91 protein-coding genes, 5 tRNA genes, 1 other RNA gene, 1 pseudogene and 2 CRISPR repeat arrays (2 of these 100 cut by a window edge) are annotated in these 115,343 nt (G+C 40.9%); of the genes and pseudogenes, 61 read left to right on the forward strand and 37 right to left on the reverse strand.

Going from position 1 to position 115,343, the window contains the following annotated elements; all coding sequences use genetic code 11:
* Positions 1-407 carry the 3' portion of a phosphohistidine phosphatase SixA gene (gene sixA / locus AC3KVK_RS05160; protein ID WP_490312590.1) on the forward strand. The gene continues 76 nt to the left of window position 1, outside the view, so only the last 407 of its 483 coding nucleotides appear in the window; its start codon lies off the left edge, out of view; its stop codon occupies positions 405-407.
* A gap of 143 nt (positions 408-550) precedes the next feature.
* Positions 551-3,328: a M16 family metallopeptidase gene (locus tag AC3KVK_RS05165; protein ID WP_490312589.1), complete on the forward strand. Its 2,778-nt coding sequence runs from the start codon at positions 551-553 to the stop codon at positions 3,326-3,328.
* Between the two features lie 78 nt (positions 3,329-3,406).
* Here the strand turns inward: AC3KVK_RS05165 and smrB are convergent, their stop codons facing one another.
* On the reverse strand, positions 3,407-3,952 hold the full coding sequence (smrB, locus tag AC3KVK_RS05170) for an endonuclease SmrB (protein ID WP_490312588.1): 546 nt from the start codon (positions 3,950-3,952) through the stop codon (positions 3,407-3,409).
* Between the two features lie 113 nt (positions 3,953-4,065).
* On the opposite strand from smrB, the gene prmB reads away from it, so the two are divergent.
* Positions 4,066-5,001, forward strand: a complete 936-nt coding sequence (prmB, locus tag AC3KVK_RS05175; RefSeq protein ID WP_490312587.1) for a 50S ribosomal protein L3 N(5)-glutamine methyltransferase — start codon at positions 4,066-4,068, stop codon at positions 4,999-5,001.
* An 85-nt stretch (positions 5,002-5,086) separates the two neighbouring features.
* Positions 5,087-6,187, forward strand: a complete 1,101-nt coding sequence (aroC, locus tag AC3KVK_RS05180; RefSeq protein WP_490312586.1) for a chorismate synthase — start codon at positions 5,087-5,089, stop codon at positions 6,185-6,187.
* A 48-nt stretch (positions 6,188-6,235) separates the two neighbouring features.
* Here aroC and AC3KVK_RS05185 read toward each other — a convergent pair whose 3' ends face one another.
* Positions 6,236-7,081, reverse strand: coding sequence for a LysR family transcriptional regulator (locus tag AC3KVK_RS05185; RefSeq protein WP_490312585.1), 846 nt, complete (start codon positions 7,079-7,081; stop codon positions 6,236-6,238).
* 110 nt (positions 7,082-7,191) lie between these two features.
* Between AC3KVK_RS05185 and AC3KVK_RS05190 the strand changes: the two genes are divergently transcribed.
* The 6 genes from AC3KVK_RS05190 (at position 7,192) to AC3KVK_RS05215 (ending at position 12,746) form a co-directional block, all read left to right on the forward strand.
* Positions 7,192-7,851 carry a glutathione S-transferase family protein gene (locus AC3KVK_RS05190; protein ID WP_490312584.1) on the forward strand — a complete coding sequence of 220 codons (660 nt, stop codon included), beginning with the start codon at positions 7,192-7,194 and terminating at the stop codon, positions 7,849-7,851.
* 181 nt (positions 7,852-8,032) lie between these two features.
* Positions 8,033-8,602, forward strand: a complete 570-nt coding sequence (locus tag AC3KVK_RS05195; protein ID WP_490312583.1) for an elongation factor P hydroxylase — start codon at positions 8,033-8,035, stop codon at positions 8,600-8,602.
* On the forward strand, positions 8,592-9,722 hold the full coding sequence (locus tag AC3KVK_RS05200) for an ATP-NAD kinase family protein (protein WP_490312582.1): 1,131 nt from the start codon (positions 8,592-8,594) through the stop codon (positions 9,720-9,722). The genes AC3KVK_RS05195 and AC3KVK_RS05200 overlap by 11 nt, the downstream gene beginning before the upstream one ends.
* The gene (locus tag AC3KVK_RS05205) at positions 9,719-9,997 is read left to right on the forward strand and encodes a YfcL family protein (RefSeq protein ID WP_490312581.1); all 279 of its coding nucleotides are present in this window, start codon (positions 9,719-9,721) and stop codon (positions 9,995-9,997) included. The genes AC3KVK_RS05200 and AC3KVK_RS05205 overlap by 4 nt, the downstream gene beginning before the upstream one ends.
* 230 nt (positions 9,998-10,227) lie before the next feature.
* Entirely contained in the window at positions 10,228-11,550 is a 1,323-nt protein-coding gene (gene paeA / locus AC3KVK_RS05210; protein WP_490312580.1) for a polyamine export protein PaeA, read from the forward strand.
* 77 nt (positions 11,551-11,627) lie between these two features.
* Positions 11,628-12,746, forward strand: a complete 1,119-nt coding sequence (locus AC3KVK_RS05215; protein WP_490312579.1) for an HD domain-containing phosphohydrolase — start codon at positions 11,628-11,630, stop codon at positions 12,744-12,746.
* A 39-nt stretch (positions 12,747-12,785) separates the two neighbouring features.
* Here the strand turns inward: AC3KVK_RS05215 and AC3KVK_RS05220 are convergent, their stop codons facing one another.
* From AC3KVK_RS05220 to AC3KVK_RS05235, 4 genes are all read right to left on the reverse strand, one after another.
* Positions 12,786-14,579, reverse strand: a complete 1,794-nt coding sequence (locus tag AC3KVK_RS05220; protein WP_490312578.1) for a DEAD/DEAH box helicase — start codon at positions 14,577-14,579, stop codon at positions 12,786-12,788.
* 97 nt (positions 14,580-14,676) lie between these two features.
* Positions 14,677-14,940 (reverse strand): GrxA family glutaredoxin, encoded by a 264-nt coding sequence (locus tag AC3KVK_RS05225; RefSeq protein ID WP_490312577.1) that lies wholly within the window; start codon positions 14,938-14,940, stop codon positions 14,677-14,679.
* 326 nt (positions 14,941-15,266) lie between these two features.
* Positions 15,267-15,791 (reverse strand): TlpA family protein disulfide reductase, encoded by a 525-nt coding sequence (locus tag AC3KVK_RS05230; RefSeq protein ID WP_490312576.1) that lies wholly within the window; start codon positions 15,789-15,791, stop codon positions 15,267-15,269.
* A 2-nt stretch (positions 15,792-15,793) separates the two neighbouring features.
* A complete protein-coding gene (locus tag AC3KVK_RS05235; RefSeq protein WP_490312575.1) occupies positions 15,794-16,978 on the reverse strand; it encodes a DUF3095 domain-containing protein in 1,185 nt (394 codons plus the stop codon).
* Between the two features lie 347 nt (positions 16,979-17,325).
* Between AC3KVK_RS05235 and AC3KVK_RS05240 the strand changes: the two genes are divergently transcribed.
* Positions 17,326-17,778 (forward strand): Hsp20 family protein, encoded by a 453-nt coding sequence (locus AC3KVK_RS05240; protein ID WP_490312574.1) that lies wholly within the window; start codon positions 17,326-17,328, stop codon positions 17,776-17,778.
* A 347-nt stretch (positions 17,779-18,125) separates the two neighbouring features.
* Entirely contained in the window at positions 18,126-19,736 is a 1,611-nt protein-coding gene (locus tag AC3KVK_RS05245; RefSeq protein WP_490312573.1) for a GAF domain-containing hybrid sensor histidine kinase/response regulator, read from the forward strand.
* A 34-nt stretch (positions 19,737-19,770) separates the two neighbouring features.
* On the opposite strand, the gene AC3KVK_RS05250 is transcribed toward AC3KVK_RS05245, so the two are convergent.
* The 4 genes from AC3KVK_RS05250 to AC3KVK_RS05265 form a co-directional block, all read right to left on the reverse strand.
* Positions 19,771-20,697, reverse strand: a complete 927-nt coding sequence (locus AC3KVK_RS05250) for a YjiK family protein (protein ID WP_490312572.1) — start codon at positions 20,695-20,697, stop codon at positions 19,771-19,773.
* Positions 20,698-20,873: 176 nt separating this feature from the next.
* Complete coding sequence (locus AC3KVK_RS05255) at positions 20,874-21,818, reverse strand: GGDEF domain-containing protein (RefSeq protein WP_490312571.1); 945 nt, start codon at positions 21,816-21,818, stop codon at positions 20,874-20,876.
* 45 nt (positions 21,819-21,863) lie between these two features.
* Positions 21,864-22,286: a response regulator gene (locus tag AC3KVK_RS05260; RefSeq protein ID WP_490312570.1), complete on the reverse strand. Its 423-nt coding sequence runs from the start codon at positions 22,284-22,286 to the stop codon at positions 21,864-21,866.
* A complete protein-coding gene (locus AC3KVK_RS05265; RefSeq protein ID WP_490312569.1) occupies positions 22,286-24,970 on the reverse strand; it encodes a PAS domain S-box protein in 2,685 nt (894 codons plus the stop codon). Before AC3KVK_RS05265 ends, AC3KVK_RS05260 begins: the two co-directional genes overlap by 1 nt.
* A 170-nt stretch (positions 24,971-25,140) precedes the next feature.
* Between AC3KVK_RS05265 and AC3KVK_RS05270 the strand changes: the two genes are divergently transcribed.
* Positions 25,141-26,358, forward strand: coding sequence for a glycerophosphodiester phosphodiesterase family protein (locus tag AC3KVK_RS05270; RefSeq protein WP_490312568.1), 1,218 nt, complete (start codon positions 25,141-25,143; stop codon positions 26,356-26,358).
* Here AC3KVK_RS05270 and AC3KVK_RS05275 read toward each other — a convergent pair.
* Positions 26,338-27,447: a peptidase C39 family protein gene (locus AC3KVK_RS05275; RefSeq protein ID WP_490312567.1), complete on the reverse strand. Its 1,110-nt coding sequence runs from the start codon at positions 27,445-27,447 to the stop codon at positions 26,338-26,340. The genes AC3KVK_RS05270 and AC3KVK_RS05275 overlap by 21 nt on opposite strands.
* 268 nt (positions 27,448-27,715) lie before the next feature.
* Here AC3KVK_RS05275 and AC3KVK_RS05280 point away from each other — a divergent pair, with 268 nt between their 5' ends.
* Together AC3KVK_RS05280 and AC3KVK_RS05285 are read left to right on the forward strand one after the other, a co-directional pair.
* The gene (locus tag AC3KVK_RS05280; RefSeq protein WP_490312566.1) at positions 27,716-28,816 is read left to right on the forward strand and encodes a peptidase M42; all 1,101 of its coding nucleotides are present in this window, start codon (positions 27,716-27,718) and stop codon (positions 28,814-28,816) included.
* Positions 28,817-28,830: 14 nt separating this feature from the next.
* Complete coding sequence (locus AC3KVK_RS05285; protein ID WP_490312565.1) at positions 28,831-30,282, forward strand: RimK family ATP-grasp domain-containing protein; 1,452 nt, start codon at positions 28,831-28,833, stop codon at positions 30,280-30,282.
* A 35-nt stretch (positions 30,283-30,317) separates the two neighbouring features.
* Here AC3KVK_RS05285 and AC3KVK_RS05290 read toward each other — a convergent pair whose 3' ends face one another.
* Together AC3KVK_RS05290 and AC3KVK_RS05295 are read right to left on the reverse strand one after the other, a co-directional pair.
* Positions 30,318-31,646 carry an IS4 family transposase gene (locus AC3KVK_RS05290; protein ID WP_518526929.1) on the reverse strand — a complete coding sequence of 443 codons (1,329 nt, stop codon included), beginning with the start codon at positions 31,644-31,646 and terminating at the stop codon, positions 30,318-30,320.
* 224 nt (positions 31,647-31,870) lie between these two features.
* Entirely contained in the window at positions 31,871-32,080 is a 210-nt protein-coding gene (locus tag AC3KVK_RS05295) for a cold-shock protein (RefSeq protein WP_086743770.1), read from the reverse strand.
* Between the two features lie 399 nt (positions 32,081-32,479).
* On the opposite strand from AC3KVK_RS05295, the gene AC3KVK_RS05300 reads away from it, so the two are divergent.
* Together AC3KVK_RS05300 and AC3KVK_RS05305 are read left to right on the forward strand one after the other, a co-directional pair.
* Positions 32,480-33,337 carry a hypothetical protein gene (locus tag AC3KVK_RS05300; RefSeq protein WP_490313753.1) on the forward strand — a complete coding sequence of 286 codons (858 nt, stop codon included), beginning with the start codon at positions 32,480-32,482 and terminating at the stop codon, positions 33,335-33,337.
* 11 nt (positions 33,338-33,348) lie between these two features.
* Positions 33,349-34,539, forward strand: coding sequence for a DUF4785 domain-containing protein (locus tag AC3KVK_RS05305; RefSeq protein WP_490313752.1), 1,191 nt, complete (start codon positions 33,349-33,351; stop codon positions 34,537-34,539).
* A gap of 134 nt (positions 34,540-34,673) precedes the next feature.
* Here AC3KVK_RS05305 and AC3KVK_RS05310 read toward each other — a convergent pair whose 3' ends face one another.
* Both AC3KVK_RS05310 and AC3KVK_RS05315 read right to left on the reverse strand, forming a co-directional pair.
* Positions 34,674-35,534, reverse strand: coding sequence for an IS982 family transposase (locus AC3KVK_RS05310; protein WP_248532008.1), 861 nt, complete (start codon positions 35,532-35,534; stop codon positions 34,674-34,676).
* Positions 35,535-35,622: 88 nt separating this feature from the next.
* Positions 35,623-36,039, reverse strand: coding sequence for an SPFH domain-containing protein (locus AC3KVK_RS05315; RefSeq protein ID WP_490313283.1), 417 nt, complete (start codon positions 36,037-36,039; stop codon positions 35,623-35,625).
* Positions 36,040-36,179: 140 nt separating this feature from the next.
* Here AC3KVK_RS05315 and AC3KVK_RS05320 point away from each other — a divergent pair, with 140 nt between their 5' ends.
* The 9 genes from AC3KVK_RS05320 (at position 36,180) to AC3KVK_RS05360 (ending at position 50,672) form a co-directional block, all read left to right on the forward strand.
* Positions 36,180-38,051 (forward strand): diguanylate cyclase, encoded by a 1,872-nt coding sequence (locus tag AC3KVK_RS05320; RefSeq protein ID WP_490313284.1) that lies wholly within the window; start codon positions 36,180-36,182, stop codon positions 38,049-38,051.
* 323 nt (positions 38,052-38,374) lie between these two features.
* Positions 38,375-41,170, forward strand: coding sequence for a collagenase (locus tag AC3KVK_RS05325; RefSeq protein WP_490313285.1), 2,796 nt, complete (start codon positions 38,375-38,377; stop codon positions 41,168-41,170).
* A 234-nt stretch (positions 41,171-41,404) separates the two neighbouring features.
* The gene (locus tag AC3KVK_RS05330) at positions 41,405-41,737 is read left to right on the forward strand and encodes a hypothetical protein (protein WP_490313286.1); all 333 of its coding nucleotides are present in this window, start codon (positions 41,405-41,407) and stop codon (positions 41,735-41,737) included.
* A 148-nt stretch (positions 41,738-41,885) separates the two neighbouring features.
* Positions 41,886-45,758, forward strand: a complete 3,873-nt coding sequence (locus tag AC3KVK_RS05335) for a TOMM system kinase/cyclase fusion protein (protein ID WP_490313287.1) — start codon at positions 41,886-41,888, stop codon at positions 45,756-45,758.
* 14 nt (positions 45,759-45,772) lie between these two features.
* Positions 45,773-46,015, forward strand: coding sequence for a hypothetical protein (locus tag AC3KVK_RS05340; RefSeq protein WP_086743762.1), 243 nt, complete (start codon positions 45,773-45,775; stop codon positions 46,013-46,015).
* A gap of 48 nt (positions 46,016-46,063) precedes the next feature.
* Positions 46,064-47,017: a hypothetical protein gene (locus tag AC3KVK_RS05345; protein ID WP_490313288.1), complete on the forward strand. Its 954-nt coding sequence runs from the start codon at positions 46,064-46,066 to the stop codon at positions 47,015-47,017.
* Between the two features lie 8 nt (positions 47,018-47,025).
* The gene (locus AC3KVK_RS05350) at positions 47,026-48,546 is read left to right on the forward strand and encodes a hypothetical protein (RefSeq protein WP_490313289.1); all 1,521 of its coding nucleotides are present in this window, start codon (positions 47,026-47,028) and stop codon (positions 48,544-48,546) included.
* Positions 48,547-48,689: 143 nt separating this feature from the next.
* Positions 48,690-49,601, forward strand: a complete 912-nt coding sequence (locus tag AC3KVK_RS05355) for a GGDEF domain-containing protein (protein WP_490313290.1) — start codon at positions 48,690-48,692, stop codon at positions 49,599-49,601.
* A gap of 111 nt (positions 49,602-49,712) precedes the next feature.
* The gene (locus AC3KVK_RS05360; RefSeq protein WP_490313291.1) at positions 49,713-50,672 is read left to right on the forward strand and encodes an FHA domain-containing protein; all 960 of its coding nucleotides are present in this window, start codon (positions 49,713-49,715) and stop codon (positions 50,670-50,672) included.
* Between the two features lie 68 nt (positions 50,673-50,740).
* Here the strand turns inward: AC3KVK_RS05360 and AC3KVK_RS05365 are convergent, their stop codons facing one another.
* Positions 50,741-52,369: a B12-binding domain-containing radical SAM protein gene (locus AC3KVK_RS05365; RefSeq protein ID WP_490313292.1), complete on the reverse strand. Its 1,629-nt coding sequence runs from the start codon at positions 52,367-52,369 to the stop codon at positions 50,741-50,743.
* Between the two features lie 746 nt (positions 52,370-53,115).
* Between AC3KVK_RS05365 and cas1f the strand changes: the two genes are divergently transcribed.
* The 5 genes from cas1f to cas6f are packed head-to-tail and all read left to right on the forward strand — an operon-like array spanning position 53,116 to position 59,583.
* Positions 53,116-54,105: a type I-F CRISPR-associated endonuclease Cas1f gene (gene cas1f / locus AC3KVK_RS05370; RefSeq protein ID WP_490313293.1), complete on the forward strand. Its 990-nt coding sequence runs from the start codon at positions 53,116-53,118 to the stop codon at positions 54,103-54,105.
* A complete protein-coding gene (locus tag AC3KVK_RS05375) occupies positions 54,102-57,035 on the forward strand; it encodes a CRISPR-associated endonuclease Cas3'' (RefSeq protein WP_490313294.1) in 2,934 nt (977 codons plus the stop codon). The genes cas1f and AC3KVK_RS05375 overlap by 4 nt, the downstream gene beginning before the upstream one ends.
* Before the next feature lie 3 nt (positions 57,036-57,038).
* Positions 57,039-58,004 (forward strand): type I-Fv CRISPR-associated protein Cas7fv, encoded by a 966-nt coding sequence (cas7fv, locus tag AC3KVK_RS05380; RefSeq protein WP_490313295.1) that lies wholly within the window; start codon positions 57,039-57,041, stop codon positions 58,002-58,004.
* Positions 58,005-58,012: 8 nt separating this feature from the next.
* Entirely contained in the window at positions 58,013-59,023 is a 1,011-nt protein-coding gene (gene cas5fv / locus AC3KVK_RS05385) for a type I-Fv CRISPR-associated protein Cas5fv (RefSeq protein ID WP_490313296.1), read from the forward strand.
* A gap of 8 nt (positions 59,024-59,031) precedes the next feature.
* Entirely contained in the window at positions 59,032-59,583 is a 552-nt protein-coding gene (gene cas6f, locus AC3KVK_RS05390; protein WP_490313297.1) for a type I-F CRISPR-associated endoribonuclease Cas6/Csy4, read from the forward strand.
* Positions 59,584-59,713: 130 nt separating this feature from the next.
* A CRISPR array of direct repeats spans positions 59,714-61,244; the repeat unit is 28 nt; unit sequence GTTCACTGCCGCACAGGCAGCTTAGAAA.
* Between the two features lie 70 nt (positions 61,245-61,314).
* Positions 61,315-61,883: direct repeats of the CRISPR family, unit length 28 nt; unit sequence GTTCACTGCCGCACAGGCAGCTTAGAAA.
* 33 nt (positions 61,884-61,916) lie between these two features.
* Here the strand turns inward: cas6f and AC3KVK_RS05395 are convergent.
* The 6 genes and pseudogenes from AC3KVK_RS05395 to AC3KVK_RS05420 all read right to left on the reverse strand — a co-directional run bounded on the left by AC3KVK_RS05395 (position 61,917) and on the right by AC3KVK_RS05420 (position 67,184).
* Complete coding sequence (locus AC3KVK_RS05395; RefSeq protein WP_490313298.1) at positions 61,917-63,230, reverse strand: HipA domain-containing protein; 1,314 nt, start codon at positions 63,228-63,230, stop codon at positions 61,917-61,919.
* A 2-nt stretch (positions 63,231-63,232) separates the two neighbouring features.
* Entirely contained in the window at positions 63,233-63,511 is a 279-nt protein-coding gene (locus AC3KVK_RS05400; protein ID WP_490313299.1) for a helix-turn-helix domain-containing protein, read from the reverse strand.
* Positions 63,512-63,661: 150 nt separating this feature from the next.
* A pseudogene (locus AC3KVK_RS05405) lies at positions 63,662-64,903 on the reverse strand (integrase domain-containing protein).
* Between the two features lie 228 nt (positions 64,904-65,131).
* Positions 65,132-65,487: a transfer-messenger RNA gene (gene ssrA / locus AC3KVK_RS05410) on the reverse strand.
* Positions 65,488-65,683: 196 nt separating this feature from the next.
* Positions 65,684-66,097 carry a type 2 periplasmic-binding domain-containing protein gene (locus tag AC3KVK_RS05415; RefSeq protein WP_490313300.1) on the reverse strand — a complete coding sequence of 138 codons (414 nt, stop codon included), beginning with the start codon at positions 66,095-66,097 and terminating at the stop codon, positions 65,684-65,686.
* Between the two features lie 13 nt (positions 66,098-66,110).
* Positions 66,111-67,184, reverse strand: coding sequence for a porin (locus AC3KVK_RS05420; protein WP_490313301.1), 1,074 nt, complete (start codon positions 67,182-67,184; stop codon positions 66,111-66,113).
* Between the two features lie 175 nt (positions 67,185-67,359).
* On the opposite strand from AC3KVK_RS05420, the gene AC3KVK_RS05425 reads away from it, so the two are divergent.
* Positions 67,360-68,979: a methyl-accepting chemotaxis protein gene (locus AC3KVK_RS05425; protein WP_490313302.1), complete on the forward strand. Its 1,620-nt coding sequence runs from the start codon at positions 67,360-67,362 to the stop codon at positions 68,977-68,979.
* A gap of 185 nt (positions 68,980-69,164) precedes the next feature.
* Positions 69,165-70,790, forward strand: a complete 1,626-nt coding sequence (locus AC3KVK_RS05430) for a flagellar assembly protein A (RefSeq protein ID WP_490313303.1) — start codon at positions 69,165-69,167, stop codon at positions 70,788-70,790.
* Here AC3KVK_RS05430 and rnt read toward each other — a convergent pair.
* Positions 70,774-71,451: a ribonuclease T gene (gene rnt / locus AC3KVK_RS05435; protein WP_490313304.1), complete on the reverse strand. Its 678-nt coding sequence runs from the start codon at positions 71,449-71,451 to the stop codon at positions 70,774-70,776. The genes AC3KVK_RS05430 and rnt overlap by 17 nt on opposite strands.
* A 243-nt stretch (positions 71,452-71,694) precedes the next feature.
* On the opposite strand from rnt, the gene AC3KVK_RS05440 reads away from it, so the two are divergent.
* Positions 71,695-72,597, forward strand: coding sequence for a flagellar protein MotY (locus AC3KVK_RS05440; RefSeq protein ID WP_490313305.1), 903 nt, complete (start codon positions 71,695-71,697; stop codon positions 72,595-72,597).
* A gap of 14 nt (positions 72,598-72,611) precedes the next feature.
* Here AC3KVK_RS05440 and AC3KVK_RS05445 read toward each other — a convergent pair whose 3' ends face one another.
* The 3 genes from AC3KVK_RS05445 to mnmC form a co-directional block, all read right to left on the reverse strand.
* Positions 72,612-72,947 carry a hypothetical protein gene (locus AC3KVK_RS05445; RefSeq protein ID WP_490313306.1) on the reverse strand — a complete coding sequence of 112 codons (336 nt, stop codon included), beginning with the start codon at positions 72,945-72,947 and terminating at the stop codon, positions 72,612-72,614.
* 8 nt (positions 72,948-72,955) lie between these two features.
* Positions 72,956-73,372: a CBS domain-containing protein gene (locus AC3KVK_RS05450; protein ID WP_490313307.1), complete on the reverse strand. Its 417-nt coding sequence runs from the start codon at positions 73,370-73,372 to the stop codon at positions 72,956-72,958.
* A gap of 92 nt (positions 73,373-73,464) precedes the next feature.
* A complete protein-coding gene (mnmC, locus tag AC3KVK_RS05455; RefSeq protein WP_490313308.1) occupies positions 73,465-75,444 on the reverse strand; it encodes a bifunctional tRNA (5-methylaminomethyl-2-thiouridine)(34)-methyltransferase MnmC2/FAD-dependent 5-carboxymethylaminomethyl-2-thiouridine(34) oxidoreductase MnmC1 in 1,980 nt (659 codons plus the stop codon).
* 377 nt (positions 75,445-75,821) lie between these two features.
* Here mnmC and fabB point away from each other — a divergent pair, with 377 nt between their 5' ends.
* The 4 genes from fabB to AC3KVK_RS05475 all read left to right on the forward strand — a co-directional run bounded on the left by fabB (position 75,822) and on the right by AC3KVK_RS05475 (position 83,675).
* The gene (gene fabB, locus AC3KVK_RS05460) at positions 75,822-77,036 is read left to right on the forward strand and encodes a beta-ketoacyl-ACP synthase I (protein WP_490313309.1); all 1,215 of its coding nucleotides are present in this window, start codon (positions 75,822-75,824) and stop codon (positions 77,034-77,036) included.
* Positions 77,037-77,154: 118 nt separating this feature from the next.
* The gene (locus tag AC3KVK_RS05465; RefSeq protein ID WP_490313310.1) at positions 77,155-78,294 is read left to right on the forward strand and encodes a 4-phosphoerythronate dehydrogenase; all 1,140 of its coding nucleotides are present in this window, start codon (positions 77,155-77,157) and stop codon (positions 78,292-78,294) included.
* 12 nt (positions 78,295-78,306) lie between these two features.
* Complete coding sequence (locus AC3KVK_RS05470) at positions 78,307-79,323, forward strand: aspartate-semialdehyde dehydrogenase (RefSeq protein WP_490313311.1); 1,017 nt, start codon at positions 78,307-78,309, stop codon at positions 79,321-79,323.
* A gap of 344 nt (positions 79,324-79,667) precedes the next feature.
* On the forward strand, positions 79,668-83,675 hold the full coding sequence (locus AC3KVK_RS05475) for a FimV/HubP family polar landmark protein (RefSeq protein ID WP_490313312.1): 4,008 nt from the start codon (positions 79,668-79,670) through the stop codon (positions 83,673-83,675).
* 139 nt (positions 83,676-83,814) lie between these two features.
* On the opposite strand, the gene folD is transcribed toward AC3KVK_RS05475, so the two are convergent.
* A complete protein-coding gene (gene folD, locus AC3KVK_RS05480) occupies positions 83,815-84,669 on the reverse strand; it encodes a bifunctional methylenetetrahydrofolate dehydrogenase/methenyltetrahydrofolate cyclohydrolase FolD (protein ID WP_490313313.1) in 855 nt (284 codons plus the stop codon).
* Positions 84,670-84,923: 254 nt separating this feature from the next.
* On the opposite strand from folD, the gene AC3KVK_RS05485 reads away from it, so the two are divergent.
* The 11 genes from AC3KVK_RS05485 (at position 84,924) to AC3KVK_RS05535 (ending at position 94,068) form a co-directional block, all read left to right on the forward strand.
* A tRNA-Pro gene (locus tag AC3KVK_RS05485) sits at positions 84,924-85,000 on the forward strand.
* Between the two features lie 24 nt (positions 85,001-85,024).
* Positions 85,025-85,101, forward strand: a tRNA-Arg gene (locus AC3KVK_RS05490).
* 13 nt (positions 85,102-85,114) lie between these two features.
* Positions 85,115-85,190 (forward strand) — tRNA-His (locus AC3KVK_RS05495).
* Positions 85,191-85,222: 32 nt separating this feature from the next.
* A tRNA-Pro gene (locus tag AC3KVK_RS05500) sits at positions 85,223-85,299 on the forward strand.
* Positions 85,300-85,322: 23 nt separating this feature from the next.
* Positions 85,323-85,399 (forward strand) — tRNA-Pro (locus AC3KVK_RS05505).
* 231 nt (positions 85,400-85,630) lie between these two features.
* Positions 85,631-86,935 (forward strand): trigger factor, encoded by a 1,305-nt coding sequence (gene tig, locus AC3KVK_RS05510; RefSeq protein ID WP_490313057.1) that lies wholly within the window; start codon positions 85,631-85,633, stop codon positions 86,933-86,935.
* 117 nt (positions 86,936-87,052) lie between these two features.
* Positions 87,053-87,670, forward strand: a complete 618-nt coding sequence (clpP, locus tag AC3KVK_RS05515; RefSeq protein WP_086743741.1) for an ATP-dependent Clp endopeptidase proteolytic subunit ClpP — start codon at positions 87,053-87,055, stop codon at positions 87,668-87,670.
* A gap of 61 nt (positions 87,671-87,731) precedes the next feature.
* Complete coding sequence (clpX, locus tag AC3KVK_RS05520; RefSeq protein WP_490313058.1) at positions 87,732-89,015, forward strand: ATP-dependent protease ATP-binding subunit ClpX; 1,284 nt, start codon at positions 87,732-87,734, stop codon at positions 89,013-89,015.
* A 127-nt stretch (positions 89,016-89,142) separates the two neighbouring features.
* Positions 89,143-91,503: an endopeptidase La gene (gene lon, locus AC3KVK_RS05525; protein ID WP_490313059.1), complete on the forward strand. Its 2,361-nt coding sequence runs from the start codon at positions 89,143-89,145 to the stop codon at positions 91,501-91,503.
* Positions 91,504-91,721: 218 nt separating this feature from the next.
* Entirely contained in the window at positions 91,722-91,994 is a 273-nt protein-coding gene (hupB, locus tag AC3KVK_RS05530) for a nucleoid-associated protein HU-beta (protein WP_086743738.1), read from the forward strand.
* Between the two features lie 163 nt (positions 91,995-92,157).
* Positions 92,158-94,068, forward strand: a complete 1,911-nt coding sequence (locus tag AC3KVK_RS05535) for a SurA N-terminal domain-containing protein (protein WP_490313060.1) — start codon at positions 92,158-92,160, stop codon at positions 94,066-94,068.
* A 98-nt stretch (positions 94,069-94,166) separates the two neighbouring features.
* Here the strand turns inward: AC3KVK_RS05535 and AC3KVK_RS05540 are convergent, their stop codons facing one another.
* The 6 genes from AC3KVK_RS05540 to pspF are packed head-to-tail and all read right to left on the reverse strand — an operon-like array spanning position 94,167 to position 100,536.
* Complete coding sequence (locus tag AC3KVK_RS05540; RefSeq protein WP_490313061.1) at positions 94,167-94,928, reverse strand: ATP-binding cassette domain-containing protein; 762 nt, start codon at positions 94,926-94,928, stop codon at positions 94,167-94,169.
* Between the two features lie 2 nt (positions 94,929-94,930).
* Positions 94,931-95,920, reverse strand: coding sequence for a peptide ABC transporter ATP-binding protein (locus tag AC3KVK_RS05545; protein WP_490313062.1), 990 nt, complete (start codon positions 95,918-95,920; stop codon positions 94,931-94,933).
* Positions 95,920-96,813: an ABC transporter permease subunit gene (locus AC3KVK_RS05550; protein WP_490313063.1), complete on the reverse strand. Its 894-nt coding sequence runs from the start codon at positions 96,811-96,813 to the stop codon at positions 95,920-95,922. The genes AC3KVK_RS05545 and AC3KVK_RS05550 overlap by 1 nt, the downstream gene beginning before the upstream one ends.
* Positions 96,800-97,834, reverse strand: a complete 1,035-nt coding sequence (locus AC3KVK_RS05555; RefSeq protein WP_490313064.1) for an ABC transporter permease — start codon at positions 97,832-97,834, stop codon at positions 96,800-96,802. The genes AC3KVK_RS05550 and AC3KVK_RS05555 overlap by 14 nt, the downstream gene beginning before the upstream one ends.
* Complete coding sequence (locus AC3KVK_RS05560) at positions 97,834-99,438, reverse strand: ABC transporter substrate-binding protein (RefSeq protein WP_490313065.1); 1,605 nt, start codon at positions 99,436-99,438, stop codon at positions 97,834-97,836. The genes AC3KVK_RS05555 and AC3KVK_RS05560 overlap by 1 nt, the downstream gene beginning before the upstream one ends.
* 3 nt (positions 99,439-99,441) lie before the next feature.
* Positions 99,442-100,536 carry a phage shock protein operon transcriptional activator gene (gene pspF, locus AC3KVK_RS05565; RefSeq protein WP_490313066.1) on the reverse strand — a complete coding sequence of 365 codons (1,095 nt, stop codon included), beginning with the start codon at positions 100,534-100,536 and terminating at the stop codon, positions 99,442-99,444.
* A gap of 192 nt (positions 100,537-100,728) precedes the next feature.
* On the opposite strand from pspF, the gene pspA reads away from it, so the two are divergent.
* From pspA to AC3KVK_RS05605, 8 genes are all read left to right on the forward strand, one after another.
* Positions 100,729-101,394, forward strand: coding sequence for a phage shock protein PspA (gene pspA, locus AC3KVK_RS05570; protein WP_490313067.1), 666 nt, complete (start codon positions 100,729-100,731; stop codon positions 101,392-101,394).
* Between the two features lie 41 nt (positions 101,395-101,435).
* A complete protein-coding gene (pspB, locus tag AC3KVK_RS05575) occupies positions 101,436-101,669 on the forward strand; it encodes an envelope stress response membrane protein PspB (protein ID WP_490313068.1) in 234 nt (77 codons plus the stop codon).
* Positions 101,666-102,082, forward strand: a complete 417-nt coding sequence (gene pspC / locus AC3KVK_RS05580) for an envelope stress response membrane protein PspC (protein ID WP_490313069.1) — start codon at positions 101,666-101,668, stop codon at positions 102,080-102,082. The genes pspB and pspC overlap by 4 nt, the downstream gene beginning before the upstream one ends.
* Before the next feature lie 45 nt (positions 102,083-102,127).
* Positions 102,128-103,528: a YcjX family GTP-binding protein gene (locus tag AC3KVK_RS05585; RefSeq protein ID WP_490313070.1), complete on the forward strand. Its 1,401-nt coding sequence runs from the start codon at positions 102,128-102,130 to the stop codon at positions 103,526-103,528.
* Positions 103,525-104,532 (forward strand): YcjF family protein, encoded by a 1,008-nt coding sequence (locus AC3KVK_RS05590; protein WP_490313071.1) that lies wholly within the window; start codon positions 103,525-103,527, stop codon positions 104,530-104,532. Before AC3KVK_RS05585 ends, AC3KVK_RS05590 begins: the two co-directional genes overlap by 4 nt.
* Positions 104,533-104,767: 235 nt before the next feature.
* Complete coding sequence (locus tag AC3KVK_RS05595) at positions 104,768-105,958, forward strand: trans-sulfuration enzyme family protein (RefSeq protein ID WP_490313072.1); 1,191 nt, start codon at positions 104,768-104,770, stop codon at positions 105,956-105,958.
* Between the two features lie 222 nt (positions 105,959-106,180).
* A complete protein-coding gene (gene phhA, locus AC3KVK_RS05600) occupies positions 106,181-106,978 on the forward strand; it encodes a phenylalanine 4-monooxygenase (protein WP_490313073.1) in 798 nt (265 codons plus the stop codon).
* 19 nt (positions 106,979-106,997) lie between these two features.
* Positions 106,998-107,336 carry a 4a-hydroxytetrahydrobiopterin dehydratase gene (locus AC3KVK_RS05605; RefSeq protein ID WP_086743723.1) on the forward strand — a complete coding sequence of 113 codons (339 nt, stop codon included), beginning with the start codon at positions 106,998-107,000 and terminating at the stop codon, positions 107,334-107,336.
* Positions 107,337-107,414: 78 nt separating this feature from the next.
* Here AC3KVK_RS05605 and AC3KVK_RS05610 read toward each other — a convergent pair whose 3' ends face one another.
* The 4 genes from AC3KVK_RS05610 to map form a co-directional block, all read right to left on the reverse strand.
* Complete coding sequence (locus AC3KVK_RS05610; protein ID WP_490313074.1) at positions 107,415-108,014, reverse strand: hypothetical protein; 600 nt, start codon at positions 108,012-108,014, stop codon at positions 107,415-107,417.
* 111 nt (positions 108,015-108,125) lie between these two features.
* Complete coding sequence (dapD, locus tag AC3KVK_RS05615) at positions 108,126-108,953, reverse strand: 2,3,4,5-tetrahydropyridine-2,6-dicarboxylate N-succinyltransferase (protein WP_490313075.1); 828 nt, start codon at positions 108,951-108,953, stop codon at positions 108,126-108,128.
* A gap of 23 nt (positions 108,954-108,976) precedes the next feature.
* On the reverse strand, positions 108,977-111,595 hold the full coding sequence (gene glnD / locus AC3KVK_RS05620; protein ID WP_490313076.1) for a [protein-PII] uridylyltransferase: 2,619 nt from the start codon (positions 111,593-111,595) through the stop codon (positions 108,977-108,979).
* Between the two features lie 20 nt (positions 111,596-111,615).
* Entirely contained in the window at positions 111,616-112,434 is an 819-nt protein-coding gene (map, locus tag AC3KVK_RS05625; protein ID WP_490313114.1) for a type I methionyl aminopeptidase, read from the reverse strand.
* A 251-nt stretch (positions 112,435-112,685) separates the two neighbouring features.
* Here map and rpsB point away from each other — a divergent pair, with 251 nt between their 5' ends.
* The 4 genes from rpsB to frr form a co-directional block, all read left to right on the forward strand.
* On the forward strand, positions 112,686-113,414 hold the full coding sequence (rpsB, locus tag AC3KVK_RS05630) for a 30S ribosomal protein S2 (protein WP_490313077.1): 729 nt from the start codon (positions 112,686-112,688) through the stop codon (positions 113,412-113,414).
* A gap of 108 nt (positions 113,415-113,522) precedes the next feature.
* The gene (gene tsf / locus AC3KVK_RS05635) at positions 113,523-114,374 is read left to right on the forward strand and encodes a translation elongation factor Ts (protein WP_490313078.1); all 852 of its coding nucleotides are present in this window, start codon (positions 113,523-113,525) and stop codon (positions 114,372-114,374) included.
* A 142-nt stretch (positions 114,375-114,516) separates the two neighbouring features.
* A complete protein-coding gene (gene pyrH, locus AC3KVK_RS05640; RefSeq protein ID WP_086743716.1) occupies positions 114,517-115,254 on the forward strand; it encodes a UMP kinase in 738 nt (245 codons plus the stop codon).
* 31 nt (positions 115,255-115,285) lie between these two features.
* On the forward strand, positions 115,286-115,343 hold the 5' portion of the coding sequence (frr, locus tag AC3KVK_RS05645; RefSeq protein ID WP_490313079.1) for a ribosome recycling factor. Its footprint extends 500 nt past the window's final position; only the first 58 of its 558 coding nucleotides appear in the window; its start codon is at positions 115,286-115,288; its stop codon lies off the right edge, out of view.

Genomic DNA, 115,343 nt, shown 5'->3' on the forward strand with positions numbered 1-115,343 from the left:
AGAATGGATTCAACGAAGCCGATGAAATGGCCGCAAAATTAAGTTTGTGGACACCATCTATCGATGCATTAGTCGTCAGCCCTTACCTACGAGCCCAACAAACAGCAGAGCAAATAAAGCGCAGACACACCGCCATTAAATATGAAGAAACCTGTGCAGATTTTACCCCTGAGTCGTGTGCTCAATTTGCGGCAGATTATTTATTGACCTTAGTGCAAATGCACCCTGAATGTAAAACTTGGTTAGTGGTTTCACATATGCCCTTGGTTAGTTATTTGGTTGATCAGCTTTGTGCGGGCAAAATGCCAATCTTTAATACTGCGGCCATTGCTGAAATCCATTTAGATGAAAGTCGTTTAACGGGTTCATTAGTGGGTATTAGCTCACCTAAAGAAAGTCTCATATAATCGATTAGAGATTGGCTCATGCGATGCCTTAATTGTACGATTGTTTACAATCTTTCCTTTAAAAGCGTTGAAATTAATACCAAATTACTATTTTATATCCCTTGAAAGTATTCAAACGATTAAACACTTTTTAAGGGACAATAATGAAAAAAAATATGCTTAGCGCCATTGCGGTCGCTGTATCTCTGGCACTTGTCGGGTGTAATTCAACCAATTCTCCTTCAACACCTACTTCTCAAACCGCCGGTGTCGCAATTCCTAGCGTTGATATCAATTACGAGAGTTTTAAATTAGATAACGGTTTGACAGTGGTGGTTCATACCGATAAAAAAGCCCCCATTGTTGCTGTAAACGTTTGGTACAAAGTAGGGTCAAAGCATGAAAAGCTCGGTAAAACGGGGTTCGCTCACTTATTTGAACACTTAATGTTCAATGGCAGTGAAAACTACGATGATGAGTATTTTGGCCCATTTGAACGTGCCGGAGCGACAGAGCAAAATGGTACGACCAACAGTGATCGGACTAATTATTTCCAAAATGTGCCCACTTCAGCCTTAGACATGGCTCTATGGATGGAATCAGATCGCATGGGCCATTTATTAGGTGCAATTACTCAAGAAAAATTAGATGAACAGCGTGGCGTAGTTCAAAACGAAAAACGTCAAGGTGAGTCGCAACCTTACGGTAAAATGTGGGGCGCGGTATCGGAAAATACGTTCCCACAAGGCCACCCGTATTCTTGGTCTGTAATTGGATCGATGGAAGATTTGAATGCAGCGTCTTTAGATGATGTTCATCAATGGTTTAAAGATTATTATGGCCCAAATAATGCTGTGTTAGTGATGGCAGGGGATATCGACCTTGAAACCGCTGAAGCGAAGGCAAACCAATATTTTGGTGATATTAAACCGGGTAAACCAGTCGCGCAAACGGATACTTGGATAGCCAAACGTACAGGCACTAAGCGTATGTCGATGCAAGATCGCGTACCTAATCCACGTTTAATTAAAGTATGGAATACCGCAGAGTTGGGTTCAAAAGATGGTGAGTATCTCTCGTTATTTGCTGATGTGCTAGCGGGTGGTAAAAACAGTCGCCTCTACCAGCGCCTCGTTTATCAAGAGCAAAAAGCATCTAGCGTGTTTGCATTTAACTATGCGCGTGTAATGGCTGGGCAAATTTTAATTGGTGCCGATGCGCTCAATGGCCAAGATATGGCTGATATCGAAGCCATCATTGATGAAGAGCTCGCGCGCTTAATTGCCGATGGCCCGACTGTTGAAGAATTAAACCGTATCAAGTTTTCAAACGCAGCCAGTTGGGTGAAAAGTGTTGAAGGAGTGGGTGGCTTTGGTGGTAAATCAGACGTATTAGCGTCAGGTATGGTGTATCACAATGATCCTGTTTTTTATAAAAAGCAACAAAGCATTCAAAATGCTGCACGTCCTGAAGACGTGAAAGCAGCAGGTGAGCGTTGGTTAACCGATGGTGATTTTGTACTGACAATTACACCATTTGAAACGCTCAGCCACAGTGACGTCAGCGCTGATCGTTCAGCTGTACCAGAAGTGACCACTTTACCAAAACTGGTGCTGCCTGAAGTCGAAAAAGCCACGCTAAGCAATGGCCTAGAAGTGGTGTTAGCGCGTCGTACAGATACACCAACAGTTAACATGCAATTGAGTTTTGATGCAGGTTACACCGCGACGCCTGGCGATAAAGCCGGCTTGGCCGATTTTACGATGGGTATGCTAAAAGAAGGCACGACTTCGTTGTCGAGCTTAGAACTTGCAGCAGAACTTGAGACAATCGGCGCCGGTATTTTTGCGAGCGCAAATTTAGATAGCTCAAATCTGAGCTTATCAGCGATGAAAGTGAACTGGCAGCGCAGTGCTGAGCTATTTTCTGATGTCTTACTAAACCCTGCGTTTAACGACAGTGATATTGAGCGTGTGCGTAGCCTTGCATTAGATGGTATCAACAAAGAAAAAGCCCGCCCAATGAGTAATGCATTACGTATATTACCTCCATTGTTATACGGTGATAATCATGCTTATAGTCAGCCACTAACAGGCTCTGGTACTGAGCAAACAGTGAAGAGTTTCACTCGTGATGATTTAGTGGCTCATACTGCGAAGTGGTTACGCCCAGATAACGCACGTTTAGTGGTTGTCGGTGATATCACAATGGACGAATTGACTCAGACGCTAAACGCAGCGTTAAGTACTTGGAAAACACCAAAATCCGTCAAGCCTAAAAAACAATTAGCAAAAGTAGCTTTACCAAGCAAACCACGCGTATTTGTGCTTGATAAACCTGAGTCGCCTCAATCATTGATTGTTGCTGGATTATTAGGGCCGGCACGCAATGAATTAGGTGCCGATCAAGATATCAGCTTAAACCTTATGAATACCATTATTGGTGGGAGTTTTACTTCACGCTTAAATATGAATTTGCGTGAAGATAAGGGTTGGTCATATGGCGCTCGCTCTGCAATGTTTAATTCTGAAGGTCAATCACCGTTCTTTGTTTATGCGCCTGTACAAACAGATAAAACGAAAGAGTCAATCTCTGAAATTTTAAAAGAGCTCAAGGGTTACACGGGCCAATCGCCAGCTACAGCCGAAGAGTTAGCAAAAGTCGTCAGTAATAAAGTGGCTAAAATTCCTGGCAGTTATGAGAAAAAATGGTCTCTACTGAGTGCGTTATCTGATGCTTATGACAAAGGTCGAGATGAAAAGTATCTTGAGCAATATGCTGGTAAAGTACAGCAAATAGAATTGACGCGTGTGCAACAACAGGCGAAAGAGTTAATCAATGATGAGCAGCTTACTTGGGTGATTGTCGGTGATGTCGCGAAAATAAAAGCGGAAATAGAGTCACTGAATCTAGGTGACATTACGTACCTAGACGCAAAATAAGCTTTTAGATGTAAAAAACCACCTCTTAGTAGGTGGTTTTTTTTGTTTATTTGTTGAACGTGATTAGGTCAAATACTTTTAATATTTCGGATCGTGGGGAAGATGTAAATCAACTAAGATCAAAATGGCACTTTTTCCGCCCCATTCTAATGGTGCTTGGTGCATTGCAATCACATCAGGGTGCTGGACCAAATAGTGGGGGATCTTATTTTTAAGCACACGCTCACCAATACCATGCATAATGCTGGCACATTGAACATGTTGTTTTTTACACGCGTTAATTAACGCGATTAATTCTGCTTTACTGTCTTCTTTATTTAACCCATGTAAATCTAAAATCAGCTCTGGTGTATATTCACCACGGCGTAATTGTTTAGCCAAAAAGCTGTTATGGCCAGCTTTGACGTAAGACAGTACTTTTTGCCCATCGATATCGGGCTCGTATTCATCTGAAAAGAAAAACTCAGCTTGCTCAAGTTTGGTTTGTTCTGAATGACGAGTTATGGCCTTTTTTTTCTGTGGGCGCGAAAAATGTGCTTTGTCCTGAACAAAGGCGCGGGTTTGGCCTATCTCTTGGCGAAATAGTGCTAAATCATCATCGTTGAGTGGGGTGGGTTTTTTCATAGCGCGCAGTGTAAACAAAAAAAATTAAAAAATCGAGGTGAATGAGTACCTCGCGATTGCTTTTTGGCGCTACAATAGGCGCTTAATTCATAGTTATTTAAAGTGTATTTACCATGACAGAACAATATATTGCCGCCCATCAATTTGAAGAAGCGATTAGCGATCTTGAAACTATCAATGACTGGCTTCGTTGGAGTGCAAGCCAGTTTTCTGCAGCTGGATTGTTTTTTGGTCATGGCACTGACAATGCTTGGGATGAAGCGGTCAGCTTAATTTTACCTACGTTATCTTTACCTATTGATACGCCAAAAGAGTTAGTGCTTACTCGCTTAACGCGTTCAGAAAAAATGATGTTAGCCGAAGTGATTGCCGAGCGTGTCAATAACCGCACACCGGTGGCTTATTTGACTAATCAAGCCTGGTTTGCAGGTTCCCCTTTCTATGTTGATGAGCGAGTGTTAATTCCTCGTTCGCCTTTTGCTGAGTTAATTGAAAAACGCTTTTCACCTTGGCTAGCAGAAGAGCAAACAGTGCACCGCATTTTGGATATGTGTACCGGCTCTGCATGTATCGCCATTGCATTGGCTGAAAAATTCGATGAAGCGCAAGTCGATGCTGTTGATATTTCAACTGATGCACTAGATGTGGCTGATATCAATATTAGCGATTACCAGCTTGAAGATCGGGTTTTCCCAATCCAATCTGACGTGTTTAGTGGGGTTGAAGGGCAAAAGTACGATTTAATTATTGCTAACCCTCCATATGTTGATGCCGAAGATATGGCTGATTTACCCAATGAGTTTCATCATGAACCAGAACTTGGATTGGCATCGGGGTTTGATGGCTTAGACGTGACGCGCAAAATTTTAGCGGGTGCCGCTGAACATCTAACAGATAACGGATTGTTATTTGTTGAAGTTGGGAATTCTATGGTACACATGGAAGAGTTGTATCCCAATGCAGAATTTGAGTGGATTGATTTTGATAAAGGCGGCTTAGGCGTTTTTGTTATTTCTAAGCAAGCGCTGGTTCGCAGCATTGAAGATTAATCGACGTAGGTAGAGAAATAATTTTCGTCCCCTTGCATCTAACAAGTGGGTTTCTAGTAATGACATTTTTTGGAATGAGGTAAAAATGGCAGGTAATAGTATAGGGCAGCTGTTTCGCGTCAGCACCTTCGGTGAAAGTCACGGGGTGGCTTTAGGCGGGGTAGTAGATGGGTGTCCTGCAGGTCTTGAGATAACTGAAGCAGATTTACAGGTCGATCTCGACCGCCGTAAACCTGGGCAAAGTCGTTATACCACGCAGCGCCGTGAAGCCGATCAAATTAAGCTGTTATCGGGAGTATTCGAAGGTAAAACGACAGGCACTAGCATTGGTTTGTTGATAGAAAATACCGACCAACGTTCACAAGATTACGGCAAAATTAAAGATGTGTTTCGTCCTGGCCACGGAGATTATAGTTATTGGCACAAATATGGGATCCGAGATTACCGCGGTGGTGGCCGCTCATCTGCGCGTGAAACGGCGATTCGAGTTGCGGCAGGCGCGATTGCGAAAAAGTATTTAAAGCAGTTTCATGGTGTTGAAATCAAAGCGTGTTTAAGTCAACTAGGCCCAATCAAAGCTGAGACATTCAATTGGTCAGAAGTTGAGAATAATTTATTCTTTTTTCCCGACCCGAGCAAGCTTGATGCCCTTGATGAATACATGCGAGATCTTAAAAAGTCTGGTGACTCAATTGGTGCAAAAGTCATGGTGGTGGCCACAGGCGTGCCAGTTGGGCTCGGTGAGCCGGTGTTTGATCGTCTTGATGCTGAAATAGCCCATTCACTGATGAGCATTAATGCGGTTAAGGGGGTTGAAATTGGTGATGGTTTTGCGGTGGTTGAGCAAAAAGGTTCAGAGCACCGTGATGAATTAACCCCGCAAGGTTTTACATCAAATCATGCTGGCGGGACGTTAGCGGGTATTTCGACAGGCCAAGATATTATTGCATCTATAGCGCTGAAACCGACTTCGAGCATTACGATTACTGGCAACAGTATTAACACTCACAACGAGTCAGTAGAAATGATAACTAAAGGGCGTCATGATCCGTGTGTGGGTATCCGTGCTATTCCTATTGCTGAAGCGATGTTAGCTATTACCTTAATGGATCATTTGCTGCGTCAACGTGGGCAAAACCCACATGTCAAACTGGCCCATGGGCCGATCCCAGGTTCGATAGGCTAACTTATCACGTTGAAAAAAAGCGTTCATTGAACGCTTTTTTTATACTAATTATTGAATGGCTTGGAAGGCGCGACTGAGTTGCTGGGCTAATTGAGCTGTCATTGGGTTATGTGAAAACTGATTGGTTGCCAATACGATAGTGATTTCTGGCAACATAGGTAAATATGGTGCAGACACTTCTATAAGGTTTTGCATGTTGCTGATTTCGGCCATGGCACCAATAGCTAATCCTTGTGCGATGAGCCCATTCAAAACAACTGCACTACCACAATGAGCGATAAGTTCAAAAGGTTGATGAAGCTTTATTAGTCCTTCAATGGCCGTTTGGTGAAATTTACAGTCTCGTTGAAACACAGCAATCGGGATTGGTTGTTGATGATCTATTGCAAAATTAGCCTGTTTAAACCACTTTCCTTGACTGCTTTGTAAAAAGTACCCTTCTTCTGAGTCGGGTGAGCGAGTTAGCACTGCCGCATCGAGTTGGCCGCAATCAAGCTGGTGGCGGACCACTGTGCTTGAAGCGCAGCTTATTTGAAGATCAAGAGGTTGAATATGTTGGCGCAATAAACCGACCAGTTTAGGTAAAATCGTGTGTGCATAGTCGTCAGGGCAGCCTAAGCGCAACACTGTATTATGTAGATTGCTTTTTAGCTGCTTTAAAGTTTGATCGTGTAATTGCACTAAAGCATGCGCTTGGCGCGTGAGTGCTAAACCCGCAGGTGTTAACAATAAGTCTCGACCTTGTTTTTCAAATAAGCGTTGGCCAACATCAGCCTCGAGTTTTTTCATTTGCATACTGACTGCCGATTGGCTGCGATGCACTTGCAGTGCTGCGCGAGTAAAGCTGCCCGTTTCGACAAATGCGAGTAAGCTGCGTAGGGCTTCAAGGTCCATACTATCCTTTAACCTATTCGAAAATCGAATGGGTCATATCAAAATTATCAGTTAGTCGTAATGATAAAAATGCCTTATTTTAACTTAGTAATCAATCAAAGGAGTCGATAATGCAATTGTATATTGGTAATAAAAATTATTCGAGTTGGTCTCTTCGTGCCTGGTTAATGTTAGCTAAATCAGGCATTTCATTTGAAGAAGTTCAACTTGAGCTCGATACTGAGCACTTTTATCAAGCGCTCAAGCAAGTCACACCAACATTAAAAGTACCGACATTAGTGGATGGAGAAGTAACGGTCTGGGATTCGTTAGCGATTTGTGAATATATCAATGAAACGTATTTAAATGGCCAAGGCTGGCCGCAGAATCGTATTGACAGAGCCAAGGCTCGGGCACTAGCGTGTGAGATGCACTCGGGCTTTATTGCGTTACGAAATGAAATGCCAATGAATATTCGTGCTAAACGCAAAATTGAATTATCTGCTGACGCAAAAAAGGACATAAACCGAATTGATGATATTTTTAGTCAATGTATGGAAAATATGCAGGTTCAAGATACTGAGGGTTGGTTATTTGGTCACTGGTCTATCACTGATATGATGTTTGCACCTGTGGTAATGCGCTTTCTCACTTATGGAATTGAGCTGTCAGCGCCAAGTCAGGCTTATATGCGTCATGTACTTGCATGCCCAGATTTAAAACGCTGGATAGCCGCGGCTTTAAAAGAAACGCAAATAGTGGCCATAGATGAAGCTGGCGTTGATATCTAAAGAATGATGGTTATTTAGCTCACTGTGTGGAGCCCTGTATTGCTCGCTTTTACAGTATCACAATGCGGGTATTTAGTTCGTAGGCTTTTAGCACAGTGCTTTTACTTTAAGCTCAAAAATCCGTACAATCGGCGCACTTAAATTTGTAATCGTCAGTCAAGCAGCGCCGCTAAGCAATTGTATGCATCACATCACCGATTTAATCTCTCTTTTTGATGAGACTTTTTTCACAAGTCATCAAACTCGGCTAATAAAGGGGCAAGACGAGCCCATTTATTTACCCGCAGATCAGAGCTGTCCATTTCATCAAATTGTATTTGCTCATGGTTATTTTTCATCTGGATTACACGAAATTGCGCACTGGTTGGTTGCAGGTGAGCAACGCCGGTTATTAGAAGATTATGGTTACTGGTATTGCCCTGATGGCCGTGATGAACACCAACAAGCTGCCTTTCAAGCCGTTGAAGTAAAGCCGCAAGCGATAGAGTGGATGCTGTGTGCAGCTGCGGGTTTTAAGTTCAATGTTTCTTGTGACAATTTGAATGGCGTTCAACCCTGTCGTGTTAGTTTTCAACGTGAAGTGCATCAACGAGTGATGTATTTGTTGCAGCAAGGTGTGAATGTTCGCACCCAGTCTTTTTTACGTGTTTTGGCACAGTTTTATGGGACGTCTTGGCCGATGGAGGCCAGCCAGTTTGTGTGGCATGACGATTTGACAATTCAACCACAAGAAGTATGCCATGAAATTTAAATTAGGTTTGATTATTAATCCCGTTGCAGGATTAGGCGGTTCGGTTGCGCTTAAAGGCAGTGATGGCGAACACACTGCCGCGCAAGCTATTGCTTTAGGCGCTGAACCTAAAGCGAATATCCGCACAAAAGCAGCGCTTGAGCAGCTCAAAGCATATCAAGATCAGATTGAAGTGCTGACGGTCAGTGGTGAAATGGGTGAGCGTTTAGCGACTGAACTGGGCTTTACTTGTCAGGTCGTGCATCAGACTGCAGCCATCACGACTCCTAATGATACCGAGCAAGCTGCTCGGATATTAAAAGCTCAAGATGTTGATTTATTATTGTTTGCAGGGGGGGATGGTACGGCGCGAAATATTTGCCATATTATCGAAGATTCGCTCCCGGTGCTTGGGATCCCTGCCGGGTGTAAGATTCATTCAGGCGTCTATGCAATTACGCCAAAGGCAGCAGGTCGTGTAGTCGAAATGCTGGTCAATGGTGAGCTTGTGACACTCGGCGAAGCGGATGTAATGGATATCGATGAAGTGGCGTTTCGGGCTGGCACAGTCAAAGCTAAACGTTATGGCGAAATGAAGGTGCCGACTGAGCTGCGTTATGTACAAGCCGTTAAAAATGGTGGAAAAGAAACAGATGAATTAGTGTTGGCTGATATTTCGGCGTACGTCGTCTCAGAGATGGATGAAGATTGGCAATATATTATGGGGTCAGGCTCGACAGTGGGCGCCGTCATGGCGGAAATGGGGCTAAACAATACGTTATTGGGGGTTGATTTAGTTGATGATCAGCAATTGGTCGCCAGTGATTTAACTGCCCAACAACTACTCGAGTATGTGGCTAAAAAACCAACAAAATTAGTCATTACTTTGATTGGTGGGCAAGGACATATCTTTGGCCGTGGCAATCAACAGTTAAGCCCGGCACTGATTAAAGCCATTGGCAAAGACAACATTATTGTGGTGGCAACCAAAACTAAATTACAGGCACTAAACGGTCGTCCTCTGATTGCTGATACAGGCGACAGTGAGCTCGACGATGCGCTTAGTGGCTACATAGATGTAATAACTGGATTTAATGACCACGTGTTGTATCGCGTGGGGCACATTGAGGAAATGAAATGACTTATTTAGAGTATGTAGAACAGGCGCAGCACTTTTTTGATCAATTGGTCGAAAAAGCGAATGATGATGAACTGTTTGCGGGTGGGTATTTACGTGGCCATTTTGATTTAGCGGTTGGGTATGCGCAAGTGGAAGAGTTAGCGCTTAATGCGCACGAGCTTAATGAAAAAGTCGAGAAAAGCTTAGTTAAGGCTTACCGTGATGGTGAACTAACTGATGAAGACAAAGTACATGTTGTGACAATTTGGGAGCAAGTTAAAGCGCTTGCCGAATAATAGCCATGGCAGAAGTTGGTTAAATTTAGCTTCTGTCATGATTTATCTTTTTTACTCACCTTACAACGTTTAAAAATTAAATCTAACCCACTAATAAATAACAATTAAAAATTAATTTTTTATTTTTAATTAAAAGCATTGCTGTTACTCTGATATTCCATAATAATTGCTCGCTTTTTGACTAAAAAGCACTGGTTAGCAAGGTGTTAACGTTTTTTTGGAGTGATAAAATGAGTGACTTAATAGGCATTGGCATCTTAATTTTCTTTGGCGCGTTATTCGCTATGTCAGAAATATCCATTGCTGCGGCACGAAAGATTAAGTTGCGGGTAATGGCTGATGAAGGTAACCGCAAAGCGCAAGCGGTGATGACCTTGCAAGAGCAACCAGGCAGTTTTTTTGCCATGATCCAAATTGCGTTGAATGCGATTGCTATTTTAGGTGGTATTATTGGTGAGCAAACACTGACTCCTTATACTTCTGAACTGGTCAGTTTAATTTATGTCGGTCCATTAGCCGATCAGATTAGCTTTATTTTGTCGTTTCTAGTGATCACCTCTTTATTTATTTTGTTTGCTGATCTTTTGCCTAAACGTATTGCGATGATCATGCCTGAAGTCGTGGCTGCCAAAGTGGTAACGTTAATGAATGGCATTACCTTTGCGTTAACCCCTCTTGTGATGACCTTTAACGGTATTAGTAATCTGATTCTGCGCATTTTTAAACTTCCTACAGAGCGTGAAGAAATCGTCACCACGGAAGATATTGTTGCCATGATGGAAGCGGGGGCGCAAGATGGCTCGTTACAACAGCAAGAGTATCATTTAATTGGTAATGTTTTTGAACTTGAAGGGCGGACATTACCCACAGCGATGACCACACGTGAGTCTATCGTCTATTTTGATATCAATGATTCAAGTGAAACCATCAGTGCGAAGATACTTGAGCATCCCCATAATCACTTTTTAGTCTGTGATGGGCATTTAGACCGATTAATTGGTTCAATTGAGTCAAAAGAAATCCTACGTCAATTACTCAAAGGCGAAACCGCACATTTAGACGATAAAATGATTAATCGCGACGTCTTTTATTTACCTGAAACACTGACTCTTTCAGAAGCGCTCAATGCGTTTAAATCGGCTGCGCAGCCTTTTGCAATTGTGGTCAATGAATATGCATTGGTGGTGGGAATGGTTACAGTTAAAGACCTGATGAGCAGCTTTATGGGGAATTTAGTCACATTTCATGGTGAAGAGCAAATTGTACAACGGGATGCTAATTCGTGGTTAGTTGATGGTGTCACCCCGATAGTAGATGTGATGAAATTGCTCGAAATCGAAGAGTTTCCTGATGATAATCAATATGAAACGTTAGCTGGTTTTTTAATTTATATGATGAAACGGATTCCTAAACGCGCTGATTATGTTATTCATGATGGTTTTAAATTTGAAGCAATAGACATTGATGGTATCCGAGTAGAGCAGTTACTCGTGACTCGATTGCCAGAGATTAAAAACAGCGATGAGTTATCGGATGATGAGCGTGCAATGTAACCGCTTAAATTATAGGCATCGAGCGTAAATATTATTTAAACAGGTCTATACTCTATTGGTACATTGGAGGTGAGAGTATGGACGTGTCTTTGCTTCAGGCGTTTGAACATCGTGACTATTATACGATGAGAGGTGTGTATCAAGACTTTTTGGAGTTAGTTGTTAATTTTGCAGACAGCGAAATTGGCTACTTTCATCTTTATGAAGAGGCGAGCGAAACGTTAAGGTTAACGGTTTGGTCCAAATCAGTTTTGAACTTTTGCCGTGCGACCATTGAAACTCATTCACCTCTCAGTGAAGCCGGGATTTGGGCTAATGCAATCCAAGAACGTCATTGGGTGGTGCATAATCAGTATGTACCAGATAATGCGATGAAAGGTTTGCCTGAAGGACATTTTCAGTTGCAAAACCACTTAGCCTTTCCATTATTTATAGCCGGTAAGATAGTTGCAGTAATTGGGGTTGCTAATAAAAGTACAGATTATCAAAATGACGATATTCATAATACTGGACGATTCATTGATACGATATGGCAAAAAGTAGGTCATAAAGTCAACCGAATACAGGTACGTGAACAATTAATTGAAGCTGAATTTCTCCAACAAGGCCCGCAGCAAATTTTACTGGAAATGCTCAAAGCCATCTCCCATACGTTAGAACTTCGCGATCCTTATACGGCTGATCACCAAAAGCATGTTGCTTATATTTGTACAGAAATAGCCAAGGAGTTGCAACTTGAAGAGAAGGCTTGCATAGGGTTATATGTCGGCGCGCTCATTCATGATATTGGGAAAATGCTGATCCCTAGCTCTATTTTAACTAAACCAGGGGCGCTATTCGCCGAAGAGTTACAGCTTTTAAAAGCGCATCCTCGGCATGGTTTAGAAATCTTTCGTGATACACACTTTCCGTGGCCGATAAAAGATATGATCGGCCAGCATCATGAACGCTTAGATGGCAGTGGCTATCCCAATGGCCTCACTGAACATGAAATATGTTTAGAAGCGAAAATAATTGCGGTTGCTGATACGTTTGATGCGATGAGTAACGATCGCCCCTACCGTATAGCTCCAGGTAAGCAAAAAGCCATTGAAGTGTTAGTACAAGGGCGAGGCATCATTTATGACCATTATGTGGTGGATGCGTTCATGCGTTGTTATGAACGCGATCCCACATTTGCGGGCTGTTATGCTTAGTTTTAGGCAAAAAAAACCAGTCTTGCGACTGGTTTTTTATTAGTTTTTGCGCGGATGTTTTTGGCCGCGTTTTTCAGCACTGCGAGGACGGCCTGTTTCTCTAGGCTTATCGAATGCTTGATGTGAGGCCTGATCTTTATGTAATTGCATATTCATTGGGCGTTTACAAATAAAGACTTTTTGGAAGTGCTTAAGCGTATCTTGCGGCATATTCAGGGGTAACTGAACAGTACTGTGATCATCAAATAAACGAATATCACCGATAAACTTGCTTGGAATATCCGCTTCATTGGCGATGGCCCCAACGATATTTTTCACTTGTACGCCATGCTCACGACCGACATCAATACGATACGTATCCATCGGTCCGTTATCGCTATTACGACGTTCGCGAGGTTTATCACTGCGTTCAGCTCGAGGACTGCGTTCGTCACGACGACCGCGGCCTTCACGCTCTTGGCGTGAGTTTCGATCGCGTGATTTATTATCGCGATCGTTACGCGCTTCACGGTGAATCGCCACTTCTTTCACTTTGATAGGCGCAGGTAATTGGGCAAGGTACAGCAATGCACCAGCCAAATCATTGCCTTCAAGGCCTAGTTGCTCAGAGAGTTTTTCTGCTAACTCGTTATAATACAAAATATCTTTTTGTTCTGCACTGGCCGCAACTTTAACAGCAAGTTGTTCGATGCGTTTTTTCTCGACAAGCTCCGTGCTAGGCATCCCCACTTGGGTGATGTTTGATTTAGTATGACGAACAATATTTTTAAGCAAATAACGTTCATTGTGTTTAACAAACAAAATCGCTTTACCAGTGCGTCCAGCACGACCGGTACGACCAATTCGGTGTACATACGCTTCTGAATCTTGAGGTATATCGTAGTTAATGACTAATGATAAGCGCTCTACATCCAGACCACGTGCAGCAACATCGGTTGCAATAACGATATCAAGTAAACCATTTTTTAAGCGTTCAACGGTGCGCTCGCGCGCTTGTTGATTCATATCGCCATTTAGAGGGGCTGCTGAAAAACCAGCTTGCTCGAGTAATTCAGCAATTTGCACTGTATCGTTTCGAGTGCGCACAAACACAATCGCACCATCATAGGTTTCAGCTTGTAAGAAGCGAATGATGGCGTTGTTCTTATGTGTATTGGCTTGCCAATAGACTTGTTCGACGCTTTCGACTGTGCTGTTACGTGGTGAGATTCTAACGTGCTCTGCATTTTCGAGATACGTGCTACAAATGCTCTGAATCTGTTGTGGCATAGTTGCAGAAAACAAACAGGTTTGCTTATTTTTAGGGGTCTTAGCCATGATGGTTTCGACATCATCAATAAAGCCCATGCGCAACATTTCATCGGCTTCATCAAGTACCAATGCTTTTAGGGTATCAAATTTAATTGTGCCGCGATTAAGGTGATCGATTAAACGACCCGGAGTGGCTACGATGACTTGTGGCCCTCTTCGTAAACCACTTAATTGTACGTTATAACTTTGACCACCATATAAAGCTAATACGTTCACACCAGACACAAATTGTGCGTATTGCTCAAACGCTTCAGCCACTTGAATTGCAAGCTCACGGGTTGGCGCTAATACTAATACTTGCGGGTGTTTGATGCTGGCATCAATATTGTTTAGTAAAGGCAAAGCAAATGCGGCTGTTTTACCTGTACCTGTTTGGGCGAGTCCGAGTACATCCTTTCCATCTAGTAACATAGGAATACATTGGGCTTGGATTTCTGAAGGGGTAACGTAGCCTAATTTCTCGACAGATTTTAAGATTTCAGAAGAAAGGTTTAAGGATGAAAAAGTGACTGGTTCGGACATTAATGCGCCTCACAAATTGAAAGAGGCGCGTAGTATACAGGAAATAGCGACCATGTGCTTGTTTAATTCACTGACAATAAGCCGCAAACGCCCGTTTTTATTGATAAAGGCTTAAATTTTCTTTTGCGTAGGCTTCAAAATCAGTAAAGCCCCCAATGTGTTTTTGATCTAAAAAAATTTGCGGCACGGTTTCAACAGGTACGCCGGCCGATTTTTCTAAGTCTGCTTTAGAAATACCTTCTTTAATAATATCAACATACTTAAACGAAAAGTCGTCACGTTCTTCACTTAATTTTGTGGCTAATTCTTTTGCTCGAACACAATATGGGCAGCCGTCACGGCCAAATATTACTGTAAACATGAGTACCTCTGTAATTGAATTTGATAAAGCCAGTATTATTGAAAGTCTGCTTAAAATACACTCAATTAAATCGATAGGGCAATTCGTAAAAATTGATTGAGGTTGTAAAAAAGTGCGAATTTTATCGATTACGAATCCTGAGTAATAAGAAAAGTCAGTATGGATCTGGTGCCGACATCAAGGAGTGAACCGATATGAATGTCTACAGGGTCGCTCAAAAAATACTGTTTAAAGGCACTTTTTCTGTCGTTTGCTAGCTAGGACTCTGGTTGAGAAAATAGGCAGTAAATTAAGCCGCTCTCGTGGCTAGGTTAAACGCTAGGAAGTTATTGTAAACTTCTGAGCTTTAGTCCTAACTCTGTTGAATAGCCCATGGAGTGGCCGATGATTCGACGCTCTTTATCAAGTACATAATAAGTTGGGTAAGCTGAAATATTAAATTGCCTTTTGATGGTGTCATTACCAAGTAAAATGGGCATCGAAAGGCTGAGTTTTTCTGTAAACTCGATTACGTCCTCAACATGTGGATAATCGAGTGCAATCATGATGACATTCATTTTCTGGTGATCTAATTCGTTGAGATTGTTGGCGCTCAGCTTACAGACTTGGCACCAAGGAGCAAAAAAATAAACCACGCTGGTTTTACCTGCCAATTCATTACTGTTGAACCCATTTTCTTGATGCAATTGCGGTAAATGGAACGTTGGAGCGAGTCCTCCCGATGAGATTAAATGCCGTTGTTGGTAGGACGTAACAGCATAATAAACAAGCAGAACAATCAGACCTTGCCCTAGTCCGCTCAGTACTTTTTTGCGCATAGGCGCTAAGGTGTGTTTTTTGTTGGAACTCATAGTCAATTAGGTGCCATCTTTTTTAATTGTTGTTTAAGCTGTAATGCAGCTAGAGCGTAGCCACCATTAGCACCATCGATAAAATGAATGTGATCTTTGTCATAGTTGTTCACCATGCAGGTGATTAATGACGCATGGCTTTGATGTAGTCCAAAAGCGATCTGATTATTATTTTGATAATCGAGCAATAAGCTTTTTAGTTGCTCGCCTTGTTGATGGGTGCCAGAAATAATCATCCGTAACGTTTCATCAAACTTTTGAAAATCAGAGTTAATCACTAATCGATGTTTGTATGCACCCCAATCAGTCGCTTCAGTGATGACTTTTTTTTCCATGACATATATGCCAATCAAGCGCAGGTATTGCAACTTAAATAAATAAGACAACCTTCGCCACCTTTGTGAGAGGCTGTTTCTGATGCGGCTTTCGATGGATAATAATTTAAATGAGTGGGTTAAAGATAAATCATTTTCTCGCAAGGGATGATAATGCTGCTCGGAGATATAGATCCGACGAATATGGGTAATGATCTCCTTATATAATTGGCTTTGGTCAACGCATTTATCGGTGACTTGAATGAGCAAGCTAATGTTTTCTTGGTGTGGGCTCGGAACTTCATTCCAGCGACATTCAAACCCTTCAAATAAGGAATGATCGGTTGGTGCATCGCCTTCAATCAAATAGGGGTTGGTGTCAGATGATTCTTTGATTAATGTTTCAGCAATACTCAGGCCTGCTCCTTTAAACATTGCTTGTTGAAAGTCAGGGTGGGGTTGATATTTTGCGACTAAGACATCGGCATCCATAGCGCGGAGTGTTTCAATAGAGACGATGCCTGTACGTAAAGTTAAGCCAAAATGTGATTTGGCTAACTCTTTTGCCGCGCACAGTGCTTGGGTAACTTGCGGTATATAACTATTTGGAAAACACAAAGTTGCGCCATCTCCGCCAAACACATACGGCACACTCACTGGCTTAATGTTATTAAGCAGTGCCACAATAGAGGCTACACCAATTGCATTGACTTCCTTATATCGACCTTGTTCGATGGCGCGAGTTGAGCCTTCTACATCGGTCACCACAACACTCCAATTTGCAGGAATACGTTGGTAGTGGTTTGAGTCTGTTAAATTTTCAAAATCAGAAAATCCAGTAAGCTGTTGATAAAAGCGATGAGAGTCTTGCACGATGGACCTTCTTATAAAATGAGCCGCCTCCCGATACTATAAACAACTCACCAGCAGAAGCGAGGTGAATCCGCTGTTTCTTAGTATTGATTGAATACAAGGGAGGGGATAAAAGGGTGTAAGATAATTCCAATAAAGAATAAATCCTTTTAAAACAATTTATTGTGATTGTTTTTGGTGTTTTTTTACAATTGTTTATTGAAAAGTAAAACCTAGGCCATATTAAGTTTATTGAAGGCGCCTGATGGGCCTTTACCATTACTAACCAAAAAATAATGGTAACAATACAATGCCAGTTCATTGTGAATGGCAGACAATTTAATATCGCTTTATATGAGGATATCATTATGCGTACAGTAGATTTATCACCACTTTATCGTTCATTCATTGGTTTTGACCACTTAGCATCGCTTATGGATGCAGCAGCGAGAACCGACAAGCAACCGAGTTTTCCTCCTTACAATATTGAACTGATTGCCGAAGATAAATATTTAATTACCATGGCTGTGGCGGGTTTTAATGATAATGAGCTACACATTGAAACCGAAAATAATACTCTGAAAGTCACAGGTGTGAAAGCTGACAAAAAAGCAGATATGCCAGACCGTAACTTTATTCATCAAGGCATCGCTGAGCGAAACTTTGAACGAAAATTTCAATTAGGCGATCATGTTAACGTCGTGGGCGCTAATTTAGAAAATGGTTTGCTTTATGTTGAGTTAGAGAGAAAGATTCCCGAAGCACTCAAGCCTAGAACAATCGCGATTGGCACCAATAAACTGCTCGAAAGTGTCAATTAAACGCGCAATATTTGATTCATTTTTCCCTGAAAACGCCCATCATTGATGGGCGTTTTTTGTGATCTCCCCGCTTAAATATGGCTAAAAGTTAAAATTGAACCAAACTGAAACTAATAAGTCGCATCAATTTAGGCTGTTCGTGCCATTTAGGTTTGACTATTAGAGTTATGGTCTGTGGTGAGAGATAAATAAGTGTCGCGTTCATTTCTTTCTGGCTTTTGGTACACCATTTGCTTTAACTCAGCAAGAAGTTGGGAGTATATTGAGCTTATGAAAAATGCCTTTTTCAAACTAGGCTCTGCGTAGCCATAAATGAAGTTGTTTAGATTGAAAGTACGGGGTAAACCATGCAAATCGCCGCAAAACCGACCGATGAAAACCTAAGACTTAAAACACTGTTTAGTTACGATATTCTCGATACCGATGGGGAAATTGTTTTTGATGAACTCACCCAGTTAGCATCAGAAATCTGTGAAACTCCGATTGCGTTGATTAGCTTAGTCGATCCCGATAGGCAGTGGTTCAAGGCAAAGGTAGGGTTAGACGTGAGTGAAACAGTGCGAGATATTGCTTTTTGTTCTCATGCCATTTTGCAAAAAGATTTATTTGAAGTATCCGATGCATTAAAAGATGAACGTTTTGCAGATAACCCTCTGGTGACAGGAGGCCCTCAGATCCGCTTTTATGCTGGTACCCAGTTAATGGCGCCAAATGGACAGTCAATTGGCACGCTTTGTGTAATTAGCGATCAGCCAAAGCAGCTCAGTGAAAGGCAAAAAAAAGCACTCATTATTTTAGGTCGTGAAGTCATCGCACAATTGGAACTTCGCAAAACAATGCTGTCGTTAGCACAAGCGAATCAAAATAAAACCGACTTTCTATCCCGTATTAGCCATGAAATTCGCACTCCATTAAATGCAATTATCGGTTTTAGTAATATCCTGATTGAGCGAGAGTCTGATTATAACTTCCCAGCTGAAGCCGCGCAGTATGTTCGTCACATTAGCTTTAGTGGTCAGCACTTATTATCTGTAATCAATAGTGTCTTGGATTTAAATAAAATTGAAGCGGGTAAAATGGAGCTGGCTAACGAAGTTGTGACATTGGCGACCTTTTTACAAGATATTCACGGTATGATGGAGAGTGAAGCTAAAAAATCGGGTATCAAGCTGAAATTAGATTTAGCTAAGAGACTTCCTGTTACCTTGACTGTTGATCGTTCAAAACTGGCTGAAATACTTGTTAACTTAATTAATAACAGTATTAAGTTTTCGAATGCAGGCCAAGTCATTACTGTAAAAGTGTCTCTGACAACGACCTGTGAAATTTGTTTTGAAGTGATAGATGAGGGGATCGGGATATCCGCTGCGGATCAAGCAAAACTGTTTTCTAAATATCAGCAAGTTGGTAATCATCAACGTGGGGGAACAGGGATTGGTTTATGTCTGTGCAAAGGTTTTATTGAGCTTATGGGAGGAACTTTACATCTACAAAGTGAGGAAGGAAAAGGAACTCATATAAAGTTTTATCTTGGACAAGGGACGGCTTCAAGAAACGCCACTAAGCAAGCAAGTACTAACAAAGAGCTGTTAAGCCCTGCTCTAAAGGTTTTAATAGTAGAAGACAATCCACTCAACCAGATGGTTGCGCAAGCTTTATTCCAATCACTAGGTTGCATCGTAACGATGGCTATAACAGGTGAAGAGGGGGTGCAATTTGCTACAACGGAGGTATACGAATGTATCTTTATGGACATTCATTTACCAGGCATCTCGGGTTATCAAGCCTTACAGCAAATTCGAGAAGCTCAGATAGAAACACCCATTATTGCGTTAACGGCTGACGTATTTTCGAGTGACTACTTAAAAGAAGGGTTTGACGGGTTTATTAGTAAACCCATAGAGCGTCAGGTTTTAATCAACGTGATTAATCAAACATTGCAATCAGGAAACTCATAATAAAACGTACAGAACATAGTCAAATCGCACAATTTCACTTCAAAATTAATTCCGCAATAGTTGCATCTGAGAGAGGGCTTTTTTCCGAACTCAAAATGAGACTGTTGGCATCACGCCATACAATCCCTTCCCATTGTGCGTATATCGGTAATTGGTAATACTTGGCAGTTTCAGTCACTATTTCGTTTTCTTTCACATCGAAAAACCACACAAATGCATGGCCAAATATCCGGCTTTGACTGTAACCGAGTAGTGCGAGTTTTTGAGTATCAGGATGATAATCGGCAGCAGTAATTAGTCCTTTAATATTGTAGGTTGCCTGAGACTTAATGGATTGAGATTGGTTAGTTATGGCTAAGCGATACAAATCAGTATACGAATTCTGCCAGTTTTTAGAAAATAACCACATAGCGCCATTGACTAAAGTAATTGCTTCGCAATCAAAGTTATGTTGGTACTTTTTGAGTATTGCAGGCTTAGTTGAATAATTAAACACAACCTTTAAAGAGGGATCGGCGGTTAATTTATCGACTTGAGTTAACGATTTCCATGGCACTTGATAGATTGTGAACTGGTTACGCGCCCCAGAGTTATTGCCGCAATCTGCGATATAAAGGTGATTTTCATCACTGGCTAATGACTCCCAATCTTTATTTTCGGCCTGTTTAAGTGTCACTGTGTTAACAATGTTACCTAGATCTGTTGATAAACCATAAAGAGTTGGACTATCACCACTGTCATTAATACTCCACAATTGATGGTTGATTAACGCTAACCCAGATGTTTCTTTTAATGCTTGAGGTAGGTGGGTAAGTGATTTGAAATAGACTTGATGGTGATTGAGCTTATTGGCCGTTAAGGTTTTAACATCGTTGTATTCGCTTACTGTTGCCTGAGCTACACAACCTATTTGACTAAGCAAAGGGAATAGAAGGCAGCAATGAACCAGCTTTTTTATCAACGTATTTCTTAGCACAGTACCCTACACAGTGATAGCTAATTATTGCGTTGAGCATAACGCTTTTAATGCCCACTGTCAGTAGAAAGGTAAAACTTGACCACTGACAGTGGCAGTGGCAGGGAAGAGAAAAGATAAGTGCATTTTGAGGGCAAACTAAAGTGGCAGTTTATCAGTGTTTACTCCGCAAAATGAATTTGATTTTTACCGTGATGTTTACTTTGGTACATGGCTTTATCGGCTCTATTTATTAATACTTGCGGGTCGATTTCTGATTCCCACATGGCGACGCCGATACTCGCCCCAACCCGGACCTCTATAGACGCTTGCGGATTTAGCGTAAGGGGAATATTCTGATTTATTAAGCTCAATTTATGCTCAATCAATTCGAGCGTTTTATCTTTTGGTTCGCAACCAATTAAAACCCAAATAAATTCATCACCGCCTAATCGGGCAATAAAATCATTGACCCGTTTATGGACTTCTAAACGCTGTGCGATAGTAATTAAAACATCATCACCCGCCTGGTGGCCATGTTGATCATTAATCACCTTAAACCCATCGAGGTCAATCATTACGACAGTAATTGATTGATGTTTTCGGTTTGAGTTGTTGATTTGGGTCGTTAAGTACTGGAATAGCGCAGGGCGATTGGCTAAGCCAGTCAGTGTATCGACCCAAGCCTGCTGCTGGATTTTTGTTAATAAACTATGTCGTTCTACTGCATAGGAAATGGCACGTGAAAGAATGGCACTGTTCGCTTGAGCTTTAGGTAAATAATCTTCAGCTCCCATTTTGATCGCTTTCTCGCCAATGTCTTCATCATCGACCCCAGTAAATACAATGATCGGCAAGTCCGTACAGAACTCTCTTAGTTCAGCTAAGGTTTTAAGCCCTTGAGTTTGTTCGAGACCTAAATCGAGTAAAATGAGGTGTGGGTGAGTGTGAGCTAAGGTGAGTTTTGTTTCTTCAAGCGATTGGGCATGTAAAAGTTCATAGGTTTTGCGTACGTCTTTCGCCAGCATTTGACGAACTAAATAAAAATCATCGAAGTTATCTTCTATCACTAACACGCTAAAATCAAAATCGTGTCGTCCGAGGGTTAAGGTCGGTGAAATTAGCATGGATTTAAATCCTTATGAGAGAATAAGTACAAAGTATTGCACATTTTAATCACTTCCTTTTAATGTCACGATATTAAACCAGTAATCGCACAATTGTTCTAAAATATCGGCTGTTTCGGTAAAGGTATCGGGCTTAATAATAAATGAGTTTGCGCCTTGCCGGTATGCATCTGCGATATCTCGACTCGATTGAGAGGTTGAATAAATAATACAAGGTGTACTACAAAATTGGCTGGATTGTTTGAGTTGTTTTAATGCTTGATTGCCACTGACCATAGGCAAGTTGAGATCGAGTAATATAAGTTGTTGAAGAGGCTCCATAGGCGCATTTAAGTAATTGAATAGCTCATTGGCAGAACTCAAACATACGAGTTCGATGTTATAAGAGACTTTCGCTAGCGCGCGCTTTACTAGGTACTGATCATCAGCATCATCATCAACAAAAATAATTCTAAAGCGGTCAGTCATTAATGCACCCCTTGTCTGGGTAGGGTTATAATAAATTCACACCCCAGAGTGTGAAGACTTTTTGCTTTTATATCGCCTTCATGTGCTCTGATTATCTGTTTGCAAATAGCTAACCCCATGCCATACCCCTGAATTTTATTTGACGCTAAGCGTTTGAAAGGCTGAAAAATATCGGATGCATACTGTTGATCAAACCCAATACCATTATCTGTAACAGTCAAAATTAATTTATCGCTCAACACCTGGCTAGAAAAAGTAATCACCAGCGCTCGTGCGTTATCGCGATACCGAATGCTGTTTGTGACTAAGTTTCGTAATACTTGTAAAAAACTATTCAAATCGGCATCAATAATAAAATCTTGCTCTAGTAATATAGTACACTGGCTCTCTTTAATCGCTTGGGAGAGGTCTTCTTTGATCAGCGCGATAATATCAGAAAACTGTAACTTCTCTTTTTTCAACTGGTGCTTAGAATAGCGAGAGAGCTGCAATAAGCTATTAATCATGCCTCGCATCCGACTGGCTGCATCAGTGATGCGACTGAGCTCGTAAACGGCATCAGGATCACTTAGTTGGCCGACTAATCGCTCACTTAAACTGTCAGAAAAAGCGCTGATTTTTCGTAAGGGTTCTTGCAAGTCATGAGAGGCGGAATAGGCGAACTTCTCAAGTGCTAAATTGGACTCAGCGAGTGCCCCTTCAACTTCTTTTCTCTCGGTTATATCTTCGATGACTGAGATAAAGTGGCTGGGGTTATCTCGGTCATCTTTCACTAGTGAGACGGTTAAATATGCCCAAATGATTTGACCATTTTTACAGATGTATCGCTTTTCAATCGCGTATTGATTTAGCTCTCCTGACAATAAATTTGCCACTAACTCGAGATCTTCATTAAGATCATCAGGAAAGGTGATTGTCTGAAAGTTAAGGCTGAGTAATTCGTCTAAATCATAGCCTAAAATTTCACATATTTTTTTATTTGCTTTGAGCCATGAACCATCTATACCAACATGTGCAATACCCACAGCCGCTTGCTCAAAAGTGGTATAGAAGTCTTGAGATAAAGAGCGAATTTTATCTTGCTGTTCTTTTTGGTCGGTGATGTCAAAGAAAGTACCAATAATTTCTTTGGGCATATTCATATCATTGAATGAATAAACGGATTGTTTACAGAAGCACCATACCCAGTGGGAGTTTTTATGATTGAGTCGAAACTCCAGTGAGTTGGCCTCAAGGCTTTTATCAAGACTCAAATCGGTAAATTGTGTGTGTAAAAGAGGCTGATCATCAGGATGAATTAATTGGACAAAACCATGCTGATCTTGGATGAGGTCAAGCTGCTTAAAATTATAGCCCGTAATTTCGCAAAACTGTTTATTAACAAAAGTGATCCGCTGTTGTTGCAGATCATATATAAACATACCACTCAGCGACTTGTTTAAAACCGCATTTAAGAATCGACTTTTTTCGCTGACTTCTATTTCAAGCTCTTTTAAATAATTTACATTTGTTAGCGTTCCAGACATTAACAAAGGTTGGTTATCAGTATCTAAAATGGTATTTCCTCTGGCACGAACCCATTGATATTGTCCGGTAGATGAAAGTCCTCGGTATGTCACGTCGTATTTTTTTTGCTGCGCAACATGCTGTTCTAATGCGTCAAGTACTTTGTCTTTATCGTCCGGATGAATATGGTCACGCCATAAATTAAAGTCGGCTTTAGTTGTCTCAGGATCCACTCCGAGCATGTGCATTAAACGATTTGAATACCACACATCATTACTTTGAATATTCCACTCCCAAATGCCATCTTCAGTTGCATCAATAACTCGTTGTAATCGATTGGATTTTTCAAAAACAAAGTTAAGGTCATTGATTGTTTCTTGGGTATTAATAACACTGGCAAAAACATGTTTTTCATTATTAAAGTCATGCATTGATAGGCTGACTTCAACCCAGACTTCGTTACCGTACTTGGTTTTTCCACGGACCGTCCGGCCCGAAGCCATGGCATGCGCTTGCTCGGGTTGCTTTAAATAACTTTGCGTTAGCACATGATGAAACTTGGCTTGGTCATTATTGAGTAATGCCTCAAGGGGCATGCCTATTAGTTCATCTGGTTCATATTCAAAGAGTTTGGCCAGCGCATTATTAACTACACGAATCGTTTGGTTGGTATCAATAACAAGCAAGCCTGTCGGCAAAAGCTCTAAAGAAAACTTAAAGATAGCCTCTGACTTTTGTGTTTGCTCTGCATGGGCTCGTCGTGCTTTTTCCATCGCGGCGCGATTAATTGCCTCTTCAAGTTGTTGTGTGGAAGGGATAGCGAGCAGAGTATTAATTTGCTTAAAAAGTACAAATGCAGTTGTCATAGAAATTATCGCCGTGAGGGCTTTTAATATGCCATGCAAGCCATATGAACCATGCCAAATAGTGTAAATAGCAAACAAATGAGTTATGCCACAGCACAGTATAAATAAAGCAAATAAAATAAAAATGCGTTTGAATCTTAAGTCTTTGCGTTGTTTGATAAAAACCCATAAAGCAACAGGAATTGAAAAGTAGGCGGTGGCAATCATTAAGTCTGCAATCACATGGACCCATAAAATCCCTGGCTGCCATAAGTAGCAGTGGCCATGGGGCATATAACTCGAGTGGAAAAATGCCTCAAGTGCTGTTTGCATTTACACTGTCCTTGTAAAACGTTGCGTTCAATTAAGCGTAGCGTATTTTGTGTGCTTTTAGTCGCTGCAATCAGGAATGTTTGTGATCTAACAGCTTAATTACAATGTCGATCAGTCAAAATGTCATATTTTCTCGCTAGGCTGTACTTGATTGTTAATTAAGGTGATTTATGGGTATTTTTAATTATCTAAGTGGCGTTTTATTCTGTCTGTTGAGCTTTCAAAGTCTGGCGAATGTATCTGTGGGAGTTCGGCCTTATTATCTGATAGATCAATTAGCAACTGGGCCACTTAAATCTAGGTTGCATGCTTGCGAGCACACACCAATAAAAGCGCAATCATTCGCGATTGGACATAGAGGAGCTCCTTTACAGTTTCCGGAGCATACTCGAGAGTCGTATTTGGCTGCGGCAAAAATGGGGGCGGGAGCGCTGGAATGTGATGTGACATTTACTAAAGATGCGCAATTGGTATGTCGTCATTCCCAGTGTGATTTACATGCAACCACTGATATTTTGCAGAATCCTGAATTGGCTAAAAAGTGTCGGCAGCCTTTTGAGCCATATGATGCAACGACCGCTCGATCAGCCTCAGCTTTGTGTTGTACATCCGACATCACAGTGGATGAATTTTTAAGTTTAAAAGGAAAAATGGACGGGGTGAATCCAAAGGCGAAAACAGTTGCTGAATTTGTGAAAGGGACTCAGCGTTGGCGCACTGAATTATACGCGCAAACAGGTACCCTGATGACGCATAAGCAGAGTATTCAACTGTTTCAATCATTGGGCGTTAAAATGGTCCCAGAGCTCAAACAGCCAATGGTTGCAATGCCTTTTTTGGGGTTGAGTCAAGTGCAGTACGCAACAATGTTACTTGAAGAATATCAGCAAGCAGGCGTGAAATGGCAGGATGTGTGGCTACAATCATTTCTTTTTTCTGATATTGAGTTTTGGCTAGCGCATCCAGATATCCCAGCTGAGCAAATAGTGTGGTTGGATGAACGCTATGAGCAAGAGGGATTTGATGCCAATGATCCTTTAAGCTGGCGCCCTTCCATGTCTGAACTCGCACAAACCGGGTTAAAAAACTTAGCCCCGCCGATATGGCTGCTGGTTCAATTGTCAGAACAAGGTGAAGTGATGCCTTCAGCTTATGCCAGAGCAGCTAAAGCCGCAGGTTTAAATTTGATAGCCTGGACTTTTGAACGCTCGGCGCCAAGCGGGTCGATGTGGTATTACCAAAGTGTGCAATCGGCCATCAAAAAACCAAGCGATACTTTAATTGTCCTGGATGTCTTAGCTCAGCAAGTAGGTGTTAAAGCGGTCTTTTCTGATTGGCCTGCGACCGCTGCTTATTACGCAAATTGCCTAAATATGGCAGGGCTTTAGTACAACACAAGTACGCAGTTTGTCAGAGCCAAATTGAGACATTTTATCAAAATCGGCCCTGGCAATGGGCAAATGCTGACAATCGAGAGGGTCGGGCCGTTCATCATCAGGATCAGGATCATGGACATATAAACAGACATCATCGATGGCCGTAACTGCAACCCAATGCGGAACTTTACGCCCATCCATGCGGTAAGTACTAATTAATATTAAAATAGCATAGCCACGACTGAGCCATTGTTCGACCTGCATTTGACTAAAGTCTTGGTAGTGAACCCCAATCTCTAGTTGTTCTGATTTACTGCGAAATTGTTGTTCGACAACCTGCATGACTTCTTTTTTGTGTGTACTGCGTACACCATCAATAAAAAGTGCACGCTGGTGGCTGATGTAGCAATCTACAGCGTAGCCACGATGTTTTGCAGCGATAGCTAAACCTAATGGGTGGCAACCGCCATGGCCTGAGGTCATAAAAATAGTGGTCGCTTCTCGCCAAATATCGAGTTCGAGCATTTGGTTAGGCACCACAGAGCTATCCAAAGAGGCCATTGCCATCATTAGAGAAGCTGGGCCGCAGGTAAACTCAGTCGTTTGTTGGTACCAGGGAACCGGCTTGGGTTGCTTTGCCGGAATAAGATTTCTGATCCGCTTTTGCATGCGCAAGGCATCACTGTGATCGTGGTAGTATTGACTGTATTCGCCAAACTTTTTATATCCGAGTTGCTGATAGAGGCCAATAGCAGCTAAGTTGGGTTTAGCCACTTCTAAACGCATAAATAATCGGCCTGAATCTGCTGCTGCGGATTCTAAAAGTGCTAATAATTGTTTAGCAATGCCTAAACCTCTGGCGTCTGGGCTAATAGCTAATGAGTATAAGCGAGCAAGTTGCGTCCCTTTATGTAGTAATACAAGTCCATAGCCGAGTAACATTTGCTCGCGTTCAGCGACATAAAGTAGGCTATTCCCCGATTTTAGCCAACGTAAAAAACTACGTCGGCTAATTTTATCACTGCTAAAACAGGTATTTTCTAAGGTTTCAAGTGCAGTTAAATCACTGATCACAGCGGGTCTAAAAAGTGGAGAGCTCAACTTCGGTTGCTCATCAATTACTAAATATTTTACGAAGTGTGCGCTTTGAAAAAATACTTGTAAAGTCTTGATGCGTGGTAATTTGATTATTTATTCTTATCGTGAAGATAATGCAAATATCCCATTGAAAAAAATCAGTATAATTAATTGCTTTTATTGATTTTCCACGTTATATAGCTGTTTTAACCCCTTAAGTTGGGGTGCTCAGAACGTCAGAAATGATGTGGCAAGCATTACCCTAGCGGCCTATTTATAGTTTGGAATAAGTATGAGTTCAGCCCATCATAAGAGTCATCACGATAGCCATCATCATGGCTTACCTGATTCATTCATTCACCTTCTCAATTCTTTGTTACGCAACCCCAGTGTGGTGGGCGCGGAGCACTCGTTTTTTAGGGTCTTGCAACGAGAGCTAGAAGAGCGTGGTGCCAATGTCACTTGGTACGAAGGTGTACTTGTTGCCCAAGGCAATGATCCTCACAGTATCATGTTTTCAGCGCATATTGATCGCCATGGATTAATGTGCACCGGACCTAATGAATTCCAATATGCTGCGTTTGTCTCAGGCGCTCGTTCAGATTTACTTGGTAACTCTGTTAGTGAACAATTGATGAAAAAAATTGTCGAGCGCTTTTCCGAAGGTGGGGTGTATGCTTATGAACCTTGGTCAGGCGCTTATCGTGGCCAAGGCGAAATTACGGGGACTTATATTTGCGAGCATCGCAATAACCTTATTTTTGAAGTTGCAGGATTAGAACACTTAGTCGCCGGCACGCCGGTTGCTTTTTTGGATAAGCTCAAAATTACCGACAGCGCATTGGTCGGCCAGCTCGATAACGTGTTAACTGCTGCGGCGTTAGTGTATTTATTTGAAATGGGTTTTCAAGGGACTGCATTTTTTACCGCTCAAGAAGAGGCAGGTAAGAGTTGGCGTTATTTATTAGAATGGTTCCGTCGGTTTGGTGGTTCAACAAATCAATTAATTGTGGTGGATACCAGTCCATACCCAGATTTTGCGACAGCTCAATTGCAGCATTTAGTGTTGCGGAATAAAGATGCCAATGCGCCTTTCAATCAAGCTTTAACGAAAAAGTTAGTGCAAGTCTGTAAAAAGCATAAATTACAGGTGCAATTTAAAGATAAGTACGTTGAATCTATAAATGAGCAACGTGTTGCTAGAGGCGAAGAGCCTGCATCATTGGGGTCAACTGAAATGGGGCGAATTATTGCCGCTTCAAATGGTCTCGTGGATGGTACGACGTTGCAAATTCCTACATCGGGTTATCACACGATGGAAGAGTCGGCGCCTTTGGAATCTGTGCACGCTTTTTTAACAGTCTTAATGGCTCTATCAAACCTTAAATTCTAGGAATAAACAAAAGAATGTATAAAACCTTAGTTGTTGCACCATCAATTGATGCTGTACTAGCTGGTGATAATTATGACGTCATCACGTTTGAGCAATATTTACAGGATTATCCAAAAAAGAATGAACCAAAAACGCGAGTGATAAACTTGTGTGACACTGAGCATTACTTAAGCCAAGGATATTACTGTTCATTGTTAGCTGAAGCGCGTCAGCATAAAGTGCTACCAAGTGTTAGCACAATTAACGATTTAAGGCACTTGGCCAGTAATAATGACAGTGCTCTAGTGTTTAGCTCTGATTTAGCTCAATTGGCAATGGATGAGCCACTTGATGTCTATGCTTTTTTTGGTCATGTCGAACTAGATGGGTTAAAAAAATTAGCTCGTCGTGTCTATGATAAATATCCCGCGCCAATAGTAAAACTCAGCCTCACCATTGAAGGGACAGGGTTACATTTAAGTGTGAGTCGCTGTGCATATTCAGACTTACCTTTGGAGCTTCATAGTCGCTTTATGAGTAAATTGAATGCTTATACTGAACAAGTGTGGCGGCAATCGGCTTCGCAACGCAAGTTGCGTTGGGATATGGCTATTTTGGTCAACCCTGAAGAAAGTCACCCGCCGAGTGATAAAGATGCAATTAGCCGCTTTATTAAAGCTGCGGCAAAAGTTGGGATAAATGCGCATACTATTACGGCCAAAGAAGCTAATCATATAGCACAATATGATGCATTGTTTATTCGTGAAACAACGGCGATAGATCATCATACTTATCGAATTGCGCGTAAAGCAGAACAAGAGGGCTTAGTTGTTATTGATGATTCAACTTCAATAATGCGTTGTTGTAATAAAGCATTTTTGCATGATGCATTTAGTTATAACAAAGTACCGTCGCCTAAAACACAGGTCGTGATCAACACCGAAGCGGGCAGTATTGAGCAAATAGAAACAGCGTTTAGTTACCCAATGGTATTAAAGTTACCAGAAGGCGCTTTTTCTAAAGGGGTATTTAAAGTCAAAGATAGGGGTGAATTAATCCTCCAACTTGATGAGTTGCTTAAAGACACTGCATTAGTATTGGTCCAAGAATACTTATATACCGATTTTGATTGGCGGATTGGTGTATTAAATGGTCGTGCGATTTATGCTTGTCGGTATCACATGGCTCGCAATCATTGGCAAATTTATAATCATGGCTCGAAACGTTTCTCTTCGGGGGGATTTGAGACTTTACCGACATTTGAAGTGCCTAAAAAAGTCCTTGATGCAGCGATCAAGTCTTGCTCAATTATAGGTAAAGGCCTGTATGGCGTTGATATCAAACAAAAGGGTAAGCAAGTTTACGTGATTGAAGTGAACGACAACCCAAGCATTGACCATAAAGTTGAAGATGCATATTTAGGGAATGAGCTTTACATGCATATCATGACGGAATTTGCAGCCCGCTTAGAAAAGCGAGGTCGATAACCGTACATAAAAAGGCATCTAATGGTTAATGCCAGTCAGTTAAGCTGACTGGCATTTTTCTTTTTATTAGGATACTTCGATGGCTTCGGTTTTATGCACCGTGGGTATCGCCTATCTTCCCTCCTTGCGGGCAATCTGAATAGGGCGAGAGTTTTAAGTAAATGTTCCCAATGCATGGGAATATTCCCAGGGCTCATAATTGATATTGAGGAGAAGTATTGGATTACTGCCATAGAGCAGCTCGAAAAACTCAGCTGGTTAGGCCATAACCCTTGAGGCGTTGCAGCCATCGTCATCAGCCGTCGAATTAAATTGTACGCTAAAAGTACGCCCCATATTTCTTGTCTAACCATGTCAGGGCGTTTACTTCTCAAGTGGTATGAACTATCTAGCATCGTTTGTTTTATTTCTCGATAACCAAGTTCGATTTCCCATCTATGGCAATATAAATCTACGATTTCATTATTTGGGAAACGCAACCTATCTGTCATAGAGGTTAATATTCGATAGGTCTTACCCTTGATAGTTTTACTCACTAGTCTCGCTTCAATAACCTCTGGCACATCCGAGAAATTCTTTTGGGCATGCTTAGTGGTTTGAAGCGAAATAAGTTGGTCGTTTTTACCAACAGTTGAGATAACCTCATATTGTAAATCTGACCGTGCGGGAATCAACCAGTGTCTTTCTTCACCAGCCTGGTGCCATCGGTTTAACAGGCCAAGCGAATAATACCCCTTATCGAACATCGTTACTGAGTGGTTTGGCGTTCTATCGATTAGGCGCTCTGCAAGCTTCATTTCATTGGTTTTATAATTATCAAATTCACTCGTAATAAGCTGATGGCTGGTAAGTTCCATATGACAAACCATTCGAATTTGTGGAAAGCCCGTGTCACCATATTGATTGTTGGCTGATGAAAAAGCCTCTCGGTTTTCTGGTGAGTCATGTGTTCGCCAAACAACGCCATCAACAGCCAATAAATTCAAGCCACACCACGTTTCAAACTCTTCCTCATGGTACATAGCTTTGGCAGCTTTATTAAATACTTGTTTAACCGATTCTTCACCTAACCGCTGACGCGCCTGAACCATCGCGCTAGGTGCAACTAACTGATTTTTTCCTGGTAGCATAATGTCTAATTTAGTTGCTATATTCCAGACAGATTCTTTACGAAACAATGCCATACCAATGACTGACCACAGCACAGCTTCTAATGGCAACCGACGCTTTCTAAGTGTAGCTATGCCTGCTTGTTGGAAGCCTTGCTCGATTATTTCTGGCGATAGTATTTCATTTAGTTTTTCAAATGTATGGTAGCGAGTGCTTTCTTCAAAAGTTGTATGCAGAGCTTGTTCTATATTCACAAAAAAATCCGTAATCAGTTACCTGATTACGGATTTTGCATGATCATTTTGATCGGTCAACCGATCTGTTACTTAACTGATCGGCATTAATCTAATGGTGCCTTTTTTCGACTGTTAGTTCTGAATTTTAGATATTAAAAAAGGCCAAACCCGAAGGTTTCGCCTTTTTCTGTTCTGCATAGAACTGTAAGTCAGTTAACGAATGTTAACTAAATCGTTAGCAATTAAAGAGCTACGATTTTCTCAGCTTGAGGACCTTTTTGACCTTGAGTTACGATGAACTCAACTTTTTGGCCTTCAGCTAAAGTTTTGAAACCTTCACCAACGATGTTACCGAAGTGAGCGAACACGTCAGGACCATTTTCTTGAGCGATGAAACCGAAACCTTTAGCTTCGTTAAACCATTTTACTGTACCAGTAGTTGTAGTAGACATAATAATATCCTAATTCTTTTTGAGTAATATAAGCAGCCTCAACATGACACTGCCGTTGATCTGGAAGTATTGCAATTACTTATAAAAAACAGGACGAGTTACTAAACTTCGAAATGGTATGCATAAATAAGGTCGTACTTTCAAACAGAGCTCAGTGTAGCCTATATCAATTCAGAGTCAAGCAATCATTGCTAATCATAGTAATAATAAATACCCAGCTAAGGCTGTGTGTTTTTTAATCAGTTAAAACTGTTGTTAAAAACGCTATATCAGTCCCTGTTTTTAGAATAAATGTGAATAATATGTAAAATTAATTTGCTGTTTGTTTTTTGTTCTGTCATAGATCGGAGGTCTGAGGACAAACCTCAGTTAAATTTAAACACACATTGAGACATATTTATGACAACAAAAATACGATTATTTTGGCTGCTACTTTGCTGTTTGAGCTGGCAGGTACACGCTAAAACAGGTTTAGCATTTGTGCATGGCACAGGAAATCAGACCGATGCATACAATGATTATTGGACGCCAGAATTCATTAACAAAGTAAGGCAAGGTTTAGACGATTCAAACTTATCAACCGTGATCAATTGTGACTTTGACCAGTACATGTGGAGCCCACAAGCCTCGGGATGTTTGGCTCAGCAACTGACGGATTTTGTGTCCGCACACGGAATCACTGAGCTCAAAGTGATTACGCATTCTAACGGTGCAAATGTATTGCGGTGGATATTATCAAACCCAACCTGGGACAGTCGCTTTATTACTCTGATAGATGTGATTTCTCAAACGATTGCCATTGCACCTTCGAGCGGGGGAACACCTTTAGCGGATGCTGTAACAGCAGGCAATGCATTCGAATCTTCATTAGGTTGGATTTTAGGGTATAAAACCGATGCCGTAAAACAGCAGCAAGTGGCATGGATGGCCAATTACAATGCTAATTGGCTTTTTGGCACAGAAAACAGGCCGAGTTTACCGAGTACGTTTGAAGTTGTTGTTGGTAGTGATGTTGATTCAGCAATTTGGGATGGAGATAGCTATTGTGCAGGGTATCAATACCAAGTGGCTTTAGAGGTGACCCAAAACTGGTTAGACAGTTGCTCGGATGGCTTTTTAAATTGCAGCTCTCAAACAGCAGCTGGAGCCCTTTGGTTTACTGATAAACAAAAAACACGAGGCAGAGAGCCTCTTAGCCATCAACAAAGTCGCCGAGATTGTTTCAATTTGGGCTCAATTTTGAAAAATCGCATTTGAAGGATCACAGAATGAATCATTTTAAACTCTATATCAGTCTTCCTTTCTTCGTGTGTGCGTTTTTTTCAATCAATGTGGATGCTACAGCAAATGAACTAAACGATTATCAAGTGACGGCGAGCTCTTCGTTGATGCTCGAAGATCCTCATGCAGACAATACTCAAGCAGTAGTTTATATATGGCCTAAGCCTCAGCAGCAAAGTGCGGTCGCGACCACCGAACAAATGTTGCATAGTAATGAGTATTGGCAAGAAGTCACCGGTGCAGAGCTCAATGCTGGTGTGGCTATTTATACCACTTCTAACAAGGCGTTTATTCGCATTGCTCCCAAAGCTCAGTTTAGTGATGGGGAAGTATTACAAAGTGAACCGCTAAATGCACATTTCTTAAGGTTGAAACCTGATATGCCGAACGTGCAGTATCAAGCAATTGAGCAAGCTGTGTCGCAGCAAGAAATGAGTTTGGCAGGTTTCGATGATGGCAGTATTGCATTAACGACTAATCTACAATTAGGGGCGGGTCGTCTCATAATGCAAAGCCAACAAAGCTTACTCGCCAACGCAACTTACCTGATGCATGTAAAAGAAAAGCACAGCCCACATCAACTACAGATTACAGCTGACAACACTTTTCAAGCACAGAGTCAGGGCTTGAAGCTGGAGGGCTCAATTGCAGGCAAGCATCTTGACCCATTACAAACTACGGTGAACTTGATTAGCCCAAGAGGCGAAAAAACCGCCGCTCAATTTCAGCAAGGGCTGGTTGTTTTACCAGATAATTTAGCGAATGTAGGAGCTTATCGAGGGTTCTACGAACTGGAAATGACCACAGAGCAAGTGGTAGAAGGTTTGATGATAAAACGCAGTATAAAGGTACCTTTTGCAAACGTCATTAAAACTGCTCAACTAGGAAGACCATCATCATTATTGGTGAAATCAGCTGACATCTCGCTTCCTATCACTATTTTCCATCCGGGTCGGTATGCTGTCACAGCAACTTTAGCGCAGTACTCTGCATCGGGGCATGTTGAATTTTTGCAAACAATAGAGGTCGCACAATGGTTAAAAGATGATGGACTATTTGCACTTCCTTTTTCGATAAATGGCAACCATCACGCACCTGAACGCTTATTTTTGACAGATGTGAAGCTCGTTGACCAAAGTCGAATGATGCTGTTAGAGCAGCACACTCGTTGGGAATAAACCAACAGTTATATTATTTTCAATGAGAATAAATCGTTTGTAGTCAATAAAAAAGCCAGCGCACTGGCTTTTTTATTGACTAGGTTGTGGCGGCTTTTAAACAAAAGCTAGTTAACCTCAGATCTGCATAAGAATTAAAGCCGAGTCACTTTTATACTCGGCTTTTTAGTCTGAAAAGTATAGGCAATTAATCCAGCCATTAAATTAACCATAAATGAGATGCAGCTGCGGTGCCTTGTGTGGTCTATTTGAGCCATATTTTTCAGCTGGTCGAAAACTGTTTCAATGATGAAACGCTTTGATAACATCGCTCTATCCCAAGATGATATTGGCTGACGTTTCATATTACTTCGTTGACCTGTAATAAAATCAATGCCTTGCTCAGCAAGTTCCGCTTTTAAGTTTGCAGATACATAACCTTTATCAGCGTATAAACTACCTGTAACATTATCAACCATATCTAATACCGGCTGTCTATCATCAACATTCCCAGCTGTCACTTTTACAGCTAATAAACCCCCTTCATCATTCATGATGAGGTGAAGTTTAAAGCCATAAAACCAGCCCATTGTTCCTTTGCCTCGTTTGGCTTCTCCCGCGAAAACTTGGTGACGAGGAATACGCATGTTGTGACACACCTTGAGAGAAGTGGAATCGATAAATGCAATGCCTGTTGGTTTATCAAAGCGCTGCTTCAGATAGCTGCACAGAGCAGGTAACGTGGCCTGAAGTAACTTCAACATACGTGTATAACTGACTAAATCAGGAAAATAATGTCGCCAATACTGACAAACAAATTTGGTGTAGTAAGTTTTAAAATCGCGATAACCTGATTGATGAAAAGCAATTAATATAGTCATCACTTCGCTAGAGGATAGTCGAGATGGCTTAATGCGTTGCTTTTCACCTGATTCTATTAGGTGTTTAAGCCATTGAGGTTCAAACAATAAACAAAAATCATCGACATCTACGTAAATTGCATCTAAGTTATTCATGCCCTTGCCTCGGTAATCTTATGTTTCTTGGTCGAAAAATCTGATCACCGCAAGGGCATTTAGTTCCATTTCTTATGTGCAGCTCAGGTTAGTTAGATTGCTCGATTGCCTTGCGGTGAGCTTTAATTTTTTGTGCTAACTCGTCGATTGTTTTGTGAGCTTCATCAGATAGCTCACTGGCATTTTCTTTACCTTCTAACCAACTATCCTTAGCAAGGGTTTTGCTTTGCTCAATTAGTGTTTTACTTTCAGCTAATAAATCTTTACTTAGCATTTGACCTTCTGCAGCTAGCGCTTTGGTTAACGCTTCACTTTCATTGAGTAAATCTGTTAAAGAGTCATCTTTAAGCTCTAGAGCATTGGCTTTGACATCGTTCCATGCCGCTGATAATGCTTGTGTGACCTCTTGTTTAACTTCTTTGGCTTCACTTTTTATTTCTTCTTGCTGCTCGCATCCAGCTAACGCCAGTGCGGTGATTGCAACTAATATACTTAGCTTTTTCATCGAGTATCTCATTTGAGTAGTATGCATTTGATTATCAATGTGTGAATCAATAGGGTCAATCTATTGTCGATGAAATTAGCCGCTATACTGTATTTGATTAGAATGCGAAAGGATCCGCCCACTTTTAGGATACGCAGCTTTTGAACTATCTACTGTGCATTATCACCTTTATTTTAACGCTGTCCGTTTATGGTGATCCGGGGCATGTAACCACATCTCAACAATTGGATCGCTTGATAGAAAAAAGTGATTTTTCGAGTTCACTATTTTTTGATGAGTATCAACAATTAAAGAAAAACTTTCCGCATAAACCGTCAGTTACACTCAGAGCCAAGCTCGCTATTATTGAGAGTGCCATCGCATTAAATGCACACAACTCACAAGCTTACCCAAATTTAATTGCACAATTGAATGCGTTATTGCCGCAAGTGGACGATGAACAACTGGCTTTTTCTTTAAAAAGCCAGTTGTTTTTTATGCGTTCATTTGAAAATGATGAGCTTGCCTATTATCACCAAGTCAAAGAGCTGCTTAGGCAGGCTCCCGAAAATACAAAATTGACAGCGTATGGTTATTTATTGCTCGATGCAGCGAATAGCGCTTTAAGAATATTGCGCAATGAAGAGGGGTGGGAGTATTTTAGTTTGGCTCACCAATTTGCGATGGAGATTGATAATAATGATTTTTGGTCATCATTTGAAAATAGCCGGGGATTAGCATTGGCGGAATACGGTCATATAGATGAAGCGTTAGAGGCATTTAAAAAAGCATTAGCCTATAAAAAGCAGTTAGGTGTGAATCACGCAGTTATCTATGCCAATATTGCATATAACTACTTTGGATTAGAACAATTAGAGGCCACGTTAGACTATGCTGGTCGCGCCTTAGGACAAGCGAATAAAGAACAAAACCGCTATGTCGAAGTTTTAATTTTGACTCTACTGGGCCGAGTGGCACATTCACAACATGATTATGAAAAAGCCGTCGATTGGTTTTCACAGTCACTCATTTTAGCTCAACAAGAAGACGTCAGAGATTATGTATTTGCAGCTTATGCAGACTCAATTTACCCATTACTTCACTTAGGAAAAATTGAGCAAGCGCAGATGCATTTATCACAAGCTAAAGCTTTAGCCAGCTCTGACAAGCTGCGTGTTGATGGGTATCTTTTAGAATTAGAAGCTGTCGTTATGCATCATAAAAAAGAGTATGCACAGAGCATGGCGTTATTTCTTAAAGCCATTGATGCAGTCGTAAAAAAATACAGTGATACAGCAGCAAAAACCGCAGAGCAAAGCCGCGCACTAATGGAAACGCAAATACAAGAAGCAGAAAATCAAAAACTGCGACTTGAAAATGAATTAAAGCAAACATTTTTGGATGAAATATCTGAGAAAAACCAGTGGCTTATTTGGCTGAGCTCGATTGTTAGTATTTGTATGATAGTACTTATTGTTTTGATTTTTTATGTGCGTCAGATTGCGAAAAAACATCACTTGCAAGCGACCACGGATGAATTGACGCAAATTCCGAATCGTCGCTGTGCGCTTAGCCGATTGAAAAAGCATATCGCAAGCGCTAAAAAAACCTCAAAACCTTTAGTGATAGGTATGCTCGATATTGATTATTTTAAAAAAATTAATGATAAATATGGACATTTAGTCGGTGATACAGTGCTAGTTGAAGTGGCTAAGGTGTGTCAGCAACGTTTGAGTTCTCCTGATTTTATTGGCCGTTTAGGTGGAGAAGAGTTTTTAATTGTACTCAACAACGTGAGTGAACAAGTTGCCATTGAGAAAATGGAATTGATTCGTCAGACGATTGAGAGTATTCAATTTTTAGGCCCTGAATTATCTAAGTTATCCGTGTCTGCAAGTGTGGGTATGACAACGCTTTTAGATAATGATAGTCAAATTGAGCTGCTTATTCATCGCGCTGACATTGCGCTTTATTTCGCCAAAGAGCAAGGTAGAAACCAAATACAGGCGTTCAAACCGGCAATGCTCGTATAAATACTCCGTATTTTTGAAACGATTGTTTTAGAATAAAATAATTGTTTTTTTATGGCGGTCTCTCATTGTTGTTAACCTATCAGTTACATCCTGCGCGTCTTCTTTAATAATGCATTATTATAGAGTTTTTATTTAAATTAGTTTATTCAATGGGTTATGATTATTTCGGGTTGTTTGTCCCTAATTAATATGAATATATTGTATACAATATCTTGCTATTTGGTTGTTCATTTGTTAAAAAGTCGTTGCACCTTGTTGTTCTGTATTATTTTTGAGCAGAGATGGCAGGTGTTTAATCTCACACAACTAGAAAGAAGATAACTATGAAAACAACTAAATTAGTCATCGCAATATCGGCAGCGTTATGCGCTAAAACTGTTATGGCAAGCTCGGCTCCACACGTTCCGGCGCAGAAAAACCACCATCACGGGATAGAGAAAAAAAGCCAATTAAATGTGCCTACTGCACAATCTGTTACACGTGAAAACCCTAAAGAGTATTCTCATCGATTGCACGATTTAAATATTCAAATTGCAGCTGATCAGCTGATGGCAGAAACTTGTAACTTGGATGCCTTCATTACCACTAATAGCACGAGTTTAATCAACAGTATTAAATCTCAAGGTGCGAGCTGTGTTAATGACTTATTTAGTGCCTCTTCAAATGTACAAGCAAGTGCCTTTACTTCGAATCATATGCACGCCGTGGCTAATCACGCCAAGTCGTTAGCGCAAAACTATAATGGTGGCGGTGATGTTGATCTTGAAGCGCTATTTTTATATTTGCGTGCCGGTTACTTTGTTGAATTTTATAATGATTCAGTCAGTTTCGCGACTTGGGTTAAACCTGCTGTAAAGGGGGCGATCGATGCGTTTGTAAACAACAGCCATTTTTATGACAATAACGAAGGTCATGCGAAAACCATGGGTGAAGTGATCACCACAATGGATAGTTCAGAACAACAGGATGTGTACATCTCAGTCGCTAAAACTTGGTTAAGTCGGTGGAATGAAAGTTATGCGGCTGGTTGGAATATGCGAAATGCTGTGAATGGTTTCTTTACGTTAATTTTCCGTGGCCAATGGAATAATAGCTTTGTTGCAAATGTGGGTAATGATCGTCAGTTAGTGTCGATTTTAAAAGACTTTGCAATGAGTAACTATATGTTAGGTACTGAAGCAGAATTCATGGTGGCTAACGCAGCACGTGAACTCGGTCGTTTAAAGTCTTATTCGGGTACTGCTATTCAAGCCGATGTTGATACCGCACTAAAACAGATTTTTTCCACTTATGAAATGTTTGGTTATGGCGATGTTGTTTGGCTAGGGGCGGCTGATACCGCGACGTATTATGCCAACTGCAGTGAATTTAATATTTGCGGTTACGGGGAGCAATTAATCGCAAAAGTGTTCCCACAAAATCATCAATGTAGTGCAACAATTCGTATTAGAGCTCAACAGATGTCAGCTGTTCAATTAACAGCAGCGTGTGACAAGATGGCCTACGAAGAAAGCTTTTTCCATACCCAGTTACAAACCAACAATACCCCAGTCCCAGATGACAACAATAGTCAATTACAGGTCAATATTTTTGATTCTAGTGATGATTACGGTAAATACGGCGGTGCTATCTTTGGAATTGATACTAATAATGGTGGGATGTACTTAGAGGGGAATCCTGCTGATATTGATAATGTTCCGAACTTTGTGGCTTATGAAGCAAGTTATGCCAATCCAGATCACTATGTTTGGAATCTTGAACATGAATATGTGCATTACCTTGATGGACGTTTTGATTTATATGGTGATTTTAACAACCCAACTGAGCGTACGGTTTGGTGGACTGAAGGTGTTGCTGAATATGTTGCCAATCAAAATGATAATCAGGCAGCTATCGACACTATTAACGATGGCTCAACGTATTCATTAGCAACTGTGTTTGAAACTACATACGATGGCTTTGATCAAGACCGCATATATCGCTGGGGTTACTTAGCGGTTCGGTTTATGTTTGAAAAGCATCGTGATGAAGTCAATTTAATGCTTGTAGATACTCGTAAAGGGGATTGGGCTGCTTATAAAGCACGTGTGAATACATGGGCGACTAACTATGGCAATGAATTTACTACATGGACACAATCGCTGACGAATGTGACTAACCCACCCGTGGAAAACATAGCCCCTGTTGCGGTTTTAAATGGTCCATATTCTGCTGATAAAAATATCAGTATTGTGTTTGATGCGACTGCTTCTTATGATCAAGATGGCAGTATAAGCACTTATTTATGGGATTTTGGGGATAATTCGACTAGCTCTTTGCCTCAACCAAACCACAGTTATAGTGCCGCTGGTGATTATACTGTGTCATTGACGGTGACTGATAATCAAGGTGCGGTTTCAACCGCCACGGCACAAGCTACAATACGCGGTGACATCATCGAGCCTCCTGTTGGCAATGCGTTAGTAAATAAACAACCGTTGAGTATTTCAGGTGCGCAAGACTCGCAAACAGCGTATACGCTTCAAGTTCCAGCGGGGGCTTCTGAGCTAAGCTTTAAAATAGCGGGTGGGTCAGGTGATGCGGATTTATACGTGAAATTTGGCGAGCAAGCGACCCAAGATGTGTATGATTGTCGCCCTTACATCGGTGGCAATAATGAAACCTGTACCATCGCTAATGCTCAAGCGGGCCTTTATCATGTGATGGTTCGTGGTTATAACGCTTATCAAACGACCTTGACCGCTAGTTTTGAAACACCTAAAAACAATAGTTTACCTAATGTGTGTGCGACTCAAGCTCCAATCACAAGTGGTCGATTAGAAGCGGGTCAAGTTGTTTGTCTGGGTCAGCAAGAACCAATGTGGTTAAGTATTGCGGATGTGAATGCACATAGTAGCATGTCGATTACTACCGCTAATGGATCAGGCGATCTCACTATAGAGTATAGTAATGCTGGTTGGCCAAATGGTTCAAACCATCATGGTGCCTCTTACAATGTTGGTAACAGCGAGTGTATTTCATTACAAACGCAGAGCAATTACTGGGGATATATTAAAGTATCGGGTGCACCACAAGGTGCTGCAATCGTGGTTGATTTTGATACTGCAGGTTGTCGTTAGTCATAATTTGTTGAATTAAATTTAGCCTTCTCTGTTCGCAGTAGCAGAGAAGGCTTTTTAATCGCCTACATTTAACATTCAAATCGGGCAGGGCGCCTTGTAATAACGTGTAATGGTCAAACAATAATTAAGCTCTATGATGAAAGGTTAGGAATAAAGCGACTTCATAGGGATATGCTAACGATTAAGTTTTAGAGCTTGATCAAATTCAACTTATTACAGAATTTAATTAGCATGATCGAATCTACCCAGCACTTATTAAATAATTTCTTCGAAAACCAACTGACAGTGGGTGAGCAGGCGTTTTTTTTAAAAGAATGTAACCCTTCAAAGCTCAAGCATTGGCGAATCGCTTCAGATAACAGTCAAGTCTATGAATTAAAGCAAGTTACAATTTTTCAGCCGCCAATCCGGGCTGTGGGTGAATTCTGCGTAAAGCAATGGTGTTTTGTGATGAAAAAAGCGGGTCATGCAAAAATTGTTTTTGAACTGTTTAATCCAGATAGTAAACGTGTTGAAAAGCATACCGAAATTCGCTTAGTCGTTAGCGGAGAATCACAAAGTTAGTTCACCTCAGCCTAAAGTGTTAATTTAGAGTGTTTATTCAGCAGTTAATCCACTTGTTTATGGTGTCTGAACTGATTTTATTGATAATACAGGAACACTAAAGTAGTATTTTTTCATTGCAAAATTGACTTATAAGCACGAGCTGCAGATGGAACACATTAATTCTGACTTAGATCTCATTACTCAGCACTTCCAGTCAGATACCTATCAGTTAATCGAAAAAATAGGCGAAGGTGGATTCGCCTCCGTTTATCGGGCTATTTTGCTGAAAACAGGTCAAGAAGTTGCGATTAAATTTTTGCATGTAAACTCAGATTTTGATGCGAATAAAAAGCAGCGATATGTTGATCGCTTTGAAAGAGAAACATTGTTAGTCAGTAAGCTGCAACATCCTAATATAGTCCGTTTACTCGATAAAGGTCGTTGCAACGAACGCCTACTCTATGCGGTATTTGAATACGTAAAAGGGCTGACATTAAAGCAAGTTATTGCACAATCGGGCGCACTCAAACCGGTTGAAGCCGCCGAAATCATGATTCAAGTACTCGATGCTTTAGCGCATGCGCATCAACTTGGTGTTATTCATCGAGATATTAAACCAGCGAATATAATGTTGACGCAAACGGGGGCTAAAACACACGTTAAGGTCCTCGACTTTGGGATCGGCACGCTAATAAATGAAGTTCAACATGGCGAATACAAAAGTATTACACTGACTCAAGAAACACTCGGCACGCCTTCTTATAGTGCCCCCGAGCAGTTACGAGGCGAGCCACCTACAATTAAAACAGATATTTATGTCTGGGCATTAGTTTTTATCGAGTGTTTAACGGCTCAACCTGCCATGGCGGGTTCCAGTATTGCATCTATTTTTCATAAGCAACTAAGCCAAAGTAATGTTCCTTTGTCTGCAGCAATTGTGGGTCATCCAATTGCGGCCATTTTACGTCGTGCATTACAAAAAAAAGCGCACGAACGCACAGTGACAGCCCAAGAACTGTACACTGAGGTCAGTCAACTTAATTTTGCTAACCTAGTGGGCGATTTATCTCGCCCAGATACGAAAAATTATGAGTATACCGATACGACAGTATCGGATAATACGCTGATTAATAATCAAGTATTCACTCATACTGGGCAAACTGAGCGTAAACAAATCACCGCACTGGCGTTGCGGATCGGGCTCAAGAAAGTGCTTGGTGAGCAATGTGATACAGAAGTGATTGAAGCCATCCATCATGACTTAAAAAATCAATGTATCGATATCGCAATTCGTTATGGTGCGCATCATGTTGGGAGCTTAGGGCATCACGTTTTGTTCTATTTTGGTTACCCTGTTGTCAGTGACAATGACTCTCGACTCGCTGCTCGTGCAGCGTTAGATATCTCGAGTTTATTGCAAAAAAGAAGCTCGTTATTACGGACTAGCCAAAAAATCGAAGCCAAAGCACAAATCGGTTTGAATACAGGTCTTGTCACCTGTTATGCAGATGCAAGCCCTGAAGGTGAAACAGCCAATATCGCGTTGGAATTAGCGTCAGCCGCCCAAGCAGAACAGATCCTCTGCTCGCACTCGTCGCAACAGGTATTAAATTGCTATTTAGAGTTTTTACCAAGACAGCGCTGTAGATTAGGGATCAGCAATGAGCCCGAATTAACTTATGCATTAACTGCCGAGCGGCAGGCTGAGGCATTTGGTTTTTTACGTGGGCATCGACGTAATCACGGGTTCTTCGGGCGGGCTGCGCAGTTAGACCGGTTAAAACAGGTATTAGAAACTAAATCCGATCAGCAAAATGCCCTCCAGAACAATGAAAAGTGGTTGCATATTTATGGTGAAGCAGGGATTGGTAAATCTCGTTTAGTGTTTGAGTTTCGTGATAGCGCAGTGGCTCATCCGCAGTTTATCGCTCAATGTTTACCCGAACAGCAAAATAATGCCTTGTTTCCTATCCTAAATTTAGTCCAGTATAAATATTCTCTTTTAAATATTGCCGATGAAGAAGCGGCGAAGCTTTTATATGAACAAGCGTTATGTATCTCGGGAGATATGAAAGCTTTCGAAGAGGGAATCGCCACTTTGCTTGCTTGGTTGAACTTGCCATTACCCGATGGCTTGTCTGAGCCCAAGCTCAATATTGAGCAGCAAAAAATGGCCATGTTTGCCGTGCTTGCGCAGCTGCTTCTCTGTGATCTGGACAGTGAATTGAAACAAGTGATTATTGTTGAGGATTTACACTGGATTGATCCCATTAGCCGCGATTTTATTGTGTATTTAGTGAAAAATGCAGATGTTCGCAAATGTTTAATTGTGACCACCTCTCGTAATGATCTTGATAAAAAATTGGCGCTTAGTTCGTACTCTTCTTTACACTTGACGCAACTCTCTCCGCAGACGACACGTTTATTCATTCATAGTTTATTTGATCATGATGTAGTGGCTCCTAATGTGACTGACTTATTGATAAACCGCACGGATGGTATTCCCTTATTTATTGAAGAATTAGTGGATATGCTGAGAAAGAATCATTTAGTGCATAAGCTCAATGGTATTATTGATTTTGTGAGTCCTGATAAACTGGATCACGTCCCAAGTACGTTAAGGGACTCATTGCAGCAAAAGTTAGATTCTCTGGTCTATGCGAAGGAAACCGCTCAGCTAGCGGCGGCTATTGGGCGTGAGTTTGATTATCAATTGTTACAAGCGGCATCTGTACACAGCGAGGAGCAAACGCAAACGGATCTCAATGAGTTACTTGCTGCTGATTTAATCATTCAGCACCGGAAAGTCGAAGGGGATAGTTACATTTTTAAACATGCACTCGTGCGTGACGCGGCCTATGAAAGCATTCAATCTAGCCATAAGATTAACGTCCACGCTCGACTTGCGCGAGCTTATCAAAGTTTGGAAAGTACAAAGTCTGAAAGCGCACACATTTCTCAGCACTTTGAGCTCGCTCAAGATTATCCTTTAGCGATAAAATATGCGCTCAATACAGCAGAAGATGCCATTAAGCGGTATTTATACCATGATGCGCTCATGCAGTATCAGCGGGCTTTGAAGCTTAATAACTCTGTAAGTGCCGAACATGCCTACCCAGAAGATGAGATCCGCAATGCCGTTGCGGCTTGTCTTGTTGCCTTAGAGGGCTGGCAATCAGAAAAAGCCAATCACCTACTCAACTCCCAAGAACAGCAAGCTACGCAAGTTGATTTACTCAAATCATTCTCTGTAATAAGAGGTAATTGGTTAATGGAGTATGCAAAGGGTAATATCGTCACGGCGCATGATATTAACTTGGCCTTGTATAAGCGTAAAGCTACGTACGCCATCTCGATTCAATTAATTATTTATGAAATGTTGATACAAACAAGTTTTTGTTTAGGTGAGTTTGCATTAACCCAACAGTATTATGATGAATTTGAATTGTTGCTCAATCTTGCCCCGATTGATTCGCAATTTTGTGTGGAAAACTTTGGCACGGTCCCGACTTTAACCTCTAAAGCATTTGTAGCGGGGGCAAATATTTTAATGGGGAAGACTTTGCAAGCTGAGCAGTATATCGCAGCTTTAGAGCAAGAGACTTCGCAGATTAACCTCGATGAGCTGTCGTCAGCTGTGTGTGGTTTGCTCAATTGGTTGAGTCTATTACAATTCCCGACGGTACAAAACAAAACTCGACTATTAACAGACGCACAATTAGTTAATACACAAGGTTTAATGTTGGCTAAAAAAGTGAATAATCCGTTTTGGTTAAGTTATAACACGATGCATCAGTATGTGCTTGAGTACCCGGTTGTCGGTTGTTGGGATTTAACTGTTTATGAGCAAAATTTAGCGAAATTTCCAGCCTATTTTTTACATCGAGGCCTCTACTTCATTGTAATGGGTCATCATGCTTTATCGGTCGGCCGCAATGAGATTGCCCAACAATGCTGTGATTTAGTGAGTAATCATCAAAATGACACGCAATTAATGTATACCAAAAATTTATTAGAAACGTTAAAAGTTAATTTATAAAAAGGAGTAGTAAAATGAGTGAAAATAATTATCCAAAAGGTTTGTTATCATTTACGTATAATGTCAACAATAATGATGAAGTGAAAAAGCTTGCTATCAATGACTTAAACCAAGCAATGGCTCTGTTTGAACTTGATAATGAAGAAAAAGCGGTCGTAAAAAGTTTTGCAGAGCAAGGCGTCAATGATGCTAATTGGGCAAACTATTGTGCTGCACTTCGTGGTGAAGTAGAAAATATAATACCGACCTGTTGGTAATTAATGTAAGGCCTATGATACGTATCATAGGCCATTTAGGATTAAGTCATGCCTAATGAATTAGCGTGTATACACGCACAACTTTACCGCCAATTTCCTACTTTACTCTCTCACCAATATTCAACTCATGTTGATCAACTTTTAGCACTTAAACTTGGGACAGCCAAAGTCATCTGCTACGAGACTCAGGTTAAAAATAGCGAGACATTTGATGTGTTACTTGGATTTAAAACCAGTGATAACAATTTAAATGCACTCCTGCAATACCTATTATTACAGGAACAAAGTGAACGAGCTAAGTGGTTTACTTTGTTAATAAAAAAGCTCAAGACAGGTGATATATATTGGCCAGTTAAGTTATATTGGCTCAGTTTTGACTGGGAAGAGAGCGGGTATCCGGTTTTACCTTCATTTTGCTTGAGTACGCAGCATCCAGCTTTTAATGATGAAAATTCAATCAAGCGAGTGATTAAGGATGTATATCAGAGTGTGGACAAGCAGTATCAATACATAGTGTCTAAAGTTTGTAATGCGGGAGAATTACATAACCTCAAGCATTTAGGAATTACGTTTGCACGTGCTCAGTTGCGCTTTAAATTTACTTATAAATTAACACAAGCTGCACTTTTTAATTTGTTGGATTCACTGCATTGGCCCGGAGATTTTCAGCAATTAACACTTTTTTATCGTTATTTCGAAAAGTGGGTCAGTGAAGTTCAAGTGAGCGTGTCATTTCAAGCAGAGCTTACCCCGAGAATAGAAATAGAGTTTCCCTGGTTGAGTGATCAGACTCATTATTTAACAGAGCCTTTCACAGATCAACTGGCACAATTTTTTGATATTGAGCCCGAGTGTTTGTTTAAAGCTCGTGCTTGGTATAAAAATAAACAACTTGATGAGGCTGCGTTATATTTTAAGGCGACACTTGAATACGGTCATAAACCGCTACTTAAAGTGTATTATTACCACCAACTGATGCCGACTCATTTTTTCAAATTATAAGAATCAATATGACAAAATCCTTTCTCTTTTTATTTATGCTCAGTTCGAGCGTCGTTTCTGCTGCAAATCAAGTCGGTCTTTACCCGCCTTGGTTAGAAACCACCACTTGCCCCTATGAGCAACCGCTACCAGCAACCATTCCAGAAGAGTTAGTTTCGATTAAGTATTACCCTCCAGAGGCTTACAATCGTAATTTGTGTCAAGGTATAAAGCCAGTTGTAAGCATTGCACAAGCAGAGCAGTCACCTAAGCTTTTAATAAAAAGAGAGCAGCAGCTAGATTATTTAGCCTGGCAATACAATATTTTTTCTTGGGCGGCGTTTATTGCCGTTAATCGAGCCGTTGATAATCAATTCACAATCACTAATGAGAATCTGAAATCTACACAAACACCTGTTTGGATAAATTGGAGAACGACAGAAAGTCTCTTTTTAGAGGATGGAGCTACACCCAAAGAGTGGTCATTTACCAAAAATAGGCAATTTAATCCAGCTGTGTCGAGTATTCATCAGGTCGTTGACCACCAAATTAATTCCTCGAATGAAGGGGTGTTAATCGATCAAAAGAATAACCCGGTTTATTACCAGAAATACATTAATCCAGTGGCCTTTAACTTCATTAAAACCAATGAGCTGTATAATTTAGATGGTCAAATAGCCTATGCTAATAGCCATGGCTCAGTATCGTTTGCACAGGGGAGTTTTCTATTATGCAACCGTGATCCAAATGCCTCTGGCGCCCCTTCAATTCCCTGTACGCCTGCGACCAATATGCGTGATATTGATAACAATGATCCCAGTGGGCCTGTTGAGTTAAAAATAGCGTGGAAAGTGCTTACTGAGACTGATGATATTAGCCGATATATCAGTGTGGATGCTGATGTGAAAATAATTCAAAACAATGTCAGTCAAGTGGTGCAAAAAAAGCTCGGGGTTGTGGGATTTCATCTCGCACAAAAAACGACTTCGTCACCAAAATGGGTCTTTTCGACATTTACTCAAGTCGATAATTTAACCACTGAGCCGTCAAGTGGTCATTCACCGTCGTTTTTCAATCGTCAATGCCCTGAGTGTGCGGTGAATATTGCAAATGGCGGGAAGAGTAAAACACAGGTTAAATTGATGGATCCCATTATGCCTATTACGCAAAAAATTAACCAACAAGTGCAGGCGAAGCTAGCAGAGCAAGGTTCTGTTTTACAGTTTTATCAATTGGTTGGTACGCAGTTTACCACTGATTTTTCGTCGGCAGAGCAGACTCAATCACCTGGAAAAATCGTTAATTATTCAGGGTATGGCCCTTATCCTGTCTTTTTGACCAACGAAGTGATAGAAACTTTTCTTCAACTTGGTAATGTGAAGATCGACAATCGTACGTATTACCAAAGTTCTTCTTGTATGAATTGCCATGCTAAAGGGGCGATTGCGATAGGGTATAAACAGCAAGGTACGCAAAAGAAGGTGATTTGGGGTCATAATAATGGCGATATGAGTTTTAACTTCTATGATGCGAATTGGAAAAAAGACTGACATTGACACGTAATTACGGCTGCTAAGTTTGTAATAAGCTGTAATTTTATTGCACATTCATAAACAGTAGTATCACCGTCATAAGCAAATAATAATAAGTTTCGCAGGTGCTTTTAAGGGTCTGCATAATTTAGAGAAAGATTATGACGGCAAATACTTGGCTACCCTACAAATTCTTTAGTTTGGCACGTAAACACCCTCTCTTTCTCAATTCTGTGGTTAAACAAAGTAGTGCCGAACGCTCAGCGGTTACGTTACTGAGCGATTTGCAAACAACGATGAAACCGGATGAGCTATTGGCTATTTTCCATCAGCATGTCAGGTATTGTCTCCCAATTTGTGGACTAACATTTACACATCCTGGAGGGATGTTTTCATCAGCTATTTTTGAAAATGGCGTTGAGTGTGTCACTGATAAAATCCTTATCGAAGGCCAAGAGCTCGGAGCGCTCGAAATCGAATTTGAACAAGAGCTATCCGGAGCCCAAAAAAAAGTATTAACTATTCTAATTAATGCTTTAGCTTATCCTTTAAAAAACTCATTAGCCTATCAAGCCATGAAAAAATTGGCTTTAATTGATAGCTTAACAGGTTTGGCAAATCGAAATCAGTTTGATAAGTCTTTCAAAGCTATGGTGCATAGCAACCAAAATAAATCGAATAGCTTTGCAATGATGGTTATTGATTTAGACAACTTTAAATGGGTTAATGATAAATTTGGCCATCAAATGGGCGATTTAGTCTTGATGTCATTTGCCAAAGTCTTAAAGCGCTGCAGCAGAGACAACGATGGCGTGTTTCGTTTTGGCGGCGATGAGTTTACTCTTTTGTTAAATCAAACTAACCAGCAAAGTATTCCTGATATCGCAAATAGGATAAGAAGTGCGGTGCTTGAAGAGCGTTTATTAGCTCAATTTAAAGTGACCTGTAGCTTAGGGTGTGCTTCTTATCAAAAAGGAGATGAAATTAGTACTTTGTTTGAACGCGCTGACTTAGCTTTATATCGAGCTAAAGAAAATGGAAAAAATGGTTTTGAACTCGCAGATTTTTCTTAGCTAACTTATTAATTTAAAAGTACTTGTTAATAATTTTGTAATAATAGGTAATATACAAGTAAAGCAAAGCAATCTATCATTGGATTTTCGTGCATTTAAGAAGGAACTCACATGGCTCGCATTACTAATCAAACGACTTCAGAACGTGTGACTTTACTTACACAACATATTTTTGGACGTCATCCGACAACCTCCCATACAGTGCTGGTCATGCCTGAGGCATCACGTACTCACGCATCGATTTTTTGGGATGGTGAAGATTGGTTATTGCAAGACTCGAGTACAAATGGCAGTTATGTTAATGGTAAGCTCATTCAGCGAGGTACGAAACAGCGCATTCATGTTGATGATGTGATTCAATTTGCCTCTTTGGATGCAGACAGCTGGAAAGTAGAAAGCGATTGTCCTCCGAAAAGCTTGTTAGTGCCGATTACTACTGGGCTTAAATTGATTGAGTTAGAGTCGTTAGCTGTACTGCCCGATGAAGAAAACCCTGAAATTACTTTATATCTATCACCGAATGGTCATTGGGTATGTGAAAGCCCATCAGGAATATCTGTTTTGGCGACAGGCGATTTGGTCGGTACGTCAGATGAAAAGTGGCGATTTATCGAAGCCAAAGCGAGCGATGAAACATGCCGTATTGAGTCAGTTGAATTACCAAAATCATCTCAATTGGGGATCTTTTTTGACGTCAGCCAAAATGAAGAGCATGTATCATTACGCTTTATTCTTGACGGTTATGAATATGATCTAGGACAGCGAAATCATCATTACTTACTGCTCTTACTTGCTAGGAAACGACTAGAAGATAAAGAAGCTGGGGTCATTGAAGCTGAGCAAGGTTGGTTAGATAAAGATTTACTATGCAAGATGTTAGGTCAAAATGAAGGGCATGTTAATATTCAGATTTACCGTTTTAGAAAGCAGTTAGTGAGCGCTTTTCCAAAATCATCACACTTACCTCAGCCTATTGAAAGACGCACAGGTGAAATGCGTTTTGCCTACGAAAATGTTGATATCGCGGGTGGCAGCAAATTGACGGTGACCAGTTCTCGTAAAGTGGTTTAACTAAAACATGTTACTCGGACAAAAAAGCTCAAGTGATATTGTTACTTGAGCTTTTTTTGGTTCTAGGATTATTGAAGATGGCGTTGCTGACGTTGCATTAGCTTGTTCTGTGTTACAACGGCTGTTTGCTCTTTTGAGTAAAGGGCTAGGTTATCAAACTGGCCTTTGAGTTTTGATGCGGCAAAATCGAGTGCTAATGCATCTATTACGGCTTGATGCTTGTCAGGAAATAAAGCTTCGATAGCCTGAGAAACCAATTCATAAAGTCGCTTGAGGTTAATTTGATGAGTTTGGCCTGTTTTTTCAAACAACCAGTTTGTGATTGCTAAGAATTCATCAAACGGATTGTGAGATAAAATAGTGGTTAAGGAATGCTTAAATCGGCCTGAGTTTCCTATCATATCCCAGTATCTAGCAAAACGATTCACTAATTGCATCGTGGCAAAGTCCACGCGGTCGGTACTCAATATATTAAAAGGGGGTAATGGGTTAAAACGTAAGTCGAAATTTTCGGTATGGCGAATGATCGGGCTTCCTTTCAAACGTTTTAAAATTCCCAGCTGAATTTCGTGTGGGCGGCACTCGTATAACTCATTAAAACTATCTCTAAAGGTATCGAATGTCTCACCTGGTAAGCCAAAAATTAAGTCTGCATGAATGTGAGCATGGGTGTTATCTTTTAGCCACATTAAGTTCTCTTTAGATTTTGGATTATTTTGTTTACGACTGATATTGGTTTGAACTTCAGGATTAAATGTTTGGATCCCGACTTCAAATTGTAAGCTCCCTTCTGGAAATTGAGTAAGTAACTCTTTTAGCTTTCTTGGTAAATGATCTGGTACCACTTCGAAATGCAAAAAGAGTTCATCGCTCATCTTGTCTAAAAAGAATTGCATAATTTGCATAGTGGTATTGATATTTAAATTAAAGGTGCGGTCAATAAACTTGAAATTTCGCGCTCCACGCTGATAGAGGATTTCCATTTGTTCTAAAAATAATTCAAGCTCAAATGGGTTAGAGGCTGTATCTAAAGAAGATAAGCAAAACTCACATTTAAATGGACAACCTCGCGAAGCTTCAACATACAGTAACCGATTTTTTAAATCCTCATCAGTATAATATTCATAAGGGAGTGCTAAGTCTTTTAATTCAACAGGCTTAGATTTAAGTACTTTCTGTTGTGGTTCAGTCTGGTTGATGATGTCTTTACATAGCTGATAGAAGCTCACATCGGCTTCGCCCGTTAATACAAAATCAGCTGATTGAACGATAGCTTGTTGCTCAGATTCGTAGCTGACTTCAGGGCCACCTAAGACTATTTTTATTTCAGGTGCAACAACTTTCAATAAGCTCACAACATTGGTGGTCTCAACAATATTCCAAATATAAACACCAAATCCGACAATAGTGGGTTGTGATTCGAGAATTTGCTCAACAATGTCTATCGGGCGAGTTTGAATAACAAACTCTTTAATCTCACAGCATCCTTGCAGCTCTTTTAAATTCGCATATAAATAGCGCAGACCTAAACTGGCGTGAATATACTTAGCATTAATTGTGGCGAGCACTATTTTAGTTGAAGCTAGATCAGCAAGAGGGGATAACTTAGGAGCGGTGCCTTCTATACTAATTGCGTTATTGTCAGCTGCATCTATTTGTTTAATAGAAAGTTGTAGGTCAATTTGTTGCTTTGCCATTGTAGTTCTTAACTATCATGAAAATCTCTAAAGCTAATAATACCGTAAAGCGTAGCGCTATTCAGTATATGATTTAATGAAGCCGGCTAACTAAGCATCAATAAATTTTGGGGTGCTTGTTTGGAATTAAGAACAGTCGCAAAGCAATAGCAGGCATTATTTGATGAATTATCGTATGCGGCATTATTTTATCTGACATTGATTACTTATAAAAAAAAGTAGCAAGTTACTGTGTGTTTATTGGGATTAATAAATGATATGACCAAAGACGAATAAACCGTTTGGTGATTCAATCACTGTAGAAAAATAAAAAGTAATGCTAGAGCTTGCGATGTTTTGACTAACTCAGTTGGAAAATTAGGACAAGCTTTGAAGACAATAGTGAGAATTGACTTTCTTTACCGGAAGGTGATGGCTAGCGCGAGGCTAAACTATTTCTTGGCAAAGCCATGTAGACCTCACAAAAATATCTGACTTACCTTCGAGTTAACTGGTCGTTACCACACGAAACACATCATAAACTTTTTTCATTGAGTCACATAAAGCACCCTTAAAAACCTTTATAAAATTAATGTGGGCACTCAATTGACAAGTCTAATAGAAATAAAAAGAATCGAATAAATAATCCAGATCAAATCCATTTTCTTTTGAGTATGTAAAGATCTTTTACATATGAAAAAACGAATAATTTCATTATGTTATTTTTTTGATATAGTCGAAACCTAAACGGATTTTAGAGAACAGTAATGGATGACTTTTCGCCTTCAGATTTAAAAACAATTTTACATTCAAAACGTGCCAACATGTATTACCTCGAATATTGTCGGGTAATGCAAAAAGACGGCCGTGTGCTGTATCTCACAGAAGCCAAAAAAGATAATCAGTATTTTAATATTCCGATTGCGAACACGACCGTTTTACTATTAGGTAACGGTACATCAATAACCCAAGCAGCAATGCGAATGTTAGCCCAAGCGGGTGTACTAGTTGGCTTTGCTGGTGGCGGAGGTACGCCATTACATATGGCATGCGAAGTCGAATGGTTTACCCCACAAAGCGAATATCGCCCAACCGAATATTTACATGGCTGGTTGCAATTTTGGTTTGATGATGAAAAGCGCTTCAAGGCCGCAAAAACCTTTCAACAAGCGCGGATTAATTATTTACAAAAAGTCTGGCAAAAAGACCGCGATTTAAAAGGCGAGGGGTTTGACTTTAATAGCGAACAAATACAAAACGCATTAACTACCTTTCATACCCGTACCGATGCAGCAAGTAAACAATCAGACTTGCTGTTGACCGAAGCCCAACTCACTAAAGTACTTTATAAATATGCTGCCAATAATACCAATGCAGCAAAGTTTAAGCGCCAACATCAGCCTGATAAAAATAGTATCAATAAAGCTAATGAATTTTTAAATCATGGCAACTACTTAGCGTATGGCTTAGCCGCGAGTTGTTTATGGGTACTTGGCATCCCCCATGGTTTTGCGGTTATGCACGGTAAAACTCGCCGTGGAGCATTAGTGTTTGATGTCGCTGATTTAATTAAAGATGCCGTAGTCCTGCCTTGGGCGTTTATTTGCGCCAAAGAAAACGCCACTGAACAAGAGTTTCGCCAGCAAGTATTACAAGCCTTTACCGACCACAAAGCACTCGACTTTATGTTCAATACAGTAAAGCAAATTGCCTTACAAGATTATTCAACACAAGACATTGAGGCACAAAACCTATGATGGTCACGTTTGTCTCCCAATGCGAAAAAAACGCCCTCGCCAAAACCCGCAGGGTACTCGACGCCTTTGCCAACCGAATTGGCGATAACACATGGCAAACATTGATTACCGAAGATGGCTTGCTCACCGTTAAAAAAATGCTACGCAAAACCGCCAGCCGCAGTACTGCAGTGAGTTGCCATTGGATAAGAAGTCGCTCACGCAGCCAGTTATTGTGGGTTGTAGGAAACAGATTGAAATTTAACGAACAAGGCATAGTGCCAGTGAATAGAACAGAAAAAGAGGTTTTTATGGATGTCTTTACCGACAAACCAAAAGCAGGCGTTCTTTATGCCAATACAAAATTACAGCCCTTATCAGAGCATTTGTTTGCAGTAGGGTACTTTGCAGAGCAACTACATAAAAAGCTATTTCCCGAAAGTACACAATTTTCAATTGTAAATTTTATCGCTGGTTGTTTACATGATTTAGGAAAGATAGATCCTGAATTTCAAAAGTGGGTTACTAACCCTAAAAAGAAAAGTTTTATTGCTGAAGATGGGCAGCACATTGATGATGCAAAATTCAGTTTTGAAAAGCACCCTAGGCACAATGAAGTGTCGCTATTGCTTTATCATCTTTTAGACAGCGTAGAATTAAAAACAATCAACCCAAGCAATAAAGAGTCAATAAAACATGCCATTTATTGGCATCATGCTAAGCCATATCGTAAAGATAAAAGCAGTTTTACCACTTATAAAGATATCGGCAAAAAATTAATAGCTAACCAAAAAGGTGTTTTGCTGCATGATATTTTAGGTCAAACACATGCTTTATTAAATCAAGTTATGGGGATTGATAAAAGGTATCGTTCAGCAACAGGCTCTGATTTAAGCAAAGCTTATAATAATGAAGCTGTTACAGAGCAGGAATTTACCATTTCAAGTTCTCTTCATACGCCTAATTATAAAGAATATGAGTTAGAAGAATCTGTTTCAGCAAATCGCAGTAACGTAAAAATAAACGCATTGAATAATATTGTACGGACATGCGTTATCACAGCAGATAGAATTATTTCAGCCATGAGTGCGGCAGAATTGCACGAAGCCATATTACAGAAAACACTTGATGAAAAAGTGAATGACCTACTAGAGGTTGAATCTACGCTAACATCAGATATTGAAGCTTGCCTGAGTGCGTTTTATCCCAACAGTGAGCGCAGTATTAAACAAGGCGATATGGCTAAGCAGTTAACTAACGCCGAGGGCGTGGCAGTATTAGCTGGCGCCGCAGGTTGTGGTAAGACCAAAATAGCGTTGGAGTGGGCAAAGCTTCAAGGCGCCAAACGTATTATCTGGGTCTGCCCAAGAGTACAAGTCTGCCAAGGATTGTTTTATGAATTAACCTCAGAGCAATATTTACCTAATAGTACGATTGAAATAAACACAGGCGAGTTTAAATTTCACAACCAATGGGATAATCCAATCCCTGAAGATGAAAACTTTTCGGGTGATGTTGTAATTACCACAATAGATCAAATTTTGGGTTCTGTGATCAGCCACACTAATGCCAATACACTTATCGACTTTTTAAATAACCATGTTGTTTTTGATGAATTTCACGAATACGTTAACATGCCAGCGTTTAACTTGCTTTTTGCAGAATTGATCGCGACTAAAAAAATCAAAGAACAGCAAGCTAATACTTTATTGGTGTCAGCAACCCCACATTATGTATTTGTTGAAGAGTTGCTTGGTGTTCACCCCGATGACATCATAGAAATGCCATCGTTTAATCAAAGTAATTATCAACTCAATTTTAAAATATTTGACGATACCAAGCTTGATAACAGCAACCCATTAATTACTCAGCAAAGTGACTGTACTTTTGTTATTAGTAATATGGCACTCACCGCACAAAATGGTTTTATCACAAATCAACATAGTGAAAATGCGGTATTACTGCACTCTAAATTTATCAAAAGTGATAAGCAAAAATGGTTCGAGGAAGTGTTTGAATCATACAAACGAGGTGGCACACGTAAATTTGAAGTGCTACGAAGCGGCCCTATTGTTCAGGCGTCATTAAACATCAGTTGTGATTACATGATTGCTGAAATAACCAATGCTGAAGATTGCCTTCAACGTTTAGGGCGACTAGATAGATTTGGTGAAAACGAAAAGGTAAATATTTACACCTTAGCAGTGCCAGAATCTATCGCCGCATCAAAAGGCAATAGCCCTGCATCACGATTTTTAGCTAAGCTGTATGCGCTTAAGTCTGTGCGCGAATGGTATCAGTTTTTATTAAATTCATTACAGGATAAACCATTCAATTTACCTGAAATTTACAGGCTTTATAAAGACTTTCATCATTTAGAAAATACAAAACAATATATCGAAAGTGATTTAGTGGCTGCATTAAAAGCCAGTGTCATGAAGATGAACGCGAAGGTCATCGACCCGATTGTTGTACCACCGAAAAAGAACAAAGAGAAAAAGCGCAGTAAAATTAGTAAAGGCTCATTGCGCGGTGATAACCGTTTTGTGCAAATGGCAGTTGTTGACCTCAGCCAATCACAGTATCAATACCTTGAACAATATGCTTACACAATACCGCTCGATGATGTCACCGATATTGATAACTTGACCTACTCCACAAATGCAATTCGAGGCTTTGAGCAAAGTGATAAAGACTTACTTTCACACATGTTCAAAAAACACCACCACATTATGGGCGGCACTAAGTCATATAACGATAATGCATTATTAAATGAAGCTCGAGATCCTGAAGCACCCATATATTTAAGTTATACCACTAACAATTTGCTACCAGTGGGCGGTGAGAGTGCACGCCACCCTCATGCTATTTATTACGCAGTCTGTGATAAACAACCCATAGGCGCAATGTCAATTAAACAAATTAATCAAACCACAGAAGATGAGGAATAAATCATGGAAAAAGTAACTGGAATTAAAAGTGTTGATTTTAAAATTAAAGCAGTAGGCCATGGCGTTGTGAATTGGAATGGACCGACAAAGTTACAAGGCGATGATGGTAATGAGCTTGAAAATCATACACTCCCTAAACTAAGGGGGTACTCGAACCTAAGTGGCCGAATTAAAGATGAAAATGGCTACAAATATAAAAAACACGCAACAGATATAGACTTTAAAAAAACACCTCTATACATAAGTCAAAATTGTATTCGTCATCACCTTTTTAAAGAACAAACTTATGACTCTCACTTTGCGAATGAAAAAAATATTTTAGATTTATTAGCATCAACAACTGGTTTAGTGCGTGGTTATGTAGTTCCATCAAGTCAATTAAAACGAACTAGCGCCTTACTCATTGAGGATTTTATTGAATTATTAGGTAATGGAAACTTTGAACAGTTATCAACAGATAAACCTACTGATGAGAATGGTAAACGTGAAAAAACGACTATTTTTTCAAAAACGACTTTCGGTGATACCGAATATTTATCATATGGCTCTATCAGCATTGAACAATTACAGTTTATTTCGCTAGATAAAAAGTTCGATCGCGCCAGCATGGTCATTAAAGAAGGCCAAGGTGAAGAAGTTGCAACGACCGTGCAAAGCTTTATCAAAGAATTAAACCCATCATTAAACCCAGTAGCTACTTTTCATAGCAACTATGTACGTAAAGGCACTATTTTCGAAGAAGGTGAGTGTGGAATTTTATTAAATGATGATGCAATACAAACGATTATTGAGCACACATTGTCACGCATTGCCGATTTAAGTATCCGCCAAGCTAAGGGGTATATGTATGTTGATGAAATCACGGTCGATTATAACGATAGCCATAAAATGATGCGTATTAAGCGTGATGAATCCGAAATTGTTAACGAACCACAATCGCAATATGCCCAGTATTTTTGCACAAAATAGGTGGCAATATGAAAATCACAATTGATTATGATTCATGTTGGCGTAATTCGTTTTTAGGCGGATCCAATAATGAACCTTTGCCTAAAAAAGGAAGAGAATTTGTCGGCTCTATGACCAATCTTAAAGCAGAGGGTAATTTTAAAGTTTGTGAAAGTACGCTAGATACGGTCATGGGGTTACTAAATCGTTTAATTGGTGATCAACGTAAACTATATCAAGCTCGCAGCAAGTTGTATGAAAGTGCTTATTATTTTGAAGATTTAGAAAGTAAGGTAACTTTTACTGATAAGCCACAATTGACTAATGAAATGACATTTATCCGTAATATGAAAGGCAGCACAGATCAAAACTCATTCACTGGCATGATTAAAGTGACAGACCCTGTTTTTACGTCTGAGTATTCTTCCCTATTTTGGGGAGTGCTAGGTCTGGACCTCTCAGCACTTTGCCGCTTTATAGTTGATGACGACATGGCTACAAGCGATATTCAACTTGATCCGATCAGCATTATCAGCCGCTTAGAGTTTCTTAATAAAGAAAAACCTCAAGAAAATGAAGGACAAGTTAATAAGGCTGTCGAATGTCTTAAAAAATCATTTCCTGAAGTAGATTACTTTACAAAAAAAGGGCAAGTAATGACTGTTAGTCTTTATTGCTCTGCCTTGTACTTACAGTTATTAAGATTGGAAAATCAGTATGATATGTCTTCCGCCAAAACAAAAACTGGTGGTATAAGTGGTATTTCAAAGCGAGGCTTTACTAAAAAAGACTTTATGGGCCGTTATACAACTGGGCCTAAAAAAACTATTTGGGGTAATCCTTTTATTAAAAAGGAAAAAATAAAAGGGCAAGGCGAAGTAGCCTCAATGATGACTAAAGCCAGTGGGCAGCTCGAAATTATTATTGATGTTGATCGCGAAAAAGGGCAAGAAATTAAAAAACTTATTGAAAATGCAGGCGTGTCGAGTTTTTACTTAGGTAAAAAAGGCCTTGCTTATGTTTCAAATATTCGAGTTTAGGAGGAACTATGGATTATTACATTGAACTACGCTTAAAACCTGATGCTGAAATGCGTGAGGCAGAGCTCAGCAGTAAAGTGTTTACCAAGTTTCATAAGGCATTGGTAGAACTAAAAACGAATCAAATTGGTATTAGTTTCCCACAAGTGAACTTAAAACTTGGTAAGATATTTCGCATTCACGGTGAAGCAAGTTTACTTAATGACCTTCAAGGATTGGACTGGCTAGGGCCACTAAGTGGCTATTGTCAACTAACTAATATCTTACTTGTGCCTGAAAATACTGAATATCGCATTATTTCTGAAAAAAGAAGCAATTTAAGTAAGGCAAAGCTAAGGCGCTTAATTGCAAGAGGTAATATCGATAAAGAAGGTGAAAAGCGATACAAGGTGAAAATGTTAAGTCAAGGTTTTGATAATCCTTACTTAGACTTGTTTAGTAGCTCAACAGAACAAGTGCATCGCAAATTCTTTGAGTTTAGTGATGTCAAAGCTGAACCTATTGATGGCACATTCGATTCTTATGGGTTAAGTAAAGTAGCTACTATACCTTGGTTTTAACCTTTTAATTTTACTCTTTAAAAATATAACTTAAAAACAGTGAGTTACATCAGGTCGAATTTTATAAGGTTAAATTCTAATTTTTAACCTAATTACCTGTTGTAACTTATTTTTTGCCTGATATTCTATTGTTCACTGCCGCACAGGCAGCTTAGAAAATTCCCGCATTGCCAGTTGCAGTTATTAGTTGGTTCACTGCCGCACAGGCAGCTTAGAAATCTTACTAATAGGGGGGGAGCGAAATTCTATGGTTCACTGCCGCACAGGCAGCTTAGAAATTTTTTAAGTCGGTCCAATTCGTTTTCTGTTGGTTCACTGCCGCACAGGCAGCTTAGAAATGAAATCTATCAAGAACTGTTTGGTATCGGGGGTTCACTGCCGCACAGGCAGCTTAGAAAAATTACTACTGAACTTAAAAAGGTCGGCTAAATGTTCACTGCCGCACAGGCAGCTTAGAAAAATTACGCCAGAGATTTAAACCTGCGTCAGATGTTCACTGCCGCACAGGCAGCTTAGAAATCTAACATCAATAAAGTAATCGACGCCAAGGAGTTCACTGCCGCACAGGCAGCTTAGAAATCTAAGGTGGAAGAGGGGCGAATTAGTGGTTTGTTCACTGCCGCACAGGCAGCTTAGAAATAAAAAATACGGCTGCATGACATCTATGGCATGTTCACTGCCGCACAGGCAGCTTAGAAATAAAGGGTTTGCAGAGGATCAGCACAGTCCATGTTCACTGCCGCACAGGCAGCTTAGAAAACTTACACATAACCCTAGCTCGTGCCAGCAGCGTTCACTGCCGCACAGGCAGCTTAGAAAAATCATAGCCGCACCGGTTGCGAAATTTATAGGTTCACTGCCGCACAGGCAGCTTAGAAATCAATTAACTCGGTAATTGAGTCCTGACCGTTGTTCACTGCCGCACAGGCAGCTTAGAAAAATACCATCACCATCACCGCCTTGAGAACCGCGTTCACTGCCGCACAGGCAGCTTAGAAAAGTTGGCCGCTATCAGCTGGAAGGTTCAAGTTGTTCACTGCCGCACAGGCAGCTTAGAAAGTCATAGTAAAACTTGTAAGCATCTCTACTAGGTTCACTGCCGCACAGGCAGCTTAGAAAGTAAAGTAGAAACAAAAGCATACTCAACTCAATGTTCACTGCCGCACAGGCAGCTTAGAAAATCAAATATACCCGCCTTTTCCATTGAGTTACGTTCACTGCCGCACAGGCAGCTTAGAAAGAGATCTAAAAGTCGTGATGTATACGATGATGGTTCACTGCCGCACAGGCAGCTTAGAAATTTATCATTGTAACCCTGCTGCTCAAGTGAAAGTTCACTGCCGCACAGGCAGCTTAGAAAAGCATTGCCCATTAGCTGTGTTTACCCATGCAGTTCACTGCCGCACAGGCAGCTTAGAAAGCCAACAGAACAAGAGCCAGCATAAGAATTAGATTCACTGCCGCACAGGCAGCTTAGAAATGTAATTATGCGCTTTTTTCTGTGTCCTCTTTGTTCACTGCCGCACAGGCAGCTTAGAAATGCTTGGCTAGCGTGGCGCGCACTTTCGCCCAGTTCACTGCCGCACAGGCAGCTTAGAAATGTTTCTTTATAACGTGCCAGCAATACGTCATGTTCACTGCCGCACAGGCAGCTTAGAAAATCAGCGCCATGTTCACTGCAGCACAGGCAGCTTAGAAAGTATTAGCTGGCATGTACGGGGCTTTTATGCCGTTCACTGCCGCACAGGCAGCTTAGAAAGCATCACCATCTCGCTTGATATCGCTATCTATCGTTCAATGCCGCACAGGCAGCTTAGAAAAGAAAAAGACACCATACAACCGCCATTGTTAGGTTCACTGCCGCACAGGCAGCTTAGAAAGCCAGACTCAAAAGCGCCAGCATCAATACCAGGTTCACTGCCGCACAGGCAGCTTAGAAAAAATGGGTTATGAAACCAACGTACAAACCACGGTTCACTGCCGCACAGGCAGCTTAGAAAAAGCTTTGAAATGTCTTTGGTTTGGCGCTCTTGTTCACTGCCGCACAGGCAGCTTAGAAAGAACCCAGCGTTATATGATGCTAATGCTAAGTGTTCACTGCCGCACAGGCAGCTTAGAAAACGCAGAACAGCCACGCGTTACGCTTCAAAAAGTTCACTGCCGCACAGGCAGCTTAGAAAATAATATGAACAGGATTTAAATTTGTACCGTTGTTCACTGCCGCACAGGCAGCTCAGAAATGCAGGTGAATTTAGGTTTTCATTACCAGCCTGTTCACTGCCACACAGGCAGATCAGGAATTTTATTTAAAACTGGTAGTTACACAAAATGTGTTACAGGGTCGTGATTAATTCAGCTTGTTTTGAAAAATGTTCAATGTTTTGTATCAGCTGGTTTATTAACTCACTCGCATATAGTCTATCGGTGCCTGTAAATAACGTTGACTGAGCATCAAAAATATCACTAATAAATGCTCTGTCGGTCAGTGCTTGTTTGACCGCTTTTAATTGTTTTTTGAGTAATCGGGTAATGAGCTTTTTATCTATTTGGCACACTTCTGCGAAATCTGCGAGCTGGTAGGCATTGATGCTGTTAGGCTCAAACTCGTCACCCATCCCCATCGCAAGCACATGTTTAAACTCGTCAAACATTGCTACGTTAACGAGGTCATAACTGGGTGTAAACTCAAACTCATTTTTACCATAATAAAACGAAACGTTTTTACCATGACTATCGTAATTATTGATAATTAGATTAAAGAGTTGCCAATTGATTAGCCAGTGCATGTTTTTAATTGGCTGGTTGCTGGTGCGACAAAGGTTAAAAAGTTTTTCTAAACTCGCGCCATCACGAATATGTTTTACATCGCGGCCATCACCTAAATTGCGTTCATACTTATTGTCTCTAGGTAAATCAAGTGCTTGGCAACCATCGATGATGTGCCTGCGATAAACACGTTGTTGTTTTACATCGTATTTGCGATCAAATCTCGTCACTAAAAGCGCGGGGTGATGTGCAAACCTGGCATAACGCACTTCTGCTGTAGGCAGACCAATCGCTTTAGATAACTTCATGCAAATATATTCATTTAGTACTAAGTTAGGGGTGTTTTTTCGCTCGAACTTAAGAATGTGTGTTGAGCATAATGTGCCATCAGCAAGGCCTATTTCACCTTCTGAATTAACAAATACATTGAGTTTATCTTGTACGCCAGCAACGCTGAGCCGTGGTTTTTCATCCCAATGTAGTAAACCAAATTGCTCTTTACTATTTAAACGTTCGACCATTTCCTGTTCGCAAATACGGCGAAAAATGGAGGTATTAGATGACTGGTTTTGCGTTGCAAAAGTAATGGCCCCAGCGAGATCACTTCCTATTGCTTTTACTTGTGCAAATAACTGTTTTTCGCTTACGCCTAAATCTAAGGCTAACAGTTTGCGCGCTTCACCTTCGGGTAATTGGTTATCGATATAGTCATAAACACTCGTTGGTTTGCACGGCTGATTGATGTGCAGGGCAGGCGATAGGCTAAAACCTGTTTCTTGCCATTGGGTCGAATATTGAAAATTAAGCAAGCCTGTGTGGGTATCTTGCTTTAGCTCACCAATTTGAATCTCGCCAAAATAGGCATTGATAGAATAAGCCATCGTTACACCCAAGGATCATTGATTTTTTTAGCAGAAGAATCACTATTGGTCAGTTGGATGCCCAAACCCTGTAAGACTTTAAAAATAGCGTTGATTGTTGTGTTTTTGTTGCCATTCTCAATACGCGAAAGGGTATTGATCCCTATATCGCATAGCGATGCACAGTCCTCAAGTCTTAATCCTAAACTAGTTCGTTTAGCGCGAATGAGTTGCCCTAAAATGTCAGGTGAACTAATGACTAATGTGTCTGGAACATGCGTTACTTTAATTGATTTTGCCATTATCTTACTTACGTTATAAATCACCGATATTGGTGAAAATAGCATTGAAGTACACATCATGCAAATTAATCACCGATAATGGTGATTAATTCTATTTGGAATGATTCATTACGCTAAATTCACTAGTATCGGTGAATTTAGCGTGCCATGTTAAACGGCTCTTAAATGAATCGAAGATGTTGCAAGGCTCATATTGCCTGTTGCTGCTTGTTCGATGTGCTCTGACCACCATTGCATCATTTTACGTCTGCGCTCTAAGTAGGCAGAACGATTGTATGCACGGCGTACTTCGTTTTTGTCTACGTGGGCGAGGGCTGATTCGATAATATCAGGATCAAAACCTTGTTCATTGAGTGTGGTACTGGCTAGTGCGCGAAGGCCATGCGCCACCAGCCGATCTTTAAATCCCATACGCTTTAAGGCTGCATTGGCTGTTTGCTCATTGGTATGACTGCGTGGATTTCTATCGGCCGGAAAAATAAATTCACGATGACCACTGAGTGGTCTGATTGCTTCAAGCAAACCAAGTGCTTGCGGGGTGAGGGGAATTTCGTGTGATTTGTTCTTTTTCATCCGCTGGGCAGGAATAAGCCACACTTGTTTTTCAAAGTCGATTTCATCCCACCTAGCCCCTGCAGCTTCACTTGGGCGATTCATCGTGTGTAGTTGCCACTCGATTAAGCAACGTGTTGTGAGTTTGATGCTTGCGGTATTGAGTGCTTTCATTAGCTCTGGCAATTGTGCGGGAGCTAAGGCTGCCATGTGTTTTTTCTTCGGTGATTCAAAAGCGGCTTTGATACCAGCAAGCGGATTACTAAATATAAAACCAGTATTAACGGCGTAAGTCATAATTTCATTAAGGCGCTGACAGACACGCTTGACCGTTTCTAAACTGCCTTTAGCGGCAAGTGGCTTTATTGTGGAGATGGTGAGTTGAGCGGATAGTTTATCAATTGGGATATCTCCCAAATTCGGAAAAACATGTAAGCAAAGCGAACGCTAAACGTCTTCGGCATAGGCTTCGGTTACTTTTGTTTTTTTGATTTCGAACCACTGCTCAGCTATTGAGTGCAAGGTATTTTGCTGTTGCTCTTGCTGTTTGAGTACTTCGTTATCTTTGTACTCTTTTGGGTCAATATCGTTTGCACGTAATGCTCTTGCATCTTCGCGTTTCTTTCTTGCTTCAGCTAAAGAAATGAGCGGATATTGACCAAAACTGATATTTGTTCGCTTTTTAGAGAAGGGTCTGTAGTACTTAAATAGCCATGTTTTGGTACCATTTGGCCTAATAACCAATTGGAGTCCTGCGCCATCAGAAAGGCTATATTCCTTTTCGAGTGCTTTGGCCTGTTTTATTTGCTTGTCGTTTAATGGTTTTACAATTTTAGCCATATTTTCTTAGTACCATGCCTTGGAAGCCTTTAGATATAAGGGCAGAGTTGATTTTGGTACCACAATATTTTGTCGATAGGTGCATTTGGTACCAAGCATGGTATTAAAAACACTGGCTACTAATAAACTTTACAGGATTCAAAAAGACATAAAAAAACCCGCAATGCTTGATTTCTCTAGCGTTGCGGGTCTTTAACGGTTCTTAAAATTCAATCTAAAAACCTAATGTGGTGGAGCTGGGGGGATTTGAACCCCCGTCCGAAAAGCGTCGACCTTCGGTCCTACATGTTTAGTATCGTCTATAAGTTAACCTTTGAATCTCGGACGAACACGATAAGCAAAGGCGAGGCCGCTTAGTTTTAACGCTTCAACCCCGGCCAGGGTTTCCGTCGCGATCAGGTGTAAGGGTGACACTCCAAAATCCAGTCCACAAGAATACATGGAAGGAGCGCTAGCGGCCTAAGCTGCTAGAGAGTAAGAATCGTCGTTTGCGATTACTTTAAATTGCGGCTTTTTAACGAGGCAAACCGCACCTCGACATGCACCTAAGGCTTCATGAATTCCGTCGAATCCTAATCAGCCCCTGAATTAAATTCAGTTCGATGTTTGCCACTTAACTAAATAGTTAGTTAATGACTCGACAGGGCGAGTATAACGCACTAATTCTTTCAGGCACAAGCAATTAGCGAGCTTATTTGATTTTAAGTGAGTGTTTGCTGATATTTTAATCGTTAAAGTAAGGAGGAGGCGAGAAGCTGGGCTTCTCGCCTATTTTATAGTTTAAAACGTTTGGATGACTTTAACTGAACCATCAGTCGCGCTTGATGATATAAAACCAATTGTGTTTGGATTTGATGCAACGAGGCTAATTACTTCTGCGTCGTTACTGACTTCTTTGGGAGGAGTGCCTTTTCCTGTAAAGACTAGTTTTGACCAATAAGCTTTGAGTTGACTTGATGATTTTTTCAAGGCCTTCTCATTAAACTCATCTGTAATTGGATTACTAGAATCTTGGGCAATTGCGATGATTTTGCTGCCATCATCAAATGATTTCATTTTACCGGTGTAAATTTTAGCGATGGCATTGGCATCAATGGCATTCGCGTTTGATGGATGAACGATAACGGCGACTTCAGCAAAAACAGACGTGCTAACTAAAGCGACCGAAACAAATGCTAAATATGATAGTTTCATGTTTTTGCTCCTATTAAAAGACAAGATCAACACCAAAAGTCAGTGATTTACTATCACCAGCAACGGCTAACCCAAATGAATTATCTTTAACGATATCATATTGGACTTTAAATGCGGCTGAGGAATGAAAATCCCAACGAACACCGAGTGAAGTTGTATTGTGATCTTCACCGTCTTCGCCTTCTTGGCTGAAATCTGCGTATGAGATGAAGGGGATTATATTGTCAAAACGGTAGCCCATACTGAGCATCCAAGTATCGAGATTGCCATCAAGATCGAGGCGGTTCAACTCAGAAAGAATAAATAGGTTACCAAAATCCGCATTCATGGCTAAGCCATAAAATTTACCATCTCGGTAGTCTTTGCCATCCCAAGTGACCTTTTCGCCAGCGGCATTATATCGCTCGTTGGTGTACATCATATGAGTAGCACGAATTTCAAGCCAATCATTACTGACGTTAATAACACCACCTAGTATGTCTTTCCAAATTTCACGTGTTGGCTCTAAAAAGAAAAATTCAGAGAGTAACTTGTTCTCTTCATCATCTTCACGACCACCGTAAATATTGGCTGTCATCGACCAATCACCGATTTCTCCTGTATAAAGTAGATTGATGCCGTTGTAGTTAAATATTTGCCATGTGTAGTTATCCGCTGGCGGCCTCATCCAAACATAAGCGTAACCAACATCGTAGAAATCAGAATAATAAAACAGTGGTAAGCGCTTTTTACCGGCTTGAACTGTCCAATTATCATTTAATTCGTATGATAGGTACGCCCATTCGAATTTAGCATCGAAGTTTTCTGCTCCGCGAGCAACAATTTGAGCTGTTGCGCTAAGTCCTTCGGAAAGATCTGCTTTTACCTGCAAGCCAAACAAAGATTCTGGTTCGAATGAAAACTCTTCGGTATATGCACTAACGATAGGGTAGTCTGCTAAAAATGTGGGTGGCACACCATAGTGTGGGACACCATCTCCACTTAATACTTTACCTGCATTAACGCTGGCAAAGCCTGAAATATTTACATCTGCATGCAGTGGCATAGCGCACGCTGCAAGTATTGCAATTGCGAGTGTTGTCTTCATATTTTATCCCCGATTTAGATAATATGTCTTGCTATCCGCACCTCGAAGTATAGTCAGAATTCATAAAAATCGAATATTAGTTAAAATTTTCTGACTTTTTTATAATAAATCTGATGACTTAGGCTACATTTATGAAAGTATAAATTTTATAGTGGCAAAATTGAGGGGACACTCTATGTCATCTGGGTTCAGCTTTAGCAACTTAAGCATTACAAAGAAAATACATGCAATAACCAGCTTGGCCGTATTGGTTTTTTTAATTTCTTTCTCAATTAACTACACCGCAATGTTAGATAATGAAAAAGCACTTAAAGAGCTTGAAAGTACAACCTTTAAAGTTGTGCAGTTAGCCACTGCAAATAAGTTTTTACTCGAAAAGCTTAATGAACTTTACACTCAAGCGGTGACCTTTGGTGATGAAGAATTAGTGACACAAGCTGAGGAGACAGTCGCGAAAATTGATGAAAATCTAACAGAGTTAGCCCGCCTTGATAGCGCTTACCGTGGTCAAGAAAGTAAACAGCTTAAAGAGTATTCCATGATATCAGGTAAAATCGCCAAGGGCATGATAGATGGTACCGCTGACTTTTCTAAAATACAGCAAGATGCGCAACAGAAAACAAAAAAATATGAAACCTTGTTAGATAGTTTTAAAACGATACAAACAAAAGCCGATGACCGATTTATTGAACTCGTACAGAGTACTCAAATACGATCGCACGATGCCATGATAATGATGTTGATAATTAGTATTGTGTTATTGGTTGGCTTGGTCGTTTTAGCGATCTTCATTGCGAGAGGAATTGGTCACTCAGCCAGTGATGCGGCGCGCTCACTGCAGCTATTAGCAAATGGTGGAGGGAGTTTGAGTTCTCAATTAGCGGTGCGTTCTCACGATGAAATTGGCCAAGTATCGATTAATTTCAATGGTTTTATGGCACTCTTAAAAGCCGCCGTTTTAAATATTATGGCCGTGGTAGAGCCCTTAATGGAAAACTCTACTCGTTTAGTTCAAGGAATGGAAAAAGCAGAGAATGCCACTAACCAGCAAACCAGTGATGCAGAAGTTGTGCGTCAATCGATGGAAGAAATGAAGCAAAGTGTTGGCGATATTTCTTCTTCTGCAGCCAGTGCAGCTCAAGCGGCTCAAACAGCAGAACGGGAGGTTGAGCAAAGCCTTAAACAAATTAAGTTGTCAGTGGATACATCGCAAGCATTAAGTGATGAAATCGATAGTGCCTCAGCAACGATCGATAAATTGGCGAATGATACACAAAACGTCAGCCAAATATTAAACGTAATCACGTCTATTGCGGAACAAACCAATTTACTTGCGTTAAATGCAGCCATTGAGGCAGCCCGAGCCGGTGAACAAGGTCGAGGTTTTGCTGTGGTTGCAGATGAAGTGCGTGAGCTCGCTTCTCGTACTGCGAAATCGACCAATGAGATACGTGAGTTGCTGACTGCCTTGACGGGGGCTGCGAATGTATCGGTCAGTGCTATGAATACTGCGCGCGATATGGCGAAAAATAATGCAGATGCAGCTCAAGAAACGGGTGGCTCAATTCAAAAAATCTCGGAGCAAATACTAGCAATCAATGGAATGAATGCGCAAATAGCAGCGGCAACGGAAGAGCAAACCTCGGTTGCGGCTATGGTTGTGGATAATGTGTCGAATATGCACCGATCATTTGAAGATACTTTGCAGTCTTTATCTCAAGTTAGAGAAGTAGCAATGAATTTACATACTTTATCAGATAACTTATTGGATGCGACTTCGAAATTTGAGCTATAACCCAAACTAAAGTACTGCTTGTTTCTTCTTTAAAAGTGAGCTTTTAACATATTGTTTAAGCTCGCTTTTATTGTTTTATATTACCCCAAAAACTAACGCTTAACTTTTTGATTAAGGTGTGCTCAAATAAACCTACTTTAAATTGTAAAACAATTTAGCCCTTTTGTATTAGAAGTAGGTTGCTAATGTCTTTGTTTGAATTCGATGATCAATCCAAACAGGTTGTGTTACTGCAACATCCTGTCCAATCAGGTTTTCCTGCATCTGCGGCTCAGCTTATTGAGGCGCTTGATGCTTCTGCATATTGTGAGTTTGAGTATGATATTTCGGTTATTCGAGCGTTATTTGCAGATGCGAAACTAGCACTTCTTCCTCCTTTTATCGTAGCAAAAGCTGTAGATGCTAAAGTATCTATTCGCGTTGATGAAACGAACATGACCGCAGAAGCAACCTTGATTTCGGCTCAAGGAGGTGAGATTGCAAATTTTGATGCAGTTAAAACAGCACTACAGCAAGCTGGAGTACAAAAGGGAATTAGTGGTCGTGCAATTGAAGATTTTTTAGGTCGTCAATTTGAAACGGCTGCAGGAGAAAGCTATACCGCGATAATTGCACATGGACGACGAGCTAAAGATGGTGATGATGCTAAGTTTGTGCGTTTATGTGCGACAGCACAGGATCGCATCCTCAGCCCTCAAGTACAAGCAGATGGCAAAGTCGATATGCGAAACTTAGGTGCAATCATTACCGTCAATCCGGGGGCCCCTTTGATGCAGCGAGTGCCTCCCACTGCAGGTGAGGATGGCTTTAGCGTATTTGGCGATGCGCTAATTGCTAAACCAGGTCGAGATTTAGCTTTGCAAGTAATGGATGGCACGGCACTTGATCCGACTAACCCCAATATTTTAGTTGCTGATGCAGTGGGGGTGCCTGTTGCTCTGAATCGAGGTATGCGAGTCGATGATGTTATTTGTTATGACAATATCGATGTCACGACTGGGCATGTCGAGTTTGATGGCAGTGTTATTGTATCGGGCGATATAAAAGATGGCATGAAAGTGAAAGCGACAGGCGATATCACTGTGCTGGGCTTTGTTGAGTCAGCCTCTCTCGACTCAGAATCTGTTATCACCATAGTCCAAGGCGCAATAGGACGAAAACGAGAAGAGGGTGAAGATTTTACCTGTATAGTAAAAGCACAAGGCACGATTTCACTTGGTTATGCTCAGTATGCACAAGTATCGAGTGGTCAAGATTTAATGATAGATCGTCAAGCTCTTCACTGTGAGTTGTCATCGAGTCGTTTAATCCGAGTGGGTAAAGGTGACAAGCCCCGAGGAAAAATAATAGGCGGACGAATTGTCAATGCATTACGGGTTGAAACGGGCGAATTAGGCGCACCTTCGGGGACTAAAACGCATGTACAGTTAGCACAATATTGGCATGAATTGCGAGACAAGCAATCAGCGTTAAGCGAGTTAGAGAAAAGCTTAAATAGTAAAGCCAATGCATTGAAACAAGCGCGTAAAAAAGCTGAGAAGATACCATCAAAACAGCAAAAACAGCTTTATTTAAATAAAATTGCCGCCAGTGATGAGCAAATAATCATGAAGTTAAAACATGTTTATCGCAATAAAGAAACGTTAAAGCGAAAATTAGCAACACTCCTTAAGACAAGTCGTATCACTATCAATGAGTTAATGCACCCTGGTGTTGAATTACAAATCGCAAAAGATGTTAAATCTTTTTCTAGGATTTACCCGCCTCATTTAGTGCGGGTAACGGAAGGTAAGATCACTCAGATGTTTTAGAAGATGTATCTCTTTCTCCATCCGCTTCGGCATCCATGACAGGCCAACCACCGAGTTGTTGCCACTTATTTACAATATGGCAGAAGAGCTCTGCAGTTCGTTCCGTATCGTACACAGCGCTGTGCGCTTGGCTGTTATCGAACTCAATGCCTGCCGTGCGACAGGCTTTGGCTAGCACAGTTTGCCCTAATGCCAATCCCGCCAGCGAGGTGGTATCAAAACTCACAAAGGGATGAAATGGCACCCGTTTTATTTTCGTACGTGCGAGGGCGGCATTTACAAAACCTTGGTCAAATGATGCGTTATGGGCGACAATGACGGTTCGTTGGCAACCCGCCGCTTTTTGAGCTTTACTGACCGATTTACATATTTCTTTAAAGGCGTCGACTTCTTGTACTGCTCCTCGAAGGGGGCTAAATGGGTCTATACCATTAAAGTCGATAGCAGCTTGCTCAATATTCGCCCCTTCAAACGGTTGAATATGAAAATGAAGCGTTGAATCTAGTGATAATAACCCTTGCTCATCCATTTTTAAGGTGGTGACGGCTATTTCGAGCAAGGCATCAGTTTGGCTGTTAAATCCAGCAGTTTCAACATCGATTACTACAGGGAAAAAACCCCGAAAGCGTTTAGAAAATAAAGTTTGCTCAGTTTCAGCCATAATTATCTTTTGTTAGCGCAAAAATAGGGGGGCATTATGTCAAAAAAATATCATCAAATACCAGTTAATCTATCAATTATGGCCAGCAATGCTTAAAACTAGACATTTGAGGCTGTAAAATAGCGTCGAAGGTTGACCCATCGAATTTTCCTTGGTGTGAAATGTCGTTTTAGCGAGTTTTATAATCGGCAAGTTATTTGCATAATAGATTAGTGTAAAAGGTCATTAGGTATAGTTTATTTTATGTTGACATTAAACGGTCAGGTGAAAATGGTTCGGTTTGGTTATCTTTCAATCTCGATTGGGATGTTATTTTATAGCGTGGCCTCGCAAGGTGCTGTGCGGGCGTATTCAGCTAACCCAGAGAATTCTACGTGGTTCAATGAAAAAACAACCCGTTTATCGTGTGAGCTTGCTCATGCGATTCCGTATTATGGCCAAGTGATTTTTACCACTGAAGCAAGTAAGGCGAAACCATTAAACTTTACCGTTGACATGCTAATCCAGCCCGATGGGTACAGTATGGCAGCGATAAAATCGGTTCCTCCCCCATGGAAGCCAGGTTTTCGTAGCACTGAGTTGGCTTCAATAAAGCTCTTACAACAATTTGATGCCGAAGCTGAAAACAAAACGGCTTGGTTAATGTTATCTGAACTTGAAAAAGGCAATATGCCGACATTGTATTATCAAGACTGGCGAAATGAGCAAGATAAGGTCAAAGTCGCGCTATCAGCGGTTAACTTTCGAGATAAGTATCTAAAGTTTTTACAGTGTCGAGATCAAATGCTCGGATACAACTTTGAAGATATTGCATTCACGGTGTTGAGTTACCAGAAAAACTCCAGTGAACTGACAAAACAATCGAAAAAACGCCTCAATAAAATTGGTGAATACTTAAAAAATGACCCGAACATAGAGTCAGTTCTTATTGCAGCTTATACAGACAGCTATGGCGGACGATATTTGAATGATGAGTTATCTAAGAAACGAGCGTTAGCAATTAAAAACTACATGACTGAATTGGGTGTCGAAGACCAACGAGTAGAAGTTGAAGGCTTTGGCGAAAAGCGACATATTTCTCCTAACTCGACAGTGTTAGGTCGTCAGTTGAACCGTCGAGTTGTCATTCAAATTGCGAAACAGTAAATCAAAAACTTTGCTTACTGAGTGACCATTACATTGATTTCCGTCCAGTCATTTTGTTGGTAGATACTGATTTTAATTGATTGGGTTGGTTGTTTATAAAACAGAGTTTGGCGGCCTATGTCTTCAATCATATTGATTGGGTCGCCTAATTGTGAAAAGTAAAACTGCATCACTTGCTCAGCATTTGCTTTGACATAGCCGGTGAGGATCATCGGATATTCATCATCAAGCTTCATCCTAATATCAAAGTTATCAGGTAAGGGAACAAGCGTCAGGTCGGCAAAACTACTCATACTGGTAAAACTTAACCCACAGCAAAGCAAAACAGGAATGAAAGCTCGCTTCAACATAATGATACCTATTGTAATAATTTAAGCGCTAATCGGACAAAGTCCGAAGAAGTCACAATTCCAAGCAAATGACCTTGATTATTGATCACAGGCAAACAACCATGACGGTTATTAACAAAGAATTCCGCCGCTTTTATTTGTGGCATATCAGGGCTTGCGAATACGACGTCTTTATCAATTAATGACATCACATTAATCGATTTTTCCTCTTTGCTCAAGCAAGAAGAACCATGAATATCAAGTAAATACATTACTTTGGCTAACACTGTTTTTTGGGTAACAACACCAGCAAACCGAGTGTCGTCAACAATTGGCACATGGCGGATATTGTGTGACTTCATCAGCTGATGCAAGTCATACATACTTGCTGTACTACTTAAACTAAGTACATCAGAAGTCATGATGTCTGCGATTGTATTACTCATGTCTGCGGTTCCTTAAAATCGAGGCTTCATTGCAAGTTAGATAATAAGTATATGCCTATCTGAATTGTGATGGATTGTTTTAGCGCAACTTTTTAGCTGCCTTTTTTCAATAGTCGAAAATTAAAACGGCCAGGGTGAAGTGCATCGGCGACCCGTTTTGAGACGGGGAGTGGATAGCCTAACATTTCGCAAGTGAGCATTTCGGCCAACAAAGGTGCGCTACATAAGCCTCGTGCTCCAAGTGCTGTAAGACTATACAATCCAGGATGACGAGCTGTGTAGGGTAAAAAGCTGTGGTATTGACCCTTTTTGATGGGAGAAAAGCTCATGGCAAACTGTTCGCAATCGATAATTTGGCCAGCAACGGGCATGTGATCAATGACTGTACAGCGTATGGCCGCTTTTGCAGATTCGATCGTGCCCAGCGCATGAGCAAAGTCGCATTCAGAATAAAAGTCATCAAATTGTTTTAAGTTGAGCTGATTATCAGATTCTCGAATTTCTGTACTGCTTTGACCTTTATCAAAGGTTGCGCCCATACAATGCTGCTCGCGATAGTGTGGGGTGAAATACCCTTTATGGCACAAGACTGTTTTAAGTGCTTTTGAATGAGACGTCGCTTTTATTTGGGATACTTGACCTCGAACAGGGACTAAAGGCAGATCAGAACTTTGTTCAAACTGATGACTTTGCTCACCACAAGCAATGACAACATCTGAATAGCCAGTAAAGCCGCCCTGGGCGGTTTTAAGTTGCCAATCATTATTATGATTGAAAAGTTGTTGAACTTCACAATTTAAATGAAGGTTAAAGGGCATTAGACTAAAGGCTGCATTAAAAAGCGCTTGAATGAGAGAAGGTGGGTTTATCCAGCCTCCATCAGGAATAAATAAACCGCTATAAGGGGTACTAACGCCGCTTAAAATCTCACTTTCTTTTTCATCTACGCCATAAATTAAAGAAGTCGGCCAATGCTGCTTTGTAAGCAAATTCTGTTGAAAAGCAAGTTTAGCCGGTTTCACTGCTTGAAGAAGAACGCCGCACCACTGGTGATCAAACTGATAGCCAGAACTTTGCACTTGATCGTAGGTACGCCGCGCATAATGAAATGCATGGGCAAAAAATTCACTGCTATTACTGACATCAACTTGAATATGAGGGTACAAAGCACCTTGCTGATTTCCTGATGCTCGATTGGCAATTGTTTTATCTTGGCAGAAAACATCAAATTCAACCCCTTTTTTGGCTAAAGAGAGTGCCATATTAGCTGCTGCTATCCCGCCTCCAATAATGGCTACTTTTTTTGGTGAGCTTGTTGGGCGCATAAAATACGCAGTTGCATTATTTTTAGATGTTGGAGTTGAGAGGGCACCAACGAGCATTTCCCTTTTTTTTCCAAAGCCTTTGCGTTTTGAGACCGAAAATCCGGCCGCGATTAAGCCTCTTCGAACATCTCCTGCAGCAGTAAAGGTTGCAAACGTACAGCCTGCGCGCCCTAGGTGAGCCATTTCATCAAATAAATGTTGCTGCCACATAGCAGGGTTTTTACTCGGAGCAAAACCATCAAGGTACCAAGCATCTACCCAACCTTGCGTAAGATATGGCATATTGGTAATCGCGTCTTGTACATCACCAAACCATAAATCTAAGGTAATCTGCCCTTGTTGAAATTCAAGGCGGTGGCATCCTTGCAGCGTTGTAGGATAAAGTGAGGTGAGCTGGCATGCATAGCTAGCTAAAGTTGGCCATTGTTTTAAAATTTCGATTAACTGAGTTTTAGAGATCGGGTATTTTTCAAATGATATAAAATGCAGCTGTTGGACATTTTTATTTTTTTGAAGGTTAAACTGCTGCCAAGTATTTAAAAAGTTTAACCCTGTTCCAAAGCCGGTCTCAGCGATAACAAATCGTGTATTGTCATGGTTTACGATTCGCTTTGAAACTTCATTTTGCTGATAAAAAACATAATCTGATTCGAGTAGCCCATTTTCATTTGAAAAGTAAACATCATCAAACTGGGTCGAGACGGGCGTACCTTGTTCATTAAATTCGATAGGAGCGTTTTTTATCATAAGGTGCATCTATAAGTATCAGTCAGTTAATAGCGTTATGATACTTTTTTTAACGTTGACTCGCAGCTAAAACTCACATACAAGGGTCTTTTTAAGATGATTTAAGTTGCTTACCGCAGACGAGTGGAAAGGAAAAAAGAAATAATTTAAGTTTTTTAAGCTCATTACTTTAATTTAATTCTTAATATGATTATTTTAGTAAGTGCTTTGAATTATTAGACTTATTAATAAATAATTAGGCAGTTTAATTTTAAAAAAATAGTTTTTTTGAAACACTTTTAGCATCTAATGGTCAATAAAAGCGGAAAGCTGACCAGTTTAATATATATTTGCACGTAAAATAGCGCGCAATTGAGTTTGTAACTAAGGGAACTCCCATGAAAAGAGCCGTAATTACGGGGATCGGTATTGTTTCTAGTATCGGTAATGATAAACAGCAAGTACTAGAATCTCTTCAAGCTGGTCGTTCAGGTATTAAATACAACGAAGAGTTTGCACAATACAAACTTCGTAGCCAAGTGTGTGGTGCAGTCGACATTAATGTGGCTGATTTTGTCGATCGTAAAGCGTTACGCTTTATGGGTGATGCTGCGGCATATTCGTATATTGCAATGGCACAAGCTATTGAAGACTCAGGCTTAAGTGAAGAGCAAGTCTCAAATCCTCGTACCGGCCTTGTGGTTGGCTCAGGTGGTGGCTCATCAAAACATCAAGTAGATGCTGCTGACATTTTACGTGAAAAAGGCGTTAAGCGCGTCGGTCCGTATATGGTTCCGCGTACGATGGCCAGTACGGCTTCAGCGTGTTTAGCTACGCCATTTAAAATTAAAGGCGTAAACTATTCGATCAGTTCTGCTTGTGCGACTTCAGCACATTGTATTGGAAATGCTGTTGAGCAAATCCAGTTAGGTAAGCAAGATGTCGTATTTGCTGGTGGTGGTGAAGAGCTTCACTGGACACTGGCGATGGAATTTGATGCTATGGGTGCACTGTCGACTAAATATAACGAAACCCCAGAGAAAGCCTCACGTACATATGATGCAAACCGTGATGGGTTTGTTATTTCTGGTGGTGGCGGAATTGTTGTTGTTGAAGAGTTAGAGCATGCACTTGCTCGTGGCGCGCACATCTACGCTGAAATTGTTGGTTATGGCGCGACATCTGATGGTTATGACATGGTTGCACCTTCAGGTGAAGGTGCGGTGCGTTGTATGCAGCAAGCTATGGCGAATGTTGAAGGCCCAATTGATTATCTCAATACTCACGGCACATCAACTCCTGTAGGTGATGTGAAAGAATTAGGTGCCATTCAAGAGGTCTTTGGTGGTAAATCGCCTGCAATCAGCGCGACTAAGGCGATGACAGGTCATGCCTTAGGTGCTGCGGGTGTGCACGAAGCAATTTATTCGCTGCTAATGCTTGAAAATGGCTTTGTTGCGCCATCAATTAATATTGATGAACTTGATGAACAAGCGGTTGGTTTAGATATTGTGACAGAGAAACGCGATGTTGCACTCAACACAGTTATGTCAAATAGCTTTGGTTTTGGTGGTACGAATGCCACGTTAGTTATGCAAAAGTATAAAGGCTAATTTGCGTTTTTATACCAATAAAAAGGCCGCCTAGAGCGGTCTTTTTTGTTATTTAAAAGGCTGTGTCGTTTGCCTATCTCCGTTACAATGACATGATACTCACATAAAGGACATTTTAATGAAGATTTTAGCCGATCAAAACATGCCATTGGTAGAAGAGTATTTTGCTCACTTTGGTGACGTTTCGCGTTTTGATGGTCGCTCTTTAACGGCTGAGCAGCTAAAGGGCGTTGATGTTTTACTTATTCGTTCAGTGACCTCAATTAATGAAGAAATGCTGCAATTTGCTGAACAGCTCAAATTTGTGGGTACCGCTACGATCGGTACAGATCATGTAGACCAAAGTGCGCTGGCTAAACGTAATATCGCCTTTACAAATGCGCCTGGTTGTAATGCTGTCGCAGTGGCTGAGTTTGTGATTAGTGCTATTTGTGCCTTGTCTCAGCAGCATCATTTTGAATTAGACAGTAAAGTTGTCGGAATTGTCGGGCTGGGGAATATCGGTATTCGCTTGCACCGGAAATTAAAGGCAATCGGAATAAACACGCTATTGTGTGACCCATTTGTACAAGAGCAACACCCAGATCTTCAATTTGTTGAACTCACATACTTATATCAGCATGCAGATATTATTAGTTTTCATGTCCCCTTGATTAAAGGTGGTCCACATGCGACGAGACATTTATTAAATAAGCAGGCACTTAACTTGCTTAAACCGAACGCGATTATTATTAATGCGAGCCGCGGTGATGTTATCGATAATGATGCGCTGAATACTTATCTGTTTGGTGATCATGATCATCATGTTGTGCTCGATGTATGGGAAAATGAGCCAATTATCAACGAACAACTTTTAGATAAAGTTGAGATTGCTTCAGTCCATATTGCAGGTCATACCCTTGAAGGCAAAGCTCGGGGCACTCAAATGCTGTATCAAGCGTTGAGCGAGTTGATAGACTGCCCAGCCCCATTACAGTTAAAAGATTTTTTACCGATCACCGCGATAACCAATATGACGTTATCTCCCTCATTTGATATTAAAAACCTGCCGCAGTTAGTGCATAGTGTTTATGATATTCGACGAGATGATGGTATTGTGCGCGCCGAATTACAAAAGAAGGGCTTTGACTTCTTACGTAAAAATTACCCCATTCGCCGTGAGTTTTCTGCTTTAACCCTAGAGTGCGCGTCGAATGAGCAAGCTTTAATGTTGTCTGAGTTAGGGTTTACTATTGGCAATGCAGCGTTACTAAAATAAGGTATTTTCATTATGTCTCAACAATACAATGTAGCTATATTAGGTGCTACAGGCCTGGTAGGCCGTCAAATTATTGAAACTTTAGCGGATCGTAAATTTCCTGTTGGATCGTTATACCCGTTGGCAAGCAGCCGAAGCGCAGGTGAAGATATCAAATTCCAAGGGCAAGAGATAGAAGTGCAAGATGTCGAGTTATTTGATTTTAGCCAAGCACATATTGCTATCTTTTCAGCTGGCAGTGAAGCTTCTCTCAAATATGCATCGATCGCTGCTGATGCAGGTTGTGTTGTCATTGATAATTCATCAGCTTTTCGAAATGATTTTGAGATCCCATTGGTGGTTCCTGAAGTGAACCCGCACAGTTTAGAAGACTACCGTAATCGCAACATTATCGCTAATCCAAATTGTTCAACCATTCAGATGATGCTCGTAGTGAAGCCTATCTATGATGTATATGGAATAGATCGCATTAATGTATGCACATACCAAGCTGTCTCGGGTGCAGGAAAAGAGGCCGTAGATGAATTAGCAAAGCAAACGGCAAATCTAATGAATGCTCGTCCAATGGATAATCAAGTATTTCCGAAACAAATCGCGTTCAATGTGATCCCTCAAATTGATGAATTTACAGATAATGGTTACACCAAAGAAGAGATGAAAATTGTCAATGAGACTCAAAAAATCCTCGGTGATTCAACTGTTGCTGTTAATCCTACAGCTGTCAGAGTTCCCGTATTTTTTGGTCATTCTGAAGCGATACATTTAGAAACGCGTATGCCGTATGATCTTGAGCATGTAAAGTCATTATTACGTGATGCGCCTGGGGTTGAGTTGATTGAAGATGATCAGGACTATCCAACCGCAGTGAGTGATGCAAGTGGGAATGATACTGTCTATGTTGGCCGTTTAAGAGCCGATATTAGTCATCCACAAGGATTAAATTTGTGGGTGGTATCGGATAACACGCGAAAAGGTGCGGCTACCAATAGTGTACAAATTGCTGAAAAGTTAATAGAAGCATACCTTTAAATTAACTCAAATCGAGTAGGTTTAGCATTAAGTTAAGCCTATTGTGGGTAAATAAATTAAAACAGGCCAGTGAGCCTGTTTTATTATTTTTAGGCCCATAAAATTAAAGTTGTGCCAACTATTGCCGCTGTAGGATGAAAATGACAGTTAAGCTAATTTGTTATTTTTGCTCTATAAATATTTATTTAATATCTAACGTGTTCATTTTTAAAGTCTTTCAATGGATATTCATGATCATCTGGTTTATAGTTTGACATTGGAACAAAGCTTGCAAAATTATAATAACCAAGTTTGTGTATTTTCAGTTCAATACATAAATATATTTTAGAAAGTAAAGGAATAGCATGCGCGGTTTATCCTCAATTTTACTTTTATTGTCAGTATTACTTATGCCATTAAGTTCAGCTGATGAAAGCACTCGTTTAAAAGGCCCGAAAGGGGTTGATTATGGCGAGCAGGGCCGAGCGTATGGGCCGGTAAAGTCGAGTGATACGCTTTGGCGGATCGCAGTTAAAATTAGACCTGATAACTCAGTGACAATTTACCAGGTGATGCAAGCGCTGTATGAAAAAAATCCAGACTCTTTCCTCGATAAAAATATTAATCACATCCGGGATGGTGCTTATTTAAAAATCCCCTCAATAGGAGAGATCCGCAGTATCGAGCCAGAGCTTGCTAGGCAAAAGTCAGATCAAGACGATGAACTGTGGGAAAAAAAGAAAAGTGGCACACTTGAATCATCAGAAATTAACCTAGTCGAAAAGAAAGTTACCCAAGCGCGACAATCTGATGTTGAAGAAGCCAAACTTGAGATTAAAAAAGAACTGAATGAATTAAAGCAAACCCAAAGTGAAAACCTCGTTGACTTACAACAAAAATTTAAATCTTCTGTCGATAATGCTGAAGCAATTTTAGCTGAAAACAACAAGCTAAAATCGCAACTTGAACTCATTTCTCAAGAATTAGAGCTCGTCAAAGCTCAGCTTGGCAATGATAGTCAAATTCAACAACAGCTGCGTGAAATGTTGGCATTGCAAAATGAAGAAATAGCAATGCAAAAGGCAAAGTTAGCTCAAGAAGAGCAAGGTACTGATTGGGGTAAAGTGTTTTCAGATCCACTTTATATTGCTTTGTTTTCGAGTATTCCGGCGATTCTCATCATTGTGGGGGGATTCTTGTTTGTTCGTAATCGCAACAAAGATGAGTCAGAGCCTGAACCATTGTTTGATACGCCCGCACCTTTAGCACCCGCACCGCCTCCACCGCCATTTGAAGTTGACTCTACTCCTGACTTAATGTCGATGGATGACAGCTTAACAGATGATAATCTGACGGATGATAGTTTAGATGATTTGCTTGATGATTCTATTCGGTTGGATGATGAGCTCGATAGTGATGATATGCTACCTGAACCGGATGATATTCTATATGAGGAAGATGAGCCAGAACTTGATATCGACGATATGGATGGCGACTCGTTACTGAATCAAGATGAACTGGATGGTCTGTTAAGTGATGATCTCGTTTTTGATGATGGCTCAGACGAATTAGATGATCTTGTGCCTGATTTACCTGAGGCAGAGGCGAGCACTGATATTTTAGCCGATGATGATATTGATGCATTACTGCAGCAAGATTTTGATACCCCAGCTGATGATGATTTGTCATCAGATACCGACATTGAAATTGATATTCCAGAAGAACTCGAACCAGATGATGCTGTAAAAGAAGACGATATCGATGGATTGATGGATGAGCTAAGTGCGCCCAATGACGTGGTCGCTGGTGATGATATTGATGCTTTGCTTGATAGCGCCCCGACTAAAGGTATTGCGTCAGATGATGAAGTTGATGATTTATTAAATAGCAGTTTTGACGGTGATGACTCAGCGCTTGATGACTTAGATGACATTGATGCAATGCTTGCGGAAGTCAATAGTGCACCTGACTCAGTGGTACCTGATAAAGAAAGTGAAAATACCAGTGATGCACTCAATGACATTGATGCATTACTAGCTGAGGATGAAGTTGAGCAAGGTGCAGATGATGATTTAGACGGCCTGTTGGATGACTTAGATCTCAACAGTACCGAGCAAAGTACAGAAGACGATTCACTCGATGCTCCAGCAGACGAATTAGAAGACTTAGTTTCTGATATTGAAGGATCGGATGGTTTAGATGGTCTGTTGGATGACTTAGATCTCAACGGTGCCGAACAAAGTACAGAAGATGAAACACTAGCTGATCCAGCAGACGAATTAGATGACTTAATTTCTGAAATGGAAGATTCCGAAATTGAAGGTTCTGATGAGGTTGATAATGTAATCGACTCTGAAGAGATAGCAGCCGAAGCCTCCCCAGAGCCTATTAATGAGCCAGACGATTTAGATAATCAGTTGGCTGACTTAGATCTCGACGGTGTCGAGCCGAGCATAGAAGATGAAACACTTGCTGATCCAGCAGACGAATTAGACGACTTGGGTTCTGAAATTGAAGTTTCTGAAATTGAAGGCTCAGATGTTGATGATGTAATCGACTCTGAAGAGATAGCTGCAGAAGCCTCCGTTGAGTCAGAGGATTTAGATGGTTTGTTGGATGACTTAGATCTCGACGGTGCCGAACAAAGTACAGAAGATGAAACGCTAGCTGATCCAGCAGACGAATTAGATGACTTAATTTCTGAAATGGAAAATTCTGAAATTGAAGGTTCGGATGTTGATGATGTAATCGACTCTGAAGTAGCAGCCGAAGTCACCCCAGAGCCTCTTGATGAGTCTGATGATTTAGATGGTTTGTTGGATGACTTAGATCTCGACGGTGCCGAACAAAGTACAGAAGATGAAAAACTTGTTGATCCAGCAGACGAATTAGATGACTTAATTTCTGAAATGGAAGATTCTGAAATTGAAGGCTCAGATGTTGATGATGTAATCGACTCTGAAGAGATAGCTGCCGAAGTCACCCCAGAGCCTTTTGATGAGTCTGACGATTTAGATGGTCTGTTGGATGGCTTAGATCTCGACAGTGCCGAGCCGAGCACAGAAGATGAAACACTTGCTGAACCAGCAGACGAATTAGACGACTTGGCTTCTGAAATTGAAGGCTCAGATGTTGATGATGTAATCGATTCTGAAGAAGCTGCCGAAGTCACCCCAGATCCTATTGAAGAATCTGATGATTTAGATGACCCGTTGGATGGCGCTAATGGCAGTGAAGAATTACCAACTGAAAAATCAACGGGGGAGCTAAATGACCTTGAACCTCAAACACCTTATCAAAATACAGATAATTTTGAAGCAACAGATGTCGACTCTTTCGAATTAGCTGCTGAACTTGATGATATTGATTTGGGCGATGATCCCCTTCTGGATGCGAATGATATTTTAGCCGATGAAGATATTCAGCTCGAAGATGTTGACCTTGAGCTAGAAACTGAAAACGACTTAGATTTTAATTTCGATGAGCAGTTAGAACAAGATCATGCTGACACCCCTAGCATCGAGTTAGAAGAATACCCTGAGCTAGAGCTCGATGATGCATTAGCTGAATTAGAAATAGGTGGGGTTGATACTTCACAAACGGAGCGGGATCTCGCTCAATCATTAGCACAACCAGAGTCATTGACAGAATTAGATGACGATTTAGCGCTTGATGAAGATGCAGACGATGAATTTACCGATTTAGGAGACGCATTTGATGATCTCGCAGAGCAAGGGCAATCAATTGCTGATTTAGAAGCCGATTTACTAAGTACAGAGCAACAATTGAGTGACAGCGAGACCGAGCGTGATGATGCACTTAATAGCTTACTGAATGAATCAGTAGAAGAATCGCCCCTTATTGAGGATGAGTTAGATGAGATCCCGCTAGAAGCCGATTTGATTGACTCTTTAGAACATGCAGACTTTGACTCATTGCTAAGTGAACTTGGCGATGATGATGAGATTGATAATGAAGCGTTCGAACTCGATTTTGATAACCTATTAGCAGAGGAAAGTCTCGATGATGAGCCATTAGCAGATCTTGAAGATGATCTGAACGATGATGGGGATTATCTTGATATTGAACAGCTACTTGAAGAGAGTGACGATCAAATTCCGGAAGAGGAACCATATGATAAAGTGAGTATGGACGTCGGTCTGGGTGAGTTTGATCAGCTCCTTGCAGATGAAGAAGGATTAGATGTTGATAACGAGAGCGGTGGGTTTTCTGCCAAATTAGATTTAGCTCGCGCTTATCTTGAAATTGAAGATCTAGAAAACGCCCGTAGAGCGGTGCAAGATGTGATTAATAATGGGCCTGAAGAAGTTCAACAAGAAGCTGAAAGGTTAATGAGTAAATTAACTCGTTAGTGTCAATTTGTTATGGGGTATTAAATGCCAAACACGTGATGACGACGAGTTATTAGTCTTGAAACGTAGCGATAGAGCCATAAAAAACGCGAATTACCAAAAAGGTCATTCGCGTTTTTTATTCATTTAGATATGAGAATTAACTGTGGTAATTTTCACATGCTTCTAATGTATTTTCGATTAAACTCGCTACAGTCATGGGTCCAACACCACCTGGAACAGGTGTAATGAAACTCGCGCGTTGTTCAGCTGCTTGGTAGGCAACATCACCGACTAATTTACCATCTTCTAAGCGATTGATACCGACATCGATAACGATTGCGCCTTCTTTGATCCATTCGCCAGGAATAAATGCGGGTTTACCGACTGCTACAACCACTAAATCTGCACGTCGTACATGCTCTTCAAGATTTTGTGTAAACTTATGGCAGACCGTCGTAGTACAACCAGCCAATAATAATTCAAGTGCCATCGGGCGGCCAACGATGTTTGATGCACCAACAACGACCGCATCCATACCTTTATAACGAACGCCAGTAGAATCTAATAAGGTAATAATACCCTTTGGCGTACAAGGCCGCAGAGCAGGCATACGTTGTGCTAATCGACCAATATTATATGGATGAAAACCATCTACGTCTTTTAGAGGTGTAATACTTTCTAGGATTTTCTCGGCATCTAGTCCTGCAGGTAGGGGTAATTGTACAAGAATGCCATCGACTTCTGGGTCGGTATTAAGAGTATTAACAAGCTCTAATAGTTGCTGTTCTGATGTATCGCCGGGTAAGTCATAAGATTTAGATACAAAGCCGACTTCTTCACATGCTTTACGTTTTGAACCTACGTAAACTTGTGACGCAGGATCTGCGCCGACCAATACAACAGCTAGGCCAGGTGCGCGAAGCCCCTTTGCTAGTCGTTGTTCCACACGTTGCGCAACAGATGTTCGAACCTGTTTTGCAATCGCCTTACCATCGATGATGTTTGCCGTCATGGTTGACCTTTTAAAATTGGGTTATTACTAGAGCAAATCGCATTTTCTCATGAAAGGACTTGTACGCCAAGTTAGCATTAAGTAGATATGAAAAGTTTTGATGTTTAAATACACAAAAGCTATAAAAAATCAGCACTCTGCTTTAAAATTAAGCACTTGAATTTTTTTATTGAAAAAGTGTTTGACCTGAACCAGCCAAATCACTATTATGCACCCCGTTGTCACAGAGCAGTGCTCAGTTATAACAGAAGTATCGGCGATTAGCGCAGTTTGGTAGCGCACTTGGTTTGGGTCCAAGGGGTCGCAGGTTCAAATCCTGCATCGCCGACCACTTTAAGCACTTGCGAAGTAAGATGCGCCCGTAGCTCAGCTGGATAGAGCAACGCCCTTCTAAGGCGTGGGTCGAAGGTTCGAATCCTTCCGGGTGCGCCATTTTTGTGTAGCGGTGACTGTAGCTCAGTTGGTAGAGCCCCGGATTGTGATTCCGGTTGTCGTGGGTTCGATCCCCATCAGCCACCCCATTCACACAACATTTTAAAATGAAAATTCAGTTCGGCGATTAGCGCAGTTTGGTAGCGCACTTGGTTTGGGTCCAAGGGGTCGCAGGTTCAAATCCTGCATCGCCGACCACTTTCTCATCATATCCTTATGTTCGGCGATTAGCGCAGTTTGGTAGCGCACTTGGTTTGGGTCCAAGGGGTCGCAGGTTCAAATCCTGCATCGCCGACCAGTTTTAATCTATTCCTATCTCTCGTATCTTTTTTAATTAATTCCTATATTTCAAAAATTTAACTAGTTAGCTTAAATAATTAATTCCTATACTCGACTAAAGCAAATATTACGTTATAATGCCGCGTCTATTTGTTTAATAAGAATGCGTCCATCGGGCGTGAGCACAGTGCTTGCCATTGTGTTTAAGGAAGGCGTTTCTACGCCAAAAATACGAAGATTGAGGTAAATCATGCAAGTTTCTGTTGAGACGACTCAGGGCCTTGAGCGCCGTCTGACCATCACTGTTCCAGCTGAGAACATTGACTCTGAAGTAAAAAAACGCTTACAACAACTATCAAAAACTCAACGCATTGATGGTTTCCGTCCAGGTAAAGTACCTGTGTCAATCATTAATAAGCGTTACGGTACCGCAGTTCGTCAAGAAGTGGCGGGCGAGTTAATGCAGCGTAAATACTACGAAGCAGTGATCGCTGAGAAATTAAACCCAGCAGGTGCTCCTACTTTTGCTCCTAAAGCATTAGAAGCAGGTAAAGACTTAGAATTCTCTGCAACTTTTGAAGTTTATCCAGAAGTTGAGATTAAAGACTTAGAAAAAATCAATGTTGAAAAGCCAGTTGTTGAAGTAACTGATGCTGATCTTGCAAAAATGCTTGAAACATTACGCAAGCAACATGCTAGCTGGGCTGAATCAGATGCAGTGTCAGCTGAAAATGACCGTGTAACAATTGATTTTGTAGGTACTATCGATGGTGAAGTATTCGAAGGCGGTAAAGCTGAAGATTTCCCATTAGAGCTTGGTCAAGGTCGTATGATCCCAGGTTTTGAAGATAATATCTTAGGTAAGAAAGCAGGCGAAGAAGTCGTAGCTGATGTTACTTTCCCTGAAGAATACCATGCAGAAAACTTAAAAGGTAAAGCGGCACAATTCACTATCACAGTGAAGAAAGTTGAAGTGCAGCAATTACCAGAGTTAAACGAAGAATTCGCAGCACTGTTCGGTGTAGCTGAAGGCGGCGTTGATGCACTTAAAGAAGAAGTTAAGCGCAACATGACTCGTGAACTTGAGCAAGCAATCAAAGGTAAAGTTAAAGAGCAAGTGATTGCTGGTTTACTTGAAACGAATGATGTTGATGCACCTTCTGCACTTGTATCTCAAGAAATTGATGCACTTCGTCAGCAAGCAGCACAACGTTTTGGTGGTAACGCTCAAAACATGCCTGAGCTTCCAGCTGAGCTTTTTCAAGAGCAAGCAGCTAAGCGTGTTAAAACAGGTTTATTACTAGGCCAAGTAATTAAAGCAAATGAAATCAAAGTTGATGATGCTAAAGTTGAAGCACTGATCGCGACAGTCGCTTCTGCTTATGAAGATCCAACAGAAGTTGTTGAGTATTACAAATCTAATAATGAATTAATGCAACAAATGCAAAATGTAGCAATGGAAGAGCAAGCAGTTGAGACTATCCTTGCTGCTGCAACAGTTGCAGAAGTAAATGCGGCATTTGATGACATTATGAATCCGCAAGCAGCACAATAAGTCATTGACTTAAAACTCTGCAAAAGTTTAAATGGCTCGTGTAACACTAGTTTTGGTGATACTCGGGCCATTTTACTATGAATGGTATAATCTCAGCGAATACGGAAATCTATAATAATGTTAAATAGTGTGACAGATCCCCTAAACGCATTAGTCCCGATGGTTGTTGAACAAACAGCTAAAGGTGAGCGCTCATATGATATTTATTCGCGACTGTTAAAAGAGCGCGTTATCTTTTTAACAGGGCAAGTTGAAGACCACATGGCCAACTTGATTGTGGCGCAGCTTCTGTTTTTAGAGTCAGAGAATCCTGAAAAAGATATCTTCATCTACATTAATTCACCGGGTGGTTCTGTAACTGCAGGTATGGCAATTTACGATACGATGAATTTTATTAAACCTAATGTCAGCACTGTGTGTATGGGGCAAGCGGCCAGTATGGGCGCATTTTTATTATCAGGTGGCACAAAAGGTAAACGTTTTTGTTTACCCAATTCGCGCGTCATGATTCACCAGCCACTTGGAGGCTTCCAAGGTCAAGCTTCAGATTTTGAAATTCATGCCCGTGAAATCTTATCGATAAAAGAAAAATTAAATCGCTTACTTGCAGAACATACAGGCCAACCATACGATGTTATCGCGAATGATACAGACCGCGATAATTTTATGAGTGGAGCGCAAGCTGTGGAATATGGCATAGTTGATGCAGTATTAACTCAGCGAGATTTAAAGTAAGTTTGTTAACCAGACTATTTACTGCTATAGGATAGTAAATAGCAATGAATGAGGTAGCTTAATGTCCGATAATCGTACTGACGGCGACAAGAGCAGCAAACTATTATATTGCTCCTTCTGCGGTAAAAGCCAACATGAAGTACGCAAGCTGATTGCTGGTCCTTCGGTCTATATATGTGATGAATGCGTTGAGTTATGCAATGATATCATCAGGGAAGAGATCAAAGACATCGCACCTAAAGCAAGTACGGCAGAAAAATTGCCGGCTCCAAAAGAAATTCGCAGCCATCTTGATGATTATGTAATCGGTCAAGATCATGCTAAAAAAGTGTTATCTGTCGCGGTATATAACCACTATAAGCGCTTGAAAAATCAAGATCGCTCATCAAATATCGAATTAGGTAAAAGTAATATTTTACTAATTGGTCCAACGGGGAGTGGTAAAACATTGCTCGCAGAGACTATGGCAAAATTACTTGATGTTCCTTTTACAATGGCTGATGCCACAACATTAACTGAAGCAGGTTATGTTGGCGAAGATGTCGAAAACATCATTCAAAAGCTCTTGCAAAAGTGTGATTATGATGTTGAAAAAGCGCAGCGCGGTATTGTTTATATTGATGAAATCGATAAGATTTCGCGTAAATCTGACAACCCATCGATTACACGTGATGTATCAGGCGAAGGCGTACAACAAGCCTTATTAAAACTGATCGAAGGTACAGTCGCATCTGTTCCTCCACAAGGGGGTCGTAAGCACCCACAGCAAGAATTTTTGCAAGTTGATACTTCAAAAATCTTGTTTATTTGTGGTGGTGCCTTTGCCGGATTAGATAAAGTGATAGAGCAACGCAGTACTAAAAATACAGGGATCGGTTTTGGTGTTGATGTTAAATCATCGGCAGCAGAACGCACAATTAGTGAGTCGTTTAAAGACGTCGAGCCTGAAGATTTAGTTAAATACGGTTTAATACCAGAATTTATTGGTCGATTACCTGTTGTTGCAACGTTAACTGAACTCGATGAAGCCGCATTGGTTCAAATTTTAAGCGAACCAAAAAATGCACTTACGAAACAGTATGGTGCTTTGTTCCAGATGGAAGATGTTGAGCTTGAATTCAGAGAAGACGCTTTGCTAGCAATCGCTAAAAAGGCGATGGAACGCAAGACCGGTGCTCGTGGTTTACGTTCAATTGTTGAAGGTGTGTTGCTTGATACTATGTATGAGCTTCCCTCTATGGAAGAAGTCAGCAAGGTTGTGATTGATGAAACGGTAATCCGTGGTGAATCAGATCCTATTTTGATTTACGAAAACACTCATCAAGATAAAGCCGCTTCAGAATAAATTGTTTTATTATTAATCAAAAAGGAGCCTGACGGCTCCTTTTTTAATAAAATCGTTGATCTTTACGCATAATATCCCCATATACTCAAGTAGCCTTAATTTTTTAACCAAGTACCAGAGAATAATAATGACGCTAGAACGTACGGACTGTGTCGAGATTCCAGTGTTAGCATTACGGGATGTTGTGGTTTATCCACACATGGTTATACCGTTATTTGTTGGCCGAGAGAAATCCATTAAATGCTTAGAAGCAGCAATGGAAAACGACAAACAAATTTTTCTTGTAGCTCAAAAAGATGCTGCTATTGATGAACCCCAAAGCGACGATGTGTTCCATGTAGGTACTATTGCGACTATCTTGCAATTGTTGAAATTACCTGATGGCACAGTGAAAGTGCTGGTCGAGGGAACGCAGCGCGCGCAAATAAATCAGTTTACACAAACAGACACATTCTTCATGGCTGATGTGCAGTTCTTAGTCTCAGATGATATTCCTGAGCAAGAACAAGATATTTTTATTCGTAGTGCGATTAGCCAATTTGAAGGCTATGTGAAACTGAACAAAAAAATACCACCAGAAGTACTGACTTCAGTTTCTTCGATTGATGAGCCTGCTCGCCTAGCTGATACAATGGCAGCGCATATGCCATTAAAAGTGCCTGAAAAGCAAAAAGTCCTTGAAATCGCTAATGTTACTGAGCGGTTAGAGTATTTAATGGCTGTGATGGAAGGTGAAATTGACTTATTGCAAGTTGAGAAAAAAATTCGGTCGCGTGTTAAAAAACAAATGGAAAAGAGCCAGCGCGAATACTATTTGAATGAGCAAATGAAAGCGATTCAAAAAGAGTTGGGTGAACTTGATGAAGTACCCGATGAATTTGAAACTCTTAACAAGAAAATCGAAGAAGCTGCGATGCCAGCTGAAGCGGCGGAAAAAACTCGTGCCGAGCTCAATAAATTAAAGATGATGTCGCCGATGTCTGCAGAGGCCACAGTTGTTCGTTCATATATTGATTGGATGATAGGTGTACCCTGGAAGAAACGTTCTAAGGTGAAAAAAGATCTAGCTGCAGCGCAGCAAGTGCTAGATGCTGATCATTATGGGCTTGAAAAAGTAAAAGAACGTATTATTGAGTATTTAGCGGTTCAACAGCGAACCAACAAACTCAAAGGCCCTATTTTATGCCTTGTTGGCCCTCCTGGTGTGGGTAAAACATCACTGGGGCAGTCAATCGCTAAATCTACTGGTCGTAAATATATTCGTATGGCGTTAGGTGGCGTGCGTGATGAAGCTGAAATTCGAGGTCATCGTCGTACTTATATCGGCGCAATGCCAGGGAAAATCGTACAAAACATGTCGAAAGTGGGCGTCAAAAACCCGTTATTCCTTCTTGATGAAATAGATAAAATGTCATCAGACATGCGTGGCGATCCTGCTTCTGCTTTACTGGAAGTTTTAGACCCAGAGCAAAATACAGCATTCAATGATCACTATCTTGAAGTCGATTATGATTTATCGGATGTGATGTTTGTTGCGACTTCTAATAGCTTTAACATTCCAGGTCCATTGTTAGACCGAATGGAAGTTATTCGGTTGGCCGGTTACACAGAAGACGAAAAACTCAACATTGCTTTGCAGCACTTAGTGCCAAAGCAAATAAAGCGAAATGGCCTTAAAGAGAAAGAAATCACCATAGAAGAAAGTGCCATTATTGGTATTATTCGTTATTACACCCGCGAAGCAGGTGTGCGGAACCTTGAGCGTGAAATTTCAAAACTGTGCCGTAAAGCAGTGAAAGAAATCTTACTGACCAAAGGGGTGAGTAATGTCACGATTAATCAAGAAAACCTTGAAACCTACTTAGGTGTTCAACGATTTGATTATGGTAAAGCTGAAGGTGATGATCGCGTTGGTCAAGTGACGGGCTTAGCATGGACTGAAGTCGGTGGAGATTTACTGACTATCGAAAGCGCTGCAGTCGTAGGTAAAGGCAAATTAACTTATACAGGTTCACTTGGAGATGTGATGCAGGAGTCGATTCAGGCGGCCATGACGGTCGTTAGAAGTCGAGCAGATAAACTGCGAATCAATGCAGATTTCCATGAAAAGCGCGATATTCATGTCCATGTACCAGAAGGTGCGACGCCAAAGGATGGTCCCAGTGCAGGGATCGCAATGGTTACTTGCCTTGTTTCCAGTCTGACAGGCAATCCTGTTCGTTCTGAAGTCGCAATGACAGGCGAAATTACTTTGCGTGGTGAAGTGTTACCGATTGGAGGTTTAAAAGAGAAGCTTTTAGCAGCTCATCGAGGCGGTATTAAGACGGTTATTATCCCTAAAGATAACGAACGCGACTTAAAAGAAATCCCGCAGAATGTCGTACAAGGCCTATCGATTCATCCGGTTAAACTGATTGATGAAGTGCTTGAGTTAGCTTTAGTTAATCCAATTGATACTTTTTCAATCGAAACTGAAAAAAAAGCATAAAAAACGTGAAAAAAGTGCTGTAAAGGGCTTTTCAAATCGAAGAGGTATGCTAAGTTAGGCACTGGTTTTTAAGCCTAGCCCTTATAGGGCCTAGGCTTACAACGAATTTAAATTTAGAAAGTCATGCTCGCGTGCCTTATCTAGGATAATAAAAACAGCGTTTGTAAAAAATAATAATTCAAGCGCTCGCTTCTACAACAATGTAAGGGGATGATATTGTGAACAAGTCTCAACTAATTGACGAAATCGCTGCTGGCGCTGACATTTCTAAAGCTGCCGCTGGCCGCGCTCTAGATTCATTCATCGGCTCAGTAACAAATGCATTAAAAGAAGGTGACTCTGTAGCACTCGTTGGTTTTGGTACTTTCTCTGTACGTGAGCGTGCTGCTCGTACAGGTCGTAACCCACAAACTGGTGCAACAATCGAAATTGCAGCTGCAAATATTCCATCTTTCAAAGCAGGTAAAACGCTGAAAGATTCTGTAAACTAAATCACTGTTTACAGGCGAAAGTTTTCGGCACAAATTGGCGTTTTGCGCAAAGGTTATAAAAGTTTACTTTAGTAATCATGCCAAAAACTTTAAGTAAAAAGGCGCATCTGTTAAGATGCGCTTTTTTTACATGTAGTACAGCTCAGACCAAAGAGAATTAATAATGCTAGAGAAAATAAGAGAAGGCTCTCAAGGACTTACTGCCAAGATTATTCTTGGTCTAGTTATCCTATCGTTTGCCTTAGCAGGAATAGGCAGCTACTTAGGGCAGACTAATGATCAACCTGTAGCTGTAGTAAATGGCCAAAAAATTAGCCAAACAAAATTTGCCCGCGCATACGAAAATGAGCGTAGTCGTTTAGAACAGCAATTTGGTGAGTATTTCACTCAAATCGCGAGTGACCCAGCGTACATGGCGCGAGTTCGTGAAGGTGTTATTGACCGCTTAGTCCAACAAGAACTCCAATCACAATTGGCTAACGAACTCGGTTTACGAGTCAGCGATGCGGCAATTAAAGAAGAAATTCGCACGCTGCCATATTTTAATATTGGTGGCCAATTCAGCAATGACCGTTATTTGCAAGTCATTCGTCAAATGAATTTCCAACCCGATACTTTCCGTAACTATTTACGTGAAGAAATGACTCGTAGTCAGTTAGTATCGGCCGTTGCCGCGAGCGACTTCGCTTTACCAAGTGAAGTTTCTGCCGCAACACAGCTGCAGGGGCAATTGCGTGATTTAGATTATGTGCTGTTAACAGCTGAGCAAGTTAGCAAAGATATTACTATCACAGATGAAGAAATTTCTGATTACTACACAATTAATCAAAGTCAGTTTTTATCTGAAGAGCAAGTAGCTGTTGAATATGTTGAATTAAAAGCTGATTCAATTCCAGTTGTTAAAGAAGTCACAGAAGAAGAAATCACAGCACTTTATAACGAAAATAAAGCTCAGTACCTTGAACCTGAAAGACGACGTGTTGCTCACATCTTAGTTGATTCATCAGAAGATGAGGCCGCAGCAAAAGACAAAGCTGCGAGTTTATTAGCTCGAATCGAAGCCGGCGAAGATTTCGCTGAACTTGCGCAGGCGGAATCTGATGATGTTGTCAGCGCTGAAGTAGGGGGAGATTTAGATTGGATTGACCGTGATATGATGGATCCTGCTTTTGAAGATGCGGCATTTTCTCTCGCAGCCAAAAACGATGTTTCTGGGGTTGTACAATCTGAATTTGGTTTTCATATCATTAAGTTAACAGATCTTCAATCTGCACAAGAGAAAACACTTGATGATGTTAGAGCCGATTTGGTTGCCCAATTAGAGCAAGAACATAAAACAGAGCATTTTTATGAGTTGCAAACTCGCTTAGCTGAATTAGCATTTGAAGTTGCTGACTCCCTTGTTGAAGCTGCCGAAGCAGTTGAAATGCCCGTTCAATCGACACCACTGTTTAGCCGTTTTAATGCTCCCGCACCTGTTAATAGCCCTTCAGTACTACAAACTGCTTTCTCAGTTGAATTACTTGAAGATAAAGTTAATTCAGAAGTCATTGAGTTGGGTAATGAGCATGTAATTGTAATGCGTGTTAAAGATCACAAACCAGCAGCCACTAAGACTTTAGAAGAAGTCAGTGAGCAAATTAAAGCGGTATTAGTGAAGCAAAAAGCCAGTGAATTGAATGCAACGCGTGGTGAAGAACTTTTTGCTAAATTACAAGCGGGTTCAACATTACAAGAAATTGCGCAAGAATTAGCATTGAATGTTGAACAAGCACGAGATGTGAAGCGTAGTGATTATACACTTGCACCAGGCATGGCTAAGGATGTATTTCAAATCAGCCACCCTGATGCAGAACAGCCTACCTTAGAGCGTATTACGCTGGTTAATGGTGATGTTGCACTGGTATCACTTTTAGCAGTTAAACAAGCGCCAGAGTCTGCATTAGACCCGCGTGCGACAGAGAATATTACGGTTGAGCAAATTAACCGTAATTACTTAGTGTTTGTTGATGCGCTTAAGCAAAAAGCCGAAGTTAAAGCGGCTGCGACTATTGCAGAAGCAGAACAAAACTAACTCGATGGTTGACCCATTAGAAAAGGCGCATTTTAATTGCGCCTTTTTTGTTGGGTCAAATTTAAAACAATTAGCAGTTTAATATCAGCAGTTTAATATCAGCAGTTTAATAGACGCTGCGTAATTCGTGATTGTGGATCGTCAAAAATGGCATGAGTACCTCCACATTCAACGATGTGACCATGATCTAACACGACTAAGCTATCACTCATGTGTTTAACTAAACTTAGGTGATGTGTTATTAGCACATAACTTAAATTTGATTCACGTTGTAATTTTAAAAGTAAATTAACAGTTTGTGCTCTTACAGATGGGTCAAGCGCCGAGAGCGCTTCATCAAGTACGACAACTTTAGGATCGAGGATCAGCGCACGAGCGAGAGCGACACGTTGTAATTGTCCACCAGAAAACATATGCGGATAATAGAGCTTGTGTTCACTTAATAAACCGACTTTGAGCAAGGTTGTATTGATTTTCTCCTTTCTTTGAGCGTCATTCAACTCGGTATTATGGAGAAGGATTTCATTTAAAATCTTTCCAATTGGGCTGCTTGGGTTAAGAGAGCTGGCCGGGTTTTGAAAAATCAATCGGATATCTCGACAATTACGCTGCCTTTGCCCACCATCTTCAATAACGTGTCCTTCTAGCAAAATCTGTCCTGTGTCACATGATTCAGCACCCGCTAAAATTTTTGCTAAGGTACTTTTACCTGATCCTGTTTCACCAATTATTGCAATCGTTTGGCCAGCGTTTAAACAAAAAGAGATATCACTTAATACTTTAAGTTTTTTACTACGAAATAAGCCTGATCGGACATTAAACTCTTTTGATAGCGCTTGTACTTTTAATACCGGTTGCATGATTATTTCTCTTTAATCAGCGGAAAGTGGCACGCATAGCTATGACCGTGGTAATTAGTGAGTAATGGTGTGGCAACACAAGCTTTTTGTGCCTGTGGGCATCGAGGACCTAACCGACAGCCGATGGGAAGGTGGTGTAAGGTCGGAATGGTCCCTTTAAGTGCATAAATCTCACCTTTGTGCTGCAAATCAATATTATAATCTGGCAAGCTTTTTAATAATGCTTGAGTATAAGGATGATGGGGAGCCTTGAAAATCTTTTTCGTCGGGCCTGCTTCAACCATTTGTCCACAATATAAAACGTGCATGCAATGTGTCCAAGACACCAATTCTTCTAATTCATGAGAAATCATTAGGATTGACATGTTCTTCAATAAATTAAGGCTCTTTAACAGCCTGAATACTTGAGCTCGAGTGGTACTCTCTAATGCGGTGGTTGGCTCATCTGCGATCAGTAGACTCGGTTTACGAGCAATCGCCATCGCAATCATGACTTTTTGGCAGATCCCTTCAGACAGCTCATGTGGGTAGCTGTCGAGGATTTTTTTATGCTCTCTGATCCCCACTTTATGCAACAGGGCACGCGAGCGCTGCTTACGTTGTGAGGCTTTTTGCCAGAAAAAACCACTGAGATCTTCAGTTGGAATGCTTTCTTCGATTTGCTCATAGATTTTAGTGGTGGGGTCAAGACTACGGCTTGGCTCTTGATAAATCATAGCGATATCTTGACTGATAATCTTACGCCGTTTTTCTGCAGATAAGCGCATTAAATCGATCCCTCGCCAATGCATCCTATCAGCGGTCACTTTCCAACGTTCATTTAGTACGCCGACGATGGCTTTAGCTATGAGACTTTTTCCTGATCCTGACTCACCGACTAATGCATGTACTTCGCCTTCTTTGAGGCTCAGATTCACTTTATCAACGGCACGAATGACCGTGCCACCCGTTTCGAGTTCAATCGTTAAGTTTCGAATATCGAGCAATTGCATTAGGCCGCTCTCCGCTTTTGCAGGGCTTGACGTAAACCATCTCCAACTAAGTTAGTCGAAAGTACGGCTAAGAATAATAAAATACCAGGCAAAGCAACAGTCCAAGGGGCCAGATAAATTAAACCTAAATTTTGTGCCAAAATCGCTCCCCATTCAGCTGTCGGTGGTTGAGCTCCCAATTTAAGAAAACCCAGTGCAGCGACATCTAATATTGCTGTTGAAAGAGACATTGTAAAAATAACGACGATATGCTCATAGATATTTGGCAAGATCCCATTTATGAGTATCTGCCATTTATTTGCGCCATCAAGTTTATGTGCAGTGATGTAATCCTTATTGAGCTCTTGAACAACTAAATTTCTGACCGAATGAATATATTGAGGGAGTAAAGATAAAACAATAGCCCAGACTGTATTAAGCAAACCAGGTCCTAAGACCGCAACAATAATAATGGCCAGTAATAAGGATGGAATAGATAAAGTCACATCCAATAAATGATTTAAGAAACTAGAGCGGACTCCGCGCGTGAGCCCTGCTAACACCCCTAACATGACACCTATAATGGTGGTAATTAACGCTGCGAGAATAGACAAACCAAATGTATAAGTTGCACCATTCATCAAGCGAGAGAGCATATCTCGACCAAGATCATCAGTGCCTAAAATAAAATGGACGCTCCCCGCTTCATCCCAAGAAGGAGGTAATAGAAGTGCTTGGCCATTTTGTTCATTAATACCATAAGGCGAGATGAGAGGAGCTAATACGGCTAATATGGCTAAAATAATAAACAACCACAGGCCAACTAATGCAATGTGATTATCTTTAAAAGAGCGCCAAAGCTGTCGGATCGGTGCTTTGTTTTGCTCTTCATCGTAGAGTTTAAATTTTGCCATGGGCTTGATTCCGACTGATAGGGTCAAACAAAGTGTGCATCATATCGGCAATAATGGTCGCTATAATGATAAACATGGAAACAGCTAATAGCCCACCTTGAATGGCAGGGTAATCTCGTTGATAAATACTATCAATGAGCCATCGTCCTACGCCAGGCCAAGAGAAAATCACTTCTGTGACCATAGCTAATGTGATCAAGGTACTAAACTGTAAACCTATTTGCTTAATAACAGGGAGTAGCGCGTTGCGTAACGCATGATGATAAATGAGTTGCCCACGAGTGAGCCCTTTAGCTCTTGCTGTTTTAATATAGTTTTGTTCTAACACATCCAACATAGAATCTCGGGTAAACCTTACTAATACAGTTGTTGGGTAAGTCGCTAATACAAGAGTCGGTAAAGCTAAGTGCCGGAGTGCATCGAGTAATGCTTGACCTTTATAAGGGCTATTTGAAAGTAAAATATCAATGATAATAAAGTGAGAGACCTCAGGTATCTCATATAACAGGCTTAAGCGACCAGACATGGGTAAAAGACCAAGTTGCAAACAAAACACCATGATAAATATAAGTGCTAACCAAAATATTGGTGTTGAGTAGGCCATTAATGTCACGGCATTGATCAATTTATCAGGCCACTTTTTATAATACGCTGCAGCAACGATGCCTGAAGGTACGCCGATAATCACGGAAACAGCCAATGCATACAGAGAGAGCTCTAAAGTTGCAGGGAAGAGCCCTTTAATTTGCTCAAAGACAGGCAGCCCGGATGCAAAAGAAAACCCCCAATCACCCGCAACAATTCGGTTAACGAAGGCAAAATATTGGACAGCGATATTTTCATCAAAACGATATTTTATCGTGAGCTCATCAATTTGTTCAAACGATGGGTTTTGGATACCACTTAAGTTGACGAGTGGATCACCTGGGAACAAATAACTCAACCAGAAAGTAAATAAGCTCAGTAAAAGCGTCATAAAACACAACAATGTGAATCGGCGGATTAAGTACTCTCTTAGCATTATTGTTTCTCCGCATTGGCGAGTGAAACACCGCCAAAGGGTTTTAGTTCTATACCAGTCACTTCTTTTGTTGTTGCTTGAAAACGCATTCCATGCGCCAAGGGCAGCAAAGGTATCTGCTGCATCAATAATTGCTGAGCTTGATAATAGAATTGCTTGCGTTGCTCAATATCTGTGGTATCAAGCGCTTGTGTTAGGAGTAGATCAAACTCAGGGTTACACCAATTTGCTTGATTTTTTCCATTAATGGCAGCTGAGCAACTCAAAATGGGACTAAAAAAGTTATCGGGATCAGGTGAATCTGCGGCCCAGCCAATGAGCACACTATCATGTTGATGGCTTTCAAGTTTACTCAAAAAAGTGTTCCACTCATACTCAACGATATTGACTGTAATCCCCACTTTTTTGAGATCGCTTTGGATGAGTTCGGCCATTTTTCGTGCATTTGGATTATAAATTCGTGAGACCGGTGCTGCCCATAAATCCATTTTAAAGCCCTGTTGAAGGCCTACTTGTTCTAATAATAACATCGCAAGTTCTGGGTTGTAACTTGGGTAATTTGCTTGTGCTTGATAGGCCCAAGAGGACGGAGGTAAGAGTGACCTAGCTCGTTTTCCGGTACCAAGAAATACAGAATCCATTATTTTATCAATATCAATGGCATGAGAAAGCGCTCGGCGGACTCTAGGATCGTCAAAAGGGGCTTTACGTGTATTGAATGCCCAATAACCAACATTTAAGTAAGTAATTTTCTGCACATTAATATCATCACGCTGGGCTAAAATTGAAAGCTGGGTCGCATTCGGATGGGCTGTCACATCGCACTCATGGGTCATCATTTTTGCGATGCGAGTGGTACTGTTTGGCGTGATATCAAACACCAGCTGATCTAGCTTTCCTAATGTATGCCAATACTCTGGGTGGCGATAGTAACGGACTAAAATATCTCGCTTAAATTCTTTGAAAAAATAAGGCCCTGTTCCGACTGGAAATTTATCTATTGCTTCTAAATCATCAATCGCTTGAAGGTTTTTAGCGTATTCAGCAGAAAGCACGACAGAAAAGTCAGTGGCAATATTGGCGAGAAAACTGCTATTGGCATTAAAGAGTTCAAATGTCACTTGATAGTTATTATCTTTGGTAATTCCTTTAATTAATTGATCTAAACCAATACTGCGAAAATAGGGATAAGGAGATTGGGCATTACCAACAAAGTGAAAAGGGTTATACACATCAAATAAACGGCTAAAAGTAAAAATAACGTCATCGGCATTGAAATTGCGAGTTGGGGTAAAATAATCGGTGGTATGGAACTTGACGTTCTCTCTGAGTTTGAAAGTGATTTTCTTTCGGTCATCGCTCATTGACCAGCTCGTTGCCAATGATGGCGTAAACTCACCCGTATCAGGGTCTATATTGATGAGGCGGTTGTACAATTGGTTAGCAATCACATCTATGGTTGAACCTGTGGTGGTAACCTGAGGGTTAAAGCTTACAGGGTTAGCTTCAGAGCAATAAACTAAGCCCTTAATATCTTGATTAAAATCACTTTCATTACATCCGTTAAGGAGAAACAAAGCAATAATTAAGATGAATTTATTCACCCATTAAACCTCTTGTTTTGGCTGACTATCTAGTAAGTTATATTTTTTGAGGTAGCCTCTTAGCTGATGATACGTTAAGCCAAGCATTTGTGCAGTTTTCTTTTGGTTAAACTGACTAAATTTTAATGCATCATTGATCAAGTCAATTTCAAATTGGTTAGACAACTCTTTTAAGTCACATGGAAACTCTCGGATCGCCGAGTTTGCTGGCAAGGCCGAAGCTGTGACAGAGGAAACCGTCGGGTTGGCTGGTTCTTTTGTATCAGTCGCAATTGAACTGATCCTATCTTGAGTTTTGACTCTGCTTTTTGGGCGAAAGGGGCTTGAAAAAGGATCAAGGATAATGTTGTGGACTGGGATATGAGCATTAGCATTTCGGTATACACTACGCTCTACCACATTTTTGAGTTCACGGATATTACCAGGCCAACTGTGATTTAATAAGGTTTCTTGTGCGGATTTAGTAAAGCCACTAAACAGCTCCCACTCGAGATCTCGTGCCATATTGATTGCAAAGTGTTCGGCTAATATCAAAATATCATCTTTTCGCTCTCTTAACGGAGGAAGCGTAATCACATCAAATGCCAGTCGGTCGAGTAAATCACTGCGAAACTCACCTTGCTCAGCGAGATCAGGTAAATCTTCATTGGTTGCACAGACTAAACGTGTATTTATTTTAACGGTGCTTTTACCACCGACACGCTCAAATTCACCATACTCAATGACACGTAAGAGTTTCTCTTGAACCAAGCCAGAAGTATTAGCTAATTCATCTAAAAAGAGGGTACCGCCATCGGCTCGTTCAAAGCGTCCTTCGTGGCGTTTGCTCGCACCAGTAAATGCCCCTGATTCGTGGCCAAACAATTCACTTTCGAGTAAATTTTCATTTAAAGCGGCACAATTGAGAGTCACATAACTTTGATCCCAGCGAGTTGAAAGGTAATGAAGGCGGGCCGCAATGAGTTCTTTACCCGTTCCTCGTTCACCAATGATCAAAACGGGTTTATTTAACGGGGCTAATTGAGAAACTTGCTCAAGCACCTCTAAAAAACTGTTTGATTGGCCTAATAAATTGTCTTGTTGGTTGAAGCGGCTCATTATCCCTAACTCTTAGTCATTTACGCTAATAAGTAGTGTATTTTAAAAGTTGTGAGAACTAAAGGTATTTGTTGTTTTAGTTAAAATTTGATATAAAACAAATGGTTAAGGTGAGGTGAAAAGTTGGCAAGTATTTTGATACCAGTAAACTAACTAATTAAGTCAATATCGTTTTATAAAGAGGTAGTTATTATGGGAATTTTTTCACGTTTTGCAGATATTGTTAACTCAAATATCAACTCAATTTTAGATAAAGCCGAAGACCCAGAAAAAATGGTACGGTTAATTATTCAAGAAATGGAAGATACGTTAGTCGAAGTACGTTCAACATCTGCACGTACTTTGGCCGAGAAAAAAGAATTAAGCCGTCGAGTTGAGCAGCTCAACCAAGAATCGCAAGAGTGGCAAGATAAAGCTGAACTAGCGTTGTCAAAAGAGCGCGAAGATCTTGCTAGAGCAGCGTTAATTGAAAAGAAAAAAGTAAGCGATGCTGCAAGTGCGGTAGCGAAAGAGTTAGCGCATGTTGAAGAGCATATCAATAAATTACAACTCGAAGTTGGACAGCTGCAAGATAAGCTGGCTGATGCAAAAAGCCGTCAGAAAGCGATTATTTTACGCCAACGTTCAGCTGAATCGCGCTTAGAAGTGAAAAAGGCGCTGGATACTTCTAAAGTCGATGATGCTCTGAGTCGCTTTGAACGCTATGAAAGTAAAATTGACGGCTTAGAGTCGCAAGTCGAGTCGTATGATTTAGGTAAGAAATCACTTGCTGATGAAATCGCAGATTTACAAAGTGATGACAGTGTGTCTGATGAGTTGGCGCAATTAAAAGAAAAAATGGCTAAAAAAACTAAGTAACTTCGGTTACTTAGTTTTCAACAGGAACAAGGGAGAACACTATGAACGGTTTTGAATTTATCGTTGCGCCACTGGTTTTATTTATGATTTTTGTTGCGCCATTGTGGTTAATCTTACATTACCGCAGTAAAAAACAAGTAAGCCAAGGGCTGAGCGAACATGAGCATCGTCAATTAGTTGATTTAGCCGATAAAGCTGAAAAAATGGCTGAACGTATTCACACATTAGAGTCTTTGTTAGATGCAGAGGCGCCTCAATGGAGGAATAAAGGATGAATAGTCAAAAACGAGAGTTATACCGAGATCCAGGTAGAGGTAAGATTGCCGGTGTATGTGCAGGATTAAGTGATTACTTTACGATGGAACTTTGGCTGGTCAGAATCATTTTTATTTCAGCAGTGTTATTAACCGGCGGGCCTTTCTTTGTTGTTGCATATGTCGCTGCTTGGTTTATTTTAGACAAAAAGCCGGGCACAGACAGTAGCTATAAAAAAGCGAGCACAAGTTCAGCAAAAGATGAACGACCAGTGGAAGTGAAATTTAAAGTATGGCAAACGGGTGAGCCACCTCGTCGCGCGTTACAAGATTTAAAAGAGCAACTCACGCGCATTGATGGACGTATTCAAACTATGGAAAAATATGTAACATCGCCGGAGTTCACCGTGAGCCATGAAATTAATAAACTATAGGAATTAAAGGTGCTATCTCTTCTTAGCTGATAGCACCGCTAAACTATGTTCTCATCTCTTAAAAATTCAGCGACTTTTAGACAATACCAACATCAAGCACAACAGCTGCTGCAGCGTGGATTAGATCAACATGTCAAACTCGCAGTGACTGGTTTAAGTCGAAGTGGAAAAACAGCGTTTATAACTGCACTTGTTCATCATTTGACGGAGCAAGCGACGAAACAAAATTTACCATTTTTCTCCATTGTTCAGTCTGAGCGCTTAATTGCGGCCAAAACTGTCCCGCAGAGTGAACTTGATATCTCAACTTTTCCCTATCGTGATGGGATAAGCAGTCTAAAACAAGGGCAGTGGCCAAGCTCAACTGAGCGGATCAATACCTTGCGAATTGCCATCAAATACAGACCGGGCAGTGGGTTGCGCGCTCAAATAAGTGATACGCAAACTTTATTAGTCGATTTGATCGATTACCCAGGCGAATGGTTAATGGACTTGCCGATGCTTGAGCTTACTTTTGCACAGTGGTCGCAGCAGCAGCTTGAATTACTTAATCGCTCTCCAAGACAAGTACATGCTGAGTCGTTTCTAGAACAACTCACTGCAATCGATTGGCAAGGAACGGTCGATGAACAGCTATTAGCTGAATTAGCTTTAGAATATCAAGGGCTTCTGCGTACATTTAAAGATGAATTAAAGCTCAGTGTACTGCAACCAGGACGTATGCTAATGCCTGGGGATTTAGCGGGTGCACCGATTTTAGCGTTTTTTCCATTACCTGAAATAGGATCTGTAGAAGAAGGCTCTATGTACCACCATGTACAGACTCGCTATCAGGCCTATGTAAAAGACGTCGTACAAAGTTTTTATCAGCAACATTTTTCCCAGTTTGACCGTCAAATTATATTGGTGGATTTATTGGATGCACTGGCTCAAGGACATGATGTGTTTGATGAGCAAACTCAAGCGATAAACCGATTAATTAAGCACTTTAGTTACGGAAAAAGTAACTTTATTAAACGGCTATTCCAACCAAAAATAGATAAGTTACTATTTGCGGCGACTAAATCTGATCACTTATGCGCCCATCATCATAAAGATCTAACCTTGCTACTCGATAGCATCGTGAGCGCCGCTAAAAATGATTTAATTTTTGATGGGATTAAAATTGATACGATGGCGATGTCGTCCGTTTGTGCAACAAAACCCGTTATGGTTGAGCAAAAAGGTGAGAGATTGAGTTGTATACGCGGTCGCGAAATCGCCTCGAACCAGTTAATGACTTATTTACCTGCTCAGCCACCCATGCGGCCGTTATCTGCTCAAGAATGGCCACAGCATGGTTTTCAATTTCCGGCTTTTTATCCTGATAGAGACGCAAATAACTGCATTCGTCATATTCGACTCGATCATGTTTTAGAATTTTTATTAGGGGATAAATTAAAGTGAAAGAAGCGATAAACTTGCAGCAAGCGAAAGTGATCAACACACTTTCGCCAGATGAAGCTGTCCCGAGCCTACAGCCTTTAAAACCAATAGAGGAATCAGCTGTACTGACTGAAGATCACACTGAGTTTGAGCAAACCGTAACGCAAGCTTTAAAAGTTAACAAACCATCACGTTTAAAGCAGTTATTTGTTGTGAGTCTAATCACTGCTATTTCGGTCGAAACAGGGCTGGCTTTAGTTGAAAGTTTTAGCCAGTCAGTGTGGTTAGGCGGGCTGTATACTGCTTTATTTGGTAGTACAATTGCGTTGATAGGAAATGTTAGTTGGCGAGAGTATCGGTTACTAAGCCGATTAAAGCGTCATAATATTCAGCGTCAGACAGCTGAACGGTTACTGCACAGTGAGCAAGTTGGAGAGGCGTTGGAGTGGTTAACAAAACTGGATAAGTTTAGTGCGATAGATGGATTTGCTCAATTCAAGGCTTCACTTGATCATCATCATACTGATAAAGAAGTGATGGCCTTGTATCAACAAACATTATTATTAAAGCAGGATCAGCAAGCCAAAAAAATAATCAATCGTTTTGCGACAGAGTCCGGGTTGTTGGTGGCTCTTAGCCCCATGGCATTTGTTGATATGGCTGCCGTGTTATGGCGCGGGACTAAAATGATCGAACAAATAGCGCAGATTTATGGCATCCCTTTAGGGTATGCCAGTCGAATAACTCTGTATCGCAGTCTACTTAAGCACATGTTATTTGCAGGAAGTGCCGAGCTAATTGCTGATATTGGCACCACAGCTTTAGGTGCAGAATTAGCGGGTAAGTTATCTGCAAGAGCAGGGCAAGGCCTAAGTGCTGGTATTTTAACTGCTCGCTTAGGCTACAAGACGATGGAACTGAGTCGGCCAGTTGCGAAACTGACGAATAAACACTCATTATTAGGTGAAACGAGTCGTTATTTACGTGATGCGATTATCAAGAAAACAGCGCTTAAGCCCGATTAAGCGCTTTTTTTGTTTTTTTTATACAATCTTAGACATCTCTCCATCCGGCATGCTTGCACTTCGTTACGACTTCTAACATTTTATAGCCAACATTTATATCTGTTGATTAACTTGCTTAAGTATAAATAGAAGCACTTGATTACGCGGCCTTTATCAACCTTCGCATAATAACAATGATAAGCCAGTCTAATCGAAGAGTATTAATTAACAGCCTCTCACAGGATTAGGACGTATTATGAAAGCATTCATGCATGAACACACTCAATGTATCCATGGTGGTAAAGATAAACACGCTCATGGGCCGCTGAGCACGCCCATCTACCAGTCTTCTACTTTTGTTTTTGAAAATGCTGAACAAGGAGCAGCACGATTTGCTGGAGAAGAACAAGGTTATATATACTCGCGACTTGGCAATCCTACAACACGCGAGTTAGAACAAAAAATGGCCTTGCTTGAAGAGATGGATGATGCTGCAGCCTGTGCCACAGGAATGGGCGCCGTTTCTGCTGCGGTGTTAACTTTTTTACAGCAAGGTGATCACCTTATTGCCTCAAAGGCTATTTATGGTTGCACCTTTGCTTTTTTTGCTCATATGTTACCTAAATTTGGTATCGAAGTGAGCTTTGTTGATATGACAGATAGTACATCTCTTCACAACGCTCTAAGACCGAATACAAAAATGGTGTTTGCAGAAACGCCGATTAATCCAAATCTCACTGTACTCGATCTGTCTTACATTGCTAATTTCGCGCAAACGCATCAATTGCTATCGGTTATAGATAATACATTTCTAACGCCTTTGCTACAAAAACCAAAACAATTTGGTATTGATATCGTGATCCACAGTGCGACTAAATATCTAAATGGCCATGGAGATGTTGTTGCTGGGCTTGTCTGTGCTTCACAAGAACACATCGAACAAATTAAATTGACTGTACTAAAAGATATAGGTGCAACCATGAGCCCTCATGACGCGTGGCTGATTATTCGTGGCATGAAAACCTTGTCTGTTAGGATGGAAAAACACTGTCAAAACGCTCAAAAAGTGGCCGAGTTTTTAGAAGCTCATGATGAAGTAGAGCGGGTGTATTATCCAGGACTTGCTTCGCATCCGGGCCATCAGTTTATCGGGACGCAAATGAAAGCTGCGGGCGGGGTGATTGGTTTTGAATTAAAAGGCGGTATCAAGGATGGTGTGAACTTCATTAATGCGACTGAACTGTGCAGCATTGCTGTGAGTTTAGGTGATGCGGAAACCCTCATTCAGCATCCCGCCTCAATGACGCATTCTCCTTACACACCAGAAGAACGTTTAGCGGCAGGGATTTCCGACGGACTTATTCGTATTTCTGTCGGTTTGGAGTTTGTCGAAGATATTATTACGGATCTGGATCAAGCGTTTAAGACAATGCGTGAAAAACGGTAACCGCGTAAAACATTGGTTACGTAAGGCGCCTTTGTAGGGCGCTTTTTTGTTTTGTGTGTTTTTTTGTTTACGGCGTTGTAAGTATTTACGTACAATTTGAATGCTTTTGCTAATTCCCTTCGCATGGCAAAAGCTTAATTAATTCGACAGTTTTAAATATGATGAATGGATGGTCAGAATTGTGAAAACGGTTTTGTAAATATTTAATAGGGTCCTGTCGTAATGGCTAAAGCAAGTAAATACATCTCTAGGCAACCTGACGAATCAGGTGTGATCGCTTGGAGCGAAGAAGAAAATAAAATTTGGTCTGAACTCATTACTCGGCAACTAAAATGCATCGAAGGTAAAGCCTGTGATGAATATATGGTTGGTCTTGATAAATTACAGTTGCCAACAGATCGTATCCCGCAACTTGAAGAAGTCAGTAAAGTGCTTCGTGAATCGACTGGGTGGGAGTGTGCTGCTGTACCTGCCTTAATCAGTTTTGATAAATTTTTTGAATTACTAGCGAACAAAAAATTTCCTGTCGCGACTTTTATCCGCAGTCGAGAGGAGTTTGATTACCTGCAAGAGCCAGATATATTTCATGAAATATTTGGCCATTGTGCGATGCTTACTCATCCAGATTTTGCTGAGTTTACCCATAAGTATGGTCAGTTGGGGCTTGCTGCAGATAAAAAAGATCGGGTCTTTCTAGCTCGTTTGTATTGGTTCACCATTGAATTTGGCCTAATGAAAACAGAGCAAGGCCTCAGAATTTATGGAGGCGGTGTGCTTTCCAGCCCAGGTGAAACGCAATACGTTTATTCAGATACGCCAAAAATCAAACCGCTTGAAGTGGTCGATGTGCTGCGTACACCATACCGTATCGATATCATGCAGCCGCAGTATTTTACCATTAATGGAATACATGATTTATTTGAAATTTCGAAAATGGACTTAATGTCTATGGTTGAGCAAGCAAAAGCATTGGGTTTGCATGAACCATTATTCGAACCAAAAGAAAAATTAGCAAGTTAACAAGTACAAAGGACAAACCATGTCAGAATTAAGTTCTCAAAAATGTGAAGCCTGTCACGTTGATGCACCCAAGGTTTCAGATGATGAATTAGCCGTATTGATCCGTGAAATCCCAGATTGGACACCCATTGTTCGTGATGGCGTGATGCAACTTGAGCGAGTGTATAAATTTAAGAATTTTAAATTAGCGTTAGAGTTTACCAACGTGTTAGGAGCAATGGCTGAAGAAGAAGGGCATCATCCTGGTATTTTGACCGAGTGGGGCAAAGTAACCGTGACTTGGTGGAGCCACTCGATCAAAGGGTTGCACAAAAATGATTTTATTTGTGCCGCTAAAACAGATGCGTTACTTGCATAAGTTATAAATATTCAAATTGAGTAACAATAAAAAAGGTGATTGTCATATCACCTTTTTTATTGCATTCGAAAGGCTTAATTAGCGCCGATTGAGTGTACTTTTGTGGTAAATGCTCAAACGTCCATTGCTATAAACCGTGGTCGTGATAACCAGTTGCCGGCCTTGTAGTTGGATATCTCGTTTTAAAGCGTGACTCACCACGCCGCTGCGGCTTAACGACCAGCTATTGAGTTGCTGGTGAGTTAACACATCAATTTGCACATTCCCAGCATCGTTTGTTTCGTCAATACGCAGGACATTGTCTTCAGCAATTAAGGTCAGCTGATTATGACGTATCGCCCGTTGCTGTTGATTGGTTGCATCGAGCTTTGCTTGCAAGCGCATAGGGGCCAATGCGTTAAACTCGAGCATGACGTTGTATGAAAATGACTTCTGTTCCGGAGAAGCGTCATTCCCGACGCATGAAAAGCCACTGGTTTCGCCTTGCCATTGGCCTTTGAGGTGTCCCATCAAGTTAATTAAGTCAGCATGCTGTTGTGCCGATAGTTCACTTACTTTGAGGGTGCCATATCGCTCACCTTCAGTGACATAGTTAATTGCAGGTTGTGTTTCTAAACAGGGATTTGCAACGCTGTATGAACTGATTAGCAAAGTGCTGATTAAAAGTAGCTGTTTCATAAGGCAATTCCATTAGGCTAAGCCGTTTGAGTCATCTTATAAAGAGTTGGTGTTCACCCCTTCAATTTGGGGAATTTTAACAACAACAGCTAGATGACTCTGAGTGGTACGTTAAATTTCTACAGAACGAAGCAACGCATTTATCCCGACTTTTTCGCGAGTCTGTTGATCGACTTTTTTGACAATTATTGCCGCATATAAGCTATGTGTACCATCAGATGAAGGAATTGAACCCGGCACAACTACAGCCCCCGCAGGCACCCGGCCAAAATGCGTTTCGCCAGTTTCACGATCGTAAATTCGGGTGCTTTGGCTAATATAAACGCCCATGGAAATGACCGCGCCTTCTTCGACAATCACGCCTTCAACAATTTCAGAACGTGCACCGATGAAGCAATTGTCTTCGATAATAGTTGGATTTGCTTGTAAGGGCTCTAAAACACCTCCAATGCCGACGCCTCCAGATAAGTGAACATTTTTACCTATTTGTGCACACGAGCCGACAGTCGCCCATGTATCAACCATTGTCCCTTCGTCTACATATGCGCCAATATTGACATAAGAAGGCATGAGCACCACATTTTTCCCTACAAAGCTACCTTTTCTTGCGACTGCATTAGGGACGACACGCATCCCCGCTTCTTTAAATTCATCTGAGGTATAATCACTGAATTTAAGCGGGACTTTATCGTAAAACTGGTTAACCCCATCGTTCATCACTTGGTTATCACGGATACGAAATGAAAGTAAGACTGCTTTTTTAAGCCATTGATGCACGACCCATTCACCTGATATTTTTTCAGCAACTCTAGCTGCACCTGAATCCAATAGATTCAGAACTTCGATAATGGCATTTTTAATATCGGTATCAACCGTTGCTGGGCTGATGGAATCTCGGTTTTCCCATGCTTGTTCGATAATGAGTTTTAAGTTTGACATTCTTGGTCCTTTTTTTGAGAGGCTTATTCAGCGTCAGAGTTAAGTCGTTTTATCAGTGCTTGGTGCACGTTTACTTGTTCACCTTCGGTGAGCGCTTGGTAATGATTATTTGATACAACAAAAAAATCTTCTGCTCGCTCGCCCACCGTTGTGATGCGGGCAGCGTGAATGTGAAGTGACATTTGTTGAAATACTTCGGCGATTTTTGTCAATAACCCTGGAATATCGACTGCTTGTATTTCAATTAAAGTGCGATCTTTTCTTCCATGTGGCCGTACGATAACTTGAGGCTTAATATTAAACCCTTTGAAACGACGACTGCGATTTTTCTTAAAACGAATTTTTTTCCCGCTTTCTTTTAATGCTTGTTCAATGCTTCGGCGAATGGAATTAATGCGGCCATGGCTGCTGATGGCTTCACCGTCTTTTTCAAGCACGACAAAATTATCAATCGCGTAACCATCTTTGGTCGACATAAGTTGTGCATAGTGGATGTGGGCTTTTTTAGAGCCTAAAGCATTCACTAAACGAGCAAATAAATTCACCTCATCAGGCGCGTAGACAAACACCTGCGTTCCTCCGTGCATCGGTTTCTCAGAGACCATGATTTGTGGTTGAGATAAATCTTTAGCAAGCAATAGATGCTGACAATGCCATTGGATCTGTAGGGCACTAAAGCGCGTAAAATAGTCTGCTTTGAATCGACCCCATAGAAAATTAATTTGCAGCTCATCGAAGCCACTTTTAATTAACTTTTGTTTGACTTCAATTTTTTTATCGCGAATTTGATCTCGCAAATCCATCGGGTTTTCTAAACCGAGCCGGAGCGCGCGCTGGGTTGACAAGTACAATTCGCGTAGCAGTGTGCTTTTCCAATCATTCCATAAATTATCGTTGGTGGCGCGGATGTCAGCCAATGTTAAGCAATAGAGGTAATCAAGCTGTTTCTCGTTTTTGACTCGGGTGGCAAAATCACGAATGACATCTGGATCATTGATATCTTTTCGTTGCGCAGTGACTGACATTAACAAGTGGTTTTCGACTAACCAAGCAATTAAGCGGCCATCAAAATTAGAAAAATCGTGCAGTTTAGCAAAGGCGATCGCATCGACGGCACCTAATTCAGAATGATCGCCACCGCGGCCTTTGGCAATATCATGGAAAATCCCTGCGAGATAAAGCAACTCGGGTTTCTCCATGCGAGTAAATATTTCGCGGCAAAGAGGGAATGTGGTAGCGCACTCAGGTTGAGAATAATGATAAATATTCTGAATCAATTTATGAGTGTGTTCATCAACTGTATAAGCATGAAATAAATCAAATTGCATTTGACCAAAAATGTTACGCCACTGCGGCAAATAGGCGGCCAAAATTCCATGTTTGTGCATCAAAGTGAATGCGCGGCCCATACCATTTGGGTGTCGAACGATACTTAGAAAACCTTTTCTGCAGGCGGCATAATCTTGCAAATCGCCGAGTAAACGACGCCTCACTTGGCGAATTGTGCGAATGGTGCTTGGGTAGATATGTGTCAGGTGCGGATGTTCAGCGATGAGTTCAAATAACTCAAATATTTTTTCTCTGCGGAAAAATACAGAAGGATCTTTGACTTTTATGTGGTGCCCAACTTGATAAAAATCATCATTAATTGGCTCAGGGTGCTGGGTCGTGGAGTCGGGCAATATCGATTGCTCGAAGTAGCTCAGAAGCATTTGGTTGAGTTCACGTACACGGCTCATAATTCGAAACAGGCGCTTCATCATACGCTCTACTGAAGCTTTTCCGTCGGAACCAAAACCGAGTCGTTCAGCAGCTAGAGGTTGGTGATCAAAGAGCAGCCTGTTTTCTTTTCGCTCCGCAGCTAAATGCAACGCAAAGCGAATATTCCATAAATTTTGCAAACACTCGAGTAATTCTTGGTGCTCATCATGGGTCAGATAACCATGATTAACCAACTCTTGCAAGGTGTGTGCATTAAAGTGCTTTTTTGCGACCCAAATGATAGTTTGAATATCACGGAGACCACCTGGATTTTCTTTTAAGTTGGGCTCGAGGTTATAGGCGGTACCGTTACATTTATTATGACGTAATGCTTGCTCATTGGTTTTGGCAATGAAAAACGTGTCAGAACGCCAATGATCACTGTCTAATAGCGCTTGCTGCATGGCATCAAACTGAGCTGGTTCACCGAACAATAAACGACATTCAAGTAATGACGTGGTAAAGGTGACATCTTTTTGTGTTTGCTCAAGAGTCTGAGATAGTGTGCGGACACTGTGACCAATATCGAGATTTAAATCCCAAAGCATAGTGATAAATTGACTGATTTTTTCACACAATTCTTGTGGTGGATCGGTCTCAACTAAAATTAAAAAGTCAATATCAGAGAAAGGGTGTAGCTCGCCCCGTCCATAACCACCTACAGCGATTAGGCACAAACCATGCTGGTTCAAGTTGAACCGTTTGAGCAGTAAAATTAGTAGCGTATCGATGTAAGTTGAGCGCGCTTTAACTAATCGCTCAACGGGTTGGTGAGCAAATTCTTGATTAAGCCAGTCATAAAATACAGAAGCACTGTGTTTGAAATCGTCAAGTTGCTTGGCCTCGTTAAGCAACATGAGAATCGATGCAGGGACTGGCATTAATCAGGGATATCCTTTATTTAGTCGTGAGTAATCACTTTATCGATAGTATCATCGTTTCTATGGGTTAAAATTTCAACCCCATTCTCGGTGACTAACAATGTGTGTTCCCATTGTGCCGATAAACTACGGTCTTTCGTGACCACAGTCCATTTATCATTGAGTAACTTACACTGACGTTTACCTGCATTGACCATAGGTTCGATAGTGAAACACATCCCCGCTTTTAAGACTTCACCGGTGCCAGCTTTGCCATAGTGCATCACTTGCGGTTCTTCGTGAAACTCTGCGCCAATCCCATGTCCGCAGTACTCTCGGACAATCGAGTATTTAAACCCTTCTGCAAATTTTTGAATGGCTTCGCCAATATCGCCTAAACGAACACCCGGTTTAACCATGTTGATTGCAAGGTATAAACTTTCTTGGGTGATTTCAGATAATCGCTTGCCTTGAATGCTTGGCGTGCCAACATAAAACATCTTTGAGGTATCGCCGTGATAACCGTCTTTGATTACGGTGATATCAATGTTGATGATATCGCCATCTTTAAGTGGTTTATCGTTAGGGATCCCGTGACAAATAACATGGTTTACAGAGGTACAAATTGATTTGGGAAAACCATGGTAATTAAGCGGTGCAGGTATCGCATCTTGTTGTTCAGTAATATATTTATGACAAATTTGGTCTAACTCATCGGTGGTCACGCCAGGCTTGACGAATGGTTCGATCATCTCTAACACTTCAGCAGCAAGGCGACCTGCAATACGCATTTTTTCTATCTCAGCTGGGGTTTTGATCACAGCACTCATTTTAGCTCCAAATTGGTGTTTATCAGGTATAAAAAATGCCCGAAATTTGTTCGTAACATTTGAGTTATTTGTGGGGATATGGTATAAAGCGCGCCGTCTTTTTACAAATAAAATCTCATATTTTGATTTTACTGTAATTTAGACAACACTTAATTAATTTTTTAAACACACACACATATCGACACATACACTTGGGTGCGTTTGAACCAAATTAGCGGTTTAAATGTTGGTGCTATGGGATATGTGGAGGCCTAACCCTAAACTTTTAAAGGAAATTTAAAATGGCAAACGTTTCAATGCGCGACATGCTTCAAGCTGGTGTTCACTTTGGTCACCAAGCACGTTACTGGAATCCTAAGATGAAGCCTTTCATCTTCGGCGCTCGTAACCGTGTACACATCATCAATCTTGAGCACACAGTTCCTATGTTCAATGACGCACTTACGTTTTTACGTAACGTTGCTTCAAACAAAGGTAAAATCCTTTTCGTAGGTACTAAGCGCGCAGCTAGCGAAGCAGTGAAAGAAGCTGCTGAGCGTTCTGATCAGTTTTTCGTAAATCACCGTTGGTTAGGTGGTATGCTTACAAACTGGAAAACAGTTCGTCAATCAATCAAGCGTTTAAAAGACCTTGAAGTTCAAAGTCAAGATGGCACGTTCGAAAAGCTTACCAAGAAAGAAGCATTAATGCTGACTCGTGAAATGGAAAAGCTTGAGAAGAGCCTTGGCGGTATCAAAGATATGGGCGGTCTTCCAGACGCTATCTTCGTTATCGATGCTGACCACGAGCACATTGCTATCCGTGAAGCAAACAATCTAGGTATCCCAGTTGTATCTATCGTTGATACTAACTCAAACCCAGATGGTGTTGATTTCATCGTACCTGGTAATGATGATGCGATCCGTGCAATTCAGTTATACACAGGTGCTGTTGCTGACAACATCATCGAAGGTCGCGAAAGCAACCTAGTTGTACAAGCTGAGAAAGACGATTTCGTAGAAGCTGAATAATAAGCTTCATTAAGCCTTCATGTAACAGTCAAGAAGGCTTGATATTCTTTCCTAGCGGGAGCCTTGCTCCCGCTTATTTCAAACAGACTCGAATTTGAGGATTTACTAATGGCTGTAACTACTGCCCTAGTTAAAGAATTACGTGAGCGCACTGGCGCTGGCATGATGGATTGTAAAAAAGCATTAACTGAAACTGACGGTGATATCGAGCTAGCGATCGAAAACATGCGTAAGAGCGGTGCTGCTAAAGCTGCTAAAAAAGCAGGTAATATCGCTGCTGAAGGTACAATCATCATCAAGCAAGAAGGTGGCGTAGCTGCATTATTAGAAGTTAACTGTCAAACTGACTTCGTAGCTAAAGATGCGAGCTTCTTAGCATTTGCTAACACTGTTGCTGATGCTGCAATTTCAAGCAAAGCAACGATTGCTGAGCTTCAAGCTCAGTTCGAAGATGACCGTGTTGCACTAGTCACTAAAATCGGTGAAAACATCAACGTACGTCGTGTAGAGTACATTGAAGGAACTTCACTGTCTGCATACCGTCACGGCGAGCGTATCGGTGTTGTAGTTGCAGGTGATGCAGACGAAGAAACACTTAAGCAAGTTGCAATGCACGTTGCTGCTTCTCGTCCAGAGTTTGTAAACCCTGAAGACGTACCTGCTGATTTAGTTGCTAAAGAGCGTCAAGTTCAAATCGACATCGCTATCAACGAAGGCAAACCTGCTGAAATCGCTGAGAAAATGGTTGAAGGTCGTATGAAGAAATTTACTGGTGAGGTTTCTCTTACTGGTCAAGCGTTCATCATGGAGCCTAAAAAATCTGTTGGCGAAATTCTTAAAGAGAAAGGCGCAACAGTCTCTGCTTTCGTACGTTTAGAAGTAGGCGAAGGTATCGAGAAGAAAGAAGAAGATTTTGCTGCTGAAGTAGCTGCACAAATCGCTGCTGCTAAAGGCGCTTAATCGCCTTGTTCGACGCAATTCAAACTGAGTTTGTTTTGCGTCGTAGCACAAAATTATTTAGAATAGCCGCGCAGTAATTTCGCTAGAAGTTAGCGCGGTTATTTTTTATTTGTAAATCCATTTCAATCTGGCCAGGAAGACTATGAATACAAATCGTAAGCCTATTTTTAGACGTGTTCTACTTAAATTAAGTGGTGAAGCCTTGATGGGTGATGAAGGCTTTGGGATTGACCCAAAAGTCCTTGATCGCATGGCTCAAGAAATTAAAGAGTTAGTAGAATTAGACATAGAAGTGGGTTTAGTTATCGGTGGCGGTAACTTTTTGCGTGGTGGTTCTTTGGCCGAGGCAGGTATGAATCGCGTTGTGGGTGACCACATGGGCATGCTAGCAACGGTTATGAATGGGTTAGCGATGCGTGATGCGCTTCATCGTGCATTTGTGAATGCACGTTTGATGTCTGCAATTCCACTGAACGGTGTGTGTGATGCTTACAATTGGGCCGAAGCAATTAGCTTATTAAAATCTGGCCGAGTGGTCATTTTCTCTGCGGGTACTGGTAACCCTTTCTTTACCACCGACTCTGCCGCATGTTTACGCGGAATAGAAATTGAAGCTGATACGGTTATTAAAGCCACCAAGGTTGACGGTGTATTCAGTGACGATCCAGTTAAAAACCCAGATGCCACCTTGTACAGTAATTTAACGCACAACGAAATTATTGAAAAAGAATTAAAAGTCATGGACTTAGCTGCATTTACGCTAGCCCGTGACCATAATATGCCAATTAGCGTATTTAATATGAACAAGCCTGGCGCATTAAAACGTGTCATTATGGGTGAAGATGAAGGAACCTTGATTTCTTCGCATACACCTGAATAGAAAAGTAAAAAATAGATTAGGAAGATTCATTGTGATTAGCGAAATTCAAAAAGATGCTGCTGTACGCATGCAAAAAAGTGTTGACGCAC

The organism is Pseudoalteromonas sp. J2K-J979 (assembly GCF_058169715.2).

Coding starts and splice junctions, on each gene's coding strand:
- AC3KVK_RS05280 (WP_490312566.1), top strand. CDS start 27,716: ATGAGTTCAGCCCATCATAAGAGTCATCACGATAGCCATCATCATGGC.
- AC3KVK_RS05595 (WP_490313072.1), top strand. CDS start 104,768: ATGAAAGCATTCATGCATGAACACACTCAATGTATCCATGGTGGTAAA.
- AC3KVK_RS05345 (WP_490313288.1), top strand. CDS start 46,064: ATGCCTAATGAATTAGCGTGTATACACGCACAACTTTACCGCCAATTT.
- AC3KVK_RS05195 (WP_490312583.1), top strand. CDS start 8,033: ATGCATCACATCACCGATTTAATCTCTCTTTTTGATGAGACTTTTTTC.
- AC3KVK_RS05300 (WP_490313753.1), top strand. CDS start 32,480: ATGACAACAAAAATACGATTATTTTGGCTGCTACTTTGCTGTTTGAGC.
- pspA (WP_490313067.1), top strand. CDS start 100,729: ATGGGAATTTTTTCACGTTTTGCAGATATTGTTAACTCAAATATCAAC.
- AC3KVK_RS05270 (WP_490312568.1), top strand. CDS start 25,141: ATGGGTATTTTTAATTATCTAAGTGGCGTTTTATTCTGTCTGTTGAGC.
- tig (WP_490313057.1), top strand. CDS start 85,631: ATGCAAGTTTCTGTTGAGACGACTCAGGGCCTTGAGCGCCGTCTGACC.
- AC3KVK_RS05430 (WP_490313303.1), top strand. CDS start 69,165: ATGTCTTTGTTTGAATTCGATGATCAATCCAAACAGGTTGTGTTACTG.
- AC3KVK_RS05445 (WP_490313306.1), bottom strand. CDS start 72,947: ATGTTGAAGCGAGCTTTCATTCCTGTTTTGCTTTGCTGTGGGTTAAGT.
- AC3KVK_RS05550 (WP_490313063.1), bottom strand. CDS start 96,813: ATGGCAAAATTTAAACTCTACGATGAAGAGCAAAACAAAGCACCGATC.
- AC3KVK_RS05230 (WP_490312576.1), bottom strand. CDS start 15,791: ATGAGTTCCAACAAAAAACACACCTTAGCGCCTATGCGCAAAAAAGTA.
- pyrH (WP_086743716.1), top strand. CDS start 114,517: ATGAATACAAATCGTAAGCCTATTTTTAGACGTGTTCTACTTAAATTA.
- AC3KVK_RS05535 (WP_490313060.1), top strand. CDS start 92,158: ATGCTAGAGAAAATAAGAGAAGGCTCTCAAGGACTTACTGCCAAGATT.
- AC3KVK_RS05395 (WP_490313298.1), bottom strand. CDS start 63,230: ATGGCTTATTCTATCAATGCCTATTTTGGCGAGATTCAAATTGGTGAG.
- AC3KVK_RS05165 (WP_490312589.1), top strand. CDS start 551: ATGAAAAAAAATATGCTTAGCGCCATTGCGGTCGCTGTATCTCTGGCA.
- AC3KVK_RS05375 (WP_490313294.1), top strand. CDS start 54,102: ATGATGGTCACGTTTGTCTCCCAATGCGAAAAAAACGCCCTCGCCAAA.
- rpsB (WP_490313077.1), top strand. CDS start 112,686: ATGGCAAACGTTTCAATGCGCGACATGCTTCAAGCTGGTGTTCACTTT.
- AC3KVK_RS05610 (WP_490313074.1), bottom strand. CDS start 108,014: ATGAAACAGCTACTTTTAATCAGCACTTTGCTAATCAGTTCATACAGC.
- pspF (WP_490313066.1), bottom strand. CDS start 100,536: ATGAGCCGCTTCAACCAACAAGACAATTTATTAGGCCAATCAAACAGT.
- mnmC (WP_490313308.1), bottom strand. CDS start 75,444: ATGATAAAAAACGCTCCTATCGAATTTAATGAACAAGGTACGCCCGTC.
- AC3KVK_RS05245 (WP_490312573.1), top strand. CDS start 18,126: ATGCAAATCGCCGCAAAACCGACCGATGAAAACCTAAGACTTAAAACA.
- AC3KVK_RS05285 (WP_490312565.1), top strand. CDS start 28,831: ATGTATAAAACCTTAGTTGTTGCACCATCAATTGATGCTGTACTAGCT.
- AC3KVK_RS05225 (WP_490312577.1), bottom strand. CDS start 14,940: ATGTTTACAGTAATATTTGGCCGTGACGGCTGCCCATATTGTGTTCGA.
- AC3KVK_RS05605 (WP_086743723.1), top strand. CDS start 106,998: ATGTCAGAATTAAGTTCTCAAAAATGTGAAGCCTGTCACGTTGATGCA.
- pspB (WP_490313068.1), top strand. CDS start 101,436: ATGAACGGTTTTGAATTTATCGTTGCGCCACTGGTTTTATTTATGATT.
- AC3KVK_RS05240 (WP_490312574.1), top strand. CDS start 17,326: ATGCGTACAGTAGATTTATCACCACTTTATCGTTCATTCATTGGTTTT.
- AC3KVK_RS05540 (WP_490313061.1), bottom strand. CDS start 94,928: ATGCAACCGGTATTAAAAGTACAAGCGCTATCAAAAGAGTTTAATGTC.
- glnD (WP_490313076.1), bottom strand. CDS start 111,595: ATGCCAGTCCCTGCATCGATTCTCATGTTGCTTAACGAGGCCAAGCAA.
- AC3KVK_RS05185 (WP_490312585.1), bottom strand. CDS start 7,081: ATGGACCTTGAAGCCCTACGCAGCTTACTCGCATTTGTCGAAACGGGC.
- AC3KVK_RS05265 (WP_490312569.1), bottom strand. CDS start 24,970: ATGCAAACAGCACTTGAGGCATTTTTCCACTCGAGTTATATGCCCCAT.
- AC3KVK_RS05440 (WP_490313305.1), top strand. CDS start 71,695: ATGTTGACATTAAACGGTCAGGTGAAAATGGTTCGGTTTGGTTATCTT.
- AC3KVK_RS05365 (WP_490313292.1), bottom strand. CDS start 52,369: ATGGCAAAGCAACAAATTGACCTACAACTTTCTATTAAACAAATAGAT.
- AC3KVK_RS05585 (WP_490313070.1), top strand. CDS start 102,128: ATGTTCTCATCTCTTAAAAATTCAGCGACTTTTAGACAATACCAACAT.
- AC3KVK_RS05470 (WP_490313311.1), top strand. CDS start 78,307: ATGTCTCAACAATACAATGTAGCTATATTAGGTGCTACAGGCCTGGTA.
- tsf (WP_490313078.1), top strand. CDS start 113,523: ATGGCTGTAACTACTGCCCTAGTTAAAGAATTACGTGAGCGCACTGGC.
- AC3KVK_RS05325 (WP_490313285.1), top strand. CDS start 38,375: ATGAAAACAACTAAATTAGTCATCGCAATATCGGCAGCGTTATGCGCT.
- AC3KVK_RS05555 (WP_490313064.1), bottom strand. CDS start 97,834: ATGCTAAGAGAGTACTTAATCCGCCGATTCACATTGTTGTGTTTTATG.
- AC3KVK_RS05205 (WP_490312581.1), top strand. CDS start 9,719: ATGACTTATTTAGAGTATGTAGAACAGGCGCAGCACTTTTTTGATCAA.
- AC3KVK_RS05425 (WP_490313302.1), top strand. CDS start 67,360: ATGTCATCTGGGTTCAGCTTTAGCAACTTAAGCATTACAAAGAAAATA.
- dapD (WP_490313075.1), bottom strand. CDS start 108,953: ATGTCAAACTTAAAACTCATTATCGAACAAGCATGGGAAAACCGAGAT.
- AC3KVK_RS05200 (WP_490312582.1), top strand. CDS start 8,592: ATGAAATTTAAATTAGGTTTGATTATTAATCCCGTTGCAGGATTAGGC.
- AC3KVK_RS05420 (WP_490313301.1), bottom strand. CDS start 67,184: ATGAAGACAACACTCGCAATTGCAATACTTGCAGCGTGCGCTATGCCA.
- cas5fv (WP_490313296.1), top strand. CDS start 58,013: ATGAAAATCACAATTGATTATGATTCATGTTGGCGTAATTCGTTTTTA.
- phhA (WP_490313073.1), top strand. CDS start 106,181: ATGGCTAAAGCAAGTAAATACATCTCTAGGCAACCTGACGAATCAGGT.
- AC3KVK_RS05340 (WP_086743762.1), top strand. CDS start 45,773: ATGAGTGAAAATAATTATCCAAAAGGTTTGTTATCATTTACGTATAAT.
- AC3KVK_RS05335 (WP_490313287.1), top strand. CDS start 41,886: ATGGAACACATTAATTCTGACTTAGATCTCATTACTCAGCACTTCCAG.
- cas7fv (WP_490313295.1), top strand. CDS start 57,039: ATGGAAAAAGTAACTGGAATTAAAAGTGTTGATTTTAAAATTAAAGCA.
- folD (WP_490313313.1), bottom strand. CDS start 84,669: ATGACGGCAAACATCATCGATGGTAAGGCGATTGCAAAACAGGTTCGA.
- AC3KVK_RS05190 (WP_490312584.1), top strand. CDS start 7,192: ATGCAATTGTATATTGGTAATAAAAATTATTCGAGTTGGTCTCTTCGT.
- AC3KVK_RS05415 (WP_490313300.1), bottom strand. CDS start 66,097: ATGAAACTATCATATTTAGCATTTGTTTCGGTCGCTTTAGTTAGCACG.
- paeA (WP_490312580.1), top strand. CDS start 10,228: ATGAGTGACTTAATAGGCATTGGCATCTTAATTTTCTTTGGCGCGTTA.
- AC3KVK_RS05465 (WP_490313310.1), top strand. CDS start 77,155: ATGAAGATTTTAGCCGATCAAAACATGCCATTGGTAGAAGAGTATTTT.
- aroC (WP_490312586.1), top strand. CDS start 5,087: ATGGCAGGTAATAGTATAGGGCAGCTGTTTCGCGTCAGCACCTTCGGT.
- AC3KVK_RS05355 (WP_490313290.1), top strand. CDS start 48,690: ATGACGGCAAATACTTGGCTACCCTACAAATTCTTTAGTTTGGCACGT.
- cas6f (WP_490313297.1), top strand. CDS start 59,032: ATGGATTATTACATTGAACTACGCTTAAAACCTGATGCTGAAATGCGT.
- AC3KVK_RS05360 (WP_490313291.1), top strand. CDS start 49,713: ATGGCTCGCATTACTAATCAAACGACTTCAGAACGTGTGACTTTACTT.
- AC3KVK_RS05400 (WP_490313299.1), bottom strand. CDS start 63,511: ATGGCAAAATCAATTAAAGTAACGCATGTTCCAGACACATTAGTCATT.
- prmB (WP_490312587.1), top strand. CDS start 4,066: ATGACAGAACAATATATTGCCGCCCATCAATTTGAAGAAGCGATTAGC.
- AC3KVK_RS05295 (WP_086743770.1), bottom strand. CDS start 32,080: ATGTCTACTACAACTACTGGTACAGTAAAATGGTTTAACGAAGCTAAA.
- AC3KVK_RS05260 (WP_490312570.1), bottom strand. CDS start 22,286: ATGACTGACCGCTTTAGAATTATTTTTGTTGATGATGATGCTGATGAT.
- AC3KVK_RS05310 (WP_248532008.1), bottom strand. CDS start 35,534: ATGAATAACTTAGATGCAATTTACGTAGATGTCGATGATTTTTGTTTA.
- AC3KVK_RS05350 (WP_490313289.1), top strand. CDS start 47,026: ATGACAAAATCCTTTCTCTTTTTATTTATGCTCAGTTCGAGCGTCGTT.
- smrB (WP_490312588.1), bottom strand. CDS start 3,952: ATGAAAAAACCCACCCCACTCAACGATGATGATTTAGCACTATTTCGC.
- AC3KVK_RS05255 (WP_490312571.1), bottom strand. CDS start 21,818: ATGCTAATTTCACCGACCTTAACCCTCGGACGACACGATTTTGATTTT.
- AC3KVK_RS05305 (WP_490313752.1), top strand. CDS start 33,349: ATGAATCATTTTAAACTCTATATCAGTCTTCCTTTCTTCGTGTGTGCG.
- clpP (WP_086743741.1), top strand. CDS start 87,053: ATGTTAAATAGTGTGACAGATCCCCTAAACGCATTAGTCCCGATGGTT.
- AC3KVK_RS05215 (WP_490312579.1), top strand. CDS start 11,628: ATGGACGTGTCTTTGCTTCAGGCGTTTGAACATCGTGACTATTATACG.
- AC3KVK_RS05545 (WP_490313062.1), bottom strand. CDS start 95,920: ATGCAATTGCTCGATATTCGAAACTTAACGATTGAACTCGAAACGGGT.
- AC3KVK_RS05315 (WP_490313283.1), bottom strand. CDS start 36,039: ATGAAAAAGCTAAGTATATTAGTTGCAATCACCGCACTGGCGTTAGCT.
- AC3KVK_RS05475 (WP_490313312.1), top strand. CDS start 79,668: ATGCGCGGTTTATCCTCAATTTTACTTTTATTGTCAGTATTACTTATG.
- lon (WP_490313059.1), top strand. CDS start 89,143: ATGACGCTAGAACGTACGGACTGTGTCGAGATTCCAGTGTTAGCATTA.
- pspC (WP_490313069.1), top strand. CDS start 101,666: ATGAATAGTCAAAAACGAGAGTTATACCGAGATCCAGGTAGAGGTAAG.
- fabB (WP_490313309.1), top strand. CDS start 75,822: ATGAAAAGAGCCGTAATTACGGGGATCGGTATTGTTTCTAGTATCGGT.
- AC3KVK_RS05450 (WP_490313307.1), bottom strand. CDS start 73,372: ATGAGTAATACAATCGCAGACATCATGACTTCTGATGTACTTAGTTTA.
- AC3KVK_RS05330 (WP_490313286.1), top strand. CDS start 41,405: ATGATCGAATCTACCCAGCACTTATTAAATAATTTCTTCGAAAACCAA.
- cas1f (WP_490313293.1), top strand. CDS start 53,116: ATGGATGACTTTTCGCCTTCAGATTTAAAAACAATTTTACATTCAAAA.
- rnt (WP_490313304.1), bottom strand. CDS start 71,451: ATGGCTGAAACTGAGCAAACTTTATTTTCTAAACGCTTTCGGGGTTTT.
- clpX (WP_490313058.1), top strand. CDS start 87,732: ATGTCCGATAATCGTACTGACGGCGACAAGAGCAGCAAACTATTATAT.
- AC3KVK_RS05220 (WP_490312578.1), bottom strand. CDS start 14,579: ATGTCCGAACCAGTCACTTTTTCATCCTTAAACCTTTCTTCTGAAATC.